The organism is Pseudomonas sp. USTB-Z (genome assembly GCF_019691255.1).
GTDB classification, from domain to species: Bacteria; Pseudomonadota; Gammaproteobacteria; order Pseudomonadales; family Pseudomonadaceae; genus Aquipseudomonas; species Aquipseudomonas alloputida.
On record NZ_JAECZP010000004.1, the window covers coordinates 171583 to 285339 of the forward strand.

Genomic DNA, 113757 nt, shown 5'->3' on the forward strand with positions numbered 1-113757 from the left:
CCAATAGCCAACCGAAACCATCCGCTCAGGCACGCGCGGGCACACCAGCTCATCCACTTCACCGTACAGCGCTTCGAGCGTTTCTGGCGGTGCGACCGGGACGGCGACCACGATCCGCGCCGGTGACTGGGCTCGTGCAGCCTGTATCGCCGCCCTCATCGTGGCACCGGTCGCCAGGCCGTCATCAACGAGAATCACCACCTGATCCTTGAGTTGCTGGGCTGGCCGCCCTCCCCGGTAAGCCCGCTCGCGCCGCGCCAGTTCCTCGGTTTCCCTGGCAACCACGGCGTCGAACACCGCGCGATCTACCGGATAGGCCCGCAACATGTCGTCATTGATAAAGGTTACTCCGCCGCTGGCTATCGCCCCCATGGCGAGCTCGGGATGAAACGGCATACCGAGCTTGCGCACCATCAGCAGGTCCAGGCGAACGTTGAGGGCAGTCGCGACTTCATAGGCCACCGGAACACCACCACGCGGCAGTGCAAGCACGATCACGTCGGGCCTGCCGGCATACCGGGCCAGTGGCTCTACCAGGCAACGTCCAGCCTGGGTACGGTCGACAAACACAGTTGGCAAGGCAAGATCGTGGGACATGAACACCTCCCGCGCCGCGATGGGCGCCGGTCATTTCAGCTGCCGATGGAGCCGTTGATGGCTTCAAGGCGTGGTTGCACGCCCCGCCTCGGGCAGCAGGTCGAACTGCGCGAGGCAACGCTGCTCATCAGCAGGAGTCAGCGCCTTCAGACCGCTCACTTCCTGCATGGGCGTTTCGAACAGGGCCAGGCGCAGCACCCCATTGCGCTCCAGAAAGGTCTGTGCCAGGCACGTGCACACGGGTTTGCCGACCAGCGCAGCAAGCTTGTCATCCTCAGGCACCTCCACCTGGGCCTGCAGGTTGGCCGTGCAATTCTCCACGATCTGCGCCACGGAGCGCCCCGCCAGCCACACGGTGCCAGCACCGAGTAGGACCAGGAGCAGCAACACGCTTATCAACGTGTTCGATTCCCGGGTGATTGAACGCAGCAACGCCAGCCTGGCCTGCCAACCCGTCTGCTGGCCATTGAAAATGGCCTTGCCGACCGTGCGCTTGACGCCCCGCTGCACCGCCCACCCCAGCGCGACACTCAACGCCAGCAGGCCAAGGAGTACCGCCGGATCACGCATGGGCATCCGCCAGCTAGCGCTTAAGGCGCGATAGATGGACGCGGCGACGAGTAAAGCGACGATAGTCACGATCCAACCCAGGCTGCCCCTGGGCCTGTGCAACCAGGCCCGCAGTTTCGCCCTTGCTTGTGTACTCATGATTCACCTCCCGCGCCCGGCTAGCGCACAGGGTCGATGGCAACCGTTTCCTGGTACTCAGGCACGCACACCTGCCAGCCGAGTTCGAGGCTGATTCGCCGCCGCAAGGTGTCGGCAGCGTGTGGCTCGCCGTGGATGACATAGGTCTGACGGGGTGGCCGGGTGAACCCGCGCAACCATTCCATGATTTCATCGGCATCGGCGTGCGCAGAAAGATTCTCCATCGCATGCACCTGTGCACGGATGGGCACATCCTCGCCGTGCAACCGCACACTGTGGGCGCCCGCGACGATATCGGCACCCCGCGTACCCCCGGCTTGAAAGCCCGAGAACAGAATGCTGTTGCGTGGGTTGGGGGCCAGCGCCTTCAGGTGGTGAAGCACCCGTCCGCCGGTCGCCATGCCACTGGCGGCGATGATCACTGCGGGCTCGCGCAGCTGGTCCAGGTGCCTGGACTCATCGACTGTCCGGACGATGTGCGTGCCTCTGCACATGGCGGCGCACTCGGCTGCGGTCAGCCGATGTTCACTGCGGTACTGCTGGTACAAGGCGGTGGCGTCGGTGGCCATCGGGCTGTTCAGGTAGACCGGGACATCAGGGATCAACCGGTCGCGCTTGAGCGTGTACAGGTAATACATGAGCAGTTGGGCACGGCCGACGGCGAACGAGGGTACCAGGGTAATGCCGTGGCGCAGGAGCGTTTCGTTGATGACCTTGGCCAGGTACTGCTCGGTCGATTCGGCGGGATGCTGGCGGTCCCCATAGGTAGACTCGATCAACAGCACGTCCGCCGTTCTGACCAGCTCAGGCGCACGCATGATCGGATCCTGAGGGCGGCCGAGGTCACCCGAAAACAGCACGGTCTGCCCTTCGGCGCTGATCTGGACCGTGGCTGCCCCCAGAATATGTCCGGCGGTACGCAACAGTAACTCCATGCCCTCGGCGATCATGGTCACCTGATGTAACGCCACGGGCCGAAACAGTGCCAGGGCACGTTTGGCATCCTGCTCGGTATAGAGCGGTTGCGCCGGCGCATGCTTGGAGTAACCGTGGCGATTGGCATGTTCGGCCTGCTCTTCCTGCAGCCGTGCACTGTCGAGCAGGAGGATTTCCGCCAAGGCGCACGTCGCCGGCGTGGCGTAGATCGGCCCGCGGTAGCCTTCCCGAACCAGCACCGGTAGATAACCACTGTGGTCAAGGTGGGCGTGGGTCAGCACCACCGCATCAAGCGCCCGCAGCGCCGGGGGCAGTGGCTGCCAGTTGCGCAGGCGCAGTTGCTTGAAACCCTGGAAGAGTCCGCAGTCGACCAATACCCGCGTGCTGTCACGGGTCAACAGGAATTTGCTGCCGGTCACGGTGCCGGTGCCGCCAAGAAATGTCAGTTGCATGGCCAAGGCTCCCAACTTTCGGCTATTTGGGGATGAACGGCGAGCACGCTGCACGGTGGGCGGCTGACGATACGCTCGGTGGTGTCTCCCAACAGTTTGTCCAGGCCTTTGGGTTGCACCACGCCCATCACCACCGCGTCGATGTCCAGGGCCGCGACCTGTTCACGGATCACCTGTACCGGGCCTCCTTCCATGAAATGTCGGCGGTCAGGTGCGACGCCTTCGGCATCGGCCAGCGCTTCGAAAGGTTCCTGCAGTGCCTCGCGCATCTCGTCGATCCACGCCTGGGTGACATTCATGTCCGAGGCAAATACCCCTGCCAGGTTGTAGGCCGATAGCAGATGCAGGTGCGCGTCACACTGCAACGCCAGCGCCTGGGCAGCACGAACCAGACCACGATTGAAGCACGCCTGAACGGCAGGCGTCTCACTGAACGCCGTGTCCACTGCGACCAGCACACGCCGCGGCAATGAGATGGCCCCCGCCGGCACGAAATGGCTGACGCCTTTGAAACCTCGCATCAGCGCACAATCCAGTGGGGTGCCGAACACGCGCACCAGGGCCGACGCGGCTTCGCTGTCCTTGATGACCATATCGGGCTGCAGTTCACTGATGTAATCGATCGCCTGGCTGCGGATATCCTCCGCATTCAGGCTGTCGACCGTCAGCGTTATACCGCTGCCGCGATGCCGCTCGACCAATCCCGTCAACTGAACGCGATAGTGCTCGTACTGGCGCTTGATATCGGCCTCGTTCAGCCGCTCTTCGCGCAGAATGTGCTCCTCGCTTGGCTCGAACAAGCCCAGTACATGCACGCTGGCGCCGCTGACATGCGCCAAGGCAAGGGCTCTGCGCAAAGCGGCGGAATGCGGTTCTACCTCGGTCAGCAGCACCAGCAATTGTCGATATTGCCCCATGGTGAACCTCCGCGCTTTCGTGAGTGGGTGTGATGCTGACGATATTCCGCGCACAGGACCGCTGCTGCTTGATGCAGATCAGAAAACCGCTACCCAGGCTGAACTTGATGATTGTCAGAACCGAAACGGCCCGCCACGTTAAAACGGCTGCACCAGGTACTGATCAAGCAACGGGAGGCGTCATGAACGGGCAGCAAACAGCACAGCCACAGACCTGCGAACACTGGGTCGAAAACCTCGAGGACGGTTCGGCGGTGCTGATCCGCCCACTGCGCGAAGAAGACCGCGAACGGGACAAGCGTTTTCTGAGCACCATCGCTTATGAATCACGGCGTTTTCGTTTCATTGCCGGGCTCAGCGGCGGCTTGCCTAGCTTGGACACGCAAGACATGCCCGTGGACTATCACCAGCGCATGGCCTATGTCGCCTTGGTTCATGTAGACGGTCAATTGCAACAAATCGGCGTCAGCCGCTATGCAGGCATACCTGGCAGTCAGCGGTGCGAATGTGCTGTGGCGGTCAGCGAAGACTGGCAGCGCAAGGGGTTGGGCAAGCGCCTGATGCAACACCTGATTGAAGCCGCACGACGCAATGGCTTTCAGTGCATGGTCTCCAGGGATCTGGCCAGCAACTATGGCATGCACCGGCTGGTCAAGGCACTGGGCTTCACCTCAAGATACCCTGGCGGGGATGTGAGCGAGATCCTGCACGAACTTGACCTGCGGCCTTGAAAAAACAAGGCCCTTGCGGGCCTTGTGCTTCAGCCTTTGGAGCGTTCTGGAGAAATCACCAGCACACTGCTGGACAACCGATGCAAAACGCGCTCGGCAGTACTGCCGATGAACCAGCCGATGCCATGGTGGTGATAACTGCCCATGACCAATACGTCGATATCATTGTTATCCATGAACATGGCCAGGGCCTTTGCCGGGTCGCCGATGCGCATATGGCGGTGTTCGACGGCGATCCCGTTGCGTTCGGCAAGCTCTTGGAAGGCAGCGCTCTGAACGTCATGCAAGGTCTGGGCACGGTTCGAATCGAACAGGAACGAATGTTCCCGGCTGCCGCCGGCGTCCAGGTACATGGAACCCAAGTCGTAGGTGTACAGCAATTCGATCTGGGCATTGCACTGCAATGTCAGCTTCAGCGCTTCGCTGATGATCTGGTCGTTGAAACCTTCAAACTGATCCTCAGGCCTGGACAGGTCCACCGCCGCCAGAATCCTGCGTGGCAACGCATGGCTCGCCTTGTGTACCAAGTGCAAGGGTATTCGCGTTTCGCGCAGCAACTGGATATCCAGCGAGGTGAACATTGCGCGCATCCACCAAGGCTCATGCTCAAGCTCTTTGATCAGCATGGCAAACGGTTGCTCACGCAGGTGTATCAGGATCTCATTCAAGGGCTGCTGCACCCACACCACTTCGGTTGTGACGGTGACGCCATTGCGCCGCATCGGCAACGCCTGGGTTTCCAGCCATGCACGGTGCTGCTGCACGTAACCCTCGCGCATGACTGCGAGCGCTTGATCATTCACCAAGCCCGCCGTGGCAAGCCCTTCCACGTAGTCGAAAGCGACGATGTGCAGCGCCATCCCCTTGGCCTTGGCCAGCGCAGCGGCCCGGTCATAGGCCGGGGTTCGGCGCATCAGGGGGGAGGCGATCAGCAGCAATCTTTGCGGAGTTTCCATGGCACACCTCTGAGGTTGCAATACGTAGGTAAAGCATCTGCCACCTACGTGTTGCGAACTTGATGTTTATCAACTGGAGGCACCTACCGACCAGTGGCATTGCCCATGGCGCAAGAACTTGACGCGGATCAATACCTCGGGACTTCGCCGGCGCACCCTGTACCCAGATCACAGCCACTTCAGGCCCCGCAGGCGTGCCATGGCGACACCGCCCTGGGTTTCACCTGCACTGCTGGCAGGGACGCCTTCATTCTGCATTGTCTACCGATACATGCTTTGGAGGCCCTGATGAACGTTTACGTGGAGAAGAACACAGAGCAGGGACGCTGTTGGGTACACATGGATGACTGGCGGGTGGGTTTCAGGACGGCTGCCGAAGCCGAGCGGTTTGTCGAACGGCTTACAAGCCGCCTCAATGCCCCCCACTCGCGTGACATGCTTGCAGATTGGTCGCCCCATACCGGGGTGACCGTGGGGCTCGGTGCGCGTAATGGCGCAGGGGCCCAAAGCGGCCTCCAAAATGCGAAGGAGGCCTGAAAATGCCTGGCCAGCTGAAGGTCACCCTGCTCGACTCACCCAACGCATTGTCCAAGGCAAACCCTATTCACCTGAAACCGCTGGTGAACCACTGCATGGATTGCCGGGTAATTGGCCTGTGCCTCCCCACGGGTCTGCCGGTTGACGACAACAGCTGCCTGGGCGCCTTGATAGGCCCGCGCATGCGCATTCGCAAGGGTGCCGCGCTGTTCAATGCCAACGATCCGCTGACCATGCTCTATGCCGTACGTTGCGGCAGTTTCAAGACCAGCCTGAACACCGCCGAGGGGCAAGGCGTGGTGATCAACTTCTGGATGCCGGGCGATGTACTCGGCCTCGATGCCATTGCCATAGAGCACCATGTCTGTGACGCCATTGCCCTGGAAGACAGCGAAGTCTGCCCCGTCCCCTATCGTCGCTTGCAAACCCTGGCGCGTGAGTTTCCGGAGCTGCAGCAGAGCCTTAATCGCTTGATGAGCCGCGAGATCGTGCGTGAGCACGGGCGCGTGTTGATGCTGTGCAACCTGACAGCAGAACAGCGGCTGGCCAGCTTCCTGGTGGGGCTCTCCAGGCGCTTCGTCAGCCGCGGTTACTCTGCCCATGGCTTCATGTTGCGCATGTCTCGTGAAGACATGGCTTCGTACCTGGGGTTACGCCTGGAAACCGTGTGCCGATCCGTCGCCCGTCTGCGCGCGCTGGGTATCGTCGACCTGCATGGCAGGTTGGTAGAAATTCTCGATATGCCTGCACTCATGGCACTGGAACAAGGTGGCGGGGAATGTGAGGCCAAGGTCCCGCTAAAGGCACCATGCTCGACGCCTTGAATGTTGGCCACGGCGCTGTGGCGCTGGGGATTGGCATGCTGGTGGGGCTGGAGCGCGAGCGTAAGAAGGGGCGTAACGAAGACCACGCGGCCGCCGGGCTCAGGACCTTCGCCATCACTGCATTGCTGGGCTACGTCAGCATGTTGCTGGCCGGTGCGGTGCTGGTCGCGGTGGCGAGTCTGGGCCTGGTGCTGATGCTCTGCATGCACTACCGCAGACATGCCGATAAAGACCCTGAAGTGACCAGTGAAATTGCCCTGCTGCTGGTGCTGACACTCGGGGCGCTTAGCCTTCATGAGCCTGAGCTCGCCGCAGCGGTGGGCGTGGTGCTCACCGTGCTGTTGGCGCTGCGACGCGAACTGCATCATTTCGTGCTGCAACAATTGAGCGAGGAAGAGCTGCGCGATGGCCTGATGTTGTCCACGGTGGCCTTGGTGGTACTGCCGCTGACACCGGACCAGTTTCTAGGCCCCTACAACATACTCAACCCGCGCACGATTTGTAACCTGGTGGTCTTGCTGATGGCCGTGGGTGCTTTAGGACACATCGTCATGCGCCTGATGGGACCTCGCTATGGCCTGCCCTTGAGCGCGATCGCATCGGGCTTTGCTTCAAGTTCTGCCACCATTGCCCTGCTTGCGCACCGCGTCAGACAGCAAGGCGCTGCTGCCAGGCCATTTGCCGGCGCTGCCGTATTGTCCAATCTCGCCAGCATCACCCAATTTGCACTGGTACTGAGCATCGTCGACCGTCGCTTGCTCGACCCTTTCTGGTCATCGATCGCGCTGGGGGCACTGGTCACACTCGTGTATGGCGTGCTTCTGCTAGCCCCTTGGCGTGCTGCTCATGGAGGATCCGCCACACATCCGGGTGATGGCGCGTTCAGTCTCTGGACAGCACTGGCGATCACCGCTGCGATAACCGGCATCGCCTTGTTCTCGGCATTTCTGCTTCAGCTTCTGGGCCCCAATGGCGTCAATCTCGCGGCTTTCGTCGGCGGCCTGGCCGATGCTCATGCGGCCACGGCCTCGATCGCCTCGTTGGTCGCTGCCGGACGAATCAGTGCGAATGAAATCGTCATACCGGGGTTGCTCGCAGTGACGGGGAACACATTGAGCAAATGTGTTCTGGCCTTGAGCAACGGAGGTTTCAGCTTTTCCCGATACCTCATTCCAGGGCAACTGCTCATCCTGGGGGCAATGTGGTTGGGGTTGCTCCTATAGCGACACAAGAACTGCCTGCTGGTAGTAGGTGACTTACCCTCAAGCCAACCCGCCAAAACGTTTGTAGAAACTCTCGCTCACATCCGGCAATGGGCCATCTGCTGTTTCCAGTGCTGCATTCAACCATTCTTCGGCTTTGGCAAACACCAGTCGGTAGAGGTTACGGCACAACTGCCGCGCAGCCCTTCCCTCCCAGTCCCCTGGCAGCAGCTCGTCGGGCAGTTGCGGGTCGCGCAGCAGCAGGCGGCGGTACTCGTGAATCAGCAGCGTGCGTGCCAGGAAGCAATCTTGAGCATCCAGCAACGGCTGCTCTTTCAAACCTTGCCACAGCGGCCTGAACAGCTGGATAAACTCGCTGTATTGCTGCCCCAGTTCGTCGATACGCCAGCTTTCCCGCACCTGGGCGCGCATCGCCTTGGACGCGAGCACCTCTTGGGTGTGGGTGTCGAAGACGATACTGTCGTCGCCGGCCTCAAGGTCACGCAACGTGGCCACCAGGTCGGCACGGTCTGCCCGTGGGCAACCCAGCAGGTTCGGCGCCATGACACCAAACCCCTGCCACTCCAGCTCTTCACGCACGGCCTTGCGCTTACCCGCCTCGAGTTGCGACAGCAACACCAGCGTCCAGGCCCCGTCCCAGGCTGGCTGGCTTGGGCTATAGACGCGCTTGAAGGCCTTTTCGAAACGCCGACGGCCAGTGCCTGTCAGGCTGTAATAACTGCGTCGACCCACCTTTTCTGCAGTGAGCCAACCTTCTTTGGTCAGGCGAAAGATCGACGTGCGAATCAGCCGTTCATTGATGCCGATCGGTTCCAGCAGGTTGATCAGGCTACCGAGCCAGACTGTACCGCCGTGCGGCTCGATGGCATCGCCGTACAACGTGATGATCAGGGAACTGGCGCGGATCGGCGTCTGTTCCTGAAAGCGGGTGATCAAGTGGTTCAGTGGGGCAAGAGTGCTCATGGGCGAACTGTGCGCGGATAAAGCACCGACTATACCTGTGCGGTGGGCCGCCTGGCCATTGCGTGTCGCTGCCAGGCTCATGCGCTCGCCTGGCCCTTGGGCCTGACCCCGGTGTCTTCCATGCGCGGGCGTCCCGGCTCTGCCTCGGCCAGCGGCGGGCATTCGACCATGCTGTTCATGCAGCGCTGCGCCAGGTGCTGGTACTCCGCCGTCCCGCGCTGTTTCCAGGCAAGCTCCTGATCGGTCAGTGGGCGTTTGACCTGGGCTGGCGACCCCATCACCAGGCTCTGCGCCGCGCTTTCGAAGCCAGCTTTGACGAAGGCGGTGGCCGCGACGATGCTGCGTGGTGCTACATGGGCACCATCCATCACCACGGCGTTCATGCCGACCAATGCGTCTTCGCCCACACGGCAGCCGTGCAGCACGGCGCCATGGCCGATGTGCCCGTTACGCTCTACTACGGTGTCGCCCCCCGGGAAACCGTGCATCACGCAGGTGTCCTGCAAGTTGGCGCCCTCCTCCAGCACGATGCGGCCGAAATCGCCCCTGAGCGATGCCAGTGGGCCGATGTAGCAGCGGGGGCCGACGATGACGTCGCCGATCAGGACTGCACTGGGGTGCACGTAGGCTGTCGGGTGAACAACGGGCGTCAGGCCGTCCAGTCGATAGCAAGGCATGGCAACACTCCTGAAATGGTTTGAAATGTCAGTCGATCTTGTATCAGAAGCTGTTTGGTCGTCAATCGTGTATCACATGTGTTGAGTTAATTCTGCCCGGTAAAAACCTGCTTTAAATACTCGAAAACGCCTAGATTAAACGATTCCTCTGTAAGCATTGCACTGGAGCTGTGATCACTGGAAAACAAAAAAGAGATACGCGAAAACATTTTGAAACTTGCATTCCTGTATCGCATGGAGCATATACTGAGCTCACCTGGTCGTGATCCCGCATTACGCCCCTGCAAACAATTCCAAAAAATGCCGGCCACGCGATGTGCCGTGCGTGCAGCCAGAGGAACCCGACATGCCGCGATATATCGACGTGCAGGCGCCCGAACATGGCGTTCAGCTCATTACCCTGCAACGGCCCGAGGCCTTGAATGCCCTGTGCACCGAGCTACTGGCAGAACTGGCTGCTGCGCTGCAGGCTGCCGGGGACGACGAGCATGTCCGGGCCACAGTGATTACCGGCAGTGGCAAAGCTTTCGCCGCAGGCGCCGACATCCGCGAGATGGCTGATCGCGACCTGGTCGGCATCCTCAATGACCCGCGCGTAGCGCATTGGCAAAGCATCGCCGCATTCGCCAAACCGCTGATTGCCGCAGTCAACGGCTATGCCCTGGGTGGCGGCTGCGAACTGGCAATGTGCGCCGACATCGTCATCGCCGGGACCGACGCCCGTTTCGGCCAGCCGGAAATCAACCTTGGCATCATCCCCGGTGCTGGCGGCACCCAGCGCCTGTTGCGTGCCGTCGGTAAGCCGTTGGCCATGCAGATGGTACTGACGGGGGAAGCCATCACTGCCCACCGCGCCCAGCAGGCCGGCCTGGTCAGCGAAATCACCCAGCCCGAACTCACCGTAGAACGCGCCATGCAGGTTGCCCGCAGCATCGCCGCCAAAGCGCCGCTGGCCGTGCGCCTGGCCAAGGAGGCGTTACTGAAGGCCGGTGATACCGACCTGGCCAGCGGCCTACGCTTCGAGCGCCATGCCTTCACCCTGCTGGCTGGCACCGCCGACCGCGATGAAGGCATCCGCGCCTTCCAGGAAAAGCGCCAAGCCCGTTTCCAGGGGCGCTGATCATCATTCTCTCGACTGACGGAGCGAGTCTGTCATGACTTTCCAGCACATCCTGTTTTCCATCGAGGACGGCGTTGCCTTCCTTTCATTGAACCGCCCCGAGCAGCTGAACAGCTTCAATACGGCCATGCATCTGGAGGTGCGCGAAGCGCTCAAGCAAGTGCGCCAAAGCAGTGACGCGCGGGTGCTGCTGCTGACGGCTGAAGGCCGCGGCTTCTGCGCCGGGCAGGACCTGTCCGACCGCAACGTTGCCCCAGGCGCCGAAATGCCGGACCTGGGCCAATCGATCGACACGTTCTACAACCCGCTGGTACGCACCCTGCGCGACCTGCCTTTGCCGGTGATCTGTGCGGTCAACGGCGTGGCGGCCGGTGCCGGTGCCAACATTCCCTTGGCCTGCGACCTGGTGCTGGCCGCCCGCTCGGCCAGTTTCATCCAGGCCTTCTGCAAGATCGGCCTGGTGCCGGACTCCGGTGGTACCTGGCTGCTGCCGCGCTTGGTCGGTATGGCCCGGGCCAAGGCGCTGGCCATGCTGGGCGAGCGCCTTGGCGCCGAACAGGCCGAGCAATGGGGGTTGATCCACCGCGTGGTGGATGATGCCGCGCTGCGTGACGAAGCCCTCACCCTCGCCCGCCAGCTCGCCGCCCAGCCCACCTACGGCCTGGCACTGATCAAGCGCAGCCTCAATGCCAGTTTCGACAACGGTTTTGAGGCGCAGCTGGAGCTGGAGCGCGACCTGCAGCGCCTGGCCGGGCGCAGCGAGGACTACCGCGAAGGCGTAAGCGCCTTCATGAACAAACGCACGCCAGCCTTCAAGGGGCGCTGAAATGGCCGCACTCGCAAGCAATGTGCAGGTGGCGGTGATCGGTGCCGGCGCCATGGGCGCCGGTATCGCCCAGGTTGCGGCCCAGGCCGGCCACCCCGTCAAGCTCTACGACAACCGCCCGGGTGCGGCCGCCCAGGCGGTGACGGGTATCGATCGCCAACTGGCCCGGCTGGTGGACAAAGGAACGTTGCTGGCCGCTGAACGTGAAGCGATCAATGCCCGCCTGTGCCCGGTCGATACACTCGACGCCTTGGCAGATGCCGGCCTGGTCATTGAAGCCATCGTCGAAAACCTGCAGGTGAAGCAGGCGTTGTTCGGCCAGCTCGAAACCCTGTGCGCAGCCGACTGTATCCTTGCCAGCAACACTTCGTCACTGTCCATCACCAGCCTCGCCGCTGGCCTTGAACGCCCGCAGCACGTGGTGGGTATGCACTTCTTCAACCCGGCACCGCTGATGGCGCTTGTCGAGGTGGTGTCGGGCCTGGCAACCGACCCGGCAGTGGCCGCATGCATCTACGCCACTGCCCAGGCCTGGGGCAAGCAGCCGGTCCACGCACGCTCTACACCGGGTTTCATCGTCAACCGTGTAGCGCGGCCGTTCTATGCCGAAAGCCTGCGCCTGCTACAGGAAGGTGCCGCCGATTGCGCCAGCTTGGATGCGCTGATGCGTGACGCTGGCGGCTTTCGCATGGGGGCGTTCGAGCTGACCGACCTGATTGGTCATGACGTCAATTACGCTGTCACGTGTTCAGTATTCGATGCTTTCTATGGCGATTTCCGCTTCCAGCCTTCGCTGGTGCAGAAGGAACTGGTGGACGCCGGTCGCCTGGGGCGCAAGACCGGCCAAGGCTTCTATCGCTATGCCGAAGGCGTCGAGCGTCCGCAGGCGGCCGAACTGCACAGCTTCGCCGGCGCAGAGGCCTGCGTTGTCGAGGGCAACCTGGGGGTGATGCAGCCGCTGGTCGAGCGCCTGCGCCAAAGCGGCATTGCCGTGACCCAGCGCGCCGGTAGTGGCTTGATTCAGGTGGGCGATGCCACCCTGGCCCTGTCCGATGGCCGCCTGGCCAGCCAGCGTGCCCGCGAAGACGGCCTGCGCAACCTTGTGCTGCTCGACCTGGCGCTGGACTACAGCAGCGCCACCCGCCTTGCCATCAGTTGGTCCGCCGATACCACTGACAGCGCCCGCGACCAAGCCGTAGCCTTGCTGCAGCGTGCCGGCCTGAAAGTGACCGGTGTCGCCGACCTGCCCGGCCTGGTGGTACTGCGCACCGTGGCAATGCTCGCCAACGAGGCCGCCGATGCGGTGCTTCAGGGCGTCGGCAGCGCCGCCGACATCGACCTGGCCATGCGCGCCGGCGTCAATTACCCCTGCGGCCCGCTGGCCTGGGCGGCGAACATCGGTATTGCCCATACCCTGCGCGTGCTCGACAACCTGCAGCGCAGCTACGGCGAGAGCCGCTACCGCCCTTCCCTGTTGTTGCGCCGCTGTGAAGCCAAAGGAGGCACCCTGCATGACTGAAGTGGAACTGGCACAAGCCTGTGCCGACGCCATGTACGCCCGCGACCCGGCCACTCAGGGCCTGGGCATCAGCCTGCTGGATGCCGGCCCCGGCCGGGCCAGCCTGCGCATGCCAGTGCGTGCCGACATGATCCAGGGGCATGGCACCTGCCATGGCGGTTTCCTGTTCGCGTTGGCCGATTCGGCGTTCGCCTTCGCCTGCAATAGCTACGACCAGGCCACGGTGGCGCTGGGCTGCACCATCGACTACCTGGCCCCGGCGCTGCGCGATGACGTGCTCACCGCCCACGCCAGCGAAGTCAGCCGCAAAGGCCGCACCGGCCTGTACGAAGTGCGTATCGACAACCAGCGTGGTGAGCTGGTGGCGATGTTCCATGGCAAATCCTACAAAGTGCGCGGCACCGTGCTGGCGCAGGAGACGCAAGATGAATGAACCGACCCACGCCGATGCCTTGATCATCGACGCCGTGCGCACCCCCATTGGCCGCTATGCCGGGGCCCTGAGCAGCGTGCGCGCCGACGACCTGGCGGCCATCCCGCTCAAAGCCTTGATCCAGCGCCACCCCGAACTGGACTGGAAAGCCATTGATGACGTTATCTTCGGCTGTGCCAACCAGGCTGGCGAAGACAACCGCAACGTGGCCCACATGGCGAGCCTGCTGGCCGGGCTGCCACTCGAAGTACCAGGGACCACGATCAACCGCCTGTGCGGTTCCGGCCTGGATGCCATCGGCAATGCGGCACGTGCCCTGCGCTGTGGTGAAGCGGGGCTCATGCTGGCCGGTGGTGTGGAATCCATGTCGCGTGCGCCGTTTGTGATGGGTAAGTCGGAACAGCCATTCGGGCGTGCGGCCGAGCTGTTCGACACCACCATCGGCTGGCGTTTCGTCAACCCGCTGATGAAGGCCGCCTACGGCATCGATTCGATGCCGGAAACGGCTGAAAACGTGGCCGAACAGTTCGGCATCTCGCGCGCCGACCAGGATGCCTTTGCCCTGCGCAGCCAGCACAAAGCCGCAGCAGCTCAGGCCCGCGGCCGCCTGGCGCGGGAAATCGTGCCGGTCGAAATCCCGCAACGCAAAGGCCCAGCCAAAGTGGTCGAGCATGACGAGCACCCGCGCGGCGACACGACCCTGGAGCAGCTGGCTCGGCTCGGGACGCCGTTTCGTGAAGGCGGCAGCGTAACGGCGGGTAATGCCTCCGGCGTGAATGACGGCGCTTGCGCCCTGCTGCTGGCCAGCAGCGCCGCGGCCCGCCGCCATGGGCTGAAGGCCCGCGGTCGCATCGTCGGCATGGCGGTGGCCGGGGTTGAGCCCAGGCTGATGGGCATTGGTCCGGTGCCTGCGACCCGCAAGGTGCTGGCGCTCACCGGCCTGGCACTGGCTGACCTGGATGTCATCGAACTCAATGAGGCCTTTGCCGCCCAAGGGCTGGCCGTGTTGCGCGAGCTGGGCCTGGCCGACGACGACCCGCGAGTCAACCGCAACGGCGGCGCCATCGCCCTGGGCCATCCACTGGGCATGAGCGGTGCTCGATTGGTGACCACTGCCTTGCACGAGCTTGAAGAAACGGCCGGCCGCTACGCCCTGTGCACCATGTGCATCGGTGTAGGTCAAGGCATCGCCATGATCATCGAGCGCCTCTGAGCGGTTCGGGCCCTGCGCTTGTTACCGAACTGAACGCAGCCGTATATGCTGCCTCCATGACACTCACCGCGTGGCCTGCAACCGCTGGCGCGCGGCGTACAAGAACAATTCGAGTGAAGCCATGAACATGTACCATGATGCCGATCGTGCCCTGCTGGACCCGATGGAAACCGCCAGCGTCGACGCCCTGCGCCAGCACCAGCTGGAGCGTCTGCGTTGGAGCCTGAAGCACGCCTACGACAATGTGCCGCTGTACCGCCAACGCTTTGCCGAGTGCGGCGCCCACCCCGATGACCTCAAGTGCCTGGAAGACCTGGCGAAGTTCCCCTTCACCGGCAAGAACGACCTGCGCGACAACTACCCCTACGGCATGTTCGCCGTGCCCCAGGAAGAAGTGGTGCGCCTGCATGCCTCCAGTGGCACCACCGGCAAGCCGACGGTGGTCGGCTACACCCAGAACGATATCGACACCTGGGCCAATGTGGTTGCCCGTTCGATTCGTGCGGCCGGCGGGCGCAAAGGTGACAAGGTGCATGTGTCCTACGGCTACGGGCTGTTCACCGGCGGGCTCGGCGCGCACTACGGCGCCGAGCGCCTGGGCTGCACCGTGATCCCCATGTCCGGTGGCCAGACCGAAAAGCAGGTGCAGCTGATTCGCGACTTCCAGCCCGACATCATCATGGTCACCCCGTCCTACATGCTCAACCTGGCTGATGAAATCGAGCGCCAGGGCATCGACCCCCACCACCTCAAGCTGCGCCTGGGCATTTTTGGTGCCGAGCCGTGGACCGACGAGCTGCGCCGTTCAATTGAGCAGCGCCTGGGCATCAATGCCCTCGATATCTATGGCCTGTCGGAGATCATGGGCCCCGGCGTGGCGATGGAGTGCATCGAGACCAAAGACGGCCCGACCATCTGGGAAGACCACTTCTATCCCGAGATCATCGACCCAGCTACCGGCGAGGTACTGCCGGATGGCCAGCTGGGCGAGCTGGTATTCACCTCGCTGAGCAAAGAGGCATTGCCGATGGTGCGCTACCGCACCCGCGACCTCACCCGGCTGCTGCCCGGCACCGCTCGGCCAATGCGGCGGATCGGCAAGATCACCGGCCGCAGTGACGACATGCTGATCATTCGCGGGGTCAATGTGTTCCCGACCCAGATCGAGGAACAGGTCCTAAAAATAAAACAGCTTTCAGAAATGTATGAGATCCATCTGTATCGCAATGGAAACCTGGACAGTGTCCAAGTGCATGTGGAACTGCGCGCAGAGTGCCAGCACCTTGACGAAGGCCAGCGCAGGTTGGTTGTCGGGGAGTTGACCAAACAGATCAAGACTTACATCGGCATCAGCACCCAGGTGCACCTGCAACCCTGCGGCACGCTCAAGCGCTCCGAGGGCAAGGCGTGCCATGTGTTCGACAAACGGTTGGCCAGCTGACCCAATCGGCTGCCATTTCGGCCCCGGCATTGCCCGGGGCCTTTTTTTTGCCTGCGTTCCCTCTGGCACGCGCTGATGCAGGCGCAACCTTGTGCCGAGAGTGGGCTGCAACAGCCCCTTGGACGGCAATGCGATACACAAATCTTACTTGATACATATAAATGTGTTTGACGTTGTGTTTTGTATCGCTTACAAATGACTCATGCCTTAGCAGGAGTCGCAGCACATGTACGCACAGCTAGTGGAAACCGGAGTCAAGCGCGTCAAGACGCTGGAAGAAATGTCCCCCGAGGAACGCAACTTCCAGGAAAAGATCGACGCCGAAATCAAGATCGAAGCCAAGAACTGGATGCCCGAGGCCTACCGCCAGACCCTCATCCGGCAGATCTCCCAGCACGCCCACTCGGAAATCGTCGGCATGCTGCCCGAAGGCAACTGGGTCACCCGTGCCCCCAGCCTCAAGCGCAAACTGCAGCTGATGGCCAAGATTCAGGACGAAGCCGGTCACGGCCTGTACCTGTACAGCGCCATGGAAACCCTGGGGGCTGACCGCGACGAAGAGATCGACAAACTGCACAGCGGCAAGGCCAAGTACTCGAGCATCTTCAACTACCCCACCCTCAGCTGGGCCGACATGGGCGCTGTGGGCTGGCTGGTGGATGGCGCCGCCATCGTCAATCAGGTGGTGCTGCAGCGCACCTCTTACGGCCCCTACTCCCGCGCGATGATCCGTATCTGCAAGGAAGAGAGCTTCCACCAGCGCCAGGGCTACGAAATGCTCCTGACCATGATGCGCCAGGGCACCCAAGCCCAGCGCGACATGGTTCAGGACGCCATCAACCGCCTGTGGTGGCCGGCGCTGATGATGTTCGGCCCGAGCGATGAACACTCGCCCAACAGCGCCCAGTCGATGGCCTGGAAGATCAAGCGCCAGACCAACGACGAACTGCGCCAGCGCTTCATCGACCAGACCGTGCCGCAGCTGGAACTGCTTGGCTGCACTGCGCCTGACCCTGAGCTGAAGTGGAACGCCGAGCGCGGCCACTACGACTTTGGCGAAATCCAGTGGGACGAGTTCTACGAAGTGATCAAGGGCAATGGCCCGTGCAACCTGGAACGTGTCGCCACCCGGCGCAAGGCCATCGAGGATGGCGCCTGGGTACGCGAGGCCGCTGTGGCCTATGCGCGCAAGCAACAGAACAAGAACGCCGCCTGAGCGGCGATTGATGCGGAGATCGAAAATGTCTGTCTGGACCCTCTACGAAGTGTTCGTGCGCAGCAAGCACGGCCTTAACCACAAGCATGTCGGCAGCGTGCACGCCGCCGATGCCGCCATGGCCATCGAGAACGCCCGCGAGCTCTACACCCGCCGTAGCGAAGGTGTGAGCCTGTGGGTGGTGCCTTCGGCGCTGATCACCGCCTCCTCCCCCGACGAGAAAGACCCGCTGTTCGCCCCCTCGGACGACAAGGTCTATCGCCATGCCAGCTTCTACGAGCTGCCCGACGAAGTCGGACACATGTGAGGTGGGCCATGCATAAAGAAGCCCTTATCCCCTATCTGCTGTTGCTCGGCGACAGCGCCCTGGTCCAGGGCCAGCGCCTCTGTGAATGGTGTGGCCGCGCCCCGGCCATCGAGGAAGAGCTGGCCCTGATGAACGTCGGTCTCGATCTGGTCGGTCAGGCCCGCAACTGGCTGGAGTATGCCGCCGAGCTGCTCGACGATGGCCGAGATGCCGATGCCCTGGCGTTCCGCCGTGACGAGCGCGCCTACCGCAACCTGCTGCTGGTTGAGCAACCCAACGGTGATTTTGCCGTGACCATGACCAAGCAGTTCCTTTACGACGCGTGGCACTTCGCCGTGCTGCAGGAGCTGGTCGAGTCCAGCGACGCGCGAATCGCCGGTATTGCCGCCAAGGCCCTGAAGGAAGTCACCTACCACCTGCGCCGGTCCAGCGAATGGGTACAACGTCTGGGCGGTGGTACCGATGCCAGCCGCCAGCGCATGCTTGCCGCTATCCCGACACTGTGGCGCTTCACCGTTGAGCTCACCGCTGGCAGCGACAACGAAGTCCGTCTGGCCGAATGCGGCATCGGCGCCGATCCAGCTACCGTCGGCGCCACCTGGCTGAAGCAGGTCACCGCGACGTTTGCTTCGGTCGAACTGCCGCTGCCCAAGGCCGCCAGCCACTTCTACCTGGATGGCCGCAAAGGCCTGCACACCGAGCATCTGGGCCTGCTGCTGGCCGAAATGCAGTTCCTGCCAAGGGCCTACCCCGATGCAGCCTGGTGAACTGATTGCCGGCGACCGCGGCGCGCGGGCACAGCAAGGCGACGACCTGGCTCGCGCCTGGGCGGTATTGGGCCAGGTCATGGACCCTGAAGTGCCGGTGGTCAGCGTGGTCGACCTGGGGATCGTGCGCGATGTCGATTGGCGCGCCGGCCACCTGCACCTGGTGGTCACCCCGACCTACTCTGGCTGCCCTGCCACCGAAGTCATCGAAGGGGATATCCGCCAGGCGCTGGAACAGGCCGGTTTTACCGCGCCAGAGCTAGAGCGCCGGCTGACCCCGGCATGGAGCACCGACTGGATCAGCGAACTGGGCCGCGAGCGCCTGCGCGCTTATGGCATTGCGCCGCCGCAAGGCAGCGCCAGCAAGCGCAGCCTGCTCGGCGAAGCCCCCCAGGTGTGCTGCCCGCAATGCGGCAGCGCTCATACCGAATTGCTCAGCCAGTTCGGCTCTACGGCCTGCAAGGCGCTGTACCGCTGCCGCGAGTGCCTGGAGCCATTCGACTATTTCAAATGCATTTGAGCCGTGGAGACCACCATGAGCCAGTTTCACAGCCTGACCATCAAGCAAGTGCGCAATGAGACCCGTGATGCGGTATCGATTGCCTTCGATGTGCCCGAGCACCTGCAGGACCAGTTCCGCTTCACTCAGGGCCAGTACCTGGTCATGCGTACACAGCTGGACAACGAAGAAATCCGCCGCTCCTACTCCATCTGCAGCGCCGTACAGGACGGCGAACTGCGCGTGGCCGTCAAGCGCGTACCGGGCGGGCGCTTCTCGGCGTTTGCCAATGAAGTGCTCAAGGCCGGCCAGCAACTGGAAGTGATGCCACCATCGGGCAGCTTCTTCGTGCCGCTGGACCCGGCTCGCCAGGGCAACTATCTGGGGGTAGCTGCCGGCAGCGGCATCACCCCGATACTGTCGATCATCGCCACCACGCTGGCCAGCGAGCCGCACAGCCGTTTCACCTTGCTGTACGGCAACCGTTCCAGTTCGGGGGCGCTGTTCCGCGACAAGCTCGAAGACCTGAAAAACCGTTACCTCGACCGTTTGAACCTGATTTTCGTGTTCAGCCGCGAACAGCAGGACGTCGACCTGTACAACGGCCGCATCGACGCCGACAAATGCGGCCAGCTGTTTTCGCGCTGGCTGGACGTTGCCGGCCTGGACGCGGCGTTCATCTGCGGCCCGCAGGCGATGACCGAGACCGTGCGTGACAGCCTGCAGGCCAACGGCATGTCCAAGGAACGCATCCACTTCGAGCTGTTCGCCGCCGCCGGCAGCGAGGCCCGCCGCGAAGCCCGTGAGGCGGCACGTCAGGTGGATTCGGCGCTTAGCCATATCACCGTGATCAGCGACGGCCGGGCACTGAGCTTCGACCTGCCGCGCAACACCCAGAACGTGCTCGACGCCGGCAACGCCATTGGTGCCGAGCTGCCCTACTCGTGCAAGGCCGGTGTGTGCTCAACCTGCAAGTGCCGGGTGATCGAGGGCGAAGTGGAGATGGACAGCAACCATGCCCTCGAAGATTACGAAGTGGCGGCCGGGTATGTGCTGTCGTGCCAGACCTACCCGGTGAGCGACAGGGTGGTGCTTGACTTCGACCAGTTGTAGACCGAGTCGACTGCTTCGCGGGTAAACCCGCTCCTACAGGGCCTGCGCAAGGCCTTAGGGAGGCATCCTTACCTGCGAAGAGGGCCTAAGCAACAACGCAATACCCCGCGTGACCTCAACACAACAATTACAAAACCAAGAGATCGCTTGCCATGACACCCGAACGCATAGAAAGCATCGCCAACCACCCCGACTTCCAGCACCTGGTGCGGCGCAAGCGCCGCCTCAACGGCAGCCTGACCCTGGCCATGCTGGTGGTCTACTACGGCTTCGTCCTGCTGGTTGCGTTTTCGCCCAGCACCCTCGGCCAGTCCCTCAGCGGCGGCGTGACCACTGTCGGCATGCTGGTGGGCGTGTTGATGGTGCTGCTGTCCTTTGCCCTGACCGGCATCTATGTGCACCGCGCCAACAACGTGCTCGACCCGCTCAACGACAAGGTCAAGCAGGAGTGCGCACAATGAACTGGACCGCCATTTCGATGTTCATGGTGTTTGTCTGCTTCACCCTGCTGGTCACCCGCTGGGCTGCCCTGCGCACCCGCTCGGCCAGTGACTTCTACACCGCCGGCGGCGGCTTGACCGGTATGCAGAACGGCCTGGCGATCGCTGGCGACATGATCAGTGCCGCTTCGTTCCTGGGCATTTCCGCGATGATGTTCATGAACGGCTACGACGGCCTGTTGTATGCCCTCGGTGTCCTGGCGGGCTGGCCGATCATCCTGTTCCTGATTGCCGAGCGCCTGCGTAACCTGGGCAAGTACACCTTTGCCGACGTGGTCAGCTACCGGCTGGCGCAAACCCCGGTGCGCTTGACCTCGGCTTTCGGCACCCTGGTGGTGGCGCTGATGTACCTGGTGGCGCAAATGGTCGGCGCCGGCAAGCTGATCGAGCTGCTGTTCGGCATCAGCTACCTGTACGCCGTGATGCTGGTCGGTGTGCTGATGGTTGCCTATGTCACCTTCGGGGGCATGCTCGCCACCACCTGGGTGCAGATCATCAAGGCGGTAATGCTGCTATCTGGCACCAGTTTCATGGCCTTCATGGTGCTCAAGCACTTCGGCTTCAGCACCGAGGCCATGTTTGCCAGTGCCGTGGCCGTGCATGCCAAGGGCCAGGCGATCATGGCCCCAGGCGGCTTGTTGTCCAACCCGGTGGACGCCATTTCCCTCGGTTTGGGCATGATGTTCGGCACCGCTGGCCTGCCGCATATCCTGATGCGCTTTTTCACTGTCAGTGATGCCAAGGAAGCACGCAAGAGCGTGTTCTACGCCACCGGTTTCATTGGTTACTTCTACCTGCTGCTGATCGTTGTCGGCTTTGGCGCCATCGTCATGGTCGGCACTGAACCGTCCTACCGCGACGCCACTGGCGCCATCATCGGTGGCGGCAACATGGTCGCCGTGCACCTGGCCCAGGCCGTGGGTGGCAACCTGTTCCTGGGCTTCATCTCTGCCGTCGCCTTCGCCACCATTCTGGCTGTGGTCGCCGGCCTGGCGCTGTCCGGGGCATCGGCCGTGTCCCACGACCTGTATGCCTGCGTAATGCGCAAAGGCAAGGCTACCGAGCAAGAGGAAATGCGCGTGTCACGCATTGCCACGTTGCTCATCGGCCTGCTGGCGGTGATCCTGGGCCTGATGTTCGAGTCGCAGAACATTGCCTTCCTTTCCGGCCTGGTGCTGGCGGTGGCCGCTTCGGTCAACTTCCCGGTGCTGCTCCTTTCCATGTTCTGGAAAGGCCTGACCACCCGTGGCGCGGTGTGCGGCAGCATGGCCGGGCTGGTCTCGGCGGTGCTGTTGGTAGTGCTGGGCCCGGCGGTGTGGGTCAACGTGCTGCACAACAAAACGGCGCTGTTCCCCTACAGCAACCCTGCGCTGTTCTCCATGAGCCTGGCCTTCCTCAGTGCCTGGGTGTTCTCGGTTACCGACAGCTCCGAACGTGCCGTTGAAGAGCGTGGTCGCTACCTGGGCCAGTTCATCCGCTCCATGACCGGTATCGGTGCGGCTGGCGCCAGCAAACACTGACTTCAAGGACGAACAGACATGTCGGGTAAAACAACAACAATGAACCGCACACACTTCCTGTCAGCCGCCTGGCTGGCCACCTTCGCCCTGCCGATGCCCGCGCTGGCCGACTTCATCGGCGACAGCCATGCACGCCTGGAGCTGCGCAACCACTACATCAACCGTGATTTTCGCCAGAGCAACGCCCCGCAGGCCAAGGCCGAGGAATGGGGCCAAGGCTTTACCGCCAAGCTGGAGTCGGGCTTTACCGAGGGCCCGGTCGGCTTTGGCGTGGACGCGCTGGGCCAGTTGGGCATCAAGCTCGACTCCAGCCGCGACCGCCGCAACACCGGCCTGCTGCCTTTTGGCCCGAACAGCCACGAACCGGTCGATGACTACAGCGAGCTAGGCCTGACCGGCAAGGTACGCGTGTCCAAGAGCACCTTGCGGCTGGGCACCTTGCAGCCGATCCTGCCGGTGGTGGTGTACAACGACACCCGCCTGCTGGCGTCCACCTTCCAGGGTGGCCTGCTCACCAGTCAGGACCTCGATGGCCTCACCTTCAATGCCGGACGCCTGACCAAGGCCAACCTGCGGGATTCGTCTGGCCGCGACGACATCGGCTATGGCGCTGCCAGCAGTGACCACCTGGACTTTGGTGGTGGCAGCTACGCCATCACCCCGCAAACCACGGTCAGCTATTACTACGCCAAGCTCCAGGACATCTACCGTCAGCAGTTCGTCGGTCTGATCGACACCCGCCCACTGGCAGAAGGACTGAGCCTGCGCAGTGACCTGCGCTACTTCGACAGCCGCAACGACGGTGCCGAGCGTGCCGGCAACATCGACAACCGTAACTTCAACGCCATGTTCACCCTGGGCGTGCGGGCGCACAAGTTCACCGCCACCTGGCAGCAGATGTCCGGTGACAGCGCCTTCCCGTTCGTCAACGGCGGCGACCCGTTCACCGTCAACCTGGTCACCTACAACACCTTCACCCGCGCCGGGCTGGACGCTTGGCAAGTGCGCTACGACTACGACTTCGTTGCCATGGGCATCCCCGGCCTGAGCTTCATGACCCGCTACACCGACGGTCGCCACGCGGAAACTGCCACCGTGACCAATGGCCGCGAGCGCGAGCGTGACACCGACATCACGTATGTCATCCAGAGTGGCCCGTTCAAGGACGTCAGCCTGCGCTGGCGCAATGTCACCTTCCGCTCCGGCAACGGCCTGACCAACGCCGTGGACGAAAACCGCCTGATCATCGGCTACACCCTGGCGCTGTGGTAACAGCGCCTCTCACATTTTGAACAGCATGGAGAACAGCATGTCTGCCGCCCCTACTCTGCAAAGTTTCATCGCCGGCCGTTGGCTCGGCCAGCACGGCGCCCAGGCCCTGCGCAGCGCCCTCGACGGCCACGTACTGGCCTACAGCCATGAAGAGCGCCCGGACTTCGCCGAAGCTGTGGACTACGCGCGTGCACGCGGTCTTGCCTCGCTGATGGGCATGGATTTCCAACAACGTGCCCAGCGCCTCAAAGCCCTGGCCCTGTACCTGGCCGACCACAAGGAGCAGCTCTACGCCCTGTCGCACCACAGCGGCGCCACCCGGGCCGACAGCTGGATCGATATCGAAGGCGGCAACGCCACGCTGTTCTCCTATGCCGGCATCGGCAGCCGCGAGCTGCCGTCGGGTAACCTGGTGCATGAAGGGCCTGCCATACCCTTGGGCAAACAAGGCCATTTCGCCGGTAGTCACATCCTGGTGCCACGGGCAGGCGTTGCGGTGCACATCAACGCGTTCAACTTCCCCATCTGGGGCATGCTGGAAAAGTTTGCCCCGACGTTCCTGGCCGGTATGCCCTGCATCGTCAAGCCGGCGACCTCGACCAGCTATTTGACCGAGGCCGTGGTACGCCTGATGAATGCCTCCGGGCTGCTGCCCGAAGGCAGCCTGCAGCTGGTTATCGGCAGCACCGGCGACCTGCTCGACCGCCTGCAGGGGCAGGACGTGGTGACCTTCACCGGCTCCGCCGACACTGCCGCGAAACTGCGTGTGACGCCCAACCTGATTCGCAACTCGGTGCCGTTCACCGCCGAGGCCGACTCGCTCAACTGCGCCATCCTCGGCCCGGACGTAAGTCCGGACAGCGAAGAGTTCGACCTGTACATCAAGGAAGTGGTGCGTGAAATGACCACTAAAGCCGGGCAGAAGTGCACCGCCATACGCCGTGCGATCGTCCCGGCCAGGCACCTGGATGCCGTGGCCACCCGCCTGCGCGAACGCTTGAGCAAGGTCGTGGTTGGCGACCCGTCGCTGGAAGGTGTGCGCATGGGGGCCTTGGCCTCCCATGACCAGCAGCGCGATGTCGGCGAGCGGGTGCGCAGCCTGCTGCAGAGTTGTGATCAGCTGTTCGGCGCCAACGATGGCTTTGCCCCGCGTGGCGAAGGCGTGGCTGAAGGCGCGTTCTTTGCGCCAACCTTGTTGCAGGCCCGCGACCCACATGCCGAGGGCGGCGCCCACGATATCGAAGCGTTCGGCCCGGTCAGTACGCTGATGGCCTATGACGACCTCGACGAAGCCTTGGCACTGGCTGCCCGTGGCAAAGGCAGCCTGGTGGCGACCCTGGTCACCGCCGACCGCAGCGTGGCCGCCAAGGCTATCCCGGTGGCGGCTGCCTGGCATGGCCGACTGCTGGTGCTCGATAGCCAGGCTGCCAAGGAGTCCACTGGGCACGGCTCGCCGCTGCCGCAGCTCAAGCACGGTGGCCCGGGCCGCGCCGGTGGTGGTGAAGAGCTGGGTGGCCTGCGTGCGGTCAAGCACTACCTGCAGCGCGCCGCCGTGCAAGGCTCGCCGAGCATGCTCACGGCGGTCACCGGCGAGTACGTGCGCGGCGGCGACGTGATCAAAACCGACGTGCACCCGTTCCGTCGCTACTTCGAGCAGCTGCGTATCGGCGAGTCGCTGCTCACCCATCGCCGCACCGTGACAGAAGCTGACCTGGTCAATTTCGGCTGCCTGTCAGGCGACCATTTCTATATGCACTTCGACGAAATCGCCGCCAAGGCGTCGCAGTTCGGTAAACGCATTGCTCACGGTTACTTCGTACTGTCGGCAGCGGCCGGGCTGTTCGTGTCGCCCGGTGCCGGACCGGTGCTGGCCAACTATGGGCTGGACACCCTGCGGTTCATCAACCCGGTGGGCATTGGCGATACCATCCAGGCGCGGCTGACCTGCAAGCGCAAGATCGACCAGGGCAAGACCAGCCCGCTGGGGCAGCCGCAGGGGGTGGTGGCGTGGGATGTGGAGGTGACCAATCAGCTGGGTGAGCTAGTGGCCAGCTATGACATCCTGACCTTGGTGCTGAAAAAGCCAGCATGATGGGTTGAAGCTACTGGCCTCTTCTCGGGCACGCCGCCTCTGATCGGCACAGCGCCCTTGTAGGAGCGGGTTCACCCGCGAAGAGGTCGGTAGCGGTTCAAGGCACTTGGGATCAGTACACGTACGTGGCTGCAGTGAAGCATGCAGGCATCTAAACCGTTGGTCAGCGACTGCCAATGCTCAGTGAACCTCTGGCGTACACCTGTAGCTCTCAATTCATGAGGACCATCAACGAGGACTGCGCAATGGATTCCCTACTGCGAATGGGTGGCGGCAATGTTGAAGATGACTGGCCGGAGCTGGAGCCGGATCGACGCAATGATCGGGCAGACGACCCGGATACCGACCCCAATGTGACTGATGATGAGGAAAACCGGCCCGGCGTCCCGGCCAGCGACCCTGAGTCTGGCGCCTGACACGGTGAGTATCAGCGTATCCTGCAGGAGCGGGCACGTCCGTTCCTGCAGTCTCTTTTACCGGTTGCAGGCGAGCTATTAAACCATCGCTGCCGGATCGCCCACCGACTGGTTGGGTTTGCTTCCCGAAATCCGCCAGCTCACGGCGGTAATGCCGTAACGCTCGGCCATCGGCCGACTGACCTTCCTGATTTTCTCGCGACCGAACTTGGGAATGATGCCGATGCCCGCATCACAACTTGCCCAATGCCAAGCCTCGGCATTGTCCAGGCGTTCCAAGCGAATGATGAAACTGCGCGGCTGGTCATGCAGTTTGTAATCGATTATGTACAGCTGTGGACTAGGCATCGCAGGGGGCCTCCTCTTCTCCATGGATGACATTTTGATTGATCGGGCGGTGGCCAGAAGATTCAAAATTTTGTCCAACAAAATGTCATGGCGCGATTCCGGGGCGGTTACCCCGAAATCGCTGCTGGGCACCTATGGGGAGCTGGCGTTCAGCGAAAGCTCCCTCTCACTGGCTGCGGCCTGCACTGTGGCTGTTGCGCCCCCCCTTGCGTCCGGCTTCCGATGCCCGTTGACGGTCGTTGGCAAAGTTGCCGCCAGATGCCTGGCCACCCTTGTGGCCAGCGCGCGAAGCCCTCTCGCGGTCATTGGCAAAGTTACCTGGGTTGGTTTCCTTGGTGCCGCCGCGCTGGCGGGTTCGCTCTTGGTCCTGCGCCATGTCGTTTCTCCTTGCGATGGATTGGCTGATCGCATGAATCGATGCCATGCCTAGCTTCCGAGCCCCCGATCGGTCGCTGTGCTCAATGGTTTTACAGTCAGCTGACCGGTGGCACTAAAAACATGCAGGCAGGCTGTTTGCGTAATGGAAGTGACCGTTCGTCAGCTTCAACGCAACGTTTATTGCCAGCCAGGGCCGAAACTTCATGCAATAAAGGAATCGCCCAGGAGCCGGAATGAAACCAGTCAAGCATCGCGCCACCATCATTTGCCGGCATGGCAAGCAGCGCCACAAGTGGTTGTGGGTGAGAAAGCCGAAGGCGCCCTGGACCCTTCCAGGCGGCAAGATCGAACCCGGCGAGACGCCGATGCAGGCCGCGCAGCGGGAGTTGCTGGAAGAGACTGGGCTACAGGCTGAATCGCTGGTGTTGTTGATGCGCCACGAAACGTCAGAGCGTGTGCATTACGTGTTCGCAGCGGAGTTTGCCGAAGCACCGCAGCCCAAGGCCCGGCACGAAATTGCCGACTGCCGCTTTGCCCACCTGGATCAGGTGGCTGTGGTGAAGGGCGAGATCAAGGCCCTGATCCGCTCCTTGCTGGCTTGTGACGCGGGCACGGCGGCGTCCGTTCGGTAAGCTAGGCGTGCACACTCCACTGAACGGCATCTGACGCGATCGGCATCTCGTCGATTGCATGGATCATTCCGTTTTCCAGCGCCTCCCGCGGCGCCAGTATCCTTGGATAAGCCATTAGATAGCGCGGTACATCCAGGACCTCGGCCGCGCCTTTCGTGCGCTCGGCCACGATCTGCGCATACAGGCGCAGGTCGTAATCCAGGCTCATCGCATACTCGGACATCCGCGAATGGTCCACCGAACCATGCAAGGTCCAATGAAACGGGTGGAAAAGAAACTTGCTGAAACTGCAAGCCGTGCGTCGCTCTCCGGCAAGGAAGAGGATATTGCCCATGGATTCCACCGTACCTAGGTTGTGGGTATGCACCTCCACGGGTAACCCCCGGAGAAAGTTGTACAGGGTAAAGCCATAGCTGCATTCGCCGCCCATGGTGGCGATGTTCAGTTGCAGAAGCTCGGCACCCTGTTGCAATGCCCGTGAGCAGGTCGTGATCAGGTTGCCGCAGGTAGACGAATTGATCGGCCCGGTGAAGTGGATGATATGTCTGGCCATGCTTGCCTCCGCGGGTGGCAGGTCATTGCTTGTGCTTTTGCACATCGTTGCCCAGCCCGGCCATCTGGCAGTGGGAGAAAGGCTCGAATGTCATCCGGGCACCCTGCCAGGAAACGGGTATGCGGTGGAGACGCCAGCTGCCGCAAAGTTCAACTCGGCGTCAGCATTTCCGTTGGTCAAGCGTTGTGAACCCTCGCCGGCCTTTGCCGGTCGCACTTTCAGAGCGACCGAACAAGGAACCGGCAGTGAGGACGGCAGCGTGAGCGATATTCGCATCGGTATCTCCGGGTGGCGCTATGGCCCCTGGCGCAAGGACTTCTACCCCAAAGGCCTGAAGCAGGACGATGAACTGGCATTCGCTTCACGGGCGGTGAACAGCATCGAGATCAATGGCTCGTTCTACAGCCTGCAAACGCCCCAGCGGTATCTGGGCTGGCGTGAAGAAACGCCGGACGGCTTCGTGTTCGCGGTCAAGGGGCCGCGCTATATCACCCATGTCCGGCGGCTGAAGGACATCGAAGAGCCAATGGCCAATTTTTTCGCCTCCGGGCCGCTGTTGTTGGGCGAAAAGCTCGGGCCGTTCCTGTGGCAGTTCCCCCCCAACATGAAGTTCGATGAAGACCGTTTTTCCCGGTTTCTGGCGCTGCTGCCACACACCCGCAAAGCGGCCCTTGAACGCGCCCAAGGCTGCGCCGAGCGCCTGAAGGGTAATGGCAGCCTTGCCATCAAAGGCGATGCTCGCTTGCGTCACGCCGTGGAAATCCGCCACGAGAGTTTCCTCTGCGAAGCCTTCATCAAGCTCTTACGCAAGCATCGCGTAGCGCTGGTAGTCGCCGACAGCGCAGGCAAATGGCCCTGTGTCGAAGACGTGACCGCCGACTTCGTCTACATGCGCCTGCACGGGGATGTGGAGCTGTACAGCAGCGGATATACCGCACGCGCGCTGCGGCGTTGGAAGCAGCGTATCCAGCTATGGAGCGAAGGTAACCAGGCGGACGATGCCCGCCTGGTCGTGCCGGGGCCGCCGCCTCGGCGTGCCGCACGGGATGTGTACTGCTATTTCGACAACGACCAGAAGGTTCACGCGCCATACGACGCCAGGCGCTTGCTGCAAAAGCTGTCGTTGGACCATGAGTTGATGACCGAGCCAGGCGTGGTGCCGGAGGTGGCCTTGTGAACAAGCCCCTGCCCGCCCCACGCGGCATCATCGACAAGGTGACCGCTGTACGCCGGCTCAATGTGTTGACGCTGAACGTGCACAAAGGCTTCACCTTCTTCAACCGGCGCTTCATCTTGCCCGAGTTGCGCGAGGCCGTACGGGCCACCGGCGCCGACCTGGTGTTTTTGCAAGAGGTGCACGGCAGTCACCAGCAGCACGCCTTGCGCCACCCTGCCTGGCCCGAAACACCGCAGTACGAGTTTCTGGCCGACAGCATGTGGCCGCAGTTCGCCTATGGCCGCAATGCGGTGTATCCCCATGGCGACCACGGCAACGCGCTGTTGTCGAAATTCCCCATCAGCCGCTTCAACAACCTGGATGTGTCGGTGCAGGGCAATGAACAACGTGGCCTGCTGCATTGCCAGTTGGAGGTGCCGGGCCATGACGAGGTGCATGCGGTATGCGTACACCTGGGCCTGCGCGAAGCACACCGGCAGCGCCAGGTGAAGCTGATGCTGGACCTGCTGGCCAGCCTGCCGCCCAACGCGCCGGTCATCATCGCCGGCGATTTCAACGACTGGCGGCTGAAGGCGGACGCGGTGCTCAGCGAACACCTGACAGAAGTCTTCGGCACTCCGGCGCGCAGTTTTCCCGCGCGCCTGCCGTTGTTGCGCCTGGACCGCATCTACTTGCGAAACGCGGTGCCGGGCGCTGCCCAGGTGTTGTCCAAATACCCGTGGTCGCATCTGTCCGACCACGTACCACTGGCTGCGGAGATCAACCTGTGAACCGACCCTGGGTAGACGGCAATGGCGTGCAGTTGCTGATCAATGGCGAGCAGTACTACCCCCGCGTATTCGAGGCCATGGCCCAGGCGCGGGAAGAAATATTGCTGGAAACCTTTATCATCTTCGACGACAAGGTGGGCAAGCAATTGCAGCAGGTGTTGATCGAGGCGGCCCGGCGCGGTGTACGCGTGGAAGTGGCGGCGGATGGCTACGGCACAGCCGAGCTGCCGGCTGAGTTCATTTCAGCGATGACCGACGCGGGTGTAAGCTTTCATGCGTTCGATCCGCAACCGCGCTTGTTGGGCATGCGCACCAACCTGTTTCGCCGTTTGCACCGCAAGATCGTGGTGGTTGATGGTGAACGGGCCTTCATCGGCGGTATCAACTACAGCGCCGACCATTTAGGCGACTTTGGTGCCATGGCCAAGCAGGACTATGCCGTGGAGGTCACTGGGCCGGTAGTGGCGCAGGTACATGCAGCCAGTAAGCGCCTGATGTCTCCTGTTCTGCAGCCACCCAGTGCGGTACGCCCGGTTACCGAGCCCGCCGGAAGCACCAGTGCTGTATTGATCGAGCGCGACAACGGCATGCGCAGCACTGATATCGAGGCGCACTACCTTCAGGCGTTTCGTAAAGCCAGGCAACGCATTGTCGTCGCCAACGCCTACTTCTTCCCAGGCTACCGATTGATGCGCGAGCTGCGCAATGCGGCCCGGCGTGGCGTAGAGGTTCAGTTGATCTTGCAGGGCCAACCCGACATGCGCTGGGTACGCGCATTGTCGCGCCTGCTGTACAACTACCTGCTGCGCGACGGGGTGAAGATCCATGAGTACTGCCAGCGGCCGTTGCACGGCAAGGTGGCACTGGTGGACGACCAATGGGCCACCGTCGGCTCCAGCAACCTCGACCCCCTGAGCCTGTCGTTCAACCTGGAGGCCAACCTGTTCATTCGTGATCGGGCCTTCAACCAGCAACTGCACCAGCATCTGCAGGCACTGGCCAGCGAGCAATGCAAACCGGTCACCTTGGAGCGCATGATTCGCGGCTACTGGTGGCGAGCACCGTTGATCTTCGTGTGCTTCCACGTGATCCGCCACTTCCCGCGCATTGCGGGCTGGTTCCCAGCGCACCGGCAGCGTTTGCGCTCGGTGCAGCCGGAAGCCGAACCTCATGGCAACTTGCACGAGGGCAACTCCTGATGGCGCGCAAAAGCTGGCAAACGTGGGGCAAGCGTCTGCTCACACTCGCGTTTCTGATCCTGATCCCTGTGCTGTTGTACCTGCTGGCGCGCAACCTGGACTGGAACGAAGTGCGCCAGTCTTTGCTGGCCTACAAGCCTGGCACCCTTGCCATCGGCTTGGCGATCGCGTTGAGCAGCTACCTCGCGTTTGCCAGTTACGACCTGTTGGCCCGGGCTTACACCGGCCACACGCTACCTGCCCGGCAGGTATTGCCCGTCGCGTTCGTGTGCTACGCCTTCAACCTCAATTTCACGACCTGGGTAGGCGGGGTTGCCTTGCGCTACCGCCTTTATGGCCGGCTGGGCCTGGATACCGCGACCATTACACGCATCCTCACCTTGGGGCTGTTGACCAACTGGATGGGCTATATGCTGCTGGCCGGCACCGTATTCGCCCTGGGCCTGGTGGAGATGCCCGGTAACTGGGCGGTGGGCACTACAGGCCTGCGCCTGATCGGCCTGCTGTTGCTGGCGATTGCGGGCGGCTACCTGCTGGCCTGTGGTTTCGCCAAGAAGCGCACCTGGTGCTGGCGCGACCACGAAGTGACGCTGCCCTCGCTGCGTCTGGCGCTGTGCCAGGTGGCGCTGGGTGCCAGCAACTGGGCACTGATGGCGCTGCTGATCTTCTGGCTGCTGCCGGGCGAAGCGTTCTACCCATCGATTCTCGGCATCCTGCTGATCAGTTGCGTGGCCGGTGTGGTGGCGCATATCCCTGCGGGGCTGGGCGTGCTGGAAGCGGTGTTTCTGGCCCTGCTGCATGGGCAGATGGCCCAGGGCACGCTGGTGGCTGCCCTGCTCGGCTACCGCACGTTGTACTACCTGATTCCGCTGCTGTTGGCAGTGGTGACCTACCTGATCCTGGAAAAGCGCGCCAAAGCCATGCGCCGGCGCGACAAGCCTGCTCAGACCTGACGAGGGCCTTGTGCCCTGGAGGTGGAAAATGCGTGTTCCTGCCTTGATGATGATGGTTGCCAGCCTGGCCAGCGGCCAGGCCTGGGCCGAAGCTTGCAATGTGCTGACTCGCTCCTCCAGCGACGCCGTGACGCCGGTGGAGCGGCACACCTGTTACAGCTACAGCAACATGCCCGCCGAAGCGATCAACTGGTCATGCAGCAACGAAAGCAAGGACATGCTCAATAGCGAAAAGAGCAAAGTAGCGCGGTGTGCCGATGGGAGTGTCGGCAGCTGCATCGCTCCCCTGACCCCAGAGGCATTGGCCAATCCCAAGGCAATCGGTGGCGAGAAGCCGGCGTTGCCCAAGGATGCGCGGGTGATCACTTACTATTACGACACCCCAAGCCTCGGCCAGGCCCGTAGCGACTGTGAGCGAAATAACGGGGTTTGGCAGACCCACTAGTACAAAAGGCTGGGAGCCAGCGCAAGCCCGCTCCCAGAACAAGATCAAAGGGCGGGGCGATCGCCTGCAAGGGCAGCCCGCCTATCTGCTTCAGGGCGAGATCGGATCACTCGCTGGAAAGGTTTCATCCAGCGCGTTGTCCACCGCGCTCTCGCCGGGCTTTTCACCACAATGGCAGTCCTGCATCCGGCATGGCTCACCCTTGCGGTGGCCGCTGGCGCAGGCCTCGCAGCAATAGGCCTTGCCGTCTCGCTGCAAGGCATTGGCATCCACCGTGCAGGAGCAGTGCGTACACGCGCAGCGTTGATCGTTCATGGCTTGCTCTCCTCGTCGTCAATCACTTCATCGGTCCAGGGCACCCCATCCAGCGGAGCGGATCGGGCCAATTCGGCCTCGTCCAGGCCAATGCCGCCACCGATCTCGTCGGCATCCACCTGGCGCAAACGCTGGTCTGCCGGGCCGCCACTGCCGCCCGGCTCGTGGGGGTCGCGTGCGCCGGTTTCGTCCAGCAGGGTGTCCGGGCTCAAATCGTCATAGGTGACATTGTCCTCATGCAGGCTGTCACTCAGCGTTTCGCCGCCGGTCATGCCACTTTGTGCCACGCGCTGGGGTGGGAACTCACGGGCGACCTCGGCGGCGGGTCGCTCGTCGCCCACACGCCCTTCGCGTTCGTCCAGGCGTTCATCGAAATCCAGTTCATGCACGCTGCCCATGCGGTCCTCAGTGTCATCGATTTCGGTGGGGGTGTATGGCTTAGGTGCATCGGGTCGGGTCATGTGCGTTCTCCATCAGGTGGCTTCATTCGGTCGACTACGCCAGCTCACGGAAGATTCAGAGTTTTTTGAACTACCGCCTCGGCCGGCACCTCCCACCTTAGAGACTGTGATCTGCCCGGAGCCCGCCATGGCCAAGCCCCTGCAGGAATATGCGCGCAAGCGCGACTTCAACGCCACGCCCGAGCCCAGCGGCAAACGCAAACGTGGCAAGCGGGCCCATGCGCTGCAGTTCTGCATCCAGAAGCACGACGCCAGTCACCTGCATTACGACTTCCGCCTCGAGCTCGACGGTACCCTGAAAAGCTGGGCGATCCCCAAAGGCCCATCGCTGGACCCCAAGGTGCGCCGCCTGGCAGTGCATGTGGAGGACCATCCGTTGGACTACGCCGATTTCGAGGGCCATATCCCTGAAGGCCACTATGGTGCAGGCGATGTGATCGTCTGGGACCGCGGTATCTGGGAGCCTGAAGGCGATGCCCATGAAGCCTATGTCAAAGGCAAGCTGCGTTTCCGCCTGCAAGGCGAGAAGCTAGCCGGCGTGTGGAACCTGTTTCGCACCCACCTGGCCGGCAAGAAAGAACAATGGATGCTGGTCAAGTCGCACGACGCCCAGGCGCGCAGCGAAACCGAGTACAGCATTGTCGAGGCCCTGCCCGACAGCGTGCTCAGCGAGCGCACGCTGGTGCCACGCAAATCCGCTGCAAAAAAAGCCACTGCCCCGCGCAGCAGCCGTAAACGCGCCGACAAAGTTCAGGCTGCACCCTTGCCAGCACAGCTACAGCCACAGCTGGCAACGTTGGTGGATTCTCCACCCAGCGGCGACTGGCGCTACGAAGTCAAGTTCGATGGCTACCGTATCCTGGCCCGAATCGAGGGCCAGGACATCCGCCTGTTCACCCGCAACGGCCATGACTGGAGCAGCAAGATGCCCCGGCAGGTGGCTGCCCTGCGCGCGCTCGGTATCGACTCGGCCTGGCTCGATGGCGAAATGGTGGTGGCTGATGAGAATGGCATGGCTGACTTCCAGGCGTTGCAGAACGCCTTCGATACCGAGCACGACGAACGCATCACCTATTACCTGTTCGACCTGCCATTTCTGGGCGGTCAGGACCTGCGACAGCTACCGCTGCAGCACCGCCGCGATACGTTGCGCCAACTGCTTGAGCACAACCATTCCGACTTCATCAAGTATTCCGCCGACTTCGACGAACCTGTCGAATCGCTACTCGACAGTGCCTGCCGGCTGAAGCTGGAAGGCCTGATCGGCAAGCGTGCTGACAGTGTTTACAGCGGCCGCCGTAGCCCAGACTGGATCAAGCTCAAGTGCAAGCAACGCCAGGAATTCGTGATCGTCGGCTACACCGACCCCAAAGGCAGTCGCAGCGGCTTCGGTGCCCTGCTGCTGGCCCTGCACGACAATGAGCGTGGCGAGCTGCGCTATGCCGGCAAGGTTGGTACCGGCTTCAACACCACGACACTGGCCAGCATCCACACGCGGCTCAAGCCCTTGGAAATCGCCAGCCCTGCCCTGCCCTCGCCACCTGCCGGAGCCGAAGCGCGTGGTGTGCACTGGCTGCGGCCGCAGTTGTTGGCTGAAGTCGCCTTTGCCCAGATGACCCGTGACGGCATCGTGCGGCATTCGGTGTTCCACGGCCTGCGCGATGACAAGGCGGCCACCGCCATTGACCTGGAGCGCGCCATGCCCGCAAAAACTGTATCCAACCGCAACAAGCAGGCCAAGGCGTCTGAGAATCTGGGTGAACTGCGGCTGACCCACCCCGACCGGGTCATCGACCCCTCCACGGGTGTGACCAAGCGCGAAGTCGCCGAGTATTACGCTGGCATCAGCCAGTGGATCCTGCCACAGCTCAAGCACCGCCCGGTGGCATTGGTGCGCGCCCCGGACGGCCTGGGTGGCGAGCTGTTCTTCCAGAAAAACGCGGGCCAGCTGCACATACCCAACGTACTCAGTTATGAAAAGGCCGAGGCAGGCCAGGCGGCGATGGTCATTAATCGCCCGGACACGCTGCTGGGCGCGGTGCAGATGAATACGCTGGAACTGCACACCTGGAACGCCACGGACAAGGATTTCGACAAGCCGGACCGTTTTGTCCTCGACCTGGACCCTGATCCTGCGCTGCCATGGAAGGCGATGGTGGAGGCGACCCAACTGGCCCTCACCCTGCTGGATGAACTGGGCCTGAAGGTGTTCCTGAAAACCAGTGGTGGCAAGGGTATTCACGTGGTTGTGCCCTTGACCCGGCGTGCCGGCTGGGACGAAGTCAAGGACTTCAGCCACGCCATCGTCAATTACCTGGCCAAGCTGTTTCCGGAGCGCCTGAGCGCGGTGTCGGGGCCGAAAAATCGCGTGGGACGCATCTTCATCGACTACCTGCGCAATGGCAAGGGCGCTACCACGGCGTGCGCCTATTCACTGCGAGCCCGTGACGGGCTGCCAGTATCGGTACCTATCTGGCGTGAGGAACTGGCGCAAATCAAGGCCGCCAACCAATGGAACATCACAAACCTGCACGAGCGTCTGGCGGAGGTCGACGACCCTTGGGCCGACATGGGCAAGGTACGCCAGTCGATCACCGCGCGCATGCGCAAGCAGCTAGGGCTCGAATGATGATGCCCCTGCGATTGGACACGACCCGGGAGCCACGCCCATGAGCATCGTTCAGGACTTCAACCTGACCACCCTTGACCGCCTTTTACGCGCCTTTGGCGAACGCCAGCTACCGCTCAACCTCGATACCCAATTGCCGCAACTGATCCAGGCGCTGCAAGCTGATCACCTCGACCTGCTACCGTTGCCGGGGCAAGGCAACACCTTGCGTCGCTGGCAGACCTTGGCACGGGTGGCCGGCTGTGACCTGGCACTGGCCAAGCTCTATGAGGGCCATACCGATGCCTTGGCGATCCTGGCGGAATGCGGCGCAGCGCACCACGCCAACGACGGCATCTGGGGCGTATGGGCGGCAGAGCCGCCCGATGCGCGGGTCCACATCACTGCGCGTGAAGGCGACCAGGTGCGCCTGAGTGGCACCAAGGCCTGGTGTTCCGGTGCCTTGCAGATCGATCGCGCGCTGATTACTGCCTGGGATGAGGCCGAGCAGCCGCAATTGGTGGCAATTGAGCTGTCGCAGCCGAGCCAGGGCCTGAACATCGAGCACTGGCAGGCCGTTGGCATGGCCACTACCGCCAGTGTCGAGGTGGCGTTCAACGATACCCCAGGCACGCTCATCGGCACGCCGGGCCAATACCTCTCGCGCCCTGGCTTCTGGCAAGGCGGTGCAGGTATCGCTGCCTGCTGGTACGGCGCGGCCGAGGCGCTGGCGGATTACCTGCGTGAACAGTGCCGCAAACCCCGCCCAGACCCGCATGCCGATGCGCATCTGGGCGCTGTGGATGCTGCGTTGCATGGCGCCCGTGCGTCATTGCGTGAATGTGCTGCCTGGATCGATCAGCAGCCCGGTGTGGATGCCAGTTTCGAAGTTCGCCGCACCCGCGCCCAGGTAGAACAGGCCGTAGAGCAGGTTATCAGTCACGTCGGGCGTGCCTTGGGGGCCACGCCGTTCTGTCGCAGCAGTCATTTTGCCCGGCTGAGCGCCGACCTGCCGGTGTTCCTGCGTCAGAGCCACGCCGAGCGCGATCTGGCGATGCTGGGCCAGCAGTTGGCCCAGTTGCCAGCCGGGGTGTGGCAACTATGAGCCAGAATCTGATCCAGGCCGCGGGTGGCACGCCTTGGGCAGCCTGGCAGCAAAGCGCGCACCTGGCGCGTGCGACCTGGCTCGACTCACGCCAACTGTGCCCGCCGGGGCGCCGGCTGGTATTAATTGCGCCGCACCCGGATGACGAGATTCTCATGGCCGGCGGCCTGTTGGCAGGCTTCAAGGGGCGTGAGGATGAGCTCGTGCTGATCTCCGCCACCGACGGCGAAGGCAGCCACCCCGGCTCCAGTCACTGGACCGAACATCGATTGCGCCGCCAGCGCCCCCAGGAAAGCCGACTGGCCCTGCAGCAGCTCGACCTGGACCTTGAACGCCTGGACTGGCGCAGGCTTCATCTGAAGGACGGCCAGTTGCCGCGCGAAGAAGCGTTTCTGACCCGTCACCTCACCCAGTTACTGCGCGCCGATGACCTGCTGATGGCCACCTGGCGCAGTGATGGCCATTGCGATCACGAGGCCGTCGGCCGCGCCGCTGCGCAGGCGGCGGCAACCCGTGGGGTGCACTTGGCTGAGGTACCGGTCTGGGCCTGGCACTGGGCCGAGCCTGACGACCCGCGCCTGCCATGGCCCCGTGCGCACCGCGTGCAGCTCGATGAAAGCCGTCTGGCACGCAAGCGCAAGGCCTTGGCCGCCCACGTCAGCCAGCTGCAGCCGGACGGCGAGCAGCCGCCGGTGCTACCGCCGCACCTGCTGGATTGCCTTCTGCAACCTTTCGAACTGGTGTTTCTTTGAATGGAGCTGTCATGAGCCTCGATCCACAGTATTTTGCCGAGCTATACGCCACCAATGAAGACCCTTGGGCCTTTCGCACCCGCTGGTACGAGAGGCGCAAACGCGAGCTGGTGATGGCCAGCCTGCCACGCCAGTGCTATCAGCGCGTGTTCGAGCCAGCTTGCGCAAATGGCGAGCTCAGCGCGCTGCTGGCCGAGCGTTGCGCCGAACTGCTGTGCCAGGACCTGGACCCGACGGCCGTAGGCCTGGCCCGTGAACGCCTGGCTCACGTGCACAATGCTTCGGTCGAACGGGCCCGGTTACCGGGGGACTGGCCCGGCGGCCGCTTTGACCTGATCGTGCTCAGCGAGGTGGGTTACTACCTTGATCCCACCGACTGGCTGCAGGTGATCGAACAATCGGTGGCCAGCCTTACCTACGACGGCGCGTTACTGGCATGCCACTGGAAGCACCCTATCGCGGGTTGCCCGCAGGACGGTCGCGACGTGCACCGCCTGTTGACCCGGCATTTGCCGTTGCATCAGCAGTTCCGCCATGAGGAGGCGGACTTTTTGCTGGAGTACTGGTCATGCCAGCCAAGCGTTGTCGATCTCGACGAGACGTGCCCATGATTGCCGTTGTCATCCCTGCACACAACGAAGCCCGCCGCCTTGGGCGATGCCTGCGGGCAGTGCTGATCGCTGCCCAGCAGGCGCAGCATGCGGGAATGCACGTGGAAGTGCTGGTGGTACTGGACCGCTGCAATGACGGCAGCGCCGCCGTGGCGCGGCGTTTCGGCGTACACCTACTGGAGGTGGATGCCGGTAATGTCGGCATGGCACGTCGCGTGGGCGCGGCGCACATGGTCGAGCGGGGCGCCACGTGGTTGGCGTGCACCGATGCGGACAGCCGGGTCCCGGCGCACTGGCTGCTGTCGCAGCTGGCCTGCAGCGCCGAGGTGGTTTGCGGCACCGTGCATGTCGAGTACTGGCAACCCTGGCAGACAGCCGCGCTGCGCAAGCTGTACCAGAGCCGCTACCAGGCGTGTGAAGGGCATCGGCATGTGCACGGCGCAAACCTGGGGGTATGTGCCAATGCCTATGAGCGTGTGGGTGGCTTTCAGCCCCTGGCGGCGCATGAAGATGTGCAGCTGGTCAGCGACCTGCAGGCCAGCGGCGCCCAGATCGTCTGGACCGCCAGGCATAGTGTGGCCACCAGCAGTCGACGTGACAGCCGCGCCCGCGAGGGGTTTGGTGATTACCTGGCGGGGTTGCAGGCGCAGTCTTGAACTCAATGGCATTGGCCGTGTTCATGAAGCCTTTCGCGTCTTCTTCACCGGTTTCTTGCCACCCAGGCTGCGCTTGAGCAGTTCGGTCAGGTCGAGGATGTCCGCACCTTTCTCGGCCCCTCCTGCGTCGCCCTTCTCCACCGCCTCGATCTTGCCCTTGCTGGCCTTCTCTTCCACCAGGTCCATGATCGTCTGGCGGAAGGCGTCGTGATAATCCTCAGGCTTCCAGGGCCCGCTCATGTCCTCTACCAGGCGCTTGGCCATCTCCAGCTCACGCTTCTCCACCTTGCTGTCGGTCACGCTGGCATCCAGCTCCAGCGTTTCCAGCCCGCGCACCTCTTCAGGCCAGCGCAAGGTGATCATCACCAGCGCATGGTCCAGAGGCCGCAGCAGCGCCAAGTACTGCCGGGTATGCAATACCACGGTGGCCAGTGCCACTTTGCCGGTCTTTTCCAGCGTCTCGCGCAGCAAGGCGTACACCTTGCCGCCACGGCGGTCCGGGGTCAGGTAGTACGGCGTATCGAAATGCTGCAGCGGAATATCGCCCGCTTCCACAAAGGAAAAGATATCGATCGTCTGGGTCGCTTCGGGCCGGGCCTTGCGGATCTCCTCTTCACTGATCACCACATAGCGGCCCTTCTCGAACTCTACGCCCTTGACGATATTGTCCTTGTCGATTTCCTTGCCGGTCACTTTGTTCACCCGCTTGTAGCCGACCGGCTCCATGCTGCGCTTGTCCAGCCAGTCGAAGTCCACGCGCTCGGTGCGCACGGCGGTATTGAGTGCCACGGGGATGTGCACAAGGCCAAAACTGATGGCGCCTTTCCAGATTGCCCGAGCCATGAGGGTGCTCCCAGGGTTGCCTGCTGATACCAGAAGTGACTGCGCCGGGCGACAAAGGTTTAGCTGCCCTGCCCTGCGGCAACCGTCACGCCTGGCTGAACAGCACCCGCTTGAACGCTTCGGCCGCCAGGTGCACTTGTACCGCCCAATCCCCTGCGGCTTCACTGCCTGCATCATCGGAAATGTATTTCAGGCACACGAACGGGATACCTTCGCCCCGCGCGATCAATGCCAGCACGTAGGCTTCCATGTCGACCACGTCGTAAGGCGCGTCGCCATGGTTGATCTCGAAGCTGTCACCGCTGCCACAGGTTTCCACAGCCAGGCCGGGTATTGCCGCCCCGTGTTCGAGCACCACCGGGGTGTCGGACAAGGGTGTTTCATAACGGGCAAAGCCCAGCGCGGTCACATCCATGTCGCGTTGTACGAAGCGGTTACAGCACACGACTTTGCCTTTGCCATGACGCTGGCTGCCAGCCGAGCCCAAGTTGACGATAAGCTTGGGCCTGCGCGTGGCGATCGCCTTGGTCAGGGCGATTGCGGCATTGACCTTGCCAATGCCGGTGAACACGGTGTTCACCTCGGTAAAGACATCGCCAGCCTCGGCCTCAAGCGCAAAGACGAACAGCGTGTCATTCAGGGAAATGTCGGGGAATTGCTTGATCAGCATCATGGAGCAGGTGTTTCCGAGTGGCTGCAAAGGGCGCGGCCATTGTCGGTCAACCCGGGCTAAATGCAAGTCCCGGCAGCCACCACGGCGCGTAGCGCCTGCCCTTTGCCAAGCCCGTCTGCCCTGGCCTGTGCCAGGCAGCGCAATTGCTGATCGGCATGGGTACCATGGCGCAGCACGTGCAGGGCGTGCTGGCAGGCGCGCTCGGCGTCCGCGCTGTCTATGGGTATCTGGGCCTGCAGTTGGGCGAGCCAGCCTTGCGCCGTGACCGGCTGCTGCTCGTGACAACCTATGAAGTGTGCGTGGCGCCCATGGCGCATGGCACGCCAGTAGTTCTCCTGGGCGATCCAGCGCAATTCGCGGCTGCAGGGTAGCGGGTCATGGCGGTAGGCAATGCTGTGTTCAACCAGGTGGCGAAACAGTGCTGCAATGCACAGAACGTCTTCCAGATTCGGGCAGCCATCGCAGATGCGCAACTCCACTGTCGGATAGCGCCGCGAAGGCCGGAGTGCCCACCAAAGGTCGCCATCGGCAGCCAGTGCACCGGTGCGCTGCAACAGGGTACGGTAGCGTTGATAGGCGGCCCAATCCGGCAACGCTTCGGGCAAGCCCATGTGCGGCCACTCACCACAGATCACACGGCGATAGCTCATGTACCCGGTAGCCTGGCCAGCCCACAGGGGCGACGAAGTGCTCAACACCAGCAACAACGGTAACCAGGGCAAAAGGCGGTTGATCAGTTGCATGCGGTCACACGCTGGCGGCACGCCAACGTGCACATGCAGGCCATTGAGCAGGCTACGCCTTGCCACATGGCGGTAGTCATCGAACAGCTGCTGATAGTGCCCTTGTGCCGCGGGCTTCTGCCGCAGCCACGCGGCGCAGGGGTGGCTGGCCGCAGCGTATGGCCCCATCCCCTCTTCGGCCAATGCCACGCGCAGCCGCTGACGGCTGCGCTGGAAGAATTCACGCGCTTCATGCAGGTTGGTGAACACCGGCGACGCCAGCTCGATCTGGCTGCGGAACATTTCCTGGGCGAAATAGCGGCCAAGTGCTTCACGGCAGCGCCCGATCACCGCGAGTGACGGTGTGGCCGGAACCTGACCCGAGCCCAGGTTCACCAGCAGGTACTCTTCCTCGATGCCGAACGTACAGGGCCGGATCATGCTGCCTCAGCGGCTGCGGGTAACGGTGAGCGCCACGGCGGCGATGCGTTCGACCTGTTCGTAGCCTGGCTCAGCCAGTTGCTCGCCAAATACGTCGGGGTCGATTTCCCGATACACCCAGGCCCAATCCGGACCGGCCAGGCGCAGGCGGATGGCTTCGAGCAGGGCGTCGCGGCCTTCGACAATGGCCACGCCGGTGTACAGCAGCAATGTACCGTGGCGGCTCAGCCGTTCGCGAGCCTGCTCCACGATACGCAGTGACAGGTCGGCGCCTAGCACGCCGCCACCGTGACGGTAGATGCGGGCGTTGGGGTCAAGCATGTAGGGCGGGTTGGCAACGATCAGGTCGAACGTACCGCTGATACCGTCCAGCAAGTCACTGGGCTCGACCGACAGATTACTCACGCCCGCCAGGGCTGCATTGATTGCCGTATAGCGCAGCGCCAGGGGGTTGATGTCAACGGCGCTGACCTGTGCGTGCTGGGCGGCGCGGGCAATCAGCAAGGCGCCCACCCCGCTACCACAGCCGATATCCACTGCATGCTCGACCCGCTCGGGGCAGTGCTGGAGGTGATCGCGAATGACCTGGGCAAAGCGGTAACTGTCCGGGCCGAAGAACACGGCATCGCTGGCGTCGGTTGGATACGCCGAATGCAGCAACAGTAAATCATCCAGGCTGGACCAGCGTACCGTGCTGATCAGCCGTTCACCCTGTGCACCCAACGCCTGCGCACGTTCGAGCAACAGTAACTGATCTGCCGACAGCAAACCTGGCTCGAAAGGTCGGCTCCAGCCGAATATATCGCGCAGGGTGCTGGCCTGCCCGCAGCCCTCGCGGGCATTGACGCGCGCGTGGGTAGCGGGTGTCACGCAGGTAAAGCGGTATCCATCGGCGTGCAGGCGCTGTCCCAGTTGTAGCAACGCCTGGTCTGCCTCGATTTGCCTGTGAGCGAGCATCATCAACGTGGTTCCTCCTGGCGCAGCCCGGTTACGCGCATGTAGGCGCGCGTGGCAGACAGACCGTCGGGCGTGGCGTGGCGATTGCCGACCATCCTCTGGATCAACGCCTTGGGGGCCACATTCAAGGCGTCCTTGGGTATGTCTTCAGGCTCCTCGGGCAGCCCCCAACTGCCAGGGGACACGCGGCGGATGGACGGCTGCCAATCGTCGGCGATCCAGTCATGCCAAAGCTGTTTTTCATAGGCGTTGAACACTCCGAACATCGCCGCGGTCGGCCCGTCGATCAGCGTCCACCAGCGGCTGTTCGCTGGCGGCTGCCCTCTGCGGATCCAACCCTGAGCCTGCAATGCGGCAACGAATGCGGGCATGGCGCCGGGTTCGGCCAGCCATTGATTGATCGTACGCTGCTGCAGGCGGCAATGGTCGGCATGCATCAATTGGCCATAGACCCGCTTGCGTTCAAGAGCTGCAAACAGTTCGCCTTGCAGGTCGAACTGGCGGATGAGGTCTGGCGTGGCGATACCCCGGTCATTCAGGCGGTAGCCTAAGCGCGCCCTGGCGTAGAACGCCTGCGGATCATGCGCGGGGCTTAGCTGATTCAGCGCCTGAATTGCCAGGCGGGCGTGGCCGCTGGCGGCATTGTCGATGGTCACGTGCAGCTGAAAATACTGCCCGTCGATGCCCAGTTCGGCCAGCTCGTACGTGGTGATCAGCAGATGCAGCGGTGGCTGCTCATAACCGAGGTTGTAGCCAACCACCTCTGGCAGGTGAGTGTCGCAGTGCTGCCCCAGGGCAAGTTGCAGGGCCCCTTGCAGATACCGCGTGTCATCCAGGGGCATGGCCTCTACGCAACCCAGGCGACCAAGCAGGCGCTGATAGATCAGCACATGGTTGCAGCGTGGATCACCGTTGCCGAGCTCTTCCAGATAGGTGCGAATCAGCCCGTGATAACGTGGATCGCGCCAGTGATGCAGGGTGCCCTGTAGCCAGGCGCCATCCACGGCCTTGGTCGGCGCAACCTGTTGCAGGAACCACAATGCGTGGGCGCGGTTGGAAAAGTAACGCCGGGGCATGCCTTGACGGCGTTGTGCCCGGTAAACGGTGTAGGCCTTGGCGACCTCGGCGGTATGCTTCTTACTCCAGGCCGGCAACTCGGACGGTGTGTCGGGCAAGTCGTCCGGCATGCTCGCAGCCCCCGACAGTTGTTCCTCGAGCCATGAGCCGCTGCCAGCATCCTGGCCTGCGAGCATTGCTTGGTAGCGTTGTCGCAGGCTGGTCGATTCGGTGACCACTTGCGCAGTTCTTGCAGTATTGCGGTTCATCACCGTCATGCCGTGCTCCTTGTCTTCTTACTGGCTCGGCTTTTGGCCAGGCATCGGCTCGGGGTCGGGCGCAGGCTGCGGTGCAGGCTTGGAATCAGGTTGCTGCATCTGCAGCGAAGGCTTGCTGGGGTCGGAATCTTTACCAGGGTGGTCATTGTCGCGGTCGAAACAGCCGCCGACCAAGCTCAGCGCGGCCATCAGGATGATCAGTGGAGTCAGTCGCATGGAGTACCTCCTTGGATAATTGCAGTGCCAGGTCGCCCCGGCACTGCGCCTTGGTCAGTTACGAACGGCCGCCCTTGTGGCCCGACTCGCGGTCGTGGGGCATGTTGCCGCCCGAGGACTGGCCGCCCTTGCGACCGGCTTCGGAAGCTTTTTCACGGTCATTGGCGAAATTGCCCGGGTTCTTGTTACCGCCTTGGCTGCCTTGTTGATTGCCGGTGCGGCTGTTGTCTTTAGTGGCCATGGTGTTCAAACCTCATATGACTTCGGAATGCACGGCAAGATGCCGTACACAGATTCGGAGTTCGGCGATATCGGCAGATTCGCTTTATTACGAGAGGTTCGGACCGGTGGCGTTAAATAAGCGGCATCGCCGTATTTGGTGCGCGTGTCAGTGGTGCGGCGGGCGATCCATGCGCGCCTGGCGCCGGCCCAGCCAGCCACCCGTCGCGGCCCAACCCACGGCAAGCAGCGCGCCGATCAGCATCGCCAATTGCGGGTGCTCGCCCATCACGTCCAACCCACGCTTGACCCAGCCGCTCAGCGCATCGCCGCCACGGTAGACCACCGTGTCGATGAAGTTCTTGGCTTTGTACTTGTCCTCGGCGGGCAGCACGGTGAACAGCATCTCCCGCCCTGGCCGTACCAGTGCGTATTCACCTGCCCGGCGCACCACCATCACCACCACGAACAGGGCAAACACAGGGGCCAGTGCCAGCCACAAGAAGCCGGCAGCCATGACCAGCGGCACTGCAACCAGCAACACACCGACACCCAGCCGACGGGCCAGGCGCCCGGTAAGAAAGACCTGGGTGAGGATGGCCAGGGCCTGCACAACCGTGTCGATCAGGCCGAACACCTGTGTCTGTCGGGTGCGGTCCGTGAAGGTTTCGCTGACAATACGCGCCTGCTCGAAGTACAGGAATGTGCTAACGCTGGCCAGCAATACCACGAACAAAGCGATGCCTAGCAGATAGGGCGAGCGCAGGACGGCGGTGGCGCCGGTAAACGGGTTGCCACCCAGTGGCCGCGCGTCCTGATGTTCGGTTTGCATCGCAATGGGTTGACGGGCTCGCCAGCGTTGCAGGAACAGTGTCGCGCCGATACTGCCCAGCAGAAATACCGCCGCCAGCACCAGTAACCCGGCATGGCCGAGCGGCGCCACCAGCAGGGTGCCAAGCAGGGGGCCACTGAGCCCACCCAGGCTGGCCCCGGCTGCCAGCAGGCCGAACAGCCGCTTGCCTTGGGCGGTAGAAAACAGATCGGCAAGCACGCTCCAGGCCAGCGAGATCGTCAGCAAATTGAACACTGACAGCCAGACATAGAACGCCCGGGCGGTCCAGAGATCGTCAGGGTTACCGGCCAACAGTGCCGCGAACAGCAACAGGTTGCTGGCGAAAAAACCATAAGTCCAAGGCAGGATATGCCTGCGCTGCACCCTGGATGCCAGCCAGCCAAACAGCGGCAGGCACGCCAACGTGGCGATGAAGGTGCCGGTGAACAGCCACTGCAGGTTTTCCACGCCACCGGCAACGCCCAGGGTTTCGCGCACCGGGCGCAGCATGAAGTAACCGGTGAACAGCAGGTAGAACAGCAGCAAGCCGGCGATGACCGCCGGCCCCTCACCAGGCTGGATGTTCAGCCCTTGGTCCAGGCGCCGCCGCCAGGCTTGCATCATCTCAGGCAAACTGCGTGATCAGCGCCTGTTGCTGCGCCGGGGTGAGCATTGGCTCATGCCCGGCCTTGAGCTGATCGAGCTGGCGGTCAGGCCGACTGGTAGCGGGGATGACCGTGGTCACTGCCGGGTGGCTGATGGCGAACTTGAGAAACAGCTGTGCCCAGCTGCCGATGCCTGCCTCGGCGGCCCAGCCCGGCAAGGCCTGGCCCTTGACCCGAGCGAACAGCCGACCATCGTCGAAGGCCCGATTGATCAACACCGCAACGCCCTTGTCCTGGCACAGCGGTAGCAATTCACGGGCAGCGTCAGGGGCGTTGACCGAGTAGTTGATCTGGATGAAGTCCAGCGGCTCGCTTCGCACGATACGCGCGACGTCGTCGTGGCCACTGTTCAGGTAATGGGTGATGCCGACATAACGCGTGCCGCCCTGCTGCTTCAGCTCGCGGGCATAAGGCAGCTGGGTCTGCCAGTCGCGCAGGTTGTGAATCTGCAGCAAGTCGACCTTGTCGGTACGCAGGCTCTTGAGGCTGCCGGCCCACTGCGCTTGGGCTTCAGCCCGGCTATTGGCGGCGATCTTGGTGGCCAGGAAGCACTGGCGGTGCCAGCCGCCCTCTTCCAGCAACTGGCCGAGAATGCTGTCGGCGCCCCCGTAGTTGGGCGAGGTGTCGATCACCCGGCCGCCGCCTTCAAAAAATGCCTTCAGCACCGTTTTGAGCTGAAGGTATTGGGGCGAACCGCTTTCTACTTCGAAACTGCCCGAAGTACCGGCACCGATCACCGGCAACGCTTCACCGGTGGACGGGACTTTACGGACCAGCAAACCCGCCGGCACGGCAGCGTGCAGCCAAGGGCTGGCGGCGGCCAGCAACCCCAATGTTGCACCGGCGCGTAGGACTTCACGACGTGCGTACATGGAAAATCTCCCGTCATGAATCGGAAATTTTCAAGCCTAGCCGCTCTGTCCCTCGCCTGCGGGTGTTTCTGTATCTGGATGTTTAGAGATCAGGCCCGCAGCAAGGGGCTCAGATCGACACCCGTCTCGTTCATTGGCGGGCACCAGTAGTAGCCCCCCGTCAGCGGGCGGCTAAAGCGGTACAGCCCGTCGATGATGCCGTCTTCCAGGCCACTCATGCGCCGCAGCTGCACTTCGAATGCCTCGAAACTCTTGCCCAGCGCGACAAAGGCCAGGCCGGCGCCGCGTTGGTCGGCCCAGGCTACCGAGCGACGGACCATGAACGCCTCGGGTTCAAAGCTTTCCTGGGCGGTGCGCTTGACGTGCGCGGACTCGGGGGCGTCGTCGAGTTCTTCGTTATCGCTCAGGCGACGGCCGATGATGTTGTCCTGGTCTGCCTGGGGCAGCGACTTGAAGTATTGCAGGTCGTGCTTCCACAGCTGGAACGCGGCAAAGCTGGCGCCATCTGCGGCAATGGCCGCTTGCACCGCCTCTTCGTCTACCGGGTTTTCGGTGCCGTCTTCATAACCGGTAAGGTCATGGCCGCCCCGGTGCAGGAAGCCATCAACGCTGTCGGCCAGGCCCAGCGCGGGAGCCAGCGCCTGCTCCAGGGCCTGGGCGCGCAGCAGCAGGTCGCCACGTTCGTCGCCACGCAGCCACAGCCACAGGGCGTGTTGGGTGCTGGGGTTCTCCACCGCAGCATCCAGCAGCGGGAACGGGCGCAGGCCTGGTATTTCCCGGCCCAGGGCCTTGGCCAGGGGGGCGCCTACGCCCAGCAGCAACTGTTTGCCATCGACCTGCGGCAGCAAGGCATCCAGCGCGGCAGGCAACGCCTCGGGCGACTGCAGGGTGAAGAACAGGTGACGGGCGTGGGCCGGCACCGGGGTGGCAAGCAGACCTTGCTGGAACGGCATATCAGGCTAATCCTAAGGTAAAAACGGAATGCTACTTCGCCTGCATGCCTGCTGCAATGCGGCATGCAGCCTCGCCAGCCGCTGCGCGTAGTAACAAACGGTTACCAAGAGCTGGCCCTTTGCAATTAGCTATCAATCAAGGCCGACCTACACTGCTTCAGATCCTTCGCCCGAGATCTCCCTCATGACCGCCTCGCCCCTGCTCACTGCGTTTCTGCCGCTTGCACTGGGCATCATCATGCTTGGCCTTGGGTTGTCGCTGACCCTGGCCGACTTCGCTCGCGTGGTGAAGTACCCAAAGCCCGTGGTGGTGGGCCTGGTGTGCCAGATCCTGCTGTTGCCGCTGGTGTGCTTCCTGATCGCCAACGGCTTTGGCCTGGAATCTGCCCTGGCAGTGGGGTTGATGCTGCTGGCGGCTTCGCCGGGCGGTACCACGGCCAACCTGTTCAGCCATCTGGCCCACGGTGACGTGGCGTTGAACATCACCCTGACGGCGGTCAACTCACTGATCGCGATCCTGACCATGCCGTTGCTGGTGAACCTGTCGCTGAGCTGGTTCATGGCCTCGGACCAGGCTATTCCACTGCAGTTCGCCAAGGTCATGCAGGTGTTCGCCATCGTCTTGCTGCCGGTGGCGCTGGGCATGCTGATTCGCCATTTTGCCCCGGCATTCGCTGCGCGTATGGAGAAACCGATGAAGCTGGTGGCTGCGCTGTTCCTGGCCTTCACCATCGTCCTGGCACTGGCCAAGGACTGGCAGACAGTGGTCGAGTACGCACCGGTGGTGGGCCTGGCGGCGCTGCTGTTCAACCTGCTGAGCCTGACGGTGGGCTATTGGGTGCCGCGGTTGTTGAACATTCCCAAGCGCCAGGCGATTGCCATTGGTATGGAAATTGGCATCCATAACGGGACCTTGGCGATTGCCCTGGCGTTGAGCCCTTCGCTGCTGAACAACGCGACCATGGCGGTGCCGGCTGCGTTGTACAGCTTGATCATGTTCTTTACTGCGGCCGGGTTTGGCTGGTGGGTGAGCCGCGGGCATGTGGCGGCAGAGCCCAAAGGTGAAACCGTGAACTGACGTCACCCAATGCCCGGCAGGTGCCGGGGATGCGTCACGATTGGCTGCGCCTGCTGCGCAGTTGCTGCTTCAACACCTTCAGCGGCGGCGCATAGAAAAACCCGAACGACACGCTCCCTGTGCGCCCCTTCACCGCATGGTGCAGGCGGTGCGCGCGGTGCAAGCGTTTCAGGTAGCGGTTGACCGGCCGCGGCTTGCGCGGCCAATGCCGGTGAAAGAAACCGTCGTGGGCCAGTACATACAGTGCGCCATACCCTGCCACACCACCGCCTACCCACTGCAAAGGCGCATAACCACTTTTGCCCAGCGCCACCAGCGCCGTGGCGATCAGCCCCAGGGCCACCAGGTACAGGTCGTTGGTTTCGAGCATGCCCAGGTGTGGCTCATGGTGCGATCGGTGCAGCCACCAGCCCCAGCCATGCATGATGTACTTGTGAGCCAGCGTACCAACGCCCTCCATGGCCACCAGGGTGCCGAACAATATGGCGAGATTGAACAGCATGGAACGGTCCGGGTGATGGCAAAGGAAGGCGCAAGGTTACCGGCTGCCCAGGGTTTTTTCCATGTGGGCGTGACCGGCAGCAGGCCGTTCTCGGATGAAGCCATTGTCATGTTTTTGCCCTTGACCTGCTCTGCCCTGCGGCGTATGGTCCGCGACGCAATTTTGCCTTCCTCAACAGGAGACCTGCCTTGGACAGTAGCCCCAGTCGCTTGCGACAGGCCCGCGTGGCGCGCTAGCCCGGCAGTGTTTTGCACTGTCTGGCCGCTCTGGCAAGACGGTGGTTTCCTGTAACCCCCGCTTCTCCTTCCCTCCGCGTGGTCCTGCGCAATTTCTGGTTATTTCAACCGCGCCAACTGATGGCGTTCATGCGGGCGTGTGCCTGCGGAAGAGGTTTGCTATGGATTGGAAAGTATTTCTGCTGCGCGTCAGCATTGCCCTGGTGCTGGGGGCGCTGATCGGTGCCGAACGGCAATTGCGGCAACGCCTGACCGGGCTGCGCACCAATGCGCTGGTCAGTACCGGTGCCTGCCTGTTCGTATTGATGACCCAGGCGGTGCCAGGCATGGCGCCTGCCGATGCGTCGCGGGTCGCAGCCTATGTGGTGTCGGGCATCGGCTTTCTCGGCGGTGGTGTCATCATGCGCGATGGTTTCAATGTACGTGGCCTGAACACCGCGGCCACCTTGTGGTGCACGGCTGCGGTCGGCGTGCTGTGCAGCCTAGGGCTGATGATGGAGGCGGCACTGGGTAGCCTGGTGGTGCTCTGCGCCAACATCTTGTTGCGTGATATCGCCCAGCGCCTGGACCGTCAGGACGTGGTGCCGGCCAGCGAGGTGGAACAGCACTTCGAAGTCCGTATCGTCTGCCGCGGCGAGGACGAGATCCAGGTGCGTAGCCTGATGCTGCACAGCCTGGGCGATCCACAACTGCGCCTGCAGTCGTTGCAGAGCCAGGACCTGGACAACCCTGCGCGCCTGGAAGTGCGCGCCGAGCTATTGGGCACCGCGCAGGCGCCGGCGCAATTGGAGCGCCTGGTCAGCAGGGTCAGCCTGGAGAAAGGTGTAAGCTCGGTGCGCTGGCAATTACAGCCGCAGGTGCTGGCGACGGATTAGAACGACAGGAGTGACTCATGCTTATCCGCCCTACCCTTGACCGGGACATCACGTCGCTGCCGGACGTCGAGCGCTCGGCAGCCCAGGCTTTTGCCAGTTGGCCGGCACTGGCCTGGCTGGCGCAAGGCGAAGTCATGGATTGCGCGGCGCACAGGGCTTTCGTCGAGGCAGGTGGTAGTTGGGTGGCGCAGGACCCGGCTGGGCGCATTGTGGGTTTTGCCTGCGCCCGGCTGGCGCATCAGGCATTGCACCTTCATGAGATATCGGTGCGCCAGGAGGCCCAGGGGAAAGGTGTCGGGCGCCGGTTGCTGCAGCAAGTGGTCGATGCAGGCCGCTGCGCCGGTGTACGCGAGCTGACGCTGACTACCTTTGTGGATGTGCCTTGGAATGCGCCGTTCTATGCACGTTTCGGGTTCGAGATGCTTCAGGAAAGCCGGCTTTGCGAACGACTCCAGAGCATCCTCGCAAGCGAGCATGCTCACGGTCTCAGCGGGCGTTGTGCAATGCGTCTGGGGCTTTAGCGTTTCATCGCGACGCATGGCGCCCCCGCGCGCTCCAGCCAGGTCAGCAACCCTGCCCCGCCGCCACACTACCCGCCACGCAATACCCGTCCCGCCCCTGCTGTTTGGCCTGGTACAACGCCCTGTCCGCCGCCGCGACCAGCGCCTCAGCAGTGACGCCCTCCCGCGCCAGGTCGACCACCGCGATCCCGGCACTGAACGACACCCTCCCCAATGGGCTTGCGGCATGTTCCAGCGCCTGTCGGCGCAACAGCTGCTGTAACTCCTGCACCAGCATTTCCGCCCCGCGGCCATCGGTATCGGGCAGCAACAGCGTAAACTCCTCCCCACCATAGCGCACCGCCAGATCGGCCGGCCGTTTCAAGGCCTGCTGCAGCACTTCGGCAAAGCGTCGCAAGCACTGGTCACCAGCCGGGTGACCGTAGCGGTCGTTGTAGGCCTTGAAGTAATCCAGGTCTAACATCACCAGCGCCAGGGGGTAGCCTTGGCGCCGTGCACGGCGCAGCTCAGGTTCGAACACCCCATCCAGCCGCCGACGGTTGCCCAGCCCGGTAAGGCTGTCGGTCAAGGCCAACGCTTTCAGCGTCTGGTGCGCCTGGAGCAGCGCCCGCTCGATGGCGATCCGCTCGCGCAGTTGACGCAGTACCACTCCGCCAAACGCTGCCAGTCCTACCAACAACAGCAGCAATACCGCCACCGACTTGATCGCATCATACCGCCAGGGCGCGACAATGGATTCACGCGACAGCCCCGCCTCCACGACCAACGGGTAGCTGGACAACGCGCGGTAGCCGTACAGCCGAGGTGTACCATCGACGACCGCTACCGCCTCCGCTACCCCTTCTGTGGCATACGGCAAGTGGTTGCGGAAGATCTCACTGTTGGCAAGACTTCGGCCTATCACCTGTTCCACGAACGGGCGCCGTACCAGGAGGGTGCCGTCGCGCTTGGCCAGCACCAGCGCACCGCGTTCGTCAATCTTGAAGTCGCCGTAGTAACGCACGAACCACGCCACTTTGATGGTGCCGAGCAATACGCCGGCGAAGCGGCCGTCGGCATACTCCAGGCGCCTGGAAATAGGAATGATCAGGTCGCCGGTGGAGCGGCTGCGCACCACCGAACCGATACGTACACCCGGGTCGGTATGGCTGCGGTGATAGACGAAGTAGTCCCGGTCGGCGTTATTGGCGTTGGGCGGGATGGCCGCCTGATCAGTGACGATCCAGCTGCCGTCCGGGCCGTAAACGAAAAGCCCGTGCAACTGCGGCATGATGCTTTTTTGCTGCGCCAGCAAGGCATGCAGGCGCGGCCGGTCGATGTGATCGAAACCATCGCCTTCCAGGCGCTCGGCCAAGGCTGCGGTAATGGCGTCGACCTGGCGGATAGCGTCCTCGGCGTGCTGCGCCGTGGCCCGAGCCAGGTTGCTGACCATGTTCTCGGCGTTGTTATAGGCAAAACGGTAGTCACGCCAGATGCGCCAGCCCTCCACCAGCACGAATGCCAGCATCACCACCAGCATGAACGCCAGTACCAGACGGAACAGCGCCACCGCGCGGCCCTCGCCACTGATGGCGAAAACCCCGTCGTCATACTGTTTCCGGGCTGCGCACATTGGAATCCCTGGCCATACCGCGTTCGCCGCCTTTCACTATAGTTCAGCGTCGAACGGCCGGAACCGGCGGCAAAAAAGATTAAACCTTTGCCACGCCTTCACCCTCAACCGTACGCGACACTGAGGTCGCGCCACGGTTTAAAGGAGTGAAGCATGAATAGCCTCTTCATCAGACGCGTTGGTTTTTCCATGGTGCTGGGCCTCGCATCGGTGCACGCAATGGCCGCGACTTCCGATGATTTCGTCGAAGCGGCCACCGAGGCCGGCATTGCCGAAGTGGTGACCGGCAATCTGGCTCAGGAGAAAAGCCAGAACGCCGAGATCAAGGCATTTGCCCAGCAAATGGTCACCGACCACACCCAGGCCAACCAGAAACTCGGCGACATTGCCCGCAAGCTGGACATTTCCGTGCCGGATGAGGCCGCCATGACCGACAAGGTCAAGAAAATGATCCTGGAATGGCGCGATGAGTCCTTCGACAAGTCGTACCTCAACAACCAGGTAGACGCTCACGAAAAAGCGGTGGAACTGTTCAAGAAGGAGGCTGCATCGTCCGACAAGGCTGAACTGAAGGCCTTTGCCAGCGAAACGTTGCCCAAACTCGAACAGCACCTGGAGCATGCCAAGGCACTTCAGTCCAAGCACGGCAAGTGAGGCCCCACATGAGTAACGATGCATTGAAGACCGAAGTACTTACCCGTCTGCTGCATGCGCACCCCGAAGGGCTAGGCAAGGAAGTGCTGGACAACTACCGCGGCGAAAAGGCGGTGGCCGGCATGCTCAAGACGCTGCAAGAAGCCGGTCTGATTCACGACGGTAGCGTGGCGGTGAGCAGTGATCATCAGATCAGCGTGCACTACCCGATCAAGCTGTCGGCGGCGGGCGTAGAGGCCGCCAGGCGCGCAGGAGGCTGAAACGAACCTGGCCTGGCCTGGTCGCCGACAAGCCTGCCCCGAGATATTGCGCATGGCTTGCCGGCGATGAGGCCAATCATCAAGGCCGTGGTTTATTCCTTCTTCTCAATGTCTCGAGGCGGCTTGGCAGGCCCCTGGGGGTCGACTTGAGGGTCTTCGACATCCGGGGAATCGGGGTCGAAACCAAGGTCTGTCTTTTGATCGACCTGCTCGGCCGAGTGAGGCCCCTCTTTGTGCGGTGGTTGACTTCCAGGCATGGCGTTATCTCCGGTGAGTGTCTAGGGAAGAAACCACCCGCCAGGAAAAGTTTGATTAATCTGCAACCGAGGCCAATTGCGCTCGACACTGCGCCAGCGCCTCGTCGCGTGCCTTCAATTGTTCCTCAAGCCACTGCAACTGCCGCGCCTGCTCGGCGCACACGTCGCGCCTGGTTTCAAGGTTCTGGGCTTGCACATCCAGCTGCCGGCGCATCTCTTCGCTGGCGCCTTGTGCCTGGGCCAGGATCGTGCGCAGGCCCTGGATCTGCGCATCGCGTTGTTCCAGCAACTCATCCTGCGCCCGGCATTCACTGGCCGCCTGACGATGCTCTCCCAGCAAACGCTCATTGTCACGGTGCAAGCGGGTAAGCTCGTCCTGCTTGATGATCATGCCCTGCTGCAACTGGCGTAATTCCACCTGCATCTGCTGCAACTGCGCTTCGTGGCGGCGCTGTTCCTGCTCACGCTGTTCACCGCTGGCATTGCGGTAGTGCTCCAAGGCGTCGCGGGCATGGCGGTGCTTGTCTTCCAACGATCTGACCTGCTCGTCCTTGTCAGCCAGGCGCACCTGCAACTCACCCAGCGACTGGTTGAGGCTGGCACTGCGCAGCTGTTCAGCTTGCAGCGTGCTTTGCGTGGACAACAGTTTTTCGGTCTCTGCAGCCAATGCCGCTGCATCGATCTTGTGTTGCTGGTGCGCTGCAGCCAGTGCCTGCTGGGCGATTTCCAGCTGCGCCTCAAGCGTCTCGCGCTGTTGCGTGAAGGTGCTCTCGGCCTGCTCGATCTTCAGGTCGGCCTCGTCCTGCAGCTGGGTTGCCAATTGCCCAACCAGGCGGCTCAGCACATCGCTCAGCGCGGCGCCCCCTTCGGAAGCCATCGGCTGCTGGCCGTTCAGTTCCTTCAGGTAGCGGTGAATCGTGGTTTTGGAACCGGTATTGCCCAATTCGATACGTATGGCATCAATGCTGGGGTTCTCGCCCCGGGCAATCAGCGCCTGACGCGCTTGCTGCACTACCACCTTGTTGATACCGCCCCGGGCCATGCGTGCTCCTAAAAATTCGTACTATGTTATGTACCACGTAATGACATGCCAATTATGGAGATAACGCATGGCACCTGCAAATAATTCCTACCGCCTCATAATCACCTTTTTGCATGTGCGCGCCTGGTGCATTGGTCGCAAATATGCCCCCAGGTCAACTGTCATTTCTAACAGTTTACTGCAATCCACTTTCGGAGGTTAATCGCCTACAAGTCCCCAGCATTGGTGAATCGCGATGCCCCCCAGAGACCTGAGTCAACCCTCGATCATGACGATATTGTCCAAACCAGATTTAAACGAGTACTGGGACCACCATGCGTCACGCAAACGCAACACCCTTAGCGAAAAAATCATCTATGACGAGGAGGCAGACTTCGGCGTTTACAAGTTTGGGGCGCTCGATCTAGGCACCGCCTTCATGCGCTTCGGCGAGAACCAGTTACTGGTCGTTCAGCGCGTTTTGAGGTACATGGGGTTTCGCACAAGAATACGCTCAGGCACCATCACCCAGCGCATTTATGAAATCAATCAGGCTTGGTATTCTGACGCCGACGTTGTCGTGATGATGACCTTGTCAGCGCCACTCAAGTATACAATCGACAATGAAGGAAGCCTTACGCTTAGGCTACCCGCTGGGGCTACAATTCACCATAACGGCAGTGGTTACCCTAAAGAAATGGTGGACGACCTCATACAAGAGCGCGGTATTAAGCTACCCTCTGCCGTGCCACCCACCGGGATACTATTGGGCGATACCATCGGCCAGTTCACAGACGGCGATCCCCTCATGCTGTTCCAGGTTCCAGCGCCCTCGACGCCCTCAAGCCCGGACACCTTGAGCGTTAACGGCGAACGACTAACCGGACCTGTGGGGTTTGGGATTATCTATCAGGACACCGCCTTCCCCGAGCTGAAGCAGGGTCACCCACCCCGAGACAGGGACACGGCTGTGTCATTGTTCGCGCCGAAGGAAATGATAGATTTCATGAATGGCGCCTACTATCCAGCGAGCGGTGCTTATTCTGCCGAATTCGCGCTGAATAGCGCGTTCGAGGCTACAGATAGCGCCTCTGAACCTGCAGTGCCTGCGTCAATCTACCCACTACTGAAGGAAGTGTATGCGGGTGCTGAAAAGCAGGCGCTCACGTTGGAGCCTGCAACCCCTAATAGCCAATTCACCTTTGACGGTGAGGCACTGGGTGAGCTGAAACAAGAGAGCGGAAGCTGGTTTTACTACCCGCCCGCCCCTCTTGACCCTGCTGTCATACTTGAGGTAAACAACAAAACCAATGTCCCCGCAGCGTTGTCGGCGACAGTGCCTGAATACCCATTGGTCGCCGATGTAATCAAGGCCCAAGTTGGCAGTCAATACGCGACGTCGACGTTCTTGACACCCTTGTTCGGGGAGACCCACTTTTTTAAAGCATCCCTTTCTTCAGGAAAAGTCAAACTCACCCTGTTCTACTCAAGTTTCGAACACGATGAACCGATTGAAGTCAGTGCGGAAAATACCCAATGGGTCAGAATCACAGGAAATGGCAATATCGATAAAAGTGGCGTTTTCACCCCTGCCGCTGACCAACCTAGCCCTTTTACCGTCTGGCTGGCGAGAGATATTGAGGACGATCATTATTATTATTGGGCGTCGGTCGTTTTGCCGCTGCCGATACTCGAGCCCGCTAAAGTGCTACAACTCATCAATGGTTGAAGTCAGCGCCATACCCACACTCCGATGATTCCGTCGATGCAGCCACCGAAACCGGCATTGCTGAAGTGGTGACCGGCAACGGAAGCTGCAGGCTCGCCACCTTGTGTCGGTAACGCTTTGCCGCCACCATGGAAGTCCAGCACCGATCACCGACAGAAAATGACCCTGGAAAACTACAAGGCAATCGCCGACAGCATCGCCCTGCTGCTGTATCCGCACGCTGAAGTCATCGTCCATGAGCTGCACAGCCAGACGGTCGTGCACATCGCCAACAACTTCTCCCGGCGCAAGCTGGGCGATGATTCGGCGATCGATCACGAACTGGACGATGTGCTTGCCGGTGCCAACCTTGGCCCTTACGAGAAGCTCAACTGGAACGGCCAGAAGATCCGCTCCATCAGTACCGTACTGCGCGACTCGCAGGGCGACCCCGAATACCTGATGTGCATCAATCTGAACGTGTCAGTACTGGAGCAAGCCCGCGTGGCACTCGATGCGTTCTTCCAGATGAGCCGGCTGGTACCGCAACCTGACTCGCTGTTCCGCAACGACTGGCAGGAACGCATCAACACGTTTCTGCATGCCTGGCTGCAAGCGCGCGGCTTATCGCTGCAGACGCTACAGATGAAAGACAAGCGCAGCCTGGTGCAGGCGCTGTACGCTGAAGGCGCGTTCGAAGGGCGAAGTGGTGCTGACTATGTCGCCAACGTTCTGAGCATGGGGCGGGCCACCGTGTACAAGTACCTGAAAGAGCTCAAGGGCTAACTCCCCTCCGCTTGGCCGAACTGGGAGCCTGTCAGGGTGTTGCCAGCGCTTGCGCTCGCCCACTTGCGGTGAATGGATGGATATTCTACTGTAGACAAATATTCCACAAGGAGCGCAGCATGCCAGTCGCTACTGTTTCACCGACCATTGTCGATACCCGATACCTCGACGCACTATTTGCGTCCATAAAAGAAGCCCACAGCGCGCTTCGCCCTGTCGTCAGCATCACACCGCTGACTCGCAGCCCCCGTTTGTCGGCACTGACCGGCTGTGAAGTGCTGCTCAAATGCGAACACCTGCAGCACACCGGTTCATTCAAGTTTCGCGGTGCCAGCAACAAGATGCGCCTGCTGCCGGCCGAGGCGCGCAAGCAGGGGGTGATAGCTGCCTCTTCCGGTAACCATGGGCAGGCACTGGCCCTGGCCGGCAAGATGGCTGGCGTGCCAGTGAAGGTCTACACCACCACCGGCGCATCGGCATACAAAACAGAGGCAATGCGCGCGCTGGGCGCCGAAGTGGTCTGCCTGCCCACCGACCCGCTGAGTGCAGAGCTGGAAGCCGCCAGGCAAGCCAAGGCCCACGGCGTACCCTTCGTGTCCCCCTACAACGACCTGCAAGTCATTGCCGGCCAGGGCACCATAGGCATGGAGTTGTTCGAGCAGGCGCCAGACCTGGACGCGGTGTTCGTTGCCGTGGGCGGTGGCGGGATGATTTCCGGCATCGGCGCCGCCCTGCGCGTCCTCAAGCCGGGTACTGAGATCATCGGCTGCTGGCCGGCAAATGACCCAACGCTGCAGCAATCACTCAAGGCTGGTGAAATCATCGAATTGGATGCCTGCGAAACGCTGTCGGACGGCACGGCTGGCGGCGTCGAGCCAGGCTCCATCACCTTCCCGCTTTGCCAGGCGCTGCTCACCGATACCGTGCTGGTCAGCGAGGACGAAATCCGCTGCGCCATGCGCGATATCGCCAACAGTGAGCGCTGGATCATCGAAGGCGCTGCAGCGGTTGCGGTCGCCGGCATGCAGAAGCTCGCCGAACGCTATCAGGGCAAGCGTGTCGCGGTGATCCTGTGTGGCCGTAACATCCTGCTGGAAAAGTTCCTCGAGGCCGTTCAATGAGGGTTTTCAGCAAGGCGCAGATCATCGCCCGCTTCAACCCCGAGCTCGCGGTCAGCCAACTGGAGGAAGGCTTCATCGCCTATTCCGAAGGCAAGGTGCAGGTGCCGCCCGTGCAGGGCTTCGCATTCAAGGGCGCGAACGGTGACTGTTGCGTGAAGTCGGCCTACATCGAAGGCAGCCCGACCTTCACCGTAAAGCTTTCGACAGGCTTCTACGACAACCCGTCCAAGGGCCTGCCGAGCAATGACGGCCTGATGCTTGTGTTGTCTGCACACACCGGTCAGCCGCTGGCACTGCTGCAGGACCAAGGCTGGCTGACTGCCATGCGCACCGCGTTGGCCGGGCGTATCGCCGCCCGGCTGCTGGCGCCGGCCCAGGTCAAGGCCATTGGTATCCTCGGCACCGGCATGCAGGCGCAGATGCAGCTTGAGCAGCTTCGCGCGGTGACCGATTGCCGCCAGGTCATTGTCTGGGGCCGGCATGAACGCGGGCTTGCGGCCTATACCGCATTTGCCCGCGAACTGGGCTTCGGGGTGCACAGCACGCAGGATGCTGCCGAGGTTGCGGGCGCTGCAAACCTGATCGTCTGCACCACCCCTTCTCGCCAGGCGCTGTTGCACAGTGATTGGGTCCAGCCGGGTACGCATATCACCGCCGTCGGTGCCGATGTGCCCGGCAAGCAGGAACTGGACCCGGCACTGGTGGCCAGGGCAGACCGTATCATCGTCGACGCCATCGCCCAGTGCAGCCAGTACGGCGAAGTGGCCCATGCCCTCGGCAGTGGCCAGATCAACGCTCACCAGCTGATCGAGCTGGGTACGCTGCTGGCTGGCCGCGCCAAGGGGCGTGAGCACGACGGCCAGATTACCTTGGCGGACCTGACCGGTGTGGCAGTGCAGGATGCACAAATCGCAAGCTACGCCTTGGCAGCCCTGTGCACCTGAGGCGACAACAGCGTCAGCGCAAACGTTGCACCTGCGCTGGCGTGCGCTGCATCAGCACCTTGCCATTGCGTACCGATACCAATGCGTGCCCCTGGCTGCGCACCATCTCGTAATCATCCGGCGCCGACAGCAGCAACAGGTTCGCCGGCCGCCCTACCTCTATGCCATAGCGCTCGCCCAGGTTCAGGGTGCGGGCGCTGTTGTCGGTAATCAGGTCCAGGCAGCGCTGCAGGTCTTCATAGCCGAGCATGTGACAGATATGCAGGCCGGCTTCGAGAATGCGCAGGATATTGCCATTGCCCAGTGGGTACCACGGGTCGACGATGGAGTCCTGGCCGAAGCACACGTTCATGCCGGCGCGGTCGATCTCGGCCACGCGGGTAACGCCACGACGTTTCGGGTAGTTGTCAAAGCGCCCTTGCAGGTGAATGCTCTCGGTCGGGCATGACACAAAGTTGATGCCCGACAGCTTGAGCAGGCGGAACAGCTTGTAGCAATACGCATTGTCATACGAGCCCATGGCCACGGTGTGGCTGGCCGTGACCCGGGGCCCCATGCCGCGTACCCGTGCTTCTTCGGCCAACACTTCGAGGAAACGTGATTGCGGGTCGTCAGTCTCGTCGCAGTGCACGTCTACCAGACAGCCGGTACGCTCGGCCAGGTCCATCAGGAACTTCACCGACGATACCCCCTGGTCGCGGGTATTTTCGAAATGCGGAATGCCGCCGACGACGTCGGCGCCAATCGCCACGGCTTCAGTCATCAGCGCCCGGCCGTTGGCGTACGACTCGATGCCCTCCTGCGGGAAGGCGACAATCTGCAGGTCGATCAGCTCACGCACCTCGTCACGTACCTCGACCATGGCCTTGAGCGCGGTGAGTTTTGGGTCGGTCACATCGACATGGGTGCGCACATGCTGGATACCGTGGTCCACCAGCATGCCGATGGTTTTTTTCGCACGGGTCTTGATGTCGTCGTGGGTGGTGATTTCCTTGCGCTCCGACCAGCGCTCGATGCCTTCGAACAACGTGCCGCTCATGTTCCACTTCGGCTCACCTGCGGTCAGCGTGGCATCTAGGTGAATGTGCGGCTCGACAAAGGGCGCGACCACCAGGTTTTGCCCGGCGTCCAGGTCATTGACCGTAGCGGGCGCCACGACGTCGGTCTGGGGCACGATGGCGGCAATGCGCTCGCCGTTCAGTTCGACGCGGAACAGGCCAGGCTTGCCGCGCAGGCGTGCGTTGATGATGTTCATGCTGTTACTCCTTGCCGTGGGCTTCGCTCATGCGCCATACCAGCATGGCGACCGAAGCATTCATGCGAAAAAGCGGGTCGTCCAGCGACTGCCCACTCAGTTGTTCGATGCGCTGGATGCGCTGATTGATCGTGTTGCGGTGCAGCCCCAGACGCTGTGCGGCCTTGAGCCCGTTGCCATTTTCCATGAGCAAGGCGTCGAGGGTATGCACCAAAGCATGGGCGTGTTTGCGCCCAGGGGCGATCAGCGGGCCGAGGGTGCGGCTGACGAAATCGTCGACCAGCGAGCGGTCGACAATACCTTGCAGCAGGCGCAATACGCCGAGCTCGCTGAAGTTGCAATAGCCGTTGGCCGGGCGCAGGTGCTGCGCCACATCCAGCGCCTGGCGTGCCTCGTTGAGGGCCTGGCGATAGTGCGCGCAATCGTCAGCGAGGCTCGACAGGCCCATGTAAAGGCCCAGTTCATCAGTCGCGGCTTGCAACTGCCGGTACAGTGCGCCCAACGTCTCGGGTAAGTCCTGTGTATCGGCCAGCAGCACCACGAACAGGTCGCCCGGCAACTGCGCCGTCACACTGCCGGGCCGCTGACGGCACCAGGCTTCGAGCTGGTCTTCCAGGGCCTGCCGGGTGGCTTGCCAGGTACGCTCGCCGTGGGCCAGCCCTTGGCGCTCGAACAAGGCGTCCACGCCCGTCAGGCGCAACGCCAGCAGGCGCCGCGGTTTATCCAGGGCCAGTTGCAGGTGTGCTGCCCGCTGCCGGGCAATCGCCAGGCTCGGGTAGTCGCCTGTGAGCAGTTGCCCAAGGATGTCGTTACGCGAGCGGCGCGCCTGGCTCATCTGTACCAGTGCAGTGCCGATCAGGTGGGTGACCACCACCATCTTCAGCGCGTAGGGCTGTTCGATCAGCGGCAAGCCCAGTTGCTCGGCGCGCGCGATAACGGGCGCCGGGATGCTCTGGATGAAACTGCCGCCGGTGAGAATCACCATGCCGGCAATGCCCACGGCGTCGCCATCCTCCACCAGGCTCAGCAAATTGGCTTCGCCGCGCGGGTGATTGATGCCGGTGACGAATACCAGTTCACCGCCCATCACCCATTCGGCGATACCCTCGTTCTCCGCCACGTAAGGCCAGCGTACCCGCCGCTGCAGGTTGCGCGCGCCGGCCCGCACCTGCATTTCGTGCAGACCGGGCAAATGCAGGAGCTCGTCCAGCGCCAGGCTCATGGCTCGACGCCTGCCTGGCCGGGCGCCCGGCGGCGTGCGCCCAGCTCTAGAATGACGATGTAGCACACTGCCGAGGCGGCGATGCCCACCAGCGGCGCGACCCACGGTGAGGCATAGGCCAGTACTGCGCCCACGGCATAGGCAAACAGCCCGGTGAGGTTGTAGCGTGGCAGGTGTGCCGTACCCAGTGCCGGGTATTTACCGCGGTGGCGGTACCAGAAATCAGCCATGATCACCCCACCCACCGGCGGAATGATCGACCCCAGCAGCACCAGGAACGGGATCAGCATTTCGTACATGCCACCCATCGCCAGCACAATGCCAACCCCGGCCGCCACCAGCGTTGCCGTGCGCCGGCGCTCGCTGCGCAACAAGTGGCAGGCGGCGGCCGACACGTTGTAGATGGTCGGACCCTGAATGGTCCACAGGTTCAGGCACAGCATCACCACGGCCGCGAACGACAGGCCCTGCAGCATCATCACGTCGACGATATCGGCCTGCTGGTAAACCATCGCGCACCACGCTCCGGCCACCACCATCAGGCCGTTGCCAAGGAGGAATGCCACCACGCTGGCGATCACCGCTACCCGGCCACTGCGTGCCAGCCGTGTCCAGTTGGTGGCTTGGGTGGCGCCACTGGCGAAGGTGCCGAAGACCATGGTCACTGCCGCCGAAAAGGTCATGGTTTCATGCGGGACGACTGCAGCCAGGCCGGCAAAGCCACCGGCATCGCGGGTGGCGATGTACATGGACACCAACAGCAGCACGAACATCAATGGCACCGACACCCGCGACAACAGGTCCAGCCCCTTGAACCCGATGATGGCCGTAATGCTGAAACCCAGCCCGAACAGCACCATCAACGGCATGCCGAAACCATCCGCCAGCCCCAGCAGCTTGACCAGCACGATGGCCACCGTGGCCGTACCCCAGGCATACCAGCCCAGTTCGGCAAAACCCAGCAGAAAGTCCGAGAGCCGGCTCCCCGCTTCACCGAAACAGAAGCGTCCCATCAACACGGTATTCAGCCCGCTGCGTGAGGCGATGAAGGCCAGCACTGCGGCATACAAGGCAAGCAAACTGTTGCCGAGGGTAGCCACCCACAGCATGTCGACAAAACTGAATGCCATGCCCAGCTTGCCGCCGGCGAACATCGTGCCGGTAAAGAAGGTGAAGCTGAACAAGACCATCGCGATCGGCAGCAGGCCCTTGCGGGCGGACTGGGGGGCTTCGCTGAGTGGAAATTCGCTGGGTGAGCTCATTGCACGGGGCTCCGGGTGTGTAGTTGGGAGCGGAAAGAGCAATATGCGGGCCGCTTTTTCCTGCGCCGCCACCCGGAAGAAATCGGGCTGCTCGCCCAGAATTCCCTATGCACTGTGCACATTAAAGCTGCGATTTGACGATCTGGAGTGTGCGGGACGACTTATTTTGAGGCGCTCATGCACCAAAGCGGGCCTGGGCTGGGTAGTAATCACCCAGCCCACGGCGGTTTACACGGTCCCGTCCAACCCCATTTGCCAGAAATCAGCCTCCAGGCTGGAGGCCTGGCCAAAAATCCCTGCCAGTTCGGCGAACCGCTGCTCGGTCATGCTGCGCGCCGCCAGTTCATCCAGGTGCTTGCGCGCTGCTGCGGCCACCCCTTGGTAGCCCTCCCCGGCATACTCGCCAATCCACTCGAGGTAGGGGTGATTGCTCAAGTCGCCAATACGCTCGGCCAGGGTCCGGCCGATTTCGGCATAGCCGATCACGCAAGGTGCCAGTGCCACGTGCAGCTCCAGCAGGTCGCCGGCTGCGCCGCAGTCCAGCACATAGCGGGTGTATGCCACCGTGGCCTGATGCTCTGGCGCGGCCTCGATGTCTGCCTGGGTCAAGCCCCAGCGCGCGCACAGGCGCAAGTGCAGCTCGGTTTCATCCAGGATCGCCGCCAGCCCGGCCTGCGCCGCGCGAATGTCGGCCGGGCGGCGGCTTTTGTAGGCAGCCAACGCCCAGGCGCGGGCGAACTGGATCAGGAACAGGTAATCCTGCACAAGGTAGGTCCGGAACGCTTCCTCGCTTAGCGTGCCCTCGCCCATTTGACGCACGAAGTCATGGTCTACGTAGCGGTTCCATTGTGGCGAGGCAGCTGTCTTGAGGCGCTCGAAGATATCCATGCTCATTTGCCCTCCGGGTACACTGCATCGAAGAAAGCCAGCTCCAGCGCCACGGTGCGCTGGTAGAAGTCACTTGCCAATGCGGCCTCCTGCGGGCCGACGCGGTCCAGTTCGGCCTGCAGGAAAGCGACGAATGCCTGGAATGCCGGGTTGTCATGCAGGGTAATCCACTCGGCATGGACGAAGTTGTCCGGCATCGGTTTCGGCGCCTTGAGCGCCCAGTCCAGGTACAGGCCTTCGGCAACGTTCAGCACCGCCAGTGCCGCTGCGTAGGAACGGGTGGCTGCCGCTTCGCGCATGATCGCCTTGAAACCTGCGGTAGGCGCGGTATCGGCCGGTTCACTGCGTTGCGCCGGGCTGACACCCAAGGCCTCGAAGGCACGCAGGAAGTAGGTGTTCTCGTCACTGCAGATCATCCCGGCAAAGCGGCCGAAGCGCAGGCGGGCTTCAAACGTGTCAGCGGTGGCGATGGCCGCGCCTAGCAGGGTCACGAAGCTGTCGAGGAAACGGTGGTCCTGGACCAGGTAGTCGACCATGATCGGGTCCGGCAGGCTGCCGTCGCACAATCGGGTCACGAAACGGTGGCCAACGGCCGCCGACCAGGTCGGCTCGCTCTGGCGGCGCAGGGACTGGCTGAAACGTTCGGTCATGTTGCTGTCCTTGATGAGGGTGACAGCGAGACCTTGAAAGTTGGCATGGACTGGCCTCGCAGTGAGGCCGGCAAAAAGGCAGGTTACAAGCCCCATCCCTTCGCCGGCATGATCCGGATCAGGTTCGAAGGGTCACCGCGCTGCAGCGTTCAGCGGTTTCTCAGCCCATTGCCGGGCTCCCCTTGGTAGCGCTCAGGTATACCCGAGGGCGCCGCGGCTGTCACGCCCCAAACTGTGGGCAATGGTGACCCGCTAATGGGTATCTGTCCCCATTCTTGACGCGCCATCTTTGAGTGCACGCCAGTCGCTGCAAGGTTATGTATGTCAAAGCATTACTGAAATATCTATTGGCATAGCTGTTGCTGATGGCCATTTAACGGGCAAAACGCCATTGATGGCTTAAGGCCCTAAGGCCGCAAAAGAGGCTTAAGCCAATGAAAACACCTGCTGCGAGTCACGCGTCCAGACGCGTGTTCCATCTGTCCTCCGTCACGGCACTGATGATCAGCCTCGGGTTGATCACGGCCATGGCAGCCCCCCTCGACGACAACAGCATGCCACCGCCGACCGACCCTTCGGCCTACACCGACCAGCCGGACGACCCGACCGCTGCCTTGCTTGAGCTGAACACCATGCCGGAGGCCAACGAAGGCTCGCTGGAGCTGACCGATGGCGCGTATGGCGACCGCAACACGGTAGGCACCGACAACGTGCTGCCGCCGGCCCTGCAAACATCGGACAAGTACCCTACCAACGGCAAACCCAGCCCGTTGTTCGGTGCACAACCTTTCACCCAGCAACTGTTGCTGTTCGAAGAATTCGGGCCAGAGAAGCTCGACCCGACCACGCCGGCGCCCGATCTGACCTTCCCGGTACCGACCCTCGGCGCGGCCCCCGCGCAAGACCCCAACGTGGTAGCACGCAGCGGACCCAGTGGCAGCGCTCTGGAAGCGTTCCTCAAGCAACCCGGCCTGTACCCGTTTCCGACCCAGTACGCCAACGTGCTGGACCGCAACCCATGGAAGGCGCAGATCGAGATGTTCCTCAACCGCCAGCCGGTCGGTTCACCCGCTGAAGGCCGGCCACCAGGAAAAGGCTGGTCGCACCAGCGCTGGACCGAGTTCTACCCGCAGGCAGCGTTCAAGACCGCCCAGGCCGGTGCGCGCATCAACCTCGGTCTGCGCGACCGCAAGCAAATGCACAACTATGCCGTCGGCGAATTTGCCCCGGGCGGCCTGTACTACCAGACCTCCGACATTCCGACCACGCTGGGCACCACCAAGGGCATCGACACACGCTTCCATCCGAACATGCCGCTGCAAAACCACAAATCGCTCTGGACCTTCGACGGCACCTTCCCGCCCAAACTGCTCATGGTGCGCTACGGCCAGCCAATTCTGATGCGCCATTACAACGCCCTGCCGATTGACCCCTCGGCCAACGGTGGCTTTGGCCTGCATACCATCTCGACCCACGAGCACAACGGCCACTCGCCGGCCGAAAGCGACGGCTTTGCCAACGCGTACTTCTTCCCCGGCCAGTACTACGACTACCGCTGGCCGGTGCAGCTGGCCGGCTACGACACCATCAACACCCGTGCCCAGGACCCGCGTGCAGCTTTCCCCTGCTCGCCGGGTGAAACCTTGTTCGTCAACGATGGTTCACCGGGCCTGAAAACCTGCGAGAACGGCAGTATCAAGATTCGTGGCGACTGGCGCGAAACCATGAGTACCCACTGGTTCCACGACCACATGATGGATTTCACGGCGCAGAACGTCTACAAGGGCAACGCCGTGATGATGAACTACTACAGCGCCCTGGACCGCGGCAACGAGGCCCTGCAGGACGGGGTCAACCTGCGCTTCCCAAGCGGGTCAGCCATGCCTTGGGGGAACCGTGACTATGACGTCAACCTGGTGATTGCCGACAAAGCCTGGGATGCCAATGGCCAGCTGTGGTTCAACCCGTTCAACACGGACGGTTTCCTCGCTGACCAGATTCTGGTCAACTGGCAGTACAAGCCCAGGCTCAAGGTGCGTGCGCGCAGTTACCGCTTCCGTCTCCTCAACGGCTCGGTGTCGCGCTACTTCAAGTTCGCCGTGGTGCGGGAGATTGCCGGTACCAGTGGTGAGTTCAAAGGCCCGTCCGGCTCCAACCTGTCGTATGCGCGGGTGCCGTTCCACATGATCGCCAACGACGGCAATATCATGGAACACGCGGTGCCATTCGACGGCACGATGGACCTCAATGGTGACGGCAACCTGCAAGACAACAACGGCGTCTTGCCGTTGCAGGCCATTGCCGAGCGCTACGACATCATCATCAACTTCGCCAAGAACGGCATCAAGGCCGGCGACAAGCTGTACTTCGTCAACCTGATGGAGCACGACTCCGGCAAAGGTCCGAATCAAGCTATCCCGTTGGCCGACGTGCTGTCGGAAAAATACAAGGCGGTAATCAAGCAGACCAGCAAAGGCCCGCAGTGGGACAACGGCGACCCGGCTGTCGGCAAGTTTCTGCAACTGTGGGTGCAACCGTACACCGGCCAGGACCTGAGCATGGACCCGGTAGCCTATGAGCCGGCCAAGCCAGGCAAGGCTGCTGGCCTGAAAATGCTGCCCCTGCCCATTGACCGCGACGCCGCAGCCGACCAGGCCAAACTCAAGGATGCCCGCCACCGCGAGTTCATCTTTGGCCGCTCTGACGGTACGGACACCACCCCGTGGACCATCAAGACCGACGGCGGCTTTGGCTACAGCATGGACCCGCGCCGCATCAGTGCCGCGCCGCAATTGGCCAACCAATCCACCGACGGTGGTTTTAGCGGCGACGGCACCCTGGAAGTGTGGAAGATCGTCAACGGCGGCAATGGCTGGAGCCACCCGGTACACGTGCACTTCGAGGAAGGCGTGATTCTTAGCCGCGACGGCAAGGCCCCGCCAGAATGGGAAAAATGGGCGCGCAAGGATGTGTACCGTATCGGGTCGGAACCTGATTCGTCCGAAGAGGTGGAAATGGCCATCCGCTTCCGCGAGTTCGCCGGCACCTACATGGAGCACTGCCACAACACCCAGCACGAGGACTCTTCGATGCTGCTGCGCTGGGACCTTGAACACCCGGGGCAGTTCCAGGTGATGCCCACCCCGCTGCCAGGATGGGATGGCGTGCGTTACATGGCCTCGGTAGGCCTTCCAACGTTCCGCACCAAAACCGATAACGACAATGACGACCCGGCCAACAAACCACCTGTCGTGGCCAATGACAGTGCCGCAACGACTGCAGGCAAGGCGATCACCCTGAACGTGCTGGCCAACGACAGCGACCCGGACGGCAACGTACCGCTCACGGTCACCGGCCTCAGCCAGCCAGACTCCGGCCAGGGAGCCGTCAGCACAGACGGCACCACCGTGACGTACAACCCACCCGCTACGGTCGCCACGCCGTTCACGGCCAGCTTCAATTACACGGCGCGTGATACCAAGGGGGCCGAGTCGGTGACCCCGGCCACGGTCAGCATCGCCGTAACCGCAGCAGCGGCGGCCGACGAGCTCAAGGTCACCAGTGCCACGGTGCAGGTACGCAGCGGCAACCGTTTCACCTGGGATGTGCAGGGGACTACCACGGTCGCCACGGGCAACAGCATCAGCGTGACTGCAGCAACCACCGGTGGTCCGGTAAGCCTGGGGAACGCGACGCTGACTGCCACGACTACGGGGGCCCGTTGGCGGGTAGCGGTGACCACCACCGGCTTTGGCCCGGCCACGCCAGCGACGGTCACGGTGAAATCGACGCTGGGCCAGACGGTGACAGCGCCAGTCACATACAAGTGAGTGCAAAGCGGGGCCGCCATGCGGCCCCCATCAGCCAACCCACGAGGACCGCATCATGCCCAGCTCATGGCGTTTCCTGCTGGTACTCGCGTTGTTCGCCGCCAGCATTCCGTTCTGGCCGCTGCAACCCCAACGAACGGTGGCCGAAGCAGCGGCCTCTCCCTGGGGGGCCAGCTATTTCCCCAACATCCCCTTGCTCACTCAGGACGGCGAAAAAGTGCATTTCTTCGACGACCTGATCAAGGACAAGGTGGTCGCCATCAACTTCATCTTTACCGGCTGCTCCGACTCCTGCCCAGTGGAAACCGCTCGCCTGCGCCAGGTACAGAAAATCCTCGGTGACCGGGTCGGCAAAGACATCTTCCTCTACTCCATCAGCATCGACCCTTATAACGACACCCCCGCCACCCTCAAGCGCTATGCCGAAAAGTTCGGCATCGGCCCAGGCTGGACCTTGCTGACCGGCGAACCCGACGACATCGAGCAACTACGCCGCAGCCTGGGGTTGTGGATCGATGGCCTGGAAAACGGCCGCTCAAAAGACCACAACCTGAGCCTCATCATCGGCAACCAGTCCACCGGCCGCTGGATGAAAGCCTCACCTTTCGAAAGCCCGTACATCCTTGCCGACCGCCTGGGCAACAGCCTGCACAACTGGAAGCAGGCCAGCGCCATGAGCAATGACTACGCTCAGGCTCCGCAAATCCGCTCACCCAGCAGCGGCGAGCAGATATTCCGTACCCGCTGCTCGTCCTGCCATACCGTGGGCAACACCGAGCCAGGCCAGCCAGGCATCGGCCCCGACCTGCTGGGCGTGACCCGTCAGCGTGACGCCAACTGGCTGGCCCGCTGGCTCAAGGTGCCCGACCAGATGCTGGCCGAAAAAGACCCCTTGGCCATGCTGCTGTTCGAACAATACAACCGCCTGGCCATGCCCAACATGCGCTTGGGCGATGCCGAAGTCAGTGCATTGATGAGCTACCTCGAAGAGGAAACGGCTCGCTTGCAAACACCCATGGCTAATAGGGAAATCCCCTAAAGGCTATTGGCCACCAGTCATCAGGCTGTCATCTTATTGTCGTATTTTCCGAGCATTACCCAGGGTCGGGAACTATCAGCAGTGATTCGCCGTTCGCTTTCCTCCTCCAGCCTTCTGCGACTGCTGATCCTGATGCTCTGTGCAGCGACCCTGGCCTTTCTCTGGGGGCTGCACGTCACGCAGAAAGCCACCGCCCGACAGGGTGCACTGTCGGCCAAGGCCGTCGAGCACCTGAACCTGGCCAGCATCGTGGGCGAAAACCTGCGACAGCTTGTCGACCGCGCCCAGGCGGTGGGTCGTGTTACCCAGGACGACATGAACGCGCGGCGCCAAGGCAACTTCAGCCTGGTACCCAGCCTGGCCGCAGACCCAGTGTTCAAGCGCTTGAGCCTGTACGACCGACAAGGCCGGCTGCTAGCGGCCAGCCACACCGATGAGGCCGCCGAGTTGCCGGCAGACTGGTTGCACCAACTGCAGCGGCACATTGACCGCTACGGTTTCAAACCTTTCCTGCCGAGCATTCAGCCTGTCAGCCAAACCGCTGCCCTGCCCACTGGGCGCCTGCCCTTCCTGCTGCCGTTGACCAATTCGACCGGCCGGGAAATCGACAACCTTTTGGTGGTGCAATTGGACGTCGGCTACCTGGCGGTGCTGTTCCAGCCTATCGACCTGGGCAACAGTGGCCTGGTGCGTCTGCTGCAGGATGACGGCCTGGAGCGGCCGCGCCTCGACAACAGCGGCGTGGTGACTGCGGGCGACCTATTGCAGCCACCGCTGCCGGTGCTAAACACCGAAGCAGGCATGCTGACCCAATACATAGCGGGTGATGCCTACCAAAGCTTGTACCGCCATGTACCCGAGCACGGCTTCAGCGTGGTGGTCAGCCAGCGCCAGGCAGAAATCCTCGCACCCTCGACGCTGGCCTATTCCCGGCAGTTCTGGTTGAACCTGAGCATGACCCTGATGATCCTGGCCAGCCTGCTATGGACCTTGCGCCTGCTGCGCAAGCGCCAGGAGGCCTTCGACGCGCTCGAACATGCCCAGCAGGTCAATCAGCAACTGATCGTGCGCCTGGAGGACGAACACCGGCGCAGCAGCCACGCCGCCGCCACCGACCACCTCAGCGGCCTGCACAACCGCCGCCAGTTCGTCGAAGTGGCCAGCCAGGCGCTGACTCGGCAACGTGGCAAGCGCCGACTGATGGCGATCCTGTTCATCGACATGGACCGCTTCAAGTCGATCAACGACTCGCTCGGACACAAGATTGGCGACCTGCTGCTACAGGCTGTGGCCGGGCGTATCCAGCGCCTGCTGGAGCCCGGCGACGAGGCTTCGCGCTTTGGCGGCGACGAATTCGTGGTGCTGCTGGCCGGCGAGCGCAGCGAGGAGCAGATCAACGCCTGGGTCCACGAACTGGTGCAGAAACTGTCGGCCGCGTACGCCCTGGATGGCCAAGAGGTCAACACCAGCCCCAGCGTAGGGGTGAGTATCTGCCCGCGTGATGGCCAGGACATCGACAGCCTGATACGCAGTGCCGATGCTGCAATGTACTCGGCCAAGCAGGCAGGACGCGCGCAGTATCGCTTTTTCGACCCCTCGCTCAACCTGGCCGATGTCCAGGCTTTCACCCTTGAGCAAGCGTTCGGCAGTGCCTTGGCCGAACGCCAGTTCGTGCTGCACTACCAGCCACAGATGCGCCTGGACACCCACCAGGTGCTGGCCTACGAGGCGCTGGTGCGCTGGGACCACCCTGATTTCGGCCTGTTGTACCCGGACCGCTTCATCGGCCTGGCCGAGCGCAGTGGTTTCATTGTCGAACTGGGTTGGGAGGTGCTGCGGCTGGCCTGTGAAGCCTTGTCGAGCTGGAATGCCCAAGGCCGCAAGACACGGCTGGCAGTCAATGTCTCCGCCCTGCAGCTGCGTCAAGCCGATTTCGCTGACCGGCTGCTGAGCAAATTGCAGCATCACGGCATCGCGCCCCAGCAGCTGGAGCTGGAAATTACCGAAACCACCATCCTCGACCCCGAAGGCATGGCGGTGGCGCACCTGCATACGTTGCGCGGCGCAGGTTTGGGTATCAGTCTGGACGATTTTGGCCGTGGCTACGCCGGCTTTGCCCACCTGCATTCACTGCCCCTGAGCAAGCTGAAGATTGATCGTTCGCTGATCGCGGCGCTGTCCAACAGCCATGACGACAGCCCTATCGTGTCCTCCACCATCATCCTGGCCAAGCGCCTGGGCCTGGAAGTGGTGGCCGAGGGGGTGGAAACCCGTGAGCAGGTGGTGTACCTGAAGCTTGCCGGCTGCGATATCGCCCAGGGCTACCACTTCAGCCGGCCACTGTCGCTGCCACAGCTGTGGGTTTACCCGCCCTTCAACGGTATCGAGGACAAGGCATGCGTGTACTGAGCGCAACGGCAGGCTTGCCGATGGCGTTGGGCAAGGACAGGCAACGCATTTCGGTTTATCGTGTACCGATCACACACCGACACCCGCACCATGACCGATATCGAGCGCTACCTTCGCGCCGCCACCCGTGACAACACCCGGCGCAGCTACCAGGCCGCCATCGAGCACTTCGAAAGCCATTGGGGCGGCTTTCTCCCGGCCACCGCCGAGAGTATCGCCCGCTACCTAGCCGATCATGCCGACCAGCATGCAGTCAGCACCCTGCGTCAACGCCTGGCCGCGCTCAGCCAATGGCACGTCGCCCAAGGTTTCCCCGATCCGACCAAGGCGCCGTTGGTACGTCAGGTGCTACGCGGCATCCGCACCCTGCACCCGACGCCGCCCAAGCAGGCTGCCCCGCTGTTGTTGCAACACCTGCAAACCGCTGTAGCGTGTTTTGAAGAAGAAGCCCGACAAGCCCGCGAGCACCATGACTTGGCAGCCCTGCGCCGGGCTCATCGTGACAGCGCATTGCTGTTGCTGGGTTTCTGGCGTGGTTTTCGCGGCGATGAGCTGGCACGCCTGCGCATCGAACACATCCAGGCGCAAGCCGGTGTCGGCATTACGCTTTTCCTGCCGCGCAGCAAGGGCGACCGCGAAGCCTTGGGCGTACAGCACCGCACCCCTGCCCTCAAGGCCTTATGCCCTGTCACTGCCTACCTGCAATGGCTTGAAGTCGCCGGTATTGCCCATGGGCCGGTGTTCCGCAAACTCGACCGCTGGGGCAACCTTGGCGACAACGCGCTCAACAGCAACAGCCTGGTGGGCCTGCTGCGGCGCATGCTGGAACGCGCCGGGGTGCCGGCGGCACTGTATACCGGCCACTCACTACGGCGTGGCTTCGCCACCTGGGCCACGGCCAATGGTTGGGAACTGAAGTCGCTGATGAGCTATGTGGGCTGGAAAGACGCCAAGTCGGCGCTGCGCTACATCGACTCGGCGCAGCGTTTTGGCGATCTGGCCGTGCTACCGGCCAGTCAGGTGCAACCGCTTATTCCTTGAAGCTGTACCTGGCGACGCCGCCAATTTCCGGGCGAATGGCATACAGGTCGCCAGCGTCCGGATAATGGTGCAGGTCTTCTGGCGTCATGTCGTAACGCGCGGTACTGATGTACAAGGTGTTCATCCCGGGCCCGCCAAAGCAGCAGCTGGTGGGGCACGGTACTGGCATCAACACCTGGTCGGTCAGGTGCCCGTGGCGGTCGTAGCGCAGCAGGCAGCTGCCATGGTACTGGCACACCCACAGCCCGCCGTCGCGGTCCAGCGCCAGGCCATCCGGCCGGCCCAGTTCGGCGGGGGTTTCGGCAAACAGCGTGACAGCGCCCAGCCGGCCTTCGATGAGGTATTCTGCGCGGTAGATCGCACGCGCCGCCGAGTCGACGAAGTACACCGTGTGGCCGTCCTGAGACCAGGCAAGGCCGGTGGGCAAAGCCATGTCATCGTGAATCACCTGGTCGCTCAATTGCCAGTCAAAGCGAAAAAACGCCCCGGTATTGCCGCTGAGGGCCTCGTCCATCAGGCCGGTGACGAAGCGTCCCTGCGGGTCGCAGGCGCCGTCGTTGAAGCGGTAAGTCGAGCGCGGATGCACTGATGCCGAATGCTGGCTGACCTTGCGTGCTGGCACATCGAAGATGGCCACGCTGGCATCCTCGGTGAAAATCAGGTTACCCCGGTCGGTCAGCGCCAGGGCGCCAATACGCGCGGCAGACTCGTAAAGGCAATCGACTTCGCCATCGGGTGTCAGGCCGTTGATGCGCCCGCCAGAGATATCGACAAAGTACAGCACGCCACTGCGTTCATCCCAGACCAGGCTTTCACCAAGGTCCGCGCGCGTGTTGGCCACTTTGACCGGCACGTAATTGCATTCCTTGATGCGGCGCCAGCGCTCGGCCACCTGCACACGGCCGAGGTCCCGAGGGTAGCTGACACTGCTGTATTCGTTGAAGCGCGTGGCGATGTGCTGGCTAATGCTGGTGCGCAAGGTGCAATCAGTGGGATGGCACAGCGCACCGGCCAGATGAGTAACGGGCATTTCTGGCTACCTTCAATTCTCCTTTCTTACGATATCAACAAAAAAATCAATGACTTAATATTAAAAGCATGCAACTTTGATATCCCATGGATATCACCGCTGAGTCGCCGCGCTGCAGGAATGCTGGATGATCGAAACACGTTTGCTCAGGCAGTTCATCGCCGTGGCCGAAGAGCTGCACTTTCACAAGGCCGCCCAGCGCCTGCACATGGCGCAACCGCCGCTGAGCCAGGCGATCAACCGGCTTGAGGAAAAGCTCGGCTTCGGCCTGCTTCTGCGCAACAAGCGCGGGGTGCGCCTGACCGCAGCGGGTGCAGCGTTTCTCGACACCGCCTACCGCACGCTTGCTGAACTGGAACAAGGGATCGAGTACGCGCGCAGCGTTTCGGCGGGGGTCAGCGGCAAATTGACCATCACGGCCATTTCCATCGCCTATTACGACTCGCTGCTCAACCGCTTGCGCCGCTTTCGGGAGACTTATCCGAACGTGCAGCTGACCATCCGCGAGATGCCATCCGCCTCCCAGGCCAAGGCCTTGCTGGCTGGTGAGGCGGATATCGGCTTCATGCGCAGGCTACCACTGCCGGCCGGCACCCTGGAGGCACGCTTGCTGCTTGACGAGCAGATCGTCATGGCGCTGCCCGCCAGCCATCCCAAGGCGCGGCACGAGGCCGTCGACTTGCGCGAATTTGCCGATGAGGACTTCGTGTTCACCCCGCAAGCGCTGGGCGGCGGCTACCACGCACAGTTGGTTGCGTTGTGCGAATCGGCCGGGTTCTACCCCAAGGTCGTGCAGGAGGCGGCGCAGATCCACACCCTGCTGGGTCTGGTGGCCTGCGGCTTTGGCGTGGCCCTGGTGCCGGCGTCCTTCGTCCGCTCAACCCCGCGCGAACGCGTGCAGTTTTGCCCCATCCGCCCTATCGATGACCAGCCACCCCCAGGGCTTGGGCTGTACATGAAATGGAACGCCCAGAATGCTTCGCCAGCGCTGGCCAACTTCATTGCCATGTTCGAGACACAGCAATAAGGCCATTTCTACAGGGTGTTCAGCCTCGCTTCGCGCAGCGCCACAGCCGACCGATATCACAAGCCCTGGCCTGCAACAGCTCGGCAGCATTTGCACACGCCTGCTCCAGGCTCATCGGTCCATTGGCCAGTGCAAATGCAGCGTCGACCCCATGGGCATACAACTGCTGATACCCCTCCCCCAAGGTCCCGGCCAGTACCACCACCGGCACGCCATGGCGCTTGGCAACCCGCGCCACCCCCATCGGCGTCTTGCCGCGCAGTGTCTGGGCATCGAAACGCCCCTCGCCCGTCACCACCAGATCTGCCCCTTGTGCCAGGGCGTCAAGGCCAGCCAGCTCAGCCACGACTTCCACCCCAGGGCGGAACTGCGCGTCCATGAATGCCCGGGCAGCGAAGCCCATGCCACCGGCCGCACCACAACCAGGGTAATCGCGCACATCCGCGCCCAACAGCAGCGCACAATGGTCGGCAAAATGATTCAGCGCGTGGTCCAGCGCCTCCACTTGCTGCGGGTTGGCACCTTTCTGCGGGCCGAAGATCGCCGATGCGCCGTTGGCGCCACACAATGGGTTGTCGACATCCGCCGCGACTTCAAACTGCACCCCGGCCAGGCGCGGGTCGAGACCGCTGGCGTCGATACGGGCCAGCTTGGCCAAGGCCAGGCCGCCCTCTTCCAGCGCTTGCCCTTCAGAATCCAGCAGGCGCAGGCCAAGCGCTCGCAACATGCCACTGCCGGCATCGTTGGTGGCGCTGCCACCGATGGCCAGCACCACACGCTGAGCGCCGGCGTCGAGGGCTGCGGCAATCAGCTCACCGGTCCCCCAGGTGCTGCTGCGGCAAGCATCGCGCTGGCCGGTTGGCACCCGTTGCAAGCCACTGGCCTGGGCCATTTCGATGATTGCGGTGCGACTTTGCGGCAACCAGCCCCAGCCGGCCTCGACGTGCTGCCCCAATGGCCCGCGCACGGCCTGGCGGCGCAGTTCACCCTGGCTGGCGGCCAGGATCGCCTCCATGGTGCCTTCGCCACCGTCGGCCATTGGGCACTCGACCAGTTCAGCCTCGGGCCACGCTTCGCTCAGGCCCGCAGCGATGGCGCGGGCGACACCGGCAGCGTCGAGGCTGTCCTTGAACGAGTCGGGGGCAATCACGATTTTCATGGGGTTTCTCCTGTCCTGATGAGCGGCATGCTGACAGGTGGCTGCGCAGGTGGCCTCGGTCAAATGCACAAAACGCCGGCCGGGTTGTTTGGGCAGATGCCTTTTTGCCTGTTCTGGCCCAATCGCCGGCAAGTGAATACTTCAGTCAGCTGGCAACAGCTGCAACCCCAGATACAAGCTAAGCATCCCCTCCAGGCGCAGCGGGTCGACCTCGCCCAGCTCGGCTATTCGCTCCAGTCGATAGCGCAGGCTGTTGCGGTGGATGCCCAGGGCATCGGCACAGGACTGGCTTTGGCCGTCATGTGCACACCAGGCGCGCAGGGTGGTGAGTAACTGCCCACTGCTGTCCTTGGCGCGGATGCGCTGCAACGGCTCCAGCAGCTCGTCCAGCGCATCGTCGTTACGGTGGCGCCACAGCAGCGCCGGCAGCCGGTAGCGCTGCAGGCTGAGCAATCGTTCGCGGGGCAATACTTCGCGGCCATAGGCCAGCAAGTCACGCACCCGGCGGTAACCACGGCGTAACTGCTCCAGGCTCTGCGCTGCACTGCCCAGGGCCAGTCGCTCAATGTCCCAGCCGTGGCGTTGCAGGCGTTCCAGCAGGCGCAGTTCATCCAGTGCCACGCCTGCCGGGCGGCACCACAGCAACGACTGGCGGGCCGGGCTGACGCACCAGCTATCCGGATAACGGCTCATCAACCATGCGGCCAGCGCCTCGGCAGGTGGCCCCGAAGTAATCTCGAACAGGCACGGTATCCGCGCCAGCTGAGGTTTCAAGCCCAACTGACGGGCTTCGTCCAGCAAGCGCGGGGCGTTACCGCTGCCGCCGAGCAATAGCGCCAGCAGGTCGTCACAGCGCTGCCTTCGCCATTGCTGGTCAGCCTGTAAATTGCGTTGGGCCAGCAGCATTTCGGCGGTCATGCGCACCAGCTCGCCATACGTGCGCACCTGCTGCGGGTCGCCGGTCAGGCCTAACACGCCCATCAGCCGCCCATCGAGCATCAATGGCAGGTTCACTCCGGGCTGCACGCCCTTCAGGCACTTGGCCGCGTCGGTATCCAGCTCGACGATCCGGCCATTGGCCAAGACCAGCTGCGCGCCCTCGTGACGGGTGTTGATGCGCTCAGGCTCACCACTGCCCAGGATCAACCCTTGGCTGTCCATGACATTGACGTTGCAAGGCAAGATGGCCATTGCCCGGTCAACGATATCCTGCGCCAGGTCATGGTCGAGTTCGAACATTGCGGGGTCCTTTAGGTGTTTGGCTTTTGGGCTCGGGCACAGCAGCCTGGGCCAAGCGCTGTGCAAAAGCACAAAGACAGGCTAGCCGCAGTCCCCGAGACTCGTCAGGGCGAGCGCCGGAACAGGCGACGCGGCGAAAACCATAACAACAGAGAACCCGATCATGGCACACAGCCCCGCCCCTGACCAAGGCACGGACACCACCCGCAACGCGCTGTACCGGCGCATCACCTTGCGGCTGATTCCGTTCATTTTCATCTGCTACCTGTTCAACTACCTGGACCGCGTCAACGTCGGCTTTGCCAAGCTGCAGATGCTCGACGCCCTTAAATTCAGCGAAACGGTGTACGGCCTTGGCGCCGGCATCTTCTTCATCGGCTATGTACTGTGTGGCCTGCCAAGCAACCTGGCCCTCAATCGCTTCGGCCCACGGCGCTGGATCGCGCTGATGATGATCGCCTGGGGCAGCCTGTCCACCTGCCTGCTGTTCGTCACCACCCCTACCGAGTTCTACACCCTGCGCCTGCTCACCGGCGCTGCCGAAGCCGGCTTCTTCCCGGGTGTGGTGCTGTACCTCTCGCGCTGGTTCCCGGCGGCCCGGCGCGGCCGCATCATGGCCCTTTTCATGTCGGCGATCCCGGTATCGGGCCTGCTTGGCGGGCCGTTCTCCGGCTGGATCCTCGAACATTTCGCCGCCGGCCAGCACGGCCTGGCCGGCTGGCAGTGGATGTTCCTGATCCAGGGCCTGCCGACCGTGGCCTTGGGCGTACTGGCGGTGTTCCTGCTCAGTGACGGCTACCAGAAAGCCGCCTGGCTGAGCCCGGCTGAACGTCAGCTGATCGCTGCCGACCTGCAGGCCGATGCTGCAAGCAAACCGAGCACCACCAGCGACAGCGTGCTGGCCGTGTTGACCAACCCGCTGATCTGGACCTTCGGCTTCGTCTACTTCTGCATCCAGAGCGGCGTGTACGCGATCAACTTCTGGCTACCCTCGATCATCAAGAGCATGGGCTTCGACAACCCGCTGCTGATCGGCTGGCTCAGCGCCATCCCGTACCTGCTGGCAGGTGTGTTCATGATTCTTTGCGGGCGCTCGGCCGACCTGCGCAGCGAGCGCCGCTGGCACCTGGTGGTGCCAATGCTGATGGGCGCCGTCGGCCTGCTGATTGCGGTGAACTTCGCCGGCAACCCGAGCATTGCCATTCTTGGCTTGTCGATCGCCACCATGGGCGCGCTTACCGGTTTGCCGATGTTCTGGCCAATGCCGACTGCGCTGCTCAGTGCCGGAGCCGCCGTGGCAGGTCTGGCGATCATCAACTCGGTAGGCCAGATGGCGGGGTTTCTCAGCCCATACCTGGTCGGGTTCATCAAGGACCAGACCGGTTCAACCGATGCCGCACTGTATTCGCTCGCCGCGTTGATCGTATTGGGTAGCCTGGTGGCCTTGCGTGTAACGCGAGCGGGTTCGCTGAGTACTGCACGGGTGAGTTGAGGCATTCGCAGGCTTGCCCACGCCCACAGGTTTCAAGCCTGTGGGCGCAGGCCTGCCTGCAATGATGCCCACCCAAGCCACACCAAATCCACACCCGCCACCGATCGTCAGCTCAACGCATCCCCTTCCCGCCCCAGGCGTCAAATGGTTCCAAAGGCCCCTTTGGAGAAGCCCCATGACCCAGTACGCCGTGGCCCGCTTGGCCCAGCTCGACGAGCACCGTCCCCTGCGCGTCCAGGCCGGCAACGAAGAACTCATCCTCATCCGCCAAGGCGATCAGGTACACGCCTACCAGGGCAACTGCCCCCACGCAGGCGCCCCCCTTGATGAAGGCGTGGTTTGCGGTGGTTTGCTGGTCTGCCCTTGGCACAAAGCTGCGTTCGCCGTTGACGATGGCGTGGTTTGTGAGCCGCCTGCACTCGCCGACCTGCGCCGCTACAAGGCGTGGATCAAGGGCGATGAAGTCTGGGTCGATGACCAGCCCCTACCGGCCAGCGAACCGCCCAGGCACAGCGATGCCCGCTGTTTCGTGGTGGTCGGCGCCGGTGCCGCCGGCAGCGCCGCCGTCGCCACCCTGCTGGCTCATGGCTTCGCGGGCAGGCTGGTATGGATCGATCAGGAGCGCCAGCCGGCCTACGATCGCACAGCACTGAGCAAATTCGTGATTGCCGGGCAGATGCCGCCCGATGAGGTCCCCGCGCTGCTCGAAGCCGACGCCCTGCGCAAGGGCCAACTGCAGCGCAAGCACGGCAAGGTGCGCACCCTGAACAGCCAAAAGCGCCAGGTCACCCTCGCCGATGGTCAGCAGATCGATTACGACGCCTGCCTGCTGGCAACCGGCGGTCAAGCACTGCGCCCAGACATTCCCGGTGCCGACCTGCCCGGGGTGTTCACCCTCCGCTCACTGGAAGATGCTGCACAGTTGCTCGACGCAGCCGAGCCTGGCCAACCGGTGGTCATTGTCGGTGACGGCTTCATCGGCCTGGAGGCAGCCTCGGCATTGCGCAAGTATGGCGTGCAGGTGCACGTGGTCTCGCGCCACGAAGTCCCTCTGGTCCGACAGTTGGGCGAGCGTATCGGGCGCTGCATTCGCGCGCTGCATGAACGAAAAGGCATCACCTTCCACGGCCCCACAGAGGTCGAGCGGATCGAAGGCCTGGACAAGGTCGAAGTGGTGCAACTGGCCAATGGTGAACGGCTGCAGACCCCCTTGGTGCTGTTCGGCACCGGGGTAAAACCCGCCACCGCTTTCCTTCAAGGGGTGCCGCTTGGCGAAGACAAATCGGTGAGGGTCGACGCCGAAATGCGCGCAGCTGACGGTTTGTGGGCCGCAGGTGACATTGCCACCTTCCCGCTCACGGGGCGCCCGGTGCGCATCGAGCACTGGCGCCTGGCCCAGCAACACGGGGTTATCGCCGCCGCCAACATGCTTGGCGAACAACGCCGTTATGCCGATGTACCGTTTTTCTGGACCTACCAGCATGGCCGTACCTATGAAGTGCTAGGCCATGCCAGGGACTGGAACCGGATCGAATTCGTCGGTGAGCCGGAAAACGGCGATTTTGTTGCCCTGCAGTGTGTGGATGAACGCGTCGAGGCCGTTATCGCCAAGGGTTACTCCGATGCCATGGCGACGCTGTCGCAACGCCTGAAGCGCCCCTTGAGCCTGCAGGAAGCTTTGGCGCTCATTGGCTAAGGGGTGCCTTTCAATGCATCCAGGTTGTGTGTAAAACAGGCAGGTCAGCTGACTGCATAAGGACCCACGCGCATGATCTACCGCCCCCTCGGCCACAGTGGCCTGCAGGTTTCCGCCCTTACCCTGGGCAGCATGATGTTCGGCGAGCAGACCCGTACCGAGGATGCCCTGCGCATCATCGACAAGGCCTGGGACCAAGGCATCAACTTCATCGACACCGCCGACGTTTACAACGCCGGGCGCTCGGAAGAAATCGTCGGTGAAGCCGTGGCGCGCCATCGCCATGACTGGGTCATCGCCAGCAAGGTCGGCTTCGGCCCGGCCGACGGCCTGCCCAACCGCAGCGGGTTGTCGCGCAAGCACATCTTCAATGCCGTGGATGCCACACTGACCCGCATGGGCATGGACTATCTGGACATCTATTACCTGCACCGCGAAGACCACAAGGTACCGCTGGAGGAGACCGTGCAGGCCATTGGCGACTTGTTGCTCCAGGGCAAGATCCGCTACTGGGGGGTGTCCAATTTCCGTGGCTGGCGCATTGCCGAGGTCTGCCATGTTGCCGAGCGCCTTGGTGTGCCCAGGCCGGTAGTCAGCCAGCCGCTGTACAACATCGTCAACCGCCAGGCCGAGCCCGAACAGCTCACGGCCGCCGCCGCCCATGGTCTGGGCGTCGTACCCTTCAGCCCGCTGGCCCGGGGCGTGCTCAGCGGCAAGTATGCGCCGGGCGCGGTGCCGGACGCCGGCAGCCGCGCAGGGCGGCAGGACAAACGCATCATGGAAGTGGAGTGGCGCCAGGAGTCGCTGACCATTGCCCGGCAGATTCAGACGTACGCAGAGGCCAAGGGGGTGGGTATTGTCGAATTCGCCATTGCCTGGGTGTTGAATAACCAATGGGTCAGTTCGGCGATTGTCGGGCCGCGGACCGAGGAACAGTGGGATACCTATGGCGGCGCATTGGCGGTGAAGATTACCGCGGAGGATGAGGCGTTCATCGATTCGTTGGTGACGCCAGGGCATGCGTCCACGCCGGGCTTCAATGACGTGGCGCATTATGTGAGTGGGCGGCTGGCGCGCAGCTGACGCATTGGGGAGCCCTGAGCCGGGCTCCCGGTCCCCCCTTTCCCCAATCACCTCGGTATCGTGCGCACCATTGGTTTTCCACCTCTGGAGCTGCAATGAAACTCTTGCAACCGCTGCAAATCGGCCCCCTCACCCTGCCCAACCGCGTATTCATGGCCCCCCTCACCCGCCTGCGCAGCCTGGAGCCGGGTGATGTACCCACCGCGCTGATGGCCGAGTACTACCGTCAGCGCGCCAGTGCTGGCCTGATCATCACTGAAGCCACGCAAATCTCCTTCCAGGCCAAGGGCTATTCTGGCTCGCCCGGCATTCACAGCACCGAGCAGATCGCTGCCTGGAAGCACATCAACCAAGGCATCCATGCCGATGGTGGCCACAGCGCCGTGCAGGTGTGGCACACCGGGCGGGTGTCGCATACCTCGCTGCAACCTGGCGGCGAGGCCCCCGTGGCCCCTTCGGCGCTGCCGGCGGACGCACGCACCACCCTGCGTGATGCGCAAGGCAACCTGACGCGCGTGGAAACCTCCGCACCCCGGGCACTCAGCGAAGCGGAGATCGCTGGCATCGTCGCCGACTTTGGCCAGGCCGCGATCAACGCCTGTGAAGCCGGCTTCGACTTCATCGAGTTGCACGCCGCCCACGGTTACCTGCTGCACCAGTTCCTCACCCCCAGTGCCAACCAGCGCGAAGACCGCTACGGCGGCAGCGTTGAAAACCGTGCGCGCATTGTGCTGGAGGCGGTGGACGCGGCCATTGCCAACTGGAGCGCCGACCGGGTCGGTATTCGCGTGTTCCCGTTGGGTGGTTTCAATGGTGTGGACAATGGCGAAGACCAGGAGGCCGCCGGCCTGTACCTGATCCGCGAACTGGCCAAGCGCAACCTCGCCTACCTGCACCTGTCCGAACCGGACTGGGCCGGCGGCAAGCCACTGCGTGACGAGTTCCGCCAGGCCATTCGCGCCGCCTACCCCGGGGTGATCATCGCGGCCGGTGCCTATACCGCCGAGAAAGGCGAAGACCTCATCGGGCGGGGTTTGATCGATGCCGTGGCGTTCGGGCGCGCCTACATTGCCAACCCCGACCTGGTGGAGCGTCTGCGGCTGCAAGCGCCGTTGAATGAGCACCGGGCGAAGTTCGATTATGCCAATGGGCCTGAAGGGTATACGGATTATCCGTTCCTGAAGCAGGCTTGATGCAAAAACGGGCGCTCTTGCGGGCGCCCGTTTTTTTTTCGTGTCAGCCCAGTTCAGCCAACGCCTGCGCTGCATAGGCATGTGACCGCTGCCGCGCCAGCGGGTCATGGATGCGGCAGTCGATCATCAGCTCGTCCGCCCCGGTCTGCTCAATCAGCGAGCGCAGCCCTTCCCTCACCCGTTCAGGCCCTCCGGCTACGGTGCAGGCCATCACCTGCTCGAGCACGGCGCGCTCGTGGTCCGGCAAGCGTTCGATGTAACCCTCTTGCGGCTTGGGCAGCAAGCCAAAGCGCCCGACATGCAGGTCCAGCATCCACTTGCGGTGGGAGCTGGCCAGGTAGTCCGCCTCAGCATCGCTGGCAGCGGCGAACAGGTTCATGCCAACCATCACATACGGTTTGGCCAGTTGCGCGGAAGGCTGGAAGTTGGCGCGGTAATGGGCAATGGCCTGCAGCAGGTAACGCGGGGCAAAGTGCGAGGCGAAGGCATAAGGCAGGCCCAGCTTCGCCGCCAGGTCAGCACCGAACAGGCTGGAACCGAGGATCCACACCGGCACATCGTGCGCACCCGGTACGCCGCGCACCCGACGTTTGCCGTTGTCCGCCAGGTAATCACGCAGCTCGGCGATGTCCTGGCTGAAATCTCGCTCTGGCGCGGCGCCGCGCAATGCACGCACGGTCGGCCCGGACGTGCCTGGCGCACGGCCCAGGCCCAGGTCGATACGGCCCGGGTGCAATGTATCGAGGGTGCCAAACTGTTCGGCCACCACCAACGGCGCATGGTTGGGCAGCATGATGCCGCCAGCCCCAACACGAATGTGTCGGGTAGCATTGGCGATTTCGTTGATCACCAGCGAAGTGGCAGCCGAGCCAATGCCCGGCATGTCATGGTGCTCGGCGATCCAGTAGCGGCTGTAGTGCTGTTGCTCGACATGCCGCGCCAGCTGGCGGGATTCTTCGATCGCATCGGCGAAGGTCTTGCCTTCGCCGATCATGACCAGATCCAGTACGGACAGTGCAGTCATGGGGTCTCCAGAGGGATTATCAATGGCTGCCAGTTTCCATGCTGCGCCGCCAGCGATAAACCCAGTTTCAGGCCCGGCATAGGGGCCTGGCATTCCCCAATCAGTATTCCCAAGGCACGCCCGGCTCCCAGCTGGCCACCAACAAGTCGATGAAGCCGCGTACCCGAGGGGACAGGTGGCGCTTGCTTGGGTAGACGATGCGAATGGGGTCTGCCGGGGGGCGGTAGGCGTGCAGTACCTCCACCAGATTGCCAGCGCGCAGGTCGTCACCGGTGATATAGGTAGGCAGGTGAATCAGACCGAAACCGGCCCGGGCGCCGTCAAGCATGGCCTCGGAACTGTCGATGTTCAGCCGCCCGGGATCTTCGCACAGGTGCAGCCCCGCTTCTGTGTGAAAGCGCCAGGGCATGGCCTTCTCGCCCGCCAGGAAGGCAATCTTGTCATGGCCATAGAGGTCGCCGGGCATCTGCGGCACACCGCGCTTCTCCAGATACGCAGGCGATGCACAGGTCACGAACTGCTGCCAGGCGACGGTGCGCGTCAGCAATTGCGAGTCTTCCTTAGGTGCACCGATGCGCACGGCGACGTCCACGCCCTCTTCGACCAGATCAACGAAACGGTCGGTGAAGCGGATATCCGCCCGCAGTTCGGGCCATTGCTTGAGGTACTGGTCGAGGATAGGCAATACATGGCGCTGCCCGAGCGACAGCGGTGCGGTCAGGCGCAGGGTGCCAGTGGGCTTGCCGCGGCGCAGGGCCATGGTGCTTTCGACCTCGTCCAGGTCATCCAGAATCTGCCGCCAGCGCTCGAACGCCACCAGGCCTTCATCGGTCAGGCTCAGCTTGCGCGTAGTGCGGTTGAGCAGGCGCACCGCCATGCGGGCTTCCAGGCGGGCGATGCTCTTGCCCACCGCTGAACGCGTCAGGCCCAGGCTGGCAGCCGCAGCGGTGAAGCTGCCGGCCTTCGCGGCGCTGACGAAAGCGGCGATGTCGCCGAAGCGGTTGGGTTCCATGGTGTTTTCCTGACGCTGATCGAACCGCCATAGATGGGTGCGATTTCAGGCAATGCAAGGTTCCTGATCTAGTGGGGCTGCCTTGCAGCTTCCGTCTGCCCGAGGTAGCGATCGGTCCAGTTAGCCAGCGGCAGTGGCGGCTGCTGGTCGACAATGCGTCGCCAGATAAGCATCAGCTCTTGAGCGTTGAACAGCGAGCCAGGCCCGCTGCCTCGCCACGGCGAAGGTACACCGACCCTCCACTGCCCTTGATGATCGCGCTGAGCCATGTTGAAACGGAAGGTGTAATTCCCCGGGATACCCATGCGCAGGTCGGTGACCACCAGTGCGTCGCCAATCTGGTCATAACGCAGCCAGTCATCGGTGAACCAGCGCAAGCGCTGGTGCAAAGGGTCATTTTTCAGTGCTTGCGCCAGTTCCAGATTGCGCGACAAGCGTTGCATTTCGGGGGGTTGCTGGTCGAGCACGCTGCTGACGCCTTCGTAATAATCGCCATCCGGGGTCCTGGCCAACACCCGCCAGACCAGGCTGTTGAATGCCATCGGCACGGCACGCACCTCGCTCACGACGATACCTTGCTGGTCCAGTGCCGACTGGAAACGCTGCTCGGCAGCCATGCGCCCCGCCAGGCCGAAACCCAGGTAGCAGGTACTGAACACCAGGGCCATGGTCAGCAGGCGGGTAGCCCTGCGGGTCACGCCCTTCATGAGGGTGAAGACCACCGCAGCCAGCAGCGGCACGGTGTAGACCGGGTCGATAATGAACACCGCCGCCCAGCTTTCCGGGGTGGTGTGCAAAGGCCAGAACAACTGCGTGCCGTAAACCGTGAAGGCGTCGAGCACCGGATGGGTTACCAATACCAGCCAGAACGCCAAAAAAAGCCTGGGCAAGGTATACCCCTTTCCGGGCCAGCGCTTGTTGACCAGCCAGGCCAACAGCAAGGCCAGGCCGGTGAGCACGAACAACGAGTGGGAGAAGCCGCGATGATAAGTCATCTGCGACACCGGGTCGGCATAGCGAATGATCACATCCAGGTCCGGCAGCGTGCCCAGTGCTGCACCGTACAGCAGCGAGCGTCGGCCCTGGATGCGCCCGAGCACGGTCCCTTGCAGCGCCGCGCCAAGTACGGCTTGGGTGATGGAGTCCAAGGTGGGGATTCCTGAAAGAGTCGTTTCCGCACGCTACCCCCATACACCCCTGATGCGCAATTCTCCTGAATGGCTCAGAACAGCTGCCAGGTGTACACCAGCGTCAGGCGGTTCTCGTCGATATCACTGCGGTAGTTGGAGCGCGCCATGGCATTCCTCACCCGAATCCCCAACCCTTTGAGTGCCCCGCTCTGCACCGCATAGCCGATATCCAGATCACGCTCGCGATCACGCCCCTCGTAACCCAGCCCGGTATCGACATTGTTACCGGTTATGTAGCGCACGGTCGCTGTCAGGCCCGGCACGCCCATGGCGGCGAAGTTGTAGTCGTAACGCACCTGGTACGAGCGTTCGTCGGTGTAGGCAAACTCATAGGTCGGCACCTCGTTGCCCAACGGCGAGATGTTGGCGAATACCCGTGGGAACGGGCTATCGCCATAAATGCCCTGGTAGCCGGCATGGAAGCTGTGCCCGCCGTGCCGGGCAGTGAACAGCGAGAAGAACGCCTGGTTGTCGATGTTGCCCAGCAGCGCATCGCCTTGCTCACGCGCGGTGAAATAACCCAGGTTGGCGCTGAGTACCCAGTCCCCGACGGGTTTGCTGTGCTTCAGGCCAACGAAGCCTTGTTGGTAGATGTCCTCCAGCTGACCGTACCAAAGGCTGACGCTGCTCTGATTGGCATTGAACGCATAATCCCCACCCACATAGTTGAACGCGTCGCTTTCGGCCTGTCGCATCGGCACATGGCCAAGCATCGCGTTCATCTTGCCGTCGCCACCCTCGTTGCGCAGGTGGGTGCTTTTCAAGTGCCCGGCCTGCATAGTCAGCCCGTCGATTTCCGACGAACTCAAACTCAGGCCCTGATAGGTGGGTGGCAACAGGCGAATATCACTGAAGGTCAGCACCGGCAGGTTCGGTTGCAGTTCACCTGCACGCAGTTCGGTTTTTGATACCCGGGCCTTGAAGGTCGGCGCCAGGCGGCTGTACTCATCGGCAGCACGGCCGTCGCCATGCACCGGCAACAGGCCGGTGTTGGTGCGGTCTGGACTGCTGTCCAGCTTGATCCCCAGCAAGCCCAGAGCGTCCACGCCAAAGCCGACCGGGCCTGGGGTGTAGCCACTTTTGAAGTCGAGGATGAAACCCTGGGCCCACTCCTCGGCCTTGGACTGTTTGTTGGCCCCGACAATGTCGGAAAAATCGCGGCTGAAGTAGTAGTTACGGGCACTCAGGGTGGCCTTCGAGTCCTCGAAGAAGCCGCCTTCGGCAGCCAGCAGTGGCTGGCTGAGCAATGTCAGGCCCAGGGCAATGCAAGGGGTGTGGTTCATTCCGAAGCTCTCTTGATCTTGTTTTTATGGGTAAAGCGTTGGAAACACAGCAGTTCATGGGGTACGGCGCAGCACCTCCCGGGCACGTGGTTGGCGCAGCCTCAGCAGCGCGTGCGCCAGCAGGCCGAACAGCAGCCCCCAGAACGCCGCCGACAGGCCCAGGAAAGCCACCCCCGAAGCGGTGACCAGGAAGGTGAACAGCCCGGCGTCGCGCTCGGCCGGTTCTGCCAGGCTGCGGACCAGGGCTTCGCTGATGGCGCCATACAGGGCCAAACCGGCCAGGGCCGCGATCAGGACGGCGGGAAAGGCGGCGAACAGCGACATCAAGGTGGCCCCGGCAATGCCCAGTAGCAGGTACAACACACTGCCAGCCACCGCCGCTACATAGCGCCGTTGCGGGTTTTCATGGGCTTCATGGCCGGTGCACAGGCTGGCGGTAACCGCCGCCAGGTTCAGCCCGTGGCAACCGAACGGCGCCAGTAGCGCCCCAGCCAGGGCACTGGCGCTGATCAGCGGGCTGGCCGGCGTGGCATAGCCCGCGTTGCGCAGTACCGCCATACCCGGCATGAATTGCCCGGTCAGTGCCACCAGCACCATCGGCAGCGCCAGGCTGAATACCGCCGACAGGCTGAACTGGGGGGTGACCCACTGGGGTGAGGCCAGTTCCAGCACCAGTGCCTCGCTGCGCAACGTACCGCTGGCCACGGTCACCAGCATGCCCACGCCCAGCACCGCAGCCACGGCATAGCGCGGCTGCACCCGACGCATCAGCACGTAGGTGACGAACATCGCCAGTACCAGCAGCGGTTGCACCGGCAAGGCGCGGAACACTTCGATGCCCAAGCTGAACAGGATCCCGGCCTGCATACCGGCAGCGATAGAGCCCGGAAGGCGCGCGATGATGCGGTCGAAGGCCCCGCTGATGCCGATCAGCAGCAGGACCAGGTTGGCCACCAGGTAGGCACCCACGGCCTGCTCCAGGCCCAGTTGCGGCAAGGCGGTGACCAACAGGGCCGACCCCGGGATCGACCAGGCGATCACTACCGGCACGCGGTAGCGCAGGCTGAGCAGCGCACCGAGTACGGCACTGCCCATGGACACGGCCCAAACCCAGGACGACAACTGCTGGTGCGACAGGCCGGCCGCTTCGGCGGCGTGGAAAATGATCACCAACGGGCCGGCATAGGAGATCGTCGTGGCAATGCTGCCGGCGACGATGGCCGACACAGAGCAGTCCTTGATCAGCGTTTTCATGAAGCTTCTCGCAAGGCAGCGGCCGGCCTTTGTGGCGGGCTCTTGTTTGGGTGTTGGCTGCTTCGCGGGCTTGCCCGCTCCCACAACGACTGCACAGGCTTCACCTGTGGGAGCGGGCATGCCGCGAAACAGCCCACTCGGTGGATCAGGCCTCCTGCAAAGCCCGCGGCCGCCCGCTGCGTTGCTCATCGGCACTGCCCTGGGCCTGCTGCAACTGGAAGTCGAACTTCAGCTCGGCATGCCGACCATCCGGCCCTTCGACGAACACCACCTCCCCGACCAGCCCGTCCCGTGTGGCATAGGCAAAGTCATCCCATAGGTACTTGTCCCCCGACAGGTTTATCTGCGTGGTCAGGTGCCGGTACCCTGGCGCCGAGATAAAGAAGTGCACATGGGCCGGGCGCTGGCCATGACGGCCCAGCAGGTCCAGGCATTCCTGGGTTGGCCCCTGCGGGTCGCAGCCATAGCCCGATGGCACGATGGAGCGCGCGCGGTAGCGCCCTTGGGCATCGGTAACGATGCGCCGACGCAGGTTGTACGCCGACTGGCTTCGGTCGAAGAACGAATAGGTACCTCGGGTATTGGCATGCCACAGGTCGACCGTGGCACCCGGCAGCGGGTGTCCGTGCGGGTCCAGCACCTGGCCTTCCAGGAACATCACCGTGGCCACGCCCTCCTCGCTGCCGTCGTCCATGCGCACTTCACCTTGGGCAATCGGTGCGCCAGCCACGTACAACGGGCCTTCGATGGTGCGTGGGGTACCGCCAACGCGCCCTGCCTCCTGGTCCTTGGCATCCTGCAGCAGGTCGAGGAAGTGTTCGATGCCCAGCCCCGCCACCAGCAGCCCGGCCTCGCCACGACCGCCCAGGCGGTTGAGGTAGTCGACGGCGTGCCAGAACTCGTCTTCGCTGATGTCCAGGTCTTCGATCAGCCGCGCGGTATCCTGCAGCAGGCGCCGCACGATGCGTTTGAGGCGTAGGTTGCCGGCCGCATTACCAAAGCCTGCGGCCTCCTCGAAGAACTGCTGTACCTCGGCAGTATGGGAAATGTTCACGGTCATAGAGGTTACCTCGTCTTGTTCTGTTCGGTTCAGGCCTGCGCCGCCAGGGCTTGGGCGTGGCGCCGACCACTGGCCAGGTGCACGGCCATGGCCAGCGCGGCGATGGCGCCAGGAATGGCGAAGGCGATGAAATTGAGTTGAAGTGGCAGGTTGATGCCCATCAGCGCACCGCCCAGCAGCGGGCCGACGATGGCGCCATTACGGCCGATGCCCGAGGCCCAGCCCAGGCCGGTAGAGCGCACTGACAGGCCGTACATCTGCGCAGCGCCGGCATACAGCAGAATCTGCGTACCAATGGTGGTGGCGCCGGCAATGAAGATCAGCAGGTACAGCACCGGCATTGGGCTGTTCACCCCCAGCAGGCTGATCGACAATGCGGCGGCAATGAAGAACGCCACCTTCACCTTGACCAGGTTGTAGCGGTCGCCCAGCCAGCCGCCGAGGATTGCCCCGGCCATGCCGCCAAAGTTCAGTGCCAGCAGGAATGACAGGCTTGAGCCCAGGCTGTAGCCGGCGTTGGCCATCAGCTTTGGCAGCCAGGAACTCAGGGCGTAGACCATCAGCAGGCAGCAGAAGAACGCAACCCACAGCGCCAGGGTGCGAATCGCCAGGCCATTGCGGAACAGCTCCAGCACCGAAGCGCCGCTGCCTTTGCGGTCGGCCGCCTGAAGCACATCATCGGCCTGGACATCGCAGTCCGGGTCCAGCCGTTTGAGCAGTGAGCGTGCTTCCTCGATACGGCCTTGGCGCACCAGGAAGCCGATGGATTCAGGCAGGTAGTAAAGAATCACCGGTAACAGCAGCAGAGGCACCGCTGCGGCGAAGAACATCGACTCCCAGCCAAAACGCGGCAGCATGAAGATGCCGACACCTGCCGACAGCATGCCGCCCAGCGAATAGCCACTGAACATGATCGCCACCAGCGTGCTGCGCAGGCGCTTGGGCGCGTATTCGTTCATCAGTGCCACGGCGTTGGGCATCAGGCCGCCACAGCCCAGGCCGGCGATGAAGCGGTAGATGCCAAACTCGCTCGGGCTGCTGGCAAAGCCGTTGAGGATGGTCGCCCCCGAGAACAAGGCGAAACAGATGGCAATGCCCTTCTTGCGCCCGATGCGGTCGGCCAGGCTGCCGAAGGCCAGGGCGCCGAACATCATGCCGAACAGCGCATAGCTGCCCAGTGCACCGGCCTGCAACGGGGTCAGGCCCCACTCTTTCATGATGACCGGCAGTACCACACCGTAGATGAACAGGTCATAGCCGTCGAAAATCAGCAGCAGGCCGCACCAGGCCATGACCATCCAGTGAAACGGGGTAAAGCGCGCATTGTCGATGATCGGGTGTACATCAAGGGTTCGCATGGCATCTGTCGCTCTTGTTTTTGTTTTGGAAGAAAACTTTTGCCTTGAGGTTGCAGTTCAGCCGAGGTCGCCGCCCCCAACCGGCAGGGTCACGCCGGTGATATACGAGGCTTCGTCGGACGCGAGGAACAGAATGGCCCCCACCTGCTCGTCGATGCTGCCGTAGCGGTGCATCAGGCTGCTGTCGAGGGTCTGGTCGACGATCTGCTGGTACCAGTGCTTTTCCTGCTCGGTTTGCGCTGCACTGTTGCGCGGTACGCGCCGGGGCGGCGCTTCGGTGCCACCCGGCGCGGTGGCGTTGACACGGATCCCACGGCCAGCCGTTTCGAAGGCCAGGCAGGCGGTGAGCGCATTGACGCCGCCTTTGGCCGCGCCATAGGGCACACGGTTGACGCCACGGGTGGCGATGGACGAAACGTTGACGATGACGCCGCTGCCACGTTCAAGCATGTAGGGCAGCGCGGCATGGCAGCACCACAGTGTCGGGAATAGCGAACGGCGCACTTCGGCCTCGATCTGCTCGACATCGTAGTGCTCGAAAGGCTTTGCCCAGATGGTGCCGCCGACGTTGTTGACCAAGATGTCGAGGCGGCCGAAGGTTTCCACCGCACTGGCCATGACCCGGGCGCAATCGGTGTGTTGCTCCAGGTCGGCGGTGAGGGTGAGCATGCCTTCGCCGGCCAGCTCGTGGACCAGTTCGGAACGGTCTACGGCCACCACTTGCGCGCCTTCGGCCTTGAGCCGCCAGCACACACCCCGGCCGATGCCTTGGGCGGCACCGGTGACCAGGGCGACCTTGCCTTGGAATCTGTTGTTCATATGCAAATCTCCAGTTCGCGAGAGACCCTGTGGCAGCAATTGTCTTGCTCAAAGCCGGAAAGGCTGCGCGATCACTGTGGGAGCGGGCATGCCCGCGAACACGGGCGAAACCCGTGCCATCCACCGCGCTGCCTGCTTCGCGGGCTCGCCCGCTCCCACAGGGTCGGCGTATTGCTTTGAATCAGAGGGGCTGTCAGGCCGCAGCCGCAAACTTCTCGTAGTAGAAGTTGGCCGGGGTAATGCCCTGTTCGCGCACGTACTGGCTGACCGCTTCCACCATGGGGGGCGGCCCGCACAGGTATACGTCCACATCGCCGTCATTGAGGTGGCGTGGCTCGATGTGCTGGGTGACATAGCCCTTCTGCGGGTACTGGCTGTCCGGGTTGGCGACGCAGGCGCTGTAGGTAAAGTTGGGGATGCGTGCCGCCAGCGCTTGCAGGCGGTCGAGCTCGACCAGGTCGAAGTCGTTGGTCACGCCGTAGATCAGGTGCAACGGGTGCTCACTGCCCTCCTCGGCGATCTTTTCCAGCATCGCGGTGAACGGTGCCAGCCCGGTACCACCCGCCAGCAGCAACAGCGGGCGCTGGATCGGCCGCAGGTAGAAGCTGCCCAACGGTCCGGCCAGGCTCAGGCTGTCGCCAGCCTTGGCAAGGTTGGTCAGGAAGCTGCTCATCAGCCCACCCGGTACGTTGCGGATCAGGAAGCTGACTTCGCCGTCCTTCTGCAGCGAGCTGAACGAGTAGGCCCGGCTCTGCTCGCTGCCCGGCACCTTGAGGTTGACATACTGCCCTGGCAGGAAGGCCAGACGGCTCAGGGCCTCACCCTTGATCGACAGGGCAATGGTGCTGACCGACAGCTGACGGACATCGCTGATGGCGGCCTCGAAACTGGCCTGCTCGGTCTTGCACAGCTGCGACGAAGCCGGGATGCGGATGACGCAGTCGCTTTCGGCGCGCATCTGGCACGTCAGCACGTAGCCTTCGGCGATTTCGTCTTCGCTCAAGGCGTCTTCGATGAAGTTGTCGCCAAGGTCATAATGACCGGACTCAGCCTTGCACTTGCAGGTCCCGCAAGCGCCGTCACGGCAGTCCAGCGGAATGTTTATGCCTTGGCGGTAAGCGGCGTCGGCCACGGTTTCTTGACCGGTGGCTTCAATGAAACGGGTAACCCCGTCTTCGAAATTCAGTGCGATCTGGTAGCTCATGTTGCACCTCGCGGGCGAGCCGGGCCACGGCGCGTCACAAGACGCACCGGGCAATGCTCGCAAAACCCTGTATCAGATGTGGTAGATGTCGATGACCTGGCGGACGTAGTCGTTCTTCAGCACCACCTTCTTGGCCTTGATCAGCGGCTGCTCGCCGCGCAAGTCGAGGGTGTAGAAGCTGGTGCCGAAGTAACTGTCGGTGGTCTTGTAGCGGAAGCTCAGGGTGTGCCAGTTGAAGCGCACCTGGCAGCTGCCCTCGCCCTGCTCGACGATCTCGATGTTGCTGATGTTGTGCGAGGTGCGGGTGTCGGGCACGGTCGCACTGGAGCGCTCGGTCTTGATGCGGAACACGCGGTCTTCCAGGCCGCCACGGTTGCCGTACCAGATCAGCGAGATTTCGCTTTGTGGGTCTTCGGTGAGGGTGTCGTCATCGTCCCAGCTCGGCATCCAGAAGCTGGCATCGCTGGCGTACAGTTCCAGCCACTGGTCCCACTGGGCATCGTCCAGGTAGCGCGCTTCGCGGTACAGGAAGTCGCGTACGGTTTCATACAGGCTCATTGCACGGCCTCCACGGGGATCAGCTGCTGTTCGTCCTTGAGGGCCTGGATCATGGTGTCCTGCCAGTACTTGTGCTGCAGCACGAACAGGCCTTCGTCCTCGGTGCGCACGCCCGACAGCAGGGGTTCGAGTTCAATCTCCTTGGCTGCCTCATCGGCGCCTTCGACCCAGTGTTTGGCGCCGCGGGACATGTCGTTCCAGCCGGTGCCGCCGCCATAGCCGGTCTGGCACGAGCGGAATTCTTCCAGGTCGTCCGGGGTGGCCATGCCGCTGACGTTGAAGAAGTCTTCGTACTGGCGAATACGCTTGGCACGGGCATCGGCGCTCTCGCCTTTCGGCGCGATGCAGTAGATGGTGATTTCGGTCTTGTTCACCGAAATGGGCCGGGCGACGCGGATCTGCGAGCTGAACTGGTCCATCAGGTACACGTTGGGGTACAGGCACAGGTTGCGCGAGTTTTCGATCATCCAGTCGGCGCGGGCCTGGCCGAAATCGGCGGCCAGTTGGTCGCGGCGCTCATAGGCCGGGCGGTCTTCCGGGTTGGCCCAGCGGGTCCACAGCAGCAGGTGGCCGTGGTCGAAGGAATAGAAACCGCCGCCCTGCTTGGCCCAGGCACCCGCACTCATGGTCTTGATCTCGTCACCCGCCTCGCGCTGCTTGCGCTGGTTCTGGGTGGCGGCGTAGTTCCAGTGCACGGAGCTTACGTGGTAGCCGTCAGCGCCGTTTTCGGCGGTGAGCTTCCAGTTGCCTTCGTAAATGTACGAGCTGGCACCGCGCAGCACTTCCAGGCCTTCAGGCGACTGATCGACGATCATGTCGATGATCTTCGCTGACTCGCCCAGGTGCTCGACCAGCGGTTTCACGTCGGCGTTCAGGCTGCCGAACAAAAAGCCCCGGTACGACTCGAAGCGTGCCACCTTGGTCAGGTCGTGGGAGCCGTCGCAGTTGAAGCTGTCGGGGTAGCCGGCGTTGCTGGGGTCTTTCACCTTCAGCAGTTTGCCGCTGTTGTTGAACGTCCAGCCGTGGAACGGGCAGGTATAGCTGGAACGGTTGCCGCGCTTGTGCCGGCATAGCATGGCACCGCGATGGCTGCAGGCGTTGAGGAAGGCATTGAGCTCACCGTCCTTATTGCGCGCGATGAAAATCGGCTGGCGCCCCATGGTCAGGGTGAGGAAGTCATTCTTCTCGGGGATCTGGCTTTCGTGGGCCAGGTAGATCCAGTTGCCCTCGAAGATGTGTTTCATTTCCAGGTCGAACAACCGTGGGTCGGTGAACATCTCCCGCTTGCAGCGGTAGATGCCCTTTTCACGGTCGTCCTCGAGCATGGCATTGAGGTAGTCGAATCCCAGGGACATGGCCAGGGTCTCCCTTGTTATTGTTTAGACCTGGTCAGGTTAGAGGCTGGGATTGGGTCGCAATATCCGGTTTGTGCGGGGTGCTATCCGTTTTGTGCAGGTTGAGGTGACAGGTTCAAGCGTCTCTTCGCGGGCGTACCCGCGAGAGACCGGTACGGTTTAACGCCGGTTGCGCAAGGTTTCGGACGGCAATTCGCCAAACTGCTGTCGATACACCTCGGAGAAACGCCCGAGGTGCAGAAAACCATAATCCATGGCCAGTTCGGTCACGCTACGTACCGAGCAACTGGCATCGCCCAGGCAGGCACGCACCTGTTCCAGCTTGCGTTGTCGCACGTACTGCTTGGGTGTGGTCTGCAGGTGCCGGTCGAACAGCGCATACAACGAGCGCAGGCTCATGCACGCCTGCTCCGCCAGCGCCTCCGCTGTCAGCTCGAACTTAAGGTTGCGGTCGATGTAGTCGATGATCCGCTCCAGGCTTGCACCCGGTGAGCTGAGGCTCTCCCGGCGGATATTGGTGCTCATCAGGGTCAGCAGCTTGCTGGCGACAATCTGGCTGTAATGGCCCTGCACTCTTGGCAGCGAATCGCTCACTTCCGCCTCGTGGCAAACCATGGCCAGCAGGTTGACGAAGCCATCCAGTTCATCCAGCCGGTAATGATTGCGCAAGAACCGCACGCCCCCATCAGGCCGCTGCCAGCGCTGTTCATCGCAGATCGAGTCCAGCAGCCGGGTTGGCACCTTGAGGATGAACTTCTCGCAGTCTTCTGAGTAAGTCAGGTCAACCGGGTCGTCCGGGTTGATCAGCAGCAATTCGCCCGGCACCAGGTGCTGCTCGCGCTTGTGCCCGCGCCACAGGCAGTTGCCATTGAGCAAGACTTGCAGGTGGTAGATGGTTTCCAGCGCAGGCGACGTCACGCGAACACTGCCGCCATAGCTGATACGGCACAGGTCGAGCTCGGCGAACTTGCGATGGCTGAGGCTGGCCTGGGGGTGGGTGGTGCGGGACAAACCGATGCAATGCTGGCCTACATGCTGGTTCACATAATCGGACACAGCGTAAGGGTCGGCGTGGTGAAACACGCTACTGCGCTCGCTCAGCAGGCGGCTTTCCATAGGCAAGGCACTCGGTATCGTTATTGTTCTGGTCGCCGCGCCCTACCGCCTTGTGGGCTGTGGTTGCGGTCATCACGGTCATTCTATCGGGCTGGCAGCGCGTCGCAGGGGCAGGCGACAGCCGGCGGATAGGGGACACTACAGCAAAAAGGCGGGGGTTGGGCAATGCAACGATGGGATTGGCTGGGCGGATAGCGGACAGGTCAGGCGTCATGCGTGTTCGTTTATCGAACAGTATCTTCCGGTACTCGCGTGGCCTGCACGTGACGGCGGAACAAGCGCTCCTGCAACGACCGTCATTCACTGCACCGGCAGGAAGTTCATCAGCAACAGGCTCTGCGCGTAATTCAAGCCTATGCGCCGATAACGCTCATCCAGCAACTCGGCCAGCAAGTCCAGCCGCGCGACGATCTTGCCGAATTCAACGGCAAAACTCAGGTTGCTGCCCTCCTCCGAGATCTCGTTCGAGAACAGCAGCAACACCCCATTGGCATCTTGCCGCTGGCTGAGCATCCATGTTGCCTTCTCGATATTGCGCGCGGCGTTGTTGACGAACAGGGGGTCGATGGTATCGGTCATGTAGAACTCGGTACGCCCGCCATGCGCGGTGATCAGCATGCTGCCAATGGCGTAGATGAAGGCGCCGACCCGGTCCCCGCGAAACTCGGGGCTCAGGGCGTAGCTCAAGGCTGCAAGGTCACGGCGGTTGCCCAGTTGTGGCAGCGGCCGGCGCTGTTCGATGGCAATGCGGATCTGTCGCTCGGCAGTGGCGGCGTCCAGGTAACCAGACATCTTCCACTGGCTGGGGTTGCGCAGGTACAGCTTGTTCATCAGCAGGTACAGGCTTTGCAGGTTGTCGCGCATCGACAGCGTGGCCAGGCGGTCGACGCTGGTCTGGAACAGCTCGCTGGGTTTACCGTTGCCGAGCTGGTTGACCATGTCACGGCCCTGCTGCTGCGTACAGGCGCACAGGCATGCCAGGGCACTTGTCAGAAGCAGGCGGGGGAGGAAATTCGGGTAGCTTGCAACCATCGGCACCGGGTCGATATTCGGCGGCTGCGCTGGGAGTCAGCGCGGCCTGGCCAAGCATAGAGCCCGAAAATGGGAAAAAGTGCGGTGGCTGGAGAGAATGCAAACCTGTGGCGGCCTCTTCGCGGGTGAACCCGCTCCCCCAAAAAGGGACTCGCCCGCGAAGAGGCCAGGGCCGACGAGCCCGGATCACATGGCGTGGCGCAGCATCTCCAGCAGCTGCGCATGCAGCGCAGGGTCACCACAGGCCACCACGCACCCGCCATCCTGCGCCGAACTGCCATCCCACGCCGTGATCACGCCACCCGCCCCTTCGATGATCGGCATCAGTGCCTGTACGTCATACGGCTGAAGGCTCGCTTCGACAATCACGTCGACAAAGCCCGAGGCCAGCATGCAGTAGGCATAGCAATCACCGCCGTACCGCATCAATCGCGCCTTGCCGGCGACCGCTTCGAATGCCGCCTTGCGCTCGGCGGTGTCGAACATGTCCGGCGTGGTGCACATCAGCGTGGCGGCAGACAGGTCAACGCAGGCACGCGTCTTCAGGGGCGTGCCACTGCGCCAGGCGCCTGCCGGGGTACCCACGAAACGTTCGCCGGTGAACGGCTGGTTCATCACGCCCAGCACCGGGCGGGTGCCGTCATTCAGGGCAATCAAGGTGCCCCACAGCGGCAAGCCGGTAATGAAGGCGCGGGTGCCATCGATCGGGTCCAGCACCCACGTCAACGGGCTGCTGCCCACTGCAACACCGGCCTCTTCGCCAAGAATGCCATGTTCGGGGTAACGTGCCTGGATCAACTCACGCATGGCGTCTTCAGCGGCCTTGTCGGCCACGGTCACCGGGTCATACAGACGCCCGCCCTTGTCCTCGACATCCAGGCTGGCGCGGAAGTACGGCGCGATCGCTGCAGCGGCAGCATCGGCCAATTGCTCGGCAAAGGCGCGATACTCAACGATCTGTTCAGCACTCAGGGACATGGGACGGGCCTCGTGACAATGATGGGGCACGCATCATACCCGACACATCGCCCCGGTGTACGCTGCGGCAGTCTAGACTGAACATGATCAGGTTACCGGGGGGCTGCCACACGTGGAGGTGTGCGATGAGCCAGTTCAAACGTCTGTTCGTCATGCTCGGCCCGCAAATGCGTCATACGCCTGCGCTGCAACGCGCGGCGGCGTTGGCAGAGTCCAGCGGTGCCCTGCTGGATATCAATGTGTTCGTCGACGACGTCGACACCTTTGGCTTGATGAGCGATGGTCGTGAGCGTGAGCGGCTGCTCAGCGACAACCGCCAGTGGCTGGCGGATGAGGCCGAACAGCTGAGCGATGCCGGTGTGGACGTGTCCACCGAGCTGTTGTTGACCCGCGACCCGCTGGGCAGCGTACTGGAACGGGTCGAACGGCTGGGCTGCGATCTGTTGGTCAAGGACGTACAGCACGAGCCCGTACTCAAACGCCTGCTGGTCACGCCGCTGGACTGGCAGTTGCTCAAGGACAGCCCGGTCGCCGTGCACCTGGTCAGCGACATTCGCCTGCCCCTGCCACGGCAGATCGCCGCCGCGGTGGACCTGAACAGCCACGGCGCTGGCGAACACCTGGACGAGCAGGTCATCCAGTGCGCCCATGACCTGGCCCTGCAGTGCAACGCCGAACTACACCTGCTGCATGTGTGCGACGCGGCCAAGACCCACATCGCCGACTTCGGCGCCGGTACGGTCACCATGCCCGGCTTCGACAGCAGTGTGCGAACCGCGCAGCGGGCGGCGTTCAACCGCCTGGGCGACCATCACCAGATCCCGCTGGAGCGCCGGCACTTCCTCGAAGGGGCCGCGATCAGGGCCATTGCCCAGTTCGTCGGCCACAACCGGGTGGACGTGATCGTCATGGGCAGCCACCGGCATGACGCCATGCAGACATTCCTGGGCGGGACAACGGCGCATGTGCTGGAACACCCGCTGTGCAATGTGCTGGCGATCAAGGCTGTTCGCTGAGCTTCAGCAGCCTGCCCAGGGGCCAGGCAGGAATAACCTTGTACTGCGAAGAGGCACTTGCACCCACAGAGCAGCTTCTAACCTGTCGGCCCCTTCGCAGTGCCCTGCAGGCACTGTTGTCACTGACGCTTTATCGTCGCTGGTATCTGGTACACCAGTGCCACTCAAAATTAATGCATTTGATAATGATTCGTAGTATGTTCGCGTCGTTTCCCGACCCAGCCCCTCAGCGCCCTATTCAAGGACCGTACTGTCGATGCGCCGCACGTTCGTTTCGCTTTGTGTGCTTCATGCTGTCTCCCCGCTGGCCTTTGCCGAGCCTGAACCGCTCAGCGACCCTAACCCGATCGAACTCCAGGCCCTGAGCATCACCAGTACTGCCGACGGTGAACGCGCCGACGGCCCGGTCGATGGCTACAAGGCCACCCGCTCGGCCAGTGCCACCCGCACCGACACGGCGCTGCACGAAACCCCGCAATCGGTCAGCGTGGTGCCCAAGGATGTGCTGGTAGACACGGGCGCCACGCGCCTGCAGGACGGCCTGGACTACGCCGGGGGTGTCGGCCGCGCCAACAACTTCGGCGGCCAGGGGCTGACAACGTTCACCGTGCGTGGCTTCACGACCGGAGAGTTCTATCGCAACGGCTTTCCGATCAACCGCGGATACCCCAATGCTCCGGATGCCAACACCGTCGAGCGCCTGGAGGTCATCCGTGGCCCGGCCAGCAGCCTGTACGGCCGTGGCGACCCCGGCGGTACGTTCAACGTGGTCAGCAAGCAGCCGTTGCCCGAGTCCAAGGTCACCCTTGGCAGCCAGTTCGACGACCAGGGCATGCACCGTGCCACCCTTGATGCCACCGGGCCGCTGAGCCAGGACGGCTCGCTGGCCTACCGCCTGAACGTACTGGGCGAAGGCGGCGACAGCTTCCGCGACGATGTCGAAAGCGAGCGCTACGATGTCGCTCCGGTCATCAGCTGGCAGGTCAATGACGCCACGAAGATCACCTTCGAAGGCGATTTCATGCGCAACAACCACCCCCTCGATCGCGGCCTGACCCGCTACCCCACCCAGACCGGCAGCGCCTCGCGCGATACCTATATCTGGGAAAAAGGCAGCGACAACCTGCTGCACAATGACAACAACATGGCGCAGGTGCGCTTCGAGCACCTGCTCAATGACAACTGGTCGCTGGCTGGCGGGTTCCAGTTCCTCGATGGCTCGCTCAAGGGCAACGCTGTCGAAGCCGACGGCGCACCGGCAGATGGACGCACGCTGCAGCGCAACTTCAACTACCGCAAGCTGGAGTGGACCGACCGCGACTGGCAGCTGAACCTGACCGGGCATTTTGACACCGGCAATTTCAGCCATACCTTGTTGACCGGGGTCGAATACGAGAACTACGACTACAACTCGATCATCCAGCGTTCCTCGGCAGCCTACCCAATCGACATCTACAACCCGGTACTGGGCCAGCCGCGTCCGGCCCTGAACCGCACCACCACCTGGGACAAGGAAAACCTGCAGACGTGGGCGTTCTTCATTCAGGACCAAGTGGCCCTGACCGAGCGTTTGAAGGCATTGGCAGGCGTGCGCTTCGAGCGTTTCGAGCATGACTATGACAACAAGCTGAACAATGCCGGCGATTTCAGCAAGGGCGAAAACGGCGTCACACCCCGCCTTGGCTTGATCTACGACCTGACCGATACCCTGGCGGTCTACGCCAACACCGCACGCTCGTTCAAACCCAATACGGGCACGCCGGCCAGTGGCGGTGGTTTCGACCCGGAGAAGGGCAAATCCTACGAGCTGGGTGTGAAATGGGAGTCACTCGACCGCCAGTTGAGTGTCGACGCGGCGATCTACCACATCGTCAAGGAGAACGTACTGACCAACGACCCGAGCGACCTTACTGGTACTTACAAGATCGCGGCCGGCGAGGTGCGCAGCCGTGGCCTGGACATCAACGTCGCCGGCAACCTCACCCCCGAATGGCGCATGATCGGTGGCTATGCCTACGTGGACGCCGAAGTCACCAAGGACACCACCCTGCCCAAGGGAACGCGCCTGGCCAATATCCCGCGCAGCACCTTTAGCCTGCTGAACACTTACGAGTTCCAGGATGGCCTGGTCAAAGGCCTTGGCCTGGGCGTAGGCGTTAAGTATGTAGACGACCGTGCCGGGCAGACATCGGCAGCCACCTACACGATGGAACGCTACAGCGTGGTCGACCTGTTGAGCTTCTACAAGGTCAATGAACACGTGCGGTTGAACCTGGACGTGAAAAACGTGTTCAACAAGGGGTATGACGAAGGGGCGTTCAACAACTACGTATACCCCGGCGCACCGCGCACGGTGCAGGCCGGCGTTTCGTATACCTTCTGAATTGCCGGGGCCGCGCCGCGGCCCCGTCATGTCAGAACGCTGTGCTGTAGAACAGCGAGTACGACTCTATGCCGTCGTTTGGCTGCTTTATACCGGCGTTGGAGTAGTGCATGGCACGGATGCCTACCTTCTGTTCTCCCGGCAACTTCAGGCCAAAGCCGATACGGTCTTCAAAGTTGACCGCCGACCCCAGTCGCTGGTCGCCCACGTCGGTCTTTGAAAACGCTGCCAGGCCAATACCTGCCTCGATGTAAGGCGTGTAGGTAAAGCCGCTGAACTCATACGTGAACACCGGGCTGAACGACAGCGAGTGCGCACCACTGGCATCGCCACCTTCCCAATAGGTGTAGGCCGCATCCCAGTAACCGCTCACATGGCCGGCGCTGCTTTCCAGCCATGTCTTGTCCCAGTCGAACGACAGGCCGATACGGTACGTCATGTCACCTTGGCCAGTGGCGCCCACGGCGGCTGATATCTGCGCAGCCTGGACCAGATCGGCCCCGGCAAAGGCCAGCACTGCAACGGCCAGCGAAGCGGCTAGACGGGTTTTCATCAACGACTCTCCTGATGGTCTACACGGCAAGCGGGGGCTTGGGCCCCTCGATGTTTTGCGCTGACCGGTGCATCCAGACCGGTCATACGAAGTAATACTTTTCTGATTATTGTCCAGATAATCAGAAAGTTGGAAGTATATTGCCACTATTGGCTAAAACACTCGGTAAAGATGTGCCTGCCGGGCACAGGCATTCGCGAGGCGTGACCTTACCCCAGGCAGGAGTACATCCGTACTCCTGCCTGCCTCTTCATCAACGCCAATTAAGGCTAACGGTCGTGGGGGCCTTGCCCGTGACGGCCGCCCACTGCTGCACCGCCTGACCTTGGGCATTGCCAATGACCTTGTATTTGCCGGGAGGCAGCTGCACATACAGCAGTGGCCCGGCATCGCTGACGCTGATCACGGGCTGGCCCTGGGCAGTCTGGATATCGACGGTGGCCCCGCTCTGGAACTTGCCTTCCGGGCCGGTCGAAAGCTCTACGTGCAGGTCATAACCCGTGGTCTTGCGCAGGGCATTGGCCTCGTCCTGGCCGATACCGCCCTGCAGGTAGCGCACGCCATTCTGCTCCTGCGGTTGCAACTGCACGGCCTGCATGTCGATGGGGGCATTGAGGTCGGCGGCGGCGGCCAGGGTCCATGGCAGGGCCAGGGTGATCAGTAAGGCTGCGCCGAGCGCATAGTGATGGTTACGCATGGTACGACCCTCCTTTCGAGGATGGCTTACCTAGCATTTGATCCTCCCAGCGAAGGGGTGTTCGTGCTGATGCCTGGTCATGGAGATGAAATTCACTTCAGATAATCAGGTTATCGAGTGAAAACATCAGCTTGCGCGGCCTTCTTCAAGCAACTTCACGAACATGCTCAAACTGCGCGAGACCGTACCCCGTCGCCATACCAGCCAGGTTTTCAGATAGCGGAAGTCCTCCGACATTGGCCAGGCGCTGACGGTGCTGCACCCGGGCATATTGTCGAGCATGCTGCGTGGCAGCATGGCCAGGCCGGCACCCGCACTGACGCAGGCCAACATGCCGTGGTACGACTCCATTTCGTGGATCTTGCCCGGTACCGCCTGGTCCTGCACGAACCAGTTTTCGAAGTGATGGCGGTATGAACAGTTGGCACGGAAGGCGTAGATGCTTTCACCGTTCACGTCCTGGGCGCGGGTCACCGGTGTATGGTTGAGCGGCGCAATGACCATCATCTCTTCCTCGAACACCGGAATGCCCTCCAGCGTCGGGTGCAGCACCGGGCCGTCGACGAACGCAGCCACCAGGCGGCCAGACAACACGCCTTCGAGCATGGTCCCGGAGGGCCCGGTGGACAGGTCAAGGTCTACCTTGGGGTAGCGTTGGTTGTAGGCGGCCAGCAGCGCCGGGATGCGCACCGCCGCCGTGCTTTCCAGCGATCCGAGGGCAAAGGTGCCCTGCGGGTCTTCACCCGCCACGGTCAGCCGCGCCTCATGGACCAGGTCGAGGATGCGCCGGGTGTATTCGAGGAAGTTCCAACCCGCAGGCGACAGGCGCAGGCGGCTCTTCTCCCGAATGAACAGTTCTACACCCAAGTCCTCCTCCAGTTGCTTGATGCGCGTGGTCAGGTTCGACGGCACCCGATGGATGTGCTGCGCGGCGGCGCTGATGCTGCCCTGCTCTGCCACGGCCTTGAAGATCTCCAGTTGCACCAGGTCCACAGGCATTCTCCAAACGTGAATGTTTCGCTCATTATTATTCAGTTTTCATTAAAGCCATAGCCCACTAGTCTGGCCTCATTGATTAACAACAACGAGAGTGTCCCGCCATGAGCGCGATCAGCAGCCTGACCCACGCCATCTCCCTCGACCCGTACAGCGGCGAGCAGATTGGCGCCTACCCGTTCGACACCGACGCCGCACTGGAAGCGGCGCTGCAACGTGCCAAGGTTGGCTATCGCCAGTGGCGCCAGGTGTCGCTGGGTCAGCGCAGCGAGTACCTGCTGGCCCTGGCCGGCACCCTCGAAGCCAAGGCTGAAGCTTTCGCGCACATGATCAGCCGTGAAATTGGCAAGCCGATCGCCCAGGCCCGTGGTGAAGTCGCCAAATGCGTTGGCTTGTGCCGCTGGTACGCCGAGCACGGCCCGGCCATGCTCGCCGCCGAGCCGACCCAGGTCGAAAAAGCCCGTATCGAATACCGCCCGCTGGGCCCGATCCTGGCCGTGATGCCGTGGAACTTCCCGGTCTGGCAGGTGCTGCGCGGCGCCGTGCCGGCGATTCTGGCGGGTAACACCTACGTGCTCAAGCACGCACCGAACGTAATGGGCAGCGCCTACCTGATGGGTGAGCTGTTCAAGGATGCCGGCCTGCCGGAAGGCGTGTTCGAAGTGTTGAACGTGACCCCGGATGGCGTCACCCGCGCCATCAACGATCCGCGCATCGCCGCCGTGACCCTGACCGGCAGCGTGCGTGCCGGCATGGCGATTGGTGCACAGGCCGGTGCCGCGCTGAAGAAGTGCGTGTTGGAGCTGGGTGGCTCCGATCCCTTCATCGTGCTGGCCGATGCCGACCTGGATGCTGCCGTCCAGGCCGCGGTGATAGGCCGCTACCAGAACACCGGCCAGGTGTGCGCCGCCGCCAAGCGCCTGATCGTGGAAGCCAGCATCGTCGATGCGTTCACCCACAAGTTCGTTGAAGCCACTCGCCAGTTGAAAGTCGGCAACCCGCTGGAGGACGACACCTATATCGGCCCGATGGCCCGCTATGACCTGCGCGACGAGTTGGACGGCCAGGTTCAGGCGACGTTGGCCGAAGGCGCCACGTTGCTGCTGGGCGGCAACAAGGTCGAAGGCGTGGCCAACTTCTACGCGCCGACGGTGTTCGCCAATGTCACCCCGGACATGACCGCGTTCAAGCAGGAGCTGTTCGGCCCGGTAGCGGCGATCATCACTGCACGCGATGCCGACCATGCCGTGGAACTGGCCAACGACAGCGAGTTTGGCCTGGCCTCGACCATCTACACAGCCGACTATGCGCTGGCCGAACGCATGACCGCCGCACTGGACACCGGCGGCGTGTTCATCAACGGCTACTGCGCTTCCGACCCCCGCGTGGCGTTTGGTGGCGTGAAGAAGAGTGGTTTCGGCCGTGAGCTGTCGCACTTTGGTGTGCGCGAGTTCACCAATGCCCAGACCGTGTGGCTGGACCGTAACTGATTCATGACCCTGGGGCTGCTTTGCAGCCCCAGCTGTGTCAATCCCGCACCTGGTCCTTGACCCAGTCCAGCATCCCCCCCGGCACGATCAGTTCATGCCGCGCCCGCGAACAGGCGGTATACAACCCCGCCAGCATACGCGCCCGTTCATTGCGGTTACCCGCCACCTGTGGCGCCACCATCAGCTCCGGCGACACCATCACCCGGGCAAACTCCATGTTCTTCACATCCCGTACTCGCCCCAGGAACAGCTTCGGCGCCTTGTCCCAGCGGTAACGGCTCTTGGCCTTGGCAAAGTGCTCCGGCGTGTAGCCCTTGCGCAGCATATTGGCCACGGCGACGAACGCTTTGTCATCGCCCTTGTCCTGTTCCAGCGCCTGCCAGCTGGCATAGCGGAACAGCATCGGGTGGCGCGGTCGGGTGCCGTAGCGGTACAGCTCGATGCAGTCCTCGACGAACAGCTCAAAGTCCTTGCGAGCGCTTTTCAGCAACAAGAACGGCACCCCCTGATGCGTCAGGCGCTGGAACCAGCCAAACAGGCCCCATTCATCATCGACGATAAGCGCCGTGGGCTGTTCCGGCACCATCACCGTATCGAAGAAACTGACCCGGGTGTAGTGCTCGGCGTTGCCACTGAAGGCCGCCTGGATCGTGGCCGGGTGCGCCTGGATCAGCGGGTTGAGCACATTGTCCATTGCCGGCCCGGCGCGCAGTGAATGGTCAATGCAGCGTTGCCGGATGAAGCTGCCATGGTGCGGGCTCAGGCCGTTGAGGTTTTGCAGTTCGTCACCCAAGGTAATGATCGACTGCGGACTGCGATCGAGTACCGCCAGCATCGGTGCCGACAGCTCGTGGGCCTCGTCGACGATGACATGGGTGTAACGGCTGTCGATCACATGCTCGGTCAGCGACAGCAGCTTGACCCGGTGGTAGTCACGCACCGGTAGCTGAATGTCCCGCGCCGACGGGCGAATCAGCTCTTGCCAGTACAGACGCGCCTTTTCCAGCAGCACCTCCTGATCCAGCGGCGAGGTGCCAGGCCCGGCCCAGGGCAAGTGATGCAGCTGAAGCTGGGTATCGGCACTGTGGCAGAACGTGCGCACGGCGCGGATGCACAAGGCAACCACGTCACGCGCTGCGAGCGGGCCGATATCAGGGATCGCCAGCCAGCGCACCACTTGCGCTTCCTGGGGGCGCCAGGACAGCTTGGTGCGGTATGGATCGCGCAATCGCCAGCCGTTGCTGGTGAGGTCACGGTTGAGCAGCTCGTCAGCCAGTTGGCCGAAGGTCAGCGCGGTATAGGCGGCAGCGTCCTTGACCCGCGCCTGCAGCGCGCGCAACTGCCCTTCGGTCAAGGCCAGCAGCAAGGTGCGCTGTGGCTCCAGCAGCCGGGCGAACTGGTGAATCAGGAAGGTCTTGCCGGTGCCGGCGAAACCTTGCACAGCCACCGACTCGTCAACGCCACTGAGGAATTCACGCAGCAGGCGGTTCTGCTGGTCGCTGAGCATCAAATCACTGGCCAGCGACGGCAGGTACACCGGGTGCAGCGGTGTGGCCCGTTGGCGGTAGCGGTCGGCGAACTGGAAGTTCCACTGGCCTTCGTCATCCAGCCATTCGTCCGCCTGGTACTCCACTTCGGCCGACAGCAGTGCAATGCCATTTTCGCCCAGCATGCCCAGGCCCATGGCGAACGCTTCGCGATCGAATTGCTGCGCTACCTGGGCCTGGAAGCGCCCGGGGGCGACACCTTCGACTTCGTTTGCGATGCGCACGATTTCGGCGAAACGACGCTCCTGCGCGTCGGCCGACGCGGTGGCAGGCTGGCGTGGCAGGTTTTGCACGAACAGCACGGCAGCGGCATCGAGCACACTGGCGGTGGTGAAGAACTCGGTTACGGCGGCGCTGGCGAGGCGGTCAGCCTGGTCGCTGGGCAAAGGCAGGTAGAACATCGGCACCTCGGGTGAAATCAGGGCGGCACGATAGCAACTTTCGGCGTGGAATGCTGGGCTCAGTGTTGCCTGGGCTGGCTTCTTCGCGGACTTGCCCGCCCCCCAGGCTACGTGCGATTCACGAAACCATGCTGGCGCTGTGGGAGCGGGCGAGCCCGCGAAGAGGCCGGCAGCCCCGCCTCCACCTCAAACCCTGCAGCGCTTCAATGTTTCACTGGGAAACTCCTTGAACAACTGCCGGTAACTCTCTGAAAACCTTCCTAAATGCCAGAACGACCAACGCATCGCCACCTCGGCCACGGTCACGCCGCCACCGCGCAACAAATCACGCCGCGCACCGTTGAGCCGGCGCAGGCGCAGCCAGTGCGCCGGCGGCATGCCGGTAAACGCCTTGAACGCCTGCTGCAACTGGCGCAGGGAAACGCCAGCCACATCTGCCAGCTCAAGCAGGTTCAGCGTCTCTTCCGGGCAGTCGGCCGCCCATTCGCTGACCCGGTGCATGATCGCCCTTTCCTCGTCCCGCCGCCCCAAGGCCACGCCCTGTAAACGCTGGCTGGCGTTGTCGAGAATGAACAGACAGTCCTCCAGCAACTGCTCAGCCAGGGCCTGCCCTTGCGACGGGCAACCCTCCTCGCCCAGCCGGGTCAAGGTGGCGCTGAGCCAGCTGCCGAACAGCGCATTCTGGCCGCTACCCAATGGCACCATGAACAACCCTTCCAGACGCTGCGGGTCTAGCCCATGGCGGGCCAGGAACGCCTGGTCGAACACGACCGCCACTTCGTGGTAGTTCTCCGGCGTAATCCAGATATTGCGGCTTTGTTCGTTCAGCAGGTACAGGCTGTTCTCGCTGCGGTCGAAGCAAAACGCCAGCGAGCCGCTTGGCGCGCGGAAAAACTGCTCCACCCGGGTGTTCAGGCGCTCTTCGTACACCTCCACACCCTCCAGCCCCAGACAACGCAGCTCACCGCTGAAGTAGCCGGGCGACATCTGCCGGTACTGCTGCTGCCAGCCAGGGGTGGCGCGCACTTGCTCGGTGACATCAGTGGTGTGGAAAGCCTGGACCTTCAACGCATTGGCGGTTGTCACACATCGTCCTGTATGCACTCTTTTGGTGCATTCGATACTGAAGAAAGTGGATAGATTGCCCCGGGGGACTGCGACCAAGATAGTCTGCAGCGCGTCACCTGGGAAGCGTAACGCCTTCGCAACTGTTCAACGGTTTTCGCAAGCGCCCACGCTCCCCCACTAAAACCCAACCAAGAGGTCTGTATGAACGCCCCCTTCGATCAGCTGTCCACCTGGCTGAAAGAACATCGGATCACCGAAGTCGAATGCGTGATCAGCGACTTGACCGGCATCGCCCGCGGCAAGATTGCGCCCACCGCCAAGTTCCTCCATGAGCGAGGCATGCGCCTGCCAGAAAGCGTGCTGCTGCAGACGGTCACCGGCGACTACGTCGACGATGACATCTATTACAACCTGCTCGACGCCGCCGACATCGACATGGTCTGCCGCCCCGATCCCACCGCCGTTTACCAGATACCGTGGGCGATCGAGCCAACCGCGATCGTGATCCATGACACCTTCGACAAGCAAGGCAACCCTATCGAGCTTTCGCCACGCAACGTGCTGAAGAAGGTGCTCAAGCTGTACGCCGACAAGGGCTGGCAGCCGATCGTCGCGCCCGAGATGGAGTTCTACCTGACCAAGCGCTGCGAAGACCCGGATTTGCCACTGCAGGTGCCACTGGGGCGTTCCGGTCGTGCTGAAAGTGGCCGTCAGTCGTTCTCGATCGACGCCGCCAACGAATTCGACCCCCTGTTCGAAGACGTCTACGACTGGTGCGAGATCCAAGGCCTGGACCTGGATACGCTGATTCACGAAGACGGCCCGGCGCAGATGGAAATCAACTTCCGTCACGGCGACGCGCTGGACCTGGCCGACCAGATCACCGTGTTCAAGCGCACCATGCGCGAGGCCGCGCTCAAGCACAACGTGGCCGCCACGTTCATGGCCAAGCCGATCACCGATGAACCAGGCAGTGCCATGCACCTGCACCAGAGCGTGGTCGACATCGCCACTGGCAAACCGATCTTCGCCAACGAAGACGGCAGCATGAGCCCGCTGTTTCTGCATCACATCGGCGGCCTGCAGAAGTACATCCCCAAGCTGCTGCCGATGTTCGCGCCCAACGTCAACTCGTTCCGCCGCTTCCTGCCGGATACCTCGGCACCGGTGAACGTCGAGTGGGGCGAAGAAAACCGCACGGCCGGCCTGCGTGTGCCCACGTCCAGCCCTGAGGCGATGCGGGTGGAAAACCGCCTGCCGGGCGCCGATGCCAACCCTTACCTGGCCATCGCTGCCAGCCTGCTGTGCGGCTACCTGGGCATGGTCGAGCAGATCGACCCTAGCGCACCGGTGCAGGGCCGCGCCTATGAGCGGCGCAACCTGCGCCTGCCGATCACCATCGAGGATGCGCTGCAGCACATGGAAGACTGCGAAACCGTGCAGCAGTACCTGGGCAAGCAGTTCGTCCAGGGCTACGTGGCGGTCAAGCGCGCCGAGCACGAGAACTACAAGCGCGTCATCAGCTCGTGGGAGCGTGAATTCCTGATGCTGAGTGTCTGATCCACCGCGAGGGGTGCTTTGCACCCCATGCACAGGCAAGCCTGCTCTGAACTCCAAGAACAAGACCAACGAGGTGTTCCCATGCGTCATCTGCAAGCCCTGATCCCCGCTGCATTCACCCTGCTGTTCGCCACCACCACCCAGGCCGCGCCCACGGTCAGTGTGTACAACTGGACCGACTACATCGGTGACACCACCCTGGCCGACTTCCAGGCCAGCAGCGGAATCAAGGTGGTCTATGACGTGTTCGACTCCAACGAAACCCTTGAAGGCAAGCTGTTGGCCGGGCGTACGGGTTATGACGTGGTGGTACCGTCCAACCACTTCCTCGCCCGCCAGGCCCAGGCCGGCGCCTTCCTGCCGTTGGACCGCAGCAAGCTGCCGAACTGGCAGCACCTGGACCCCAAACTGCTCAAGCAACTTGAACAGAACGACCCCGGCAACCAGTACGCCGTGCCTTACCTGTGGGGCACCAATGGCATCGGCTACAACGTCGACAAGGTCAAGGCGGCACTGGGTGTGGACCATATCGACTCATGGGCGGTGCTGTTCGAGCCCGAGAACCTGAAAAAGCTCAAGCAGTGCGGCGTGGCATTCATGGACTCGCCCGACGAACTGTTCCCGGCCGTGCTCAACTACCTGGGCATGGACCCGCGCAGCGAAAAACCGGGCGACTACGCCAAGGCCGAGGCACGCCTGCTCGAGCTGCGCCCCTACATCACCTACTTCCACTCCTCCAAGTACGTCTCTGACCTTGCGAACGGTGATGTCTGCGTAGCGTTCGGCTACTCCGGCGACGTGTTCCAGGCCGCCAACCGCGCCGTAGAGGCGAAAAACGGCGTGAAGGTTGCCTACAGCATTCCCAAGGAAGGCAGCAACCTGTGGTTCGACCTGCTGGCCATCCCCAAGGACGCCAACAACCCCGAGCAGGCCCTGGCGTTCATCAACTACCTGCTCGACCCCAAAGTGATCGCCAAGGTCAGCGCCACGGTCGGCTATGCCAACGCCAACCCGGACGCCAAGGCCTACATGGATGCATCGCTGGTGAACAACCCCGAGATCTACCCACCCCAGGAGGTGCTGGACAAGCTGTACATCTCCAGCACCCCAAGCCCAAAAATCATGCGCGTCATGACCCGCTCCTGGAGCAAGATCAAGTCCAACCGCTGAGTCGAGAACGCTCATGTCTTTCAATACCCAACACACCGCCTCGTACTACGCCGCCACCGCGCGCGACGCGGCACCCTACCCCAGCCTGGACAGTGAACTGACGGCCGACGTATGCGTGATCGGCGGCGGACTGACTGGGGTCAATACAGCCCTGGAGCTGGCCGAGCGCGGCCTCTCGGTGGTACTGCTGGAAGCCCGACGCATCGGCTGGGGCGCCAGTGGGCGCAATGGCGGCCAGCTGATTCGCGGTATCGGCCATGATGTCAGCGGCTTTGCCCGGCATGTCGGCCAGGACGGTGTGCGCTACCTGAAGCAGGCCGGCATCGACTCAGTGGAGCTGGTGGCCGAGCGCATCGCCCGCTACGGCATTGCCTGCGACCTGCGCTGGGGCTTCTGCGAACTGGCCAACACTGCGGCGCAGTTCGCCGCCTTCAAGGAGGAACAGGACGACCTGGCCGCCTTGGGCTATCGCCATGAAACACGCCTGGTCGGTGCCGGGCAACTGAACGAGATCGTCGCCAGCGACCAGTACGCTGGCGGCCTGGTAGACATGGGGTCGGGCCACCTGCACCCACTTGACCTGGTCCAGGGCGAAGCCCGTGCGGCCCACAGCCTGGGCGTGCGCATTTTCGAGCAAAGCCCGGTGCTGCGCATTGAGCACGGGCCCAGGTTGACGCTGCACACGGCGCGCGGCAAGGTGCGCGCAAGCAGCCTGGTGCTGGGCTGCAATGCGCACCTCGATGAACTGGAACCGCGCCTGAGCGGCAAGGTACTGCCGGCCGGCAGCTATGTGGTGGCCACCGAACCCTTGCCCGAAGCGCTGGCCAGCAGCCTGATCCCGCAGAACATGGCGCTGTGCGACCAGAAAGTCGGCCTGGACTACTACCGCCTCACCGCAGACCGCCGCTTGCTGTTCGGTGGCGCCTGCCACTATTCCGGGCGCGACCCTAAAGACATCGGCGCGTACATGCGGCCGAAGGTATTGAAAGTGTTCCCGCAACTGGCCAACGTGCGCATCGACTACCAGTGGGGTGGCATGATCGGTATCACCGCCAACCGTTTCCCCCAGGTCGGGCGCCTGAACCAGCACCCCAACGTGTATTACGCCCAGGGCTATTCAGGCCACGGGCTGAACGTGACGCACTGGACGGCGAAACTGCTGGCCGAAAGCATCGCCCTCGGCCACAGCCACGGCCTGGATGTGTTCAGCGCCGTGCCGCACCTGACCTTCCCCGGCGGCAAGGCCCTGCGCTCACCCCTGCTGGCACTGGGCATGTTGTGGTACCGCTTGCGTGAGGCCCTGGGTTGAGTGGGCAGCAACGTTTGCAGCGCCCCTCAGGGCGAGCCACGCTCTGTGTTCTTTTCAACGAGGATTGCCCCGTCCACTGGCCAACTGCCTCGCACCTGCTAGCGTTGTTGAGGCCGACCTCTCATGGATGCCTTTTCATCATGAAATCATTGCCTCGCATTACCCTGTTGTGCGCCGCGCTGCTTGCCGTGGCCGCCTGCTCCAGCAACCGCGTGGACCCCAAGGATTACTCCGGCTTCCTCAAAGACTACAGCCGGCTGCAAGAGGCCAAGAGCCCGTCGGGTGACCCGGTCATGCGCTGGATCGACCCCAAGGTCAATATCAATCAATACAGCCAGGTATTCGTCGAGCCAAGCCAGTTCTACCCCAAGCCGCAGCCCACAACGGTTATCTCGCAGCAGACGCTGCAGGAAATCACCCGCTACTTCAACGAGGCCCTGCGCCGCGAAATGGGCAGCGTGATGCCGTTGGCCAAGGGGCCTGGCCCGGGCGTGATCGTGGTACGCCCGGCGATCACGGCAGTGTCCACCAGTAACGAGGGCCTCAAGCCTTACGAGGTGATCCCTATCGCGCTTATCGCGGCAGGAGTGAATACCGCCATGGGTGGACGTGACCAGGACGTGGATGTCGGTGTGGAGGCAGCGTTCCTGGACGGCGCCAGCCAGAAGGTACTGGCCCAGGTGGTCCGCAAGGGCGCGGGCCAGGAACTGGAGAACGATACCCAGAAGCTGACCTTGAATGACGTCAAGCCGGTGCTCGATGGCTGGGCCAAGGACATGCGTGCGAGCTTCGTGGCAGCCAAGCAGAAAGGCCGCTGAGTCCGTCGCAACCGGGTTCAGGAGCGGCCCATCGTGACACAAGGCCGCTCCAGTTGACCGCGTTAAAACTCAGCACTCGACAAAAGCGACCGCCAAACCGCCGCGCGAGGTTTCCTTGTAATTGGCATGCATGTCCGCCCCGGTATCACGCAGGGTGCGGATCACCCGGTCGAGCGAGATGAAGTGCTCGCCATCCCCCCGCAGCGCCATCTGCACAGCATTGATCGCCTTGACCGCAGCAATCGCATTGCGCTCGATGCACGGCACCTGCACCAGGCCACCCACCGGGTCGCAGGTCAGCCCAAGATTGTGCTCCAGGGCAATTTCGGCGGCGTTTTCAAGCTGGGGCGGCGTAGCACCCAGTACCTGCGCCAAGCCGGCAGCAGCCATCGAACAGGCTGAGCCCACCTCCCCCTGACAACCCACCTCGGCACCGGAAATCGAGGCGTTCTTTTTGCACAGGATGCCAACCGCCGCTGCGCCAAGCAGGAAGTCCACCACATCAGCATCGCAGGCACCGGGGTTGAACTTCATGTAATAGTGCAGCACCGCCGGGATAATGCCGGCTGCCCCGTTGGTGGGCGCGGTAACCATACGCCCACCGGCGGCATTCTCTTCATTGACCGCCAAGGCGAACAGGTTGACCCACTCCATGGCGCCAAGGGTCGAGCCGATCACGTTGGGCTTGCCCAACTCCTGCAGGCTGCGATGCAACCGCGCGGCGCGGCGCTTGACGTGCAAGCCGCCCGGCAGGACGCCCTCGTTGCGCAAGCCGTTCGCCACGCACTCACGCATGGCCGCCCAGATGCGCAGCAAGCCTTCGCGCACCTCGGCCTCCGGGCGCCAGGCGCATTCGTTGGCCATCATCAGTTGCGCCACACTCAGGTTGTGGGCCTTGCACAAAGCCAGCAGTTGGGCACCACTGTCGAATTCATAAGGCAGCATCACGGC

General features: G+C 62.7%; 107 protein-coding genes, 2 pseudogenes and 1 riboswitch (2 of these 110 cut by a window edge). Of the genes and pseudogenes, 55 read left to right on the forward strand and 54 right to left on the reverse strand.

The window, feature by feature from the left end; translation table 11 throughout:
• The 4 genes from I8746_RS06670 to I8746_RS06685 form a co-directional block, all read right to left on the reverse strand.
• Nucleotides 1-597: the 5' portion of a phosphoribosyltransferase gene (locus tag I8746_RS06670; protein ID WP_221100360.1), read on the reverse strand. The gene continues 96 nt to the left of window position 1, outside the view; 597 of the gene's 693 nt are visible here — the first part of the coding sequence; the start codon lies at nt 595-597; the stop codon falls past the left edge of the window.
• 63 nt (nt 598-660) lie between these two features.
• A complete protein-coding gene (locus I8746_RS06675; RefSeq protein WP_041168424.1) occupies nt 661-1167 on the reverse strand; it encodes a hypothetical protein in 507 nt (168 codons plus the stop codon).
• Nucleotides 1168-1325: 158 nt separating this feature from the next.
• Entirely contained in the window at nt 1326-2693 is a 1368-nt protein-coding gene (locus tag I8746_RS06680; RefSeq protein WP_004374564.1) for an MBL fold metallo-hydrolase RNA specificity domain-containing protein, read from the reverse strand.
• Complete coding sequence (locus I8746_RS06685) at nt 2684-3610, reverse strand: universal stress protein (RefSeq protein WP_012052290.1); 927 nt, start codon at nt 3608-3610, stop codon at nt 2684-2686. The genes I8746_RS06680 and I8746_RS06685 overlap by 10 nt, the downstream gene beginning before the upstream one ends.
• A gap of 182 nt (nt 3611-3792) precedes the next feature.
• Between I8746_RS06685 and I8746_RS06690 the strand changes: the two genes are divergently transcribed.
• Nucleotides 3793-4341, forward strand: coding sequence for a GNAT family N-acetyltransferase (locus I8746_RS06690; RefSeq protein WP_012052291.1), 549 nt, complete (start codon nt 3793-3795; stop codon nt 4339-4341).
• Nucleotides 4342-4370: 29 nt separating this feature from the next.
• On the opposite strand, the gene I8746_RS06695 is transcribed toward I8746_RS06690, so the two are convergent.
• Entirely contained in the window at nt 4371-5297 is a 927-nt protein-coding gene (locus I8746_RS06695; protein ID WP_004577372.1) for a universal stress protein, read from the reverse strand.
• Between the two features lie 539 nt (nt 5298-5836).
• Between I8746_RS06695 and fnrC the strand changes: the two genes are divergently transcribed.
• Together fnrC and I8746_RS06705 are read left to right on the forward strand one after the other, a co-directional pair.
• Nucleotides 5837-6658, forward strand: a complete 822-nt coding sequence (gene fnrC / locus I8746_RS06700) for a Crp/Fnr family transcriptional regulator FnrC (protein WP_012052292.1) — start codon at nt 5837-5839, stop codon at nt 6656-6658.
• The gene (locus I8746_RS06705; RefSeq protein ID WP_012052293.1) at nt 6643-7881 is read left to right on the forward strand and encodes a DUF4010 domain-containing protein; all 1239 of its coding nucleotides are present in this window, start codon (nt 6643-6645) and stop codon (nt 7879-7881) included. The genes fnrC and I8746_RS06705 overlap by 16 nt, the downstream gene beginning before the upstream one ends.
• A 39-nt stretch (nt 7882-7920) precedes the next feature.
• Here I8746_RS06705 and paaX read toward each other — a convergent pair whose 3' ends face one another.
• On the reverse strand, nt 7921-8844 hold the full coding sequence (gene paaX, locus I8746_RS06710; protein ID WP_004374548.1) for a phenylacetic acid degradation operon negative regulatory protein PaaX: 924 nt from the start codon (nt 8842-8844) through the stop codon (nt 7921-7923).
• Nucleotides 8845-8921: 77 nt separating this feature from the next.
• Nucleotides 8922-9521, reverse strand: a complete 600-nt coding sequence (gene paaY, locus I8746_RS06715) for a phenylacetic acid degradation protein PaaY (protein WP_012052295.1) — start codon at nt 9519-9521, stop codon at nt 8922-8924.
• Nucleotides 9522-9867: 346 nt separating this feature from the next.
• Between paaY and paaF the strand changes: the two genes are divergently transcribed.
• The 16 genes and pseudogenes from paaF to I8746_RS06795 all read left to right on the forward strand — a co-directional run bounded on the left by paaF (nt 9868) and on the right by I8746_RS06795 (nt 25775).
• Nucleotides 9868-10641, forward strand: coding sequence for a 2,3-dehydroadipyl-CoA hydratase PaaF (gene paaF, locus I8746_RS06720; protein WP_012052296.1), 774 nt, complete (start codon nt 9868-9870; stop codon nt 10639-10641).
• A 34-nt stretch (nt 10642-10675) separates the two neighbouring features.
• Nucleotides 10676-11467 (forward strand): 2-(1,2-epoxy-1,2-dihydrophenyl)acetyl-CoA isomerase PaaG, encoded by a 792-nt coding sequence (gene paaG, locus I8746_RS06725; RefSeq protein ID WP_012052297.1) that lies wholly within the window; start codon nt 10676-10678, stop codon nt 11465-11467.
• A gap of 1 nt (nt 11468) precedes the next feature.
• A complete protein-coding gene (gene paaH / locus I8746_RS06730) occupies nt 11469-12986 on the forward strand; it encodes a 3-hydroxyacyl-CoA dehydrogenase PaaH (protein ID WP_012052298.1) in 1518 nt (505 codons plus the stop codon).
• Entirely contained in the window at nt 12979-13419 is a 441-nt protein-coding gene (paaI, locus tag I8746_RS06735) for a hydroxyphenylacetyl-CoA thioesterase PaaI (RefSeq protein ID WP_221100361.1), read from the forward strand. The genes paaH and paaI overlap by 8 nt, the downstream gene beginning before the upstream one ends.
• Complete coding sequence (gene pcaF / locus I8746_RS06740; protein WP_012052300.1) at nt 13412-14632, forward strand: 3-oxoadipyl-CoA thiolase; 1221 nt, start codon at nt 13412-13414, stop codon at nt 14630-14632. The genes paaI and pcaF overlap by 8 nt, the downstream gene beginning before the upstream one ends.
• A gap of 121 nt (nt 14633-14753) precedes the next feature.
• On the forward strand, nt 14754-16073 hold the full coding sequence (gene paaK / locus I8746_RS06745) for a phenylacetate--CoA ligase PaaK (protein WP_012052301.1): 1320 nt from the start codon (nt 14754-14756) through the stop codon (nt 16071-16073).
• Nucleotides 16074-16299: 226 nt separating this feature from the next.
• The gene (paaA, locus tag I8746_RS06750) at nt 16300-17289 is read left to right on the forward strand and encodes a 1,2-phenylacetyl-CoA epoxidase subunit PaaA (protein WP_004374531.1); all 990 of its coding nucleotides are present in this window, start codon (nt 16300-16302) and stop codon (nt 17287-17289) included.
• 25 nt (nt 17290-17314) lie between these two features.
• The gene (gene paaB / locus I8746_RS06755; RefSeq protein WP_004374528.1) at nt 17315-17596 is read left to right on the forward strand and encodes a 1,2-phenylacetyl-CoA epoxidase subunit PaaB; all 282 of its coding nucleotides are present in this window, start codon (nt 17315-17317) and stop codon (nt 17594-17596) included.
• Nucleotides 17597-17604: 8 nt separating this feature from the next.
• A complete protein-coding gene (gene paaC, locus I8746_RS06760; protein ID WP_221100362.1) occupies nt 17605-18363 on the forward strand; it encodes a 1,2-phenylacetyl-CoA epoxidase subunit PaaC in 759 nt (252 codons plus the stop codon).
• Nucleotides 18350-18883 carry a 1,2-phenylacetyl-CoA epoxidase subunit PaaD gene (gene paaD / locus I8746_RS06765; protein ID WP_004374513.1) on the forward strand — a complete coding sequence of 178 codons (534 nt, stop codon included), beginning with the start codon at nt 18350-18352 and terminating at the stop codon, nt 18881-18883. The genes paaC and paaD overlap by 14 nt, the downstream gene beginning before the upstream one ends.
• A gap of 15 nt (nt 18884-18898) precedes the next feature.
• Nucleotides 18899-19975 (forward strand): 1,2-phenylacetyl-CoA epoxidase subunit PaaE, encoded by a 1077-nt coding sequence (paaE, locus tag I8746_RS06770; protein WP_017148348.1) that lies wholly within the window; start codon nt 18899-18901, stop codon nt 19973-19975.
• A gap of 152 nt (nt 19976-20127) precedes the next feature.
• Nucleotides 20128-20436 carry a DUF485 domain-containing protein gene (locus I8746_RS06775; RefSeq protein WP_004374508.1) on the forward strand — a complete coding sequence of 103 codons (309 nt, stop codon included), beginning with the start codon at nt 20128-20130 and terminating at the stop codon, nt 20434-20436.
• A pseudogene (locus I8746_RS06780) lies at nt 20427-21995 on the forward strand (cation acetate symporter); the annotation flags it as partial. The gene I8746_RS06775 and the pseudogene I8746_RS06780, both read left to right, overlap by 10 nt.
• A 39-nt stretch (nt 21996-22034) precedes the next feature.
• Nucleotides 22035-23267 (forward strand): OprD family porin, encoded by a 1233-nt coding sequence (locus tag I8746_RS06785; protein WP_004577384.1) that lies wholly within the window; start codon nt 22035-22037, stop codon nt 23265-23267.
• Nucleotides 23268-23304: 37 nt separating this feature from the next.
• Entirely contained in the window at nt 23305-25359 is a 2055-nt protein-coding gene (gene paaZ, locus I8746_RS06790; RefSeq protein ID WP_221100363.1) for a phenylacetic acid degradation bifunctional protein PaaZ, read from the forward strand.
• 245 nt (nt 25360-25604) lie between these two features.
• A complete protein-coding gene (locus tag I8746_RS06795; RefSeq protein ID WP_155295227.1) occupies nt 25605-25775 on the forward strand; it encodes a hypothetical protein in 171 nt (56 codons plus the stop codon).
• 78 nt (nt 25776-25853) lie between these two features.
• Here the strand turns inward: I8746_RS06795 and I8746_RS06800 are convergent, their stop codons facing one another.
• Both I8746_RS06800 and I8746_RS06805 read right to left on the reverse strand, forming a co-directional pair.
• Entirely contained in the window at nt 25854-26123 is a 270-nt protein-coding gene (locus tag I8746_RS06800; protein WP_004374494.1) for a DUF6555 family protein, read from the reverse strand.
• 166 nt (nt 26124-26289) lie between these two features.
• Complete coding sequence (locus tag I8746_RS06805) at nt 26290-26499, reverse strand: general stress protein (protein ID WP_017148352.1); 210 nt, start codon at nt 26497-26499, stop codon at nt 26290-26292.
• A gap of 235 nt (nt 26500-26734) precedes the next feature.
• On the opposite strand from I8746_RS06805, the gene I8746_RS06810 reads away from it, so the two are divergent.
• Entirely contained in the window at nt 26735-27133 is a 399-nt protein-coding gene (locus tag I8746_RS06810; RefSeq protein ID WP_012052307.1) for an NUDIX hydrolase, read from the forward strand.
• A 1-nt stretch (nt 27134) separates the two neighbouring features.
• Here the strand turns inward: I8746_RS06810 and I8746_RS06815 are convergent, their stop codons facing one another.
• On the reverse strand, nt 27135-27686 hold the full coding sequence (locus I8746_RS06815; protein ID WP_012052308.1) for an ATP-dependent Clp protease proteolytic subunit: 552 nt from the start codon (nt 27684-27686) through the stop codon (nt 27135-27137).
• A gap of 124 nt (nt 27687-27810) precedes the next feature.
• Between I8746_RS06815 and I8746_RS06820 the strand changes: the two genes are divergently transcribed.
• The 5 genes from I8746_RS06820 to I8746_RS06840 are packed head-to-tail and all read left to right on the forward strand — an operon-like array spanning nt 27811 to nt 32230.
• A complete protein-coding gene (locus tag I8746_RS06820; protein ID WP_080754545.1) occupies nt 27811-28863 on the forward strand; it encodes a DUF72 domain-containing protein in 1053 nt (350 codons plus the stop codon).
• On the forward strand, nt 28860-29633 hold the full coding sequence (locus I8746_RS06825) for an endonuclease/exonuclease/phosphatase family protein (RefSeq protein WP_088513182.1): 774 nt from the start codon (nt 28860-28862) through the stop codon (nt 29631-29633). Before I8746_RS06820 ends, I8746_RS06825 begins: the two co-directional genes overlap by 4 nt.
• Nucleotides 29630-30832 (forward strand): cardiolipin synthase ClsB, encoded by a 1203-nt coding sequence (clsB, locus tag I8746_RS06830; protein ID WP_088513183.1) that lies wholly within the window; start codon nt 29630-29632, stop codon nt 30830-30832. The genes I8746_RS06825 and clsB overlap by 4 nt, the downstream gene beginning before the upstream one ends.
• Nucleotides 30832-31785, forward strand: coding sequence for a lysylphosphatidylglycerol synthase domain-containing protein (locus tag I8746_RS06835; RefSeq protein ID WP_012052312.1), 954 nt, complete (start codon nt 30832-30834; stop codon nt 31783-31785). The genes clsB and I8746_RS06835 overlap by 1 nt, the downstream gene beginning before the upstream one ends.
• 28 nt (nt 31786-31813) lie before the next feature.
• A complete protein-coding gene (locus I8746_RS06840) occupies nt 31814-32230 on the forward strand; it encodes a hypothetical protein (protein WP_012052313.1) in 417 nt (138 codons plus the stop codon).
• Nucleotides 32231-32320: 90 nt separating this feature from the next.
• On the opposite strand, the gene I8746_RS06845 is transcribed toward I8746_RS06840, so the two are convergent.
• Both I8746_RS06845 and I8746_RS06850 read right to left on the reverse strand, forming a co-directional pair.
• A complete protein-coding gene (locus I8746_RS06845) occupies nt 32321-32545 on the reverse strand; it encodes a metallothionein (protein ID WP_004576227.1) in 225 nt (74 codons plus the stop codon).
• On the reverse strand, nt 32542-33006 hold the full coding sequence (locus tag I8746_RS06850) for a hypothetical protein (RefSeq protein ID WP_019438593.1): 465 nt from the start codon (nt 33004-33006) through the stop codon (nt 32542-32544). Before I8746_RS06850 ends, I8746_RS06845 begins: the two co-directional genes overlap by 4 nt.
• Nucleotides 33007-33133: 127 nt before the next feature.
• On the opposite strand from I8746_RS06850, the gene ligD reads away from it, so the two are divergent.
• From ligD to I8746_RS06875, 5 genes are read left to right on the forward strand one after another with little or no spacing between them, the layout of a single operon-like run.
• Nucleotides 33134-35635 carry a DNA ligase D gene (ligD, locus tag I8746_RS06855; protein WP_221100364.1) on the forward strand — a complete coding sequence of 834 codons (2502 nt, stop codon included), beginning with the start codon at nt 33134-33136 and terminating at the stop codon, nt 35633-35635.
• A 40-nt stretch (nt 35636-35675) separates the two neighbouring features.
• A complete protein-coding gene (locus I8746_RS06860) occupies nt 35676-36719 on the forward strand; it encodes an acyl-CoA dehydrogenase family protein (RefSeq protein WP_012052316.1) in 1044 nt (347 codons plus the stop codon).
• Nucleotides 36716-37471 carry a PIG-L deacetylase family protein gene (locus I8746_RS06865; protein WP_012052317.1) on the forward strand — a complete coding sequence of 252 codons (756 nt, stop codon included), beginning with the start codon at nt 36716-36718 and terminating at the stop codon, nt 37469-37471. The genes I8746_RS06860 and I8746_RS06865 overlap by 4 nt, the downstream gene beginning before the upstream one ends.
• Nucleotides 37472-37482: 11 nt before the next feature.
• On the forward strand, nt 37483-38082 hold the full coding sequence (locus tag I8746_RS06870; protein ID WP_012052318.1) for a bifunctional 2-polyprenyl-6-hydroxyphenol methylase/3-demethylubiquinol 3-O-methyltransferase UbiG: 600 nt from the start codon (nt 37483-37485) through the stop codon (nt 38080-38082).
• Nucleotides 38079-38738 carry a glycosyltransferase family 2 protein gene (locus tag I8746_RS06875; RefSeq protein ID WP_221100365.1) on the forward strand — a complete coding sequence of 220 codons (660 nt, stop codon included), beginning with the start codon at nt 38079-38081 and terminating at the stop codon, nt 38736-38738. Before I8746_RS06870 ends, I8746_RS06875 begins: the two co-directional genes overlap by 4 nt.
• 21 nt (nt 38739-38759) lie before the next feature.
• On the opposite strand, the gene I8746_RS06880 is transcribed toward I8746_RS06875, so the two are convergent.
• From I8746_RS06880 to I8746_RS06925, 10 genes and pseudogenes are all read right to left on the reverse strand, one after another.
• Nucleotides 38760-39581: a Ku protein gene (locus I8746_RS06880; RefSeq protein WP_221100366.1), complete on the reverse strand. Its 822-nt coding sequence runs from the start codon at nt 39579-39581 to the stop codon at nt 38760-38762.
• An 85-nt stretch (nt 39582-39666) separates the two neighbouring features.
• The gene (locus tag I8746_RS06885; protein WP_221100367.1) at nt 39667-40254 is read right to left on the reverse strand and encodes a nucleosidase; all 588 of its coding nucleotides are present in this window, start codon (nt 40252-40254) and stop codon (nt 39667-39669) included.
• Between the two features lie 56 nt (nt 40255-40310).
• Nucleotides 40311-41417: a carboxylate-amine ligase gene (locus I8746_RS06890; RefSeq protein ID WP_221100368.1), complete on the reverse strand. Its 1107-nt coding sequence runs from the start codon at nt 41415-41417 to the stop codon at nt 40311-40313.
• Nucleotides 41418-41423: 6 nt separating this feature from the next.
• Nucleotides 41424-42377: a class I SAM-dependent methyltransferase gene (locus I8746_RS06895; protein WP_014756702.1), complete on the reverse strand. Its 954-nt coding sequence runs from the start codon at nt 42375-42377 to the stop codon at nt 41424-41426.
• Complete coding sequence (locus I8746_RS06900; protein WP_221100369.1) at nt 42377-43708, reverse strand: iron-containing redox enzyme family protein; 1332 nt, start codon at nt 43706-43708, stop codon at nt 42377-42379. The genes I8746_RS06895 and I8746_RS06900 overlap by 1 nt, the downstream gene beginning before the upstream one ends.
• 18 nt (nt 43709-43726) lie before the next feature.
• Entirely contained in the window at nt 43727-43924 is a 198-nt protein-coding gene (locus I8746_RS06905; protein ID WP_014756700.1) for a hypothetical protein, read from the reverse strand.
• Between the two features lie 58 nt (nt 43925-43982).
• Nucleotides 43983-44108, reverse strand: a pseudogene (locus tag I8746_RS06910) (general stress protein); the annotation flags it as partial.
• Between the two features lie 204 nt (nt 44109-44312).
• Nucleotides 44313-45596, reverse strand: a complete 1284-nt coding sequence (locus I8746_RS06915; RefSeq protein WP_060545164.1) for an NTP/NDP exchange transporter — start codon at nt 45594-45596, stop codon at nt 44313-44315.
• Nucleotides 45597-45600: 4 nt separating this feature from the next.
• The gene (locus tag I8746_RS06920) at nt 45601-46512 is read right to left on the reverse strand and encodes an aldo/keto reductase (protein WP_221100370.1); all 912 of its coding nucleotides are present in this window, start codon (nt 46510-46512) and stop codon (nt 45601-45603) included.
• An 89-nt stretch (nt 46513-46601) separates the two neighbouring features.
• Nucleotides 46602-47465, reverse strand: coding sequence for a Dyp-type peroxidase (locus I8746_RS06925; RefSeq protein WP_088513190.1), 864 nt, complete (start codon nt 47463-47465; stop codon nt 46602-46604).
• 184 nt (nt 47466-47649) lie between these two features.
• Here I8746_RS06925 and I8746_RS06930 point away from each other — a divergent pair, with 184 nt between their 5' ends.
• A complete protein-coding gene (locus tag I8746_RS06930; protein WP_012052327.1) occupies nt 47650-48543 on the forward strand; it encodes a bile acid:sodium symporter family protein in 894 nt (297 codons plus the stop codon).
• Nucleotides 48544-48577: 34 nt separating this feature from the next.
• On the opposite strand, the gene I8746_RS06935 is transcribed toward I8746_RS06930, so the two are convergent.
• Nucleotides 48578-49045, reverse strand: a complete 468-nt coding sequence (locus tag I8746_RS06935; protein WP_004374446.1) for a sterol desaturase family protein — start codon at nt 49043-49045, stop codon at nt 48578-48580.
• A 397-nt stretch (nt 49046-49442) separates the two neighbouring features.
• Here I8746_RS06935 and I8746_RS06940 point away from each other — a divergent pair, with 397 nt between their 5' ends.
• Complete coding sequence (locus tag I8746_RS06940) at nt 49443-50156, forward strand: MgtC/SapB family protein (protein WP_004374444.1); 714 nt, start codon at nt 49443-49445, stop codon at nt 50154-50156.
• Nucleotides 50157-50173: 17 nt separating this feature from the next.
• The gene (locus I8746_RS06945) at nt 50174-50677 is read left to right on the forward strand and encodes a GNAT family N-acetyltransferase (RefSeq protein ID WP_012052329.1); all 504 of its coding nucleotides are present in this window, start codon (nt 50174-50176) and stop codon (nt 50675-50677) included.
• Nucleotides 50678-50720: 43 nt separating this feature from the next.
• Here I8746_RS06945 and I8746_RS06950 read toward each other — a convergent pair whose 3' ends face one another.
• Nucleotides 50721-52289 (reverse strand): sensor domain-containing diguanylate cyclase, encoded by a 1569-nt coding sequence (locus I8746_RS06950; protein ID WP_221100371.1) that lies wholly within the window; start codon nt 52287-52289, stop codon nt 50721-50723.
• Nucleotides 52290-52442: 153 nt separating this feature from the next.
• Between I8746_RS06950 and I8746_RS06955 the strand changes: the two genes are divergently transcribed.
• Both I8746_RS06955 and I8746_RS06960 read left to right on the forward strand, forming a co-directional pair.
• On the forward strand, nt 52443-52943 hold the full coding sequence (locus I8746_RS06955; RefSeq protein ID WP_004374437.1) for a DUF4142 domain-containing protein: 501 nt from the start codon (nt 52443-52445) through the stop codon (nt 52941-52943).
• An 8-nt stretch (nt 52944-52951) separates the two neighbouring features.
• The gene (locus tag I8746_RS06960; protein ID WP_161773740.1) at nt 52952-53203 is read left to right on the forward strand and encodes a hypothetical protein; all 252 of its coding nucleotides are present in this window, start codon (nt 52952-52954) and stop codon (nt 53201-53203) included.
• A 92-nt stretch (nt 53204-53295) separates the two neighbouring features.
• Here I8746_RS06960 and I8746_RS06965 read toward each other — a convergent pair whose 3' ends face one another.
• On the reverse strand, nt 53296-53460 hold the full coding sequence (locus I8746_RS06965) for a DUF6021 family protein (protein ID WP_019751602.1): 165 nt from the start codon (nt 53458-53460) through the stop codon (nt 53296-53298).
• A 55-nt stretch (nt 53461-53515) separates the two neighbouring features.
• Nucleotides 53516-54502: a DNA-binding protein gene (locus tag I8746_RS06970; protein WP_221100372.1), complete on the reverse strand. Its 987-nt coding sequence runs from the start codon at nt 54500-54502 to the stop codon at nt 53516-53518.
• A gap of 235 nt (nt 54503-54737) precedes the next feature.
• Between I8746_RS06970 and I8746_RS06975 the strand changes: the two genes are divergently transcribed.
• The 4 genes from I8746_RS06975 (at nt 54738) to I8746_RS06990 (ending at nt 59040) form a co-directional block, all read left to right on the forward strand.
• Entirely contained in the window at nt 54738-56210 is a 1473-nt protein-coding gene (locus I8746_RS06975; protein WP_012052332.1) for a hypothetical protein, read from the forward strand.
• Nucleotides 56211-56369: 159 nt separating this feature from the next.
• Nucleotides 56370-56975, forward strand: coding sequence for a transcriptional regulator (locus I8746_RS06980; protein ID WP_012052333.1), 606 nt, complete (start codon nt 56370-56372; stop codon nt 56973-56975).
• A 119-nt stretch (nt 56976-57094) separates the two neighbouring features.
• Nucleotides 57095-58096, forward strand: a complete 1002-nt coding sequence (locus I8746_RS06985; RefSeq protein ID WP_012052334.1) for a threonine/serine dehydratase — start codon at nt 57095-57097, stop codon at nt 58094-58096.
• Nucleotides 58093-59040: an ornithine cyclodeaminase family protein gene (locus I8746_RS06990; RefSeq protein WP_221100373.1), complete on the forward strand. Its 948-nt coding sequence runs from the start codon at nt 58093-58095 to the stop codon at nt 59038-59040. The genes I8746_RS06985 and I8746_RS06990 overlap by 4 nt, the downstream gene beginning before the upstream one ends.
• Nucleotides 59041-59053: 13 nt before the next feature.
• Here the strand turns inward: I8746_RS06990 and codA are convergent, their stop codons facing one another.
• The 5 genes from codA to I8746_RS07015 all read right to left on the reverse strand — a co-directional run bounded on the left by codA (nt 59054) and on the right by I8746_RS07015 (nt 64317).
• Nucleotides 59054-60295, reverse strand: a complete 1242-nt coding sequence (gene codA / locus I8746_RS06995) for a cytosine deaminase (protein WP_221100374.1) — start codon at nt 60293-60295, stop codon at nt 59054-59056.
• Nucleotides 60296-60299: 4 nt separating this feature from the next.
• A complete protein-coding gene (locus I8746_RS07000) occupies nt 60300-61517 on the reverse strand; it encodes a PucR family transcriptional regulator (RefSeq protein WP_012052337.1) in 1218 nt (405 codons plus the stop codon).
• On the reverse strand, nt 61514-62779 hold the full coding sequence (codB, locus tag I8746_RS07005; protein WP_004576261.1) for a cytosine permease: 1266 nt from the start codon (nt 62777-62779) through the stop codon (nt 61514-61516). Before codB ends, I8746_RS07000 begins: the two co-directional genes overlap by 4 nt.
• A gap of 228 nt (nt 62780-63007) precedes the next feature.
• Nucleotides 63008-63673, reverse strand: coding sequence for a thiaminase II (gene tenA / locus I8746_RS07010; RefSeq protein WP_221100375.1), 666 nt, complete (start codon nt 63671-63673; stop codon nt 63008-63010).
• The gene (locus I8746_RS07015; RefSeq protein WP_004374380.1) at nt 63670-64317 is read right to left on the reverse strand and encodes a TenA family protein; all 648 of its coding nucleotides are present in this window, start codon (nt 64315-64317) and stop codon (nt 63670-63672) included. Before I8746_RS07015 ends, tenA begins: the two co-directional genes overlap by 4 nt.
• Nucleotides 64318-64395: 78 nt before the next feature.
• A riboswitch (TPP riboswitch) is annotated at nt 64396-64510 on the reverse strand.
• A gap of 241 nt (nt 64511-64751) precedes the next feature.
• Here I8746_RS07015 and I8746_RS07020 point away from each other — a divergent pair.
• The 4 genes from I8746_RS07020 (at nt 64752) to I8746_RS07035 (ending at nt 72636) form a co-directional block, all read left to right on the forward strand.
• On the forward strand, nt 64752-68147 hold the full coding sequence (locus I8746_RS07020; protein WP_221100376.1) for an Ig-like domain-containing protein: 3396 nt from the start codon (nt 64752-64754) through the stop codon (nt 68145-68147).
• 55 nt (nt 68148-68202) lie between these two features.
• Nucleotides 68203-69186 (forward strand): SCO family protein, encoded by a 984-nt coding sequence (locus tag I8746_RS07025; protein ID WP_004374374.1) that lies wholly within the window; start codon nt 68203-68205, stop codon nt 69184-69186.
• A gap of 81 nt (nt 69187-69267) precedes the next feature.
• Nucleotides 69268-71595, forward strand: a complete 2328-nt coding sequence (locus I8746_RS07030; protein WP_221100377.1) for a bifunctional diguanylate cyclase/phosphodiesterase — start codon at nt 69268-69270, stop codon at nt 71593-71595.
• A 60-nt stretch (nt 71596-71655) separates the two neighbouring features.
• Nucleotides 71656-72636 (forward strand): site-specific integrase, encoded by a 981-nt coding sequence (locus I8746_RS07035; RefSeq protein WP_012052344.1) that lies wholly within the window; start codon nt 71656-71658, stop codon nt 72634-72636.
• Here the strand turns inward: I8746_RS07035 and I8746_RS07040 are convergent.
• Entirely contained in the window at nt 72626-73666 is a 1041-nt protein-coding gene (locus tag I8746_RS07040; RefSeq protein WP_221100378.1) for an SMP-30/gluconolactonase/LRE family protein, read from the reverse strand. The two genes, I8746_RS07035 and I8746_RS07040, sit on opposite strands and share 11 nt — an antisense overlap.
• Nucleotides 73667-73793: 127 nt before the next feature.
• Here I8746_RS07040 and I8746_RS07045 point away from each other — a divergent pair, with 127 nt between their 5' ends.
• The gene (locus I8746_RS07045; protein ID WP_014756680.1) at nt 73794-74693 is read left to right on the forward strand and encodes a LysR substrate-binding domain-containing protein; all 900 of its coding nucleotides are present in this window, start codon (nt 73794-73796) and stop codon (nt 74691-74693) included.
• 19 nt (nt 74694-74712) lie between these two features.
• On the opposite strand, the gene I8746_RS07050 is transcribed toward I8746_RS07045, so the two are convergent.
• Together I8746_RS07050 and I8746_RS07055 are read right to left on the reverse strand one after the other, a co-directional pair.
• Nucleotides 74713-75852, reverse strand: coding sequence for a glycerate kinase (locus I8746_RS07050; RefSeq protein WP_221100379.1), 1140 nt, complete (start codon nt 75850-75852; stop codon nt 74713-74715).
• A gap of 141 nt (nt 75853-75993) precedes the next feature.
• A complete protein-coding gene (locus I8746_RS07055; RefSeq protein ID WP_014756678.1) occupies nt 75994-77091 on the reverse strand; it encodes a sugar diacid recognition domain-containing protein in 1098 nt (365 codons plus the stop codon).
• 163 nt (nt 77092-77254) lie between these two features.
• Here I8746_RS07055 and I8746_RS07060 point away from each other — a divergent pair, with 163 nt between their 5' ends.
• The 4 genes from I8746_RS07060 (at nt 77255) to I8746_RS07075 (ending at nt 82555) form a co-directional block, all read left to right on the forward strand.
• The gene (locus tag I8746_RS07060; RefSeq protein WP_221100380.1) at nt 77255-78583 is read left to right on the forward strand and encodes an MFS transporter; all 1329 of its coding nucleotides are present in this window, start codon (nt 77255-77257) and stop codon (nt 78581-78583) included.
• 175 nt (nt 78584-78758) lie between these two features.
• Nucleotides 78759-80279, forward strand: coding sequence for an FAD-dependent oxidoreductase (locus I8746_RS07065; RefSeq protein WP_161773708.1), 1521 nt, complete (start codon nt 78759-78761; stop codon nt 80277-80279).
• 72 nt (nt 80280-80351) lie between these two features.
• Nucleotides 80352-81362, forward strand: coding sequence for an aldo/keto reductase (locus I8746_RS07070; protein ID WP_221100381.1), 1011 nt, complete (start codon nt 80352-80354; stop codon nt 81360-81362).
• Nucleotides 81363-81457: 95 nt separating this feature from the next.
• A complete protein-coding gene (locus I8746_RS07075; protein WP_014756675.1) occupies nt 81458-82555 on the forward strand; it encodes an alkene reductase in 1098 nt (365 codons plus the stop codon).
• A gap of 43 nt (nt 82556-82598) precedes the next feature.
• Here the strand turns inward: I8746_RS07075 and I8746_RS07080 are convergent, their stop codons facing one another.
• From I8746_RS07080 to hisN, 14 genes are all read right to left on the reverse strand, one after another.
• Nucleotides 82599-83579, reverse strand: coding sequence for an LLM class flavin-dependent oxidoreductase (locus tag I8746_RS07080; protein WP_004374344.1), 981 nt, complete (start codon nt 83577-83579; stop codon nt 82599-82601).
• A 100-nt stretch (nt 83580-83679) separates the two neighbouring features.
• A complete protein-coding gene (locus tag I8746_RS07085; protein ID WP_004374343.1) occupies nt 83680-84591 on the reverse strand; it encodes a LysR family transcriptional regulator in 912 nt (303 codons plus the stop codon).
• Nucleotides 84592-84659: 68 nt separating this feature from the next.
• Nucleotides 84660-85739, reverse strand: a complete 1080-nt coding sequence (locus tag I8746_RS07090; protein ID WP_221100382.1) for a metal-dependent hydrolase — start codon at nt 85737-85739, stop codon at nt 84660-84662.
• Nucleotides 85740-85813: 74 nt separating this feature from the next.
• A complete protein-coding gene (locus tag I8746_RS07095; protein ID WP_221100383.1) occupies nt 85814-87064 on the reverse strand; it encodes an OprD family porin in 1251 nt (416 codons plus the stop codon).
• Between the two features lie 54 nt (nt 87065-87118).
• Entirely contained in the window at nt 87119-88318 is a 1200-nt protein-coding gene (locus I8746_RS07100) for a benzoate/H(+) symporter BenE family transporter (RefSeq protein ID WP_221100384.1), read from the reverse strand.
• 145 nt (nt 88319-88463) lie between these two features.
• On the reverse strand, nt 88464-89378 hold the full coding sequence (gene catA, locus I8746_RS07105) for a catechol 1,2-dioxygenase (protein ID WP_221100385.1): 915 nt from the start codon (nt 89376-89378) through the stop codon (nt 88464-88466).
• 29 nt (nt 89379-89407) lie between these two features.
• On the reverse strand, nt 89408-90736 hold the full coding sequence (locus I8746_RS07110; RefSeq protein WP_004374334.1) for an aromatic acid/H+ symport family MFS transporter: 1329 nt from the start codon (nt 90734-90736) through the stop codon (nt 89408-89410).
• 57 nt (nt 90737-90793) lie between these two features.
• A complete protein-coding gene (locus I8746_RS07115; RefSeq protein ID WP_004374331.1) occupies nt 90794-91555 on the reverse strand; it encodes a 1,6-dihydroxycyclohexa-2,4-diene-1-carboxylate dehydrogenase in 762 nt (253 codons plus the stop codon).
• Nucleotides 91556-91748: 193 nt separating this feature from the next.
• Nucleotides 91749-92759 (reverse strand): benzoate 1,2-dioxygenase electron transfer component BenC, encoded by a 1011-nt coding sequence (benC, locus tag I8746_RS07120; RefSeq protein WP_221100386.1) that lies wholly within the window; start codon nt 92757-92759, stop codon nt 91749-91751.
• A gap of 72 nt (nt 92760-92831) precedes the next feature.
• Nucleotides 92832-93317, reverse strand: a complete 486-nt coding sequence (benB, locus tag I8746_RS07125; RefSeq protein WP_004374327.1) for a benzoate 1,2-dioxygenase small subunit — start codon at nt 93315-93317, stop codon at nt 92832-92834.
• Complete coding sequence (benA, locus tag I8746_RS07130; RefSeq protein ID WP_004374325.1) at nt 93314-94672, reverse strand: benzoate 1,2-dioxygenase large subunit; 1359 nt, start codon at nt 94670-94672, stop codon at nt 93314-93316. The genes benB and benA overlap by 4 nt, the downstream gene beginning before the upstream one ends.
• A gap of 159 nt (nt 94673-94831) precedes the next feature.
• Complete coding sequence (locus I8746_RS07135) at nt 94832-95788, reverse strand: AraC family transcriptional regulator (protein ID WP_012052360.1); 957 nt, start codon at nt 95786-95788, stop codon at nt 94832-94834.
• A gap of 300 nt (nt 95789-96088) precedes the next feature.
• Entirely contained in the window at nt 96089-96820 is a 732-nt protein-coding gene (locus tag I8746_RS07140) for a hypothetical protein (RefSeq protein WP_012052361.1), read from the reverse strand.
• Nucleotides 96821-97006: 186 nt separating this feature from the next.
• Entirely contained in the window at nt 97007-97798 is a 792-nt protein-coding gene (hisN, locus tag I8746_RS07145) for a histidinol-phosphatase (RefSeq protein ID WP_221100387.1), read from the reverse strand.
• A 125-nt stretch (nt 97799-97923) separates the two neighbouring features.
• On the opposite strand from hisN, the gene I8746_RS07150 reads away from it, so the two are divergent.
• Nucleotides 97924-98814 carry a universal stress protein gene (locus tag I8746_RS07150; RefSeq protein ID WP_004374313.1) on the forward strand — a complete coding sequence of 297 codons (891 nt, stop codon included), beginning with the start codon at nt 97924-97926 and terminating at the stop codon, nt 98812-98814.
• Nucleotides 98815-99070: 256 nt separating this feature from the next.
• Nucleotides 99071-101197 carry a TonB-dependent siderophore receptor gene (locus I8746_RS07155; protein ID WP_221100388.1) on the forward strand — a complete coding sequence of 709 codons (2127 nt, stop codon included), beginning with the start codon at nt 99071-99073 and terminating at the stop codon, nt 101195-101197.
• A 31-nt stretch (nt 101198-101228) separates the two neighbouring features.
• Here I8746_RS07155 and I8746_RS07160 read toward each other — a convergent pair whose 3' ends face one another.
• From I8746_RS07160 to ptrR, 3 genes are all read right to left on the reverse strand, one after another.
• Nucleotides 101229-101750: an acyloxyacyl hydrolase gene (locus tag I8746_RS07160; RefSeq protein ID WP_221100389.1), complete on the reverse strand. Its 522-nt coding sequence runs from the start codon at nt 101748-101750 to the stop codon at nt 101229-101231.
• Between the two features lie 253 nt (nt 101751-102003).
• Nucleotides 102004-102447: a hypothetical protein gene (locus I8746_RS07165; RefSeq protein ID WP_014859588.1), complete on the reverse strand. Its 444-nt coding sequence runs from the start codon at nt 102445-102447 to the stop codon at nt 102004-102006.
• A gap of 126 nt (nt 102448-102573) precedes the next feature.
• The gene (ptrR, locus tag I8746_RS07170) at nt 102574-103440 is read right to left on the reverse strand and encodes a putrescine utilization regulator PtrR (protein ID WP_004374302.1); all 867 of its coding nucleotides are present in this window, start codon (nt 103438-103440) and stop codon (nt 102574-102576) included.
• A 107-nt stretch (nt 103441-103547) separates the two neighbouring features.
• Here ptrR and I8746_RS07175 point away from each other — a divergent pair, with 107 nt between their 5' ends.
• Nucleotides 103548-104933: an aldehyde dehydrogenase family protein gene (locus I8746_RS07175; RefSeq protein WP_004576278.1), complete on the forward strand. Its 1386-nt coding sequence runs from the start codon at nt 103548-103550 to the stop codon at nt 104931-104933.
• A gap of 37 nt (nt 104934-104970) precedes the next feature.
• Here the strand turns inward: I8746_RS07175 and I8746_RS07180 are convergent, their stop codons facing one another.
• Entirely contained in the window at nt 104971-106881 is a 1911-nt protein-coding gene (locus I8746_RS07180; protein WP_004576279.1) for an AAA family ATPase, read from the reverse strand.
• Between the two features lie 186 nt (nt 106882-107067).
• Nucleotides 107068-107967, reverse strand: coding sequence for a helix-turn-helix domain-containing protein (locus I8746_RS07185; RefSeq protein WP_014756660.1), 900 nt, complete (start codon nt 107965-107967; stop codon nt 107068-107070).
• 183 nt (nt 107968-108150) lie between these two features.
• On the opposite strand from I8746_RS07185, the gene I8746_RS07190 reads away from it, so the two are divergent.
• The 4 genes from I8746_RS07190 to I8746_RS07205 all read left to right on the forward strand — a co-directional run bounded on the left by I8746_RS07190 (nt 108151) and on the right by I8746_RS07205 (nt 112806).
• The gene (locus I8746_RS07190) at nt 108151-109509 is read left to right on the forward strand and encodes a glutamine synthetase family protein (RefSeq protein WP_004374294.1); all 1359 of its coding nucleotides are present in this window, start codon (nt 108151-108153) and stop codon (nt 109507-109509) included.
• An 81-nt stretch (nt 109510-109590) separates the two neighbouring features.
• Nucleotides 109591-110679, forward strand: a complete 1089-nt coding sequence (locus tag I8746_RS07195) for a polyamine ABC transporter substrate-binding protein (RefSeq protein ID WP_004374291.1) — start codon at nt 109591-109593, stop codon at nt 110677-110679.
• A 13-nt stretch (nt 110680-110692) separates the two neighbouring features.
• Nucleotides 110693-111988 (forward strand): FAD-binding oxidoreductase, encoded by a 1296-nt coding sequence (locus I8746_RS07200; protein WP_014859591.1) that lies wholly within the window; start codon nt 110693-110695, stop codon nt 111986-111988.
• A gap of 140 nt (nt 111989-112128) precedes the next feature.
• Nucleotides 112129-112806 carry a DUF3313 domain-containing protein gene (locus I8746_RS07205; protein WP_012052369.1) on the forward strand — a complete coding sequence of 226 codons (678 nt, stop codon included), beginning with the start codon at nt 112129-112131 and terminating at the stop codon, nt 112804-112806.
• Nucleotides 112807-112875: 69 nt separating this feature from the next.
• On the opposite strand, the gene I8746_RS07210 is transcribed toward I8746_RS07205, so the two are convergent.
• A protein-coding gene (locus I8746_RS07210) for an L-serine ammonia-lyase (RefSeq protein WP_121783533.1) crosses the window boundary here: on the reverse strand, nt 112876-113757 show its 3' portion. The gene runs 495 nt beyond the window's last position; the window shows 882 of its 1377 coding nt (coding positions 496-1377); its start codon lies beyond the right edge, outside the window; its stop codon occupies nt 112876-112878.

Excerpts from the sequence above, each read along its gene's own strand:
- paaI (WP_221100361.1), top strand. The coding sequence starts at position 12,979 with ATGACTGAAGTGGAACTGGCACAAGCCTGTGCCGACGCCATGTACGCC.
- paaZ (WP_221100363.1), top strand. The coding sequence starts at position 23,305 with ATGTCTGCCGCCCCTACTCTGCAAAGTTTCATCGCCGGCCGTTGGCTC.
- paaD (WP_004374513.1), top strand. The coding sequence starts at position 18,350 with ATGCAGCCTGGTGAACTGATTGCCGGCGACCGCGGCGCGCGGGCACAG.
- I8746_RS06930 (WP_012052327.1), top strand. The coding sequence starts at position 47,650 with ATGACCGCCTCGCCCCTGCTCACTGCGTTTCTGCCGCTTGCACTGGGC.
- I8746_RS07025 (WP_004374374.1), top strand. The coding sequence starts at position 68,203 with ATGCCCAGCTCATGGCGTTTCCTGCTGGTACTCGCGTTGTTCGCCGCC.
- I8746_RS06695 (WP_004577372.1), bottom strand. The coding sequence starts at position 5,297 with ATGGAAACTCCGCAAAGATTGCTGCTGATCGCCTCCCCCCTGATGCGC.
- I8746_RS06805 (WP_017148352.1), bottom strand. The coding sequence starts at position 26,499 with ATGGCGCAGGACCAAGAGCGAACCCGCCAGCGCGGCGGCACCAAGGAA.
- I8746_RS07140 (WP_012052361.1), bottom strand. The coding sequence starts at position 96,820 with ATGGTTGCAAGCTACCCGAATTTCCTCCCCCGCCTGCTTCTGACAAGT.
- I8746_RS07110 (WP_004374334.1), bottom strand. The coding sequence starts at position 90,736 with ATGCGAACCCTTGATGTACACCCGATCATCGACAATGCGCGCTTTACC.
- I8746_RS06980 (WP_012052333.1), top strand. The coding sequence starts at position 56,370 with ATGACCCTGGAAAACTACAAGGCAATCGCCGACAGCATCGCCCTGCTG.
- I8746_RS07160 (WP_221100389.1), bottom strand. The coding sequence starts at position 101,750 with ATGAAAACCCGTCTAGCCGCTTCGCTGGCCGTTGCAGTGCTGGCCTTT.
- I8746_RS06895 (WP_014756702.1), bottom strand. The coding sequence starts at position 42,377 with ATGATGCTCGCTCACAGGCAAATCGAGGCAGACCAGGCGTTGCTACAA.
- codB (WP_004576261.1), bottom strand. The coding sequence starts at position 62,779 with ATGAGCTCACCCAGCGAATTTCCACTCAGCGAAGCCCCCCAGTCCGCC.
- I8746_RS06810 (WP_012052307.1), top strand. The coding sequence starts at position 26,735 with ATGAAACCAGTCAAGCATCGCGCCACCATCATTTGCCGGCATGGCAAG.
- I8746_RS07150 (WP_004374313.1), top strand. The coding sequence starts at position 97,924 with ATGAGCCAGTTCAAACGTCTGTTCGTCATGCTCGGCCCGCAAATGCGT.
- paaC (WP_221100362.1), top strand. The coding sequence starts at position 17,605 with ATGCATAAAGAAGCCCTTATCCCCTATCTGCTGTTGCTCGGCGACAGC.
- I8746_RS06885 (WP_221100367.1), bottom strand. The coding sequence starts at position 40,254 with ATGATGCTGATCAAGCAATTCCCCGACATTTCCCTGAATGACACGCTG.
- benB (WP_004374327.1), bottom strand. The coding sequence starts at position 93,317 with ATGAGCCTGTATGAAACCGTACGCGACTTCCTGTACCGCGAAGCGCGC.
- I8746_RS06915 (WP_060545164.1), bottom strand. The coding sequence starts at position 45,596 with ATGCAAGCCTGGCGGCGGCGCCTGGACCAAGGGCTGAACATCCAGCCT.
- paaA (WP_004374531.1), top strand. The coding sequence starts at position 16,300 with ATGTACGCACAGCTAGTGGAAACCGGAGTCAAGCGCGTCAAGACGCTG.
- I8746_RS07180 (WP_004576279.1), bottom strand. The coding sequence starts at position 106,881 with ATGTTCTACCTGCCTTTGCCCAGCGACCAGGCTGACCGCCTCGCCAGC.
- I8746_RS07065 (WP_161773708.1), top strand. The coding sequence starts at position 78,759 with ATGACCCAGTACGCCGTGGCCCGCTTGGCCCAGCTCGACGAGCACCGT.
- paaH (WP_012052298.1), top strand. The coding sequence starts at position 11,469 with ATGGCCGCACTCGCAAGCAATGTGCAGGTGGCGGTGATCGGTGCCGGC.
- I8746_RS06905 (WP_014756700.1), bottom strand. The coding sequence starts at position 43,924 with ATGCGACTGACTCCACTGATCATCCTGATGGCCGCGCTGAGCTTGGTC.
- I8746_RS06870 (WP_012052318.1), top strand. The coding sequence starts at position 37,483 with ATGAGCCTCGATCCACAGTATTTTGCCGAGCTATACGCCACCAATGAA.
- I8746_RS07205 (WP_012052369.1), top strand. The coding sequence starts at position 112,129 with ATGAAATCATTGCCTCGCATTACCCTGTTGTGCGCCGCGCTGCTTGCC.
- I8746_RS06965 (WP_019751602.1), bottom strand. The coding sequence starts at position 53,460 with ATGCCTGGAAGTCAACCACCGCACAAAGAGGGGCCTCACTCGGCCGAG.
- I8746_RS06675 (WP_041168424.1), bottom strand. The coding sequence starts at position 1,167 with ATGCGTGATCCGGCGGTACTCCTTGGCCTGCTGGCGTTGAGTGTCGCG.
- I8746_RS06840 (WP_012052313.1), top strand. The coding sequence starts at position 31,814 with ATGCGTGTTCCTGCCTTGATGATGATGGTTGCCAGCCTGGCCAGCGGC.
- catA (WP_221100385.1), bottom strand. The coding sequence starts at position 89,378 with ATGACCGTGAACATTTCCCATACTGCCGAGGTACAGCAGTTCTTCGAG.
- I8746_RS06935 (WP_004374446.1), bottom strand. The coding sequence starts at position 49,045 with ATGCTGTTCAATCTCGCCATATTGTTCGGCACCCTGGTGGCCATGGAG.
- pcaF (WP_012052300.1), top strand. The coding sequence starts at position 13,412 with ATGAATGAACCGACCCACGCCGATGCCTTGATCATCGACGCCGTGCGC.
- I8746_RS07165 (WP_014859588.1), bottom strand. The coding sequence starts at position 102,447 with ATGCGTAACCATCACTATGCGCTCGGCGCAGCCTTACTGATCACCCTG.
- I8746_RS06775 (WP_004374508.1), top strand. The coding sequence starts at position 20,128 with ATGACACCCGAACGCATAGAAAGCATCGCCAACCACCCCGACTTCCAG.
- I8746_RS06835 (WP_012052312.1), top strand. The coding sequence starts at position 30,832 with ATGGCGCGCAAAAGCTGGCAAACGTGGGGCAAGCGTCTGCTCACACTC.
- I8746_RS07115 (WP_004374331.1), bottom strand. The coding sequence starts at position 91,555 with ATGAACAACAGATTCCAAGGCAAGGTCGCCCTGGTCACCGGTGCCGCC.
- I8746_RS06705 (WP_012052293.1), top strand. The coding sequence starts at position 6,643 with ATGCTCGACGCCTTGAATGTTGGCCACGGCGCTGTGGCGCTGGGGATT.
- I8746_RS07020 (WP_221100376.1), top strand. The coding sequence starts at position 64,752 with ATGAAAACACCTGCTGCGAGTCACGCGTCCAGACGCGTGTTCCATCTG.
- I8746_RS06890 (WP_221100368.1), bottom strand. The coding sequence starts at position 41,417 with ATGATCCGGCCCTGTACGTTCGGCATCGAGGAAGAGTACCTGCTGGTG.
- I8746_RS07085 (WP_004374343.1), bottom strand. The coding sequence starts at position 84,591 with ATGGAACCCAACCGCTTCGGCGACATCGCCGCTTTCGTCAGCGCCGCG.
- I8746_RS06685 (WP_012052290.1), bottom strand. The coding sequence starts at position 3,610 with ATGGGGCAATATCGACAATTGCTGGTGCTGCTGACCGAGGTAGAACCG.
- I8746_RS07050 (WP_221100379.1), bottom strand. The coding sequence starts at position 75,852 with ATGAAAATCGTGATTGCCCCCGACTCGTTCAAGGACAGCCTCGACGCT.
- I8746_RS06815 (WP_012052308.1), bottom strand. The coding sequence starts at position 27,686 with ATGGCCAGACATATCATCCACTTCACCGGGCCGATCAATTCGTCTACC.
- I8746_RS07075 (WP_014756675.1), top strand. The coding sequence starts at position 81,458 with ATGAAACTCTTGCAACCGCTGCAAATCGGCCCCCTCACCCTGCCCAAC.
- I8746_RS06880 (WP_221100366.1), bottom strand. The coding sequence starts at position 39,581 with ATGGCTCGGGCAATCTGGAAAGGCGCCATCAGTTTTGGCCTTGTGCAC.
- benA (WP_004374325.1), bottom strand. The coding sequence starts at position 94,672 with ATGTCCCTGGGATTCGACTACCTCAATGCCATGCTCGAGGACGACCGT.
- I8746_RS06955 (WP_004374437.1), top strand. The coding sequence starts at position 52,443 with ATGAATAGCCTCTTCATCAGACGCGTTGGTTTTTCCATGGTGCTGGGC.
- tenA (WP_221100375.1), bottom strand. The coding sequence starts at position 63,673 with ATGAGCATGGATATCTTCGAGCGCCTCAAGACAGCTGCCTCGCCACAA.
- fnrC (WP_012052292.1), top strand. The coding sequence starts at position 5,837 with ATGCCTGGCCAGCTGAAGGTCACCCTGCTCGACTCACCCAACGCATTG.
- I8746_RS06865 (WP_012052317.1), top strand. The coding sequence starts at position 36,716 with ATGAGCCAGAATCTGATCCAGGCCGCGGGTGGCACGCCTTGGGCAGCC.
- I8746_RS06985 (WP_012052334.1), top strand. The coding sequence starts at position 57,095 with ATGCCAGTCGCTACTGTTTCACCGACCATTGTCGATACCCGATACCTC.
- codA (WP_221100374.1), bottom strand. The coding sequence starts at position 60,295 with ATGAACATCATCAACGCACGCCTGCGCGGCAAGCCTGGCCTGTTCCGC.
- I8746_RS06785 (WP_004577384.1), top strand. The coding sequence starts at position 22,035 with ATGAACCGCACACACTTCCTGTCAGCCGCCTGGCTGGCCACCTTCGCC.
- paaB (WP_004374528.1), top strand. The coding sequence starts at position 17,315 with ATGTCTGTCTGGACCCTCTACGAAGTGTTCGTGCGCAGCAAGCACGGC.
- benC (WP_221100386.1), bottom strand. The coding sequence starts at position 92,759 with ATGAGCTACCAGATCGCACTGAATTTCGAAGACGGGGTTACCCGTTTC.
- I8746_RS07195 (WP_004374291.1), top strand. The coding sequence starts at position 109,591 with ATGCGTCATCTGCAAGCCCTGATCCCCGCTGCATTCACCCTGCTGTTC.
- I8746_RS07045 (WP_014756680.1), top strand. The coding sequence starts at position 73,794 with ATGATCGAAACACGTTTGCTCAGGCAGTTCATCGCCGTGGCCGAAGAG.
- paaF (WP_012052296.1), top strand. The coding sequence starts at position 9,868 with ATGCCGCGATATATCGACGTGCAGGCGCCCGAACATGGCGTTCAGCTC.
- I8746_RS06920 (WP_221100370.1), bottom strand. The coding sequence starts at position 46,512 with ATGTACGCACGTCGTGAAGTCCTACGCGCCGGTGCAACATTGGGGTTG.
- I8746_RS07015 (WP_004374380.1), bottom strand. The coding sequence starts at position 64,317 with ATGACCGAACGTTTCAGCCAGTCCCTGCGCCGCCAGAGCGAGCCGACC.
- I8746_RS06945 (WP_012052329.1), top strand. The coding sequence starts at position 50,174 with ATGCTTATCCGCCCTACCCTTGACCGGGACATCACGTCGCTGCCGGAC.
- I8746_RS07040 (WP_221100378.1), bottom strand. The coding sequence starts at position 73,666 with ATGCCCGTTACTCATCTGGCCGGTGCGCTGTGCCATCCCACTGATTGC.
- I8746_RS07155 (WP_221100388.1), top strand. The coding sequence starts at position 99,071 with ATGCGCCGCACGTTCGTTTCGCTTTGTGTGCTTCATGCTGTCTCCCCG.
- paaX (WP_004374548.1), bottom strand. The coding sequence starts at position 8,844 with ATGAGCACTCTTGCCCCACTGAACCACTTGATCACCCGCTTTCAGGAA.
- paaG (WP_012052297.1), top strand. The coding sequence starts at position 10,676 with ATGACTTTCCAGCACATCCTGTTTTCCATCGAGGACGGCGTTGCCTTC.
- hisN (WP_221100387.1), bottom strand. The coding sequence starts at position 97,798 with ATGTCCCTGAGTGCTGAACAGATCGTTGAGTATCGCGCCTTTGCCGAG.
- I8746_RS06860 (WP_012052316.1), top strand. The coding sequence starts at position 35,676 with ATGAGCATCGTTCAGGACTTCAACCTGACCACCCTTGACCGCCTTTTA.
- I8746_RS06950 (WP_221100371.1), bottom strand. The coding sequence starts at position 52,289 with ATGTGCGCAGCCCGGAAACAGTATGACGACGGGGTTTTCGCCATCAGT.
- I8746_RS07080 (WP_004374344.1), bottom strand. The coding sequence starts at position 83,579 with ATGACTGCACTGTCCGTACTGGATCTGGTCATGATCGGCGAAGGCAAG.
- I8746_RS06845 (WP_004576227.1), bottom strand. The coding sequence starts at position 32,545 with ATGAACGATCAACGCTGCGCGTGTACGCACTGCTCCTGCACGGTGGAT.
- I8746_RS06940 (WP_004374444.1), top strand. The coding sequence starts at position 49,443 with ATGGATTGGAAAGTATTTCTGCTGCGCGTCAGCATTGCCCTGGTGCTG.
- paaK (WP_012052301.1), top strand. The coding sequence starts at position 14,754 with ATGAACATGTACCATGATGCCGATCGTGCCCTGCTGGACCCGATGGAA.
- paaE (WP_017148348.1), top strand. The coding sequence starts at position 18,899 with ATGAGCCAGTTTCACAGCCTGACCATCAAGCAAGTGCGCAATGAGACC.
- I8746_RS06690 (WP_012052291.1), top strand. The coding sequence starts at position 3,793 with ATGAACGGGCAGCAAACAGCACAGCCACAGACCTGCGAACACTGGGTC.
- I8746_RS06875 (WP_221100365.1), top strand. The coding sequence starts at position 38,079 with ATGATTGCCGTTGTCATCCCTGCACACAACGAAGCCCGCCGCCTTGGG.
- I8746_RS06900 (WP_221100369.1), bottom strand. The coding sequence starts at position 43,708 with ATGACGGTGATGAACCGCAATACTGCAAGAACTGCGCAAGTGGTCACC.
- ligD (WP_221100364.1), top strand. The coding sequence starts at position 33,134 with ATGGCCAAGCCCCTGCAGGAATATGCGCGCAAGCGCGACTTCAACGCC.
- I8746_RS06960 (WP_161773740.1), top strand. The coding sequence starts at position 52,952 with ATGAGTAACGATGCATTGAAGACCGAAGTACTTACCCGTCTGCTGCAT.
- I8746_RS06795 (WP_155295227.1), top strand. The coding sequence starts at position 25,605 with ATGGATTCCCTACTGCGAATGGGTGGCGGCAATGTTGAAGATGACTGG.
- I8746_RS07135 (WP_012052360.1), bottom strand. The coding sequence starts at position 95,788 with ATGGAAAGCCGCCTGCTGAGCGAGCGCAGTAGCGTGTTTCACCACGCC.
- I8746_RS07095 (WP_221100383.1), bottom strand. The coding sequence starts at position 87,064 with ATGAACCACACCCCTTGCATTGCCCTGGGCCTGACATTGCTCAGCCAG.
- I8746_RS07060 (WP_221100380.1), top strand. The coding sequence starts at position 77,255 with ATGGCACACAGCCCCGCCCCTGACCAAGGCACGGACACCACCCGCAAC.
- I8746_RS07000 (WP_012052337.1), bottom strand. The coding sequence starts at position 61,517 with ATGAGCCTGGCGCTGGACGAGCTCCTGCATTTGCCCGGTCTGCACGAA.
- I8746_RS06680 (WP_004374564.1), bottom strand. The coding sequence starts at position 2,693 with ATGCAACTGACATTTCTTGGCGGCACCGGCACCGTGACCGGCAGCAAA.
- I8746_RS07200 (WP_014859591.1), top strand. The coding sequence starts at position 110,693 with ATGTCTTTCAATACCCAACACACCGCCTCGTACTACGCCGCCACCGCG.
- I8746_RS06970 (WP_221100372.1), bottom strand. The coding sequence starts at position 54,502 with ATGGCCCGGGGCGGTATCAACAAGGTGGTAGTGCAGCAAGCGCGTCAG.
- I8746_RS07175 (WP_004576278.1), top strand. The coding sequence starts at position 103,548 with ATGAGCGCGATCAGCAGCCTGACCCACGCCATCTCCCTCGACCCGTAC.
- paaY (WP_012052295.1), bottom strand. The coding sequence starts at position 9,521 with ATGCCTTGCTATCGACTGGACGGCCTGACGCCCGTTGTTCACCCGACA.
- I8746_RS06925 (WP_088513190.1), bottom strand. The coding sequence starts at position 47,465 with ATGCCGTTCCAGCAAGGTCTGCTTGCCACCCCGGTGCCGGCCCACGCC.
- I8746_RS07100 (WP_221100384.1), bottom strand. The coding sequence starts at position 88,318 with ATGAAAACGCTGATCAAGGACTGCTCTGTGTCGGCCATCGTCGCCGGC.
- I8746_RS06850 (WP_019438593.1), bottom strand. The coding sequence starts at position 33,006 with ATGACCCGACCCGATGCACCTAAGCCATACACCCCCACCGAAATCGAT.
- I8746_RS07070 (WP_221100381.1), top strand. The coding sequence starts at position 80,352 with ATGATCTACCGCCCCCTCGGCCACAGTGGCCTGCAGGTTTCCGCCCTT.
- I8746_RS07055 (WP_014756678.1), bottom strand. The coding sequence starts at position 77,091 with ATGTTCGAACTCGACCATGACCTGGCGCAGGATATCGTTGACCGGGCA.
- I8746_RS06990 (WP_221100373.1), top strand. The coding sequence starts at position 58,093 with ATGAGGGTTTTCAGCAAGGCGCAGATCATCGCCCGCTTCAACCCCGAG.
- I8746_RS06975 (WP_012052332.1), top strand. The coding sequence starts at position 54,738 with ATGCCCCCCAGAGACCTGAGTCAACCCTCGATCATGACGATATTGTCC.
- I8746_RS07190 (WP_004374294.1), top strand. The coding sequence starts at position 108,151 with ATGAACGCCCCCTTCGATCAGCTGTCCACCTGGCTGAAAGAACATCGG.
- I8746_RS06800 (WP_004374494.1), bottom strand. The coding sequence starts at position 26,123 with ATGCCTAGTCCACAGCTGTACATAATCGATTACAAACTGCATGACCAG.